This window comes from Rhizobium sp. 01N447_2 (assembly GCF_056399245.1).
The window spans coordinates 1-83,545 of sequence record NZ_JBFTQY010000026.1; the positions used below are offsets into that span (position 1 = coordinate 1).

General features: G+C 61.6%; 85 protein-coding genes, 2 tRNA genes and 2 pseudogenes. 45 read left to right on the forward strand and 44 right to left on the reverse strand.

The window, feature by feature from the left end; genetic code table 11:
- Positions 1-205 (reverse strand): annotated as a pseudogene (locus tag AC1ECN_RS18905) (hypothetical protein); the annotation flags it as partial.
- 119 nt (positions 206-324) lie between these two features.
- On the opposite strand from AC1ECN_RS18905, the gene AC1ECN_RS18910 reads away from it, so the two are divergent.
- Positions 325-933 (forward strand): TerC family protein, encoded by a 609-nt coding sequence (locus tag AC1ECN_RS18910; RefSeq protein WP_018072115.1) that lies wholly within the window; start codon positions 325-327, stop codon positions 931-933.
- Positions 934-954: 21 nt separating this feature from the next.
- On the opposite strand, the gene AC1ECN_RS18915 is transcribed toward AC1ECN_RS18910, so the two are convergent.
- From AC1ECN_RS18915 to metG, 3 genes are read right to left on the reverse strand one after another with little or no spacing between them, the layout of a single operon-like run.
- Positions 955-1,779 carry an MBL fold metallo-hydrolase gene (locus AC1ECN_RS18915; RefSeq protein ID WP_018072116.1) on the reverse strand — a complete coding sequence of 275 codons (825 nt, stop codon included), beginning with the start codon at positions 1,777-1,779 and terminating at the stop codon, positions 955-957.
- Positions 1,780-1,783: 4 nt separating this feature from the next.
- Positions 1,784-2,566, reverse strand: a complete 783-nt coding sequence (locus tag AC1ECN_RS18920; protein ID WP_018072117.1) for a TatD family hydrolase — start codon at positions 2,564-2,566, stop codon at positions 1,784-1,786.
- Positions 2,567-2,570: 4 nt separating this feature from the next.
- Entirely contained in the window at positions 2,571-4,121 is a 1,551-nt protein-coding gene (gene metG / locus AC1ECN_RS18925) for a methionine--tRNA ligase (protein ID WP_018072118.1), read from the reverse strand.
- 233 nt (positions 4,122-4,354) lie between these two features.
- On the opposite strand from metG, the gene AC1ECN_RS18930 reads away from it, so the two are divergent.
- The gene (locus AC1ECN_RS18930) at positions 4,355-5,143 is read left to right on the forward strand and encodes a sulfite exporter TauE/SafE family protein (RefSeq protein WP_018072119.1); all 789 of its coding nucleotides are present in this window, start codon (positions 4,355-4,357) and stop codon (positions 5,141-5,143) included.
- A gap of 38 nt (positions 5,144-5,181) precedes the next feature.
- On the opposite strand, the gene AC1ECN_RS18935 is transcribed toward AC1ECN_RS18930, so the two are convergent.
- The 4 genes from AC1ECN_RS18935 to AC1ECN_RS18950 form a co-directional block, all read right to left on the reverse strand.
- Positions 5,182-6,207 carry a DNA polymerase III subunit delta' gene (locus AC1ECN_RS18935; protein ID WP_130672613.1) on the reverse strand — a complete coding sequence of 342 codons (1,026 nt, stop codon included), beginning with the start codon at positions 6,205-6,207 and terminating at the stop codon, positions 5,182-5,184.
- A gap of 8 nt (positions 6,208-6,215) precedes the next feature.
- A complete protein-coding gene (gene tmk, locus AC1ECN_RS18940) occupies positions 6,216-6,896 on the reverse strand; it encodes a dTMP kinase (protein WP_477953796.1) in 681 nt (226 codons plus the stop codon).
- A 132-nt stretch (positions 6,897-7,028) separates the two neighbouring features.
- Positions 7,029-8,222 (reverse strand): D-alanyl-D-alanine carboxypeptidase family protein, encoded by a 1,194-nt coding sequence (locus AC1ECN_RS18945; protein WP_477953798.1) that lies wholly within the window; start codon positions 8,220-8,222, stop codon positions 7,029-7,031.
- Between the two features lie 71 nt (positions 8,223-8,293).
- Positions 8,294-9,400, reverse strand: a complete 1,107-nt coding sequence (locus AC1ECN_RS18950) for a septal ring lytic transglycosylase RlpA family protein (RefSeq protein WP_477953799.1) — start codon at positions 9,398-9,400, stop codon at positions 8,294-8,296.
- A 350-nt stretch (positions 9,401-9,750) separates the two neighbouring features.
- Between AC1ECN_RS18950 and AC1ECN_RS18955 the strand changes: the two genes are divergently transcribed.
- Complete coding sequence (locus tag AC1ECN_RS18955; protein WP_130655583.1) at positions 9,751-9,990, forward strand: hypothetical protein; 240 nt, start codon at positions 9,751-9,753, stop codon at positions 9,988-9,990.
- A gap of 86 nt (positions 9,991-10,076) precedes the next feature.
- Complete coding sequence (locus tag AC1ECN_RS18960; RefSeq protein ID WP_018072125.1) at positions 10,077-10,280, forward strand: hypothetical protein; 204 nt, start codon at positions 10,077-10,079, stop codon at positions 10,278-10,280.
- A gap of 101 nt (positions 10,281-10,381) precedes the next feature.
- On the opposite strand, the gene AC1ECN_RS18965 is transcribed toward AC1ECN_RS18960, so the two are convergent.
- A complete protein-coding gene (locus tag AC1ECN_RS18965) occupies positions 10,382-10,708 on the reverse strand; it encodes a GYD domain-containing protein (RefSeq protein ID WP_011652042.1) in 327 nt (108 codons plus the stop codon).
- 182 nt (positions 10,709-10,890) lie between these two features.
- On the opposite strand from AC1ECN_RS18965, the gene AC1ECN_RS18970 reads away from it, so the two are divergent.
- The gene (locus AC1ECN_RS18970; protein ID WP_130672615.1) at positions 10,891-12,066 is read left to right on the forward strand and encodes a GGDEF domain-containing protein; all 1,176 of its coding nucleotides are present in this window, start codon (positions 10,891-10,893) and stop codon (positions 12,064-12,066) included.
- Between the two features lie 196 nt (positions 12,067-12,262).
- A tRNA-Ser gene (locus AC1ECN_RS18975) sits at positions 12,263-12,352 on the forward strand.
- Between the two features lie 500 nt (positions 12,353-12,852).
- On the opposite strand, the gene AC1ECN_RS18980 is transcribed toward AC1ECN_RS18975, so the two are convergent.
- Together AC1ECN_RS18980 and AC1ECN_RS18985 are read right to left on the reverse strand one after the other, a co-directional pair.
- The gene (locus AC1ECN_RS18980) at positions 12,853-13,185 is read right to left on the reverse strand and encodes a hypothetical protein (protein ID WP_024322638.1); all 333 of its coding nucleotides are present in this window, start codon (positions 13,183-13,185) and stop codon (positions 12,853-12,855) included.
- 460 nt (positions 13,186-13,645) lie between these two features.
- A complete protein-coding gene (locus AC1ECN_RS18985; RefSeq protein WP_024322639.1) occupies positions 13,646-14,299 on the reverse strand; it encodes a hydrolase in 654 nt (217 codons plus the stop codon).
- 153 nt (positions 14,300-14,452) lie between these two features.
- On the opposite strand from AC1ECN_RS18985, the gene AC1ECN_RS18990 reads away from it, so the two are divergent.
- The 3 genes from AC1ECN_RS18990 to AC1ECN_RS19000 all read left to right on the forward strand — a co-directional run bounded on the left by AC1ECN_RS18990 (position 14,453) and on the right by AC1ECN_RS19000 (position 17,169).
- Complete coding sequence (locus AC1ECN_RS18990; RefSeq protein ID WP_477953803.1) at positions 14,453-15,349, forward strand: LysR family transcriptional regulator; 897 nt, start codon at positions 14,453-14,455, stop codon at positions 15,347-15,349.
- 249 nt (positions 15,350-15,598) lie between these two features.
- Entirely contained in the window at positions 15,599-16,324 is a 726-nt protein-coding gene (locus AC1ECN_RS18995; RefSeq protein WP_477953804.1) for a 3-keto-5-aminohexanoate cleavage protein, read from the forward strand.
- A 623-nt stretch (positions 16,325-16,947) separates the two neighbouring features.
- Positions 16,948-17,169 (forward strand): alkylphosphonate utilization protein, encoded by a 222-nt coding sequence (locus tag AC1ECN_RS19000; RefSeq protein WP_018072135.1) that lies wholly within the window; start codon positions 16,948-16,950, stop codon positions 17,167-17,169.
- Between the two features lie 52 nt (positions 17,170-17,221).
- Here AC1ECN_RS19000 and AC1ECN_RS19005 read toward each other — a convergent pair whose 3' ends face one another.
- The 3 genes from AC1ECN_RS19005 to AC1ECN_RS19015 all read right to left on the reverse strand — a co-directional run bounded on the left by AC1ECN_RS19005 (position 17,222) and on the right by AC1ECN_RS19015 (position 19,698).
- On the reverse strand, positions 17,222-18,049 hold the full coding sequence (locus tag AC1ECN_RS19005; RefSeq protein ID WP_477953806.1) for a transglutaminase-like domain-containing protein: 828 nt from the start codon (positions 18,047-18,049) through the stop codon (positions 17,222-17,224).
- A 97-nt stretch (positions 18,050-18,146) separates the two neighbouring features.
- Positions 18,147-19,028 (reverse strand): transglutaminase family protein, encoded by an 882-nt coding sequence (locus AC1ECN_RS19010; RefSeq protein ID WP_018072137.1) that lies wholly within the window; start codon positions 19,026-19,028, stop codon positions 18,147-18,149.
- A gap of 514 nt (positions 19,029-19,542) precedes the next feature.
- Positions 19,543-19,698, reverse strand: a complete 156-nt coding sequence (locus AC1ECN_RS19015) for a hypothetical protein (protein ID WP_024322643.1) — start codon at positions 19,696-19,698, stop codon at positions 19,543-19,545.
- 888 nt (positions 19,699-20,586) lie between these two features.
- Here AC1ECN_RS19015 and AC1ECN_RS19020 point away from each other — a divergent pair.
- Complete coding sequence (locus tag AC1ECN_RS19020; RefSeq protein ID WP_018072140.1) at positions 20,587-20,841, forward strand: GlsB/YeaQ/YmgE family stress response membrane protein; 255 nt, start codon at positions 20,587-20,589, stop codon at positions 20,839-20,841.
- An 80-nt stretch (positions 20,842-20,921) separates the two neighbouring features.
- Here the strand turns inward: AC1ECN_RS19020 and AC1ECN_RS19025 are convergent, their stop codons facing one another.
- Positions 20,922-21,203 (reverse strand): hypothetical protein, encoded by a 282-nt coding sequence (locus AC1ECN_RS19025; RefSeq protein ID WP_024322644.1) that lies wholly within the window; start codon positions 21,201-21,203, stop codon positions 20,922-20,924.
- A gap of 219 nt (positions 21,204-21,422) precedes the next feature.
- On the opposite strand from AC1ECN_RS19025, the gene AC1ECN_RS19030 reads away from it, so the two are divergent.
- The 5 genes from AC1ECN_RS19030 to AC1ECN_RS19050 are packed head-to-tail and all read left to right on the forward strand — an operon-like array spanning position 21,423 to position 26,881.
- Positions 21,423-23,315 carry a peptidylprolyl isomerase gene (locus AC1ECN_RS19030; RefSeq protein ID WP_130655589.1) on the forward strand — a complete coding sequence of 631 codons (1,893 nt, stop codon included), beginning with the start codon at positions 21,423-21,425 and terminating at the stop codon, positions 23,313-23,315.
- Positions 23,316-23,323: 8 nt separating this feature from the next.
- Positions 23,324-24,340, forward strand: a complete 1,017-nt coding sequence (gene trpD / locus AC1ECN_RS19035; protein ID WP_130655590.1) for an anthranilate phosphoribosyltransferase — start codon at positions 23,324-23,326, stop codon at positions 24,338-24,340.
- Between the two features lie 9 nt (positions 24,341-24,349).
- Entirely contained in the window at positions 24,350-25,162 is an 813-nt protein-coding gene (gene trpC / locus AC1ECN_RS19040; protein WP_130655591.1) for an indole-3-glycerol phosphate synthase TrpC, read from the forward strand.
- A gap of 1 nt (position 25,163) precedes the next feature.
- Positions 25,164-25,661, forward strand: coding sequence for a cyclic pyranopterin monophosphate synthase MoaC (gene moaC / locus AC1ECN_RS19045; RefSeq protein WP_130655592.1), 498 nt, complete (start codon positions 25,164-25,166; stop codon positions 25,659-25,661).
- On the forward strand, positions 25,658-26,881 hold the full coding sequence (locus tag AC1ECN_RS19050) for a molybdopterin molybdotransferase MoeA (RefSeq protein ID WP_130672619.1): 1,224 nt from the start codon (positions 25,658-25,660) through the stop codon (positions 26,879-26,881). The genes moaC and AC1ECN_RS19050 overlap by 4 nt, the downstream gene beginning before the upstream one ends.
- On the opposite strand, the gene AC1ECN_RS19055 is transcribed toward AC1ECN_RS19050, so the two are convergent.
- The 6 genes from AC1ECN_RS19055 to AC1ECN_RS19080 all read right to left on the reverse strand — a co-directional run bounded on the left by AC1ECN_RS19055 (position 26,850) and on the right by AC1ECN_RS19080 (position 33,800).
- Positions 26,850-27,554 (reverse strand): class I SAM-dependent methyltransferase, encoded by a 705-nt coding sequence (locus tag AC1ECN_RS19055; protein ID WP_130672620.1) that lies wholly within the window; start codon positions 27,552-27,554, stop codon positions 26,850-26,852. The genes AC1ECN_RS19050 and AC1ECN_RS19055 overlap by 32 nt on opposite strands.
- Positions 27,555-27,579: 25 nt before the next feature.
- Positions 27,580-28,014, reverse strand: coding sequence for a GNAT family N-acetyltransferase (locus tag AC1ECN_RS19060; RefSeq protein WP_130655600.1), 435 nt, complete (start codon positions 28,012-28,014; stop codon positions 27,580-27,582).
- 65 nt (positions 28,015-28,079) lie between these two features.
- A complete protein-coding gene (locus AC1ECN_RS19065) occupies positions 28,080-30,035 on the reverse strand; it encodes a DEAD/DEAH box helicase (RefSeq protein WP_130672621.1) in 1,956 nt (651 codons plus the stop codon).
- Positions 30,036-30,134: 99 nt separating this feature from the next.
- Positions 30,135-31,991: a CHASE2 domain-containing protein gene (locus AC1ECN_RS19070; RefSeq protein WP_130672622.1), complete on the reverse strand. Its 1,857-nt coding sequence runs from the start codon at positions 31,989-31,991 to the stop codon at positions 30,135-30,137.
- 5 nt (positions 31,992-31,996) lie between these two features.
- The gene (locus AC1ECN_RS19075) at positions 31,997-32,515 is read right to left on the reverse strand and encodes a FecR domain-containing protein (protein ID WP_130672623.1); all 519 of its coding nucleotides are present in this window, start codon (positions 32,513-32,515) and stop codon (positions 31,997-31,999) included.
- 139 nt (positions 32,516-32,654) lie between these two features.
- Positions 32,655-33,800, reverse strand: coding sequence for a citrate synthase (locus tag AC1ECN_RS19080; protein ID WP_130672624.1), 1,146 nt, complete (start codon positions 33,798-33,800; stop codon positions 32,655-32,657).
- 84 nt (positions 33,801-33,884) lie between these two features.
- Between AC1ECN_RS19080 and AC1ECN_RS19085 the strand changes: the two genes are divergently transcribed.
- Positions 33,885-34,973, forward strand: a complete 1,089-nt coding sequence (locus tag AC1ECN_RS19085; RefSeq protein ID WP_130672625.1) for a citrate synthase/methylcitrate synthase — start codon at positions 33,885-33,887, stop codon at positions 34,971-34,973.
- 42 nt (positions 34,974-35,015) lie between these two features.
- Here the strand turns inward: AC1ECN_RS19085 and AC1ECN_RS19090 are convergent, their stop codons facing one another.
- The 5 genes from AC1ECN_RS19090 to AC1ECN_RS19110 form a co-directional block, all read right to left on the reverse strand.
- On the reverse strand, positions 35,016-35,486 hold the full coding sequence (locus AC1ECN_RS19090; protein WP_130655605.1) for an SRPBCC family protein: 471 nt from the start codon (positions 35,484-35,486) through the stop codon (positions 35,016-35,018).
- 73 nt (positions 35,487-35,559) lie between these two features.
- On the reverse strand, positions 35,560-37,188 hold the full coding sequence (locus tag AC1ECN_RS19095) for a CTP synthase (RefSeq protein ID WP_018072161.1): 1,629 nt from the start codon (positions 37,186-37,188) through the stop codon (positions 35,560-35,562).
- A gap of 143 nt (positions 37,189-37,331) precedes the next feature.
- Complete coding sequence (secG, locus tag AC1ECN_RS19100) at positions 37,332-37,847, reverse strand: preprotein translocase subunit SecG (RefSeq protein ID WP_130672626.1); 516 nt, start codon at positions 37,845-37,847, stop codon at positions 37,332-37,334.
- A gap of 131 nt (positions 37,848-37,978) precedes the next feature.
- Positions 37,979-38,749 carry a triose-phosphate isomerase gene (gene tpiA, locus AC1ECN_RS19105; RefSeq protein ID WP_024322663.1) on the reverse strand — a complete coding sequence of 257 codons (771 nt, stop codon included), beginning with the start codon at positions 38,747-38,749 and terminating at the stop codon, positions 37,979-37,981.
- 196 nt (positions 38,750-38,945) lie between these two features.
- A complete protein-coding gene (locus AC1ECN_RS19110; RefSeq protein ID WP_477953814.1) occupies positions 38,946-39,845 on the reverse strand; it encodes an alpha/beta hydrolase in 900 nt (299 codons plus the stop codon).
- A gap of 219 nt (positions 39,846-40,064) precedes the next feature.
- On the opposite strand from AC1ECN_RS19110, the gene parE reads away from it, so the two are divergent.
- The 3 genes from parE to AC1ECN_RS19125 all read left to right on the forward strand — a co-directional run bounded on the left by parE (position 40,065) and on the right by AC1ECN_RS19125 (position 44,828).
- The gene (gene parE / locus AC1ECN_RS19115; RefSeq protein ID WP_477953816.1) at positions 40,065-42,164 is read left to right on the forward strand and encodes a DNA topoisomerase IV subunit B; all 2,100 of its coding nucleotides are present in this window, start codon (positions 40,065-40,067) and stop codon (positions 42,162-42,164) included.
- Positions 42,165-42,354: 190 nt separating this feature from the next.
- Positions 42,355-43,494, forward strand: a complete 1,140-nt coding sequence (locus AC1ECN_RS19120; RefSeq protein WP_477953818.1) for an esterase-like activity of phytase family protein — start codon at positions 42,355-42,357, stop codon at positions 43,492-43,494.
- Between the two features lie 116 nt (positions 43,495-43,610).
- Positions 43,611-44,828: an AI-2E family transporter gene (locus tag AC1ECN_RS19125; RefSeq protein ID WP_130672629.1), complete on the forward strand. Its 1,218-nt coding sequence runs from the start codon at positions 43,611-43,613 to the stop codon at positions 44,826-44,828.
- A gap of 19 nt (positions 44,829-44,847) precedes the next feature.
- Here the strand turns inward: AC1ECN_RS19125 and AC1ECN_RS19130 are convergent, their stop codons facing one another.
- Positions 44,848-45,306 (reverse strand): GNAT family N-acetyltransferase, encoded by a 459-nt coding sequence (locus tag AC1ECN_RS19130; protein ID WP_018072168.1) that lies wholly within the window; start codon positions 45,304-45,306, stop codon positions 44,848-44,850.
- 128 nt (positions 45,307-45,434) lie between these two features.
- Between AC1ECN_RS19130 and AC1ECN_RS19135 the strand changes: the two genes are divergently transcribed.
- Positions 45,435-45,857 carry a hypothetical protein gene (locus tag AC1ECN_RS19135; protein WP_018072169.1) on the forward strand — a complete coding sequence of 141 codons (423 nt, stop codon included), beginning with the start codon at positions 45,435-45,437 and terminating at the stop codon, positions 45,855-45,857.
- Here AC1ECN_RS19135 and AC1ECN_RS19140 read toward each other — a convergent pair.
- The 3 genes from AC1ECN_RS19140 to AC1ECN_RS19150 all read right to left on the reverse strand — a co-directional run bounded on the left by AC1ECN_RS19140 (position 45,854) and on the right by AC1ECN_RS19150 (position 48,299).
- Positions 45,854-46,996 (reverse strand): DUF2336 domain-containing protein, encoded by a 1,143-nt coding sequence (locus AC1ECN_RS19140; protein ID WP_130664633.1) that lies wholly within the window; start codon positions 46,994-46,996, stop codon positions 45,854-45,856. The two genes, AC1ECN_RS19135 and AC1ECN_RS19140, sit on opposite strands and share 4 nt — an antisense overlap.
- Before the next feature lie 101 nt (positions 46,997-47,097).
- Positions 47,098-47,715: a flavin reductase family protein gene (locus tag AC1ECN_RS19145; protein ID WP_130672630.1), complete on the reverse strand. Its 618-nt coding sequence runs from the start codon at positions 47,713-47,715 to the stop codon at positions 47,098-47,100.
- A complete protein-coding gene (locus AC1ECN_RS19150) occupies positions 47,715-48,299 on the reverse strand; it encodes a nitroreductase family protein (protein ID WP_024322669.1) in 585 nt (194 codons plus the stop codon). The genes AC1ECN_RS19145 and AC1ECN_RS19150 overlap by 1 nt, the downstream gene beginning before the upstream one ends.
- Positions 48,300-48,413: 114 nt before the next feature.
- On the opposite strand from AC1ECN_RS19150, the gene AC1ECN_RS19155 reads away from it, so the two are divergent.
- Complete coding sequence (locus AC1ECN_RS19155; protein ID WP_024322670.1) at positions 48,414-49,517, forward strand: hypothetical protein; 1,104 nt, start codon at positions 48,414-48,416, stop codon at positions 49,515-49,517.
- Positions 49,518-49,728: 211 nt separating this feature from the next.
- Here the strand turns inward: AC1ECN_RS19155 and thrS are convergent, their stop codons facing one another.
- The 4 genes from thrS to AC1ECN_RS19175 all read right to left on the reverse strand — a co-directional run bounded on the left by thrS (position 49,729) and on the right by AC1ECN_RS19175 (position 53,226).
- Positions 49,729-51,714 carry a threonine--tRNA ligase gene (gene thrS, locus AC1ECN_RS19160; RefSeq protein WP_477953821.1) on the reverse strand — a complete coding sequence of 662 codons (1,986 nt, stop codon included), beginning with the start codon at positions 51,712-51,714 and terminating at the stop codon, positions 49,729-49,731.
- A gap of 122 nt (positions 51,715-51,836) precedes the next feature.
- The gene (locus AC1ECN_RS19165) at positions 51,837-52,364 is read right to left on the reverse strand and encodes a DUF1697 domain-containing protein (protein WP_075225567.1); all 528 of its coding nucleotides are present in this window, start codon (positions 52,362-52,364) and stop codon (positions 51,837-51,839) included.
- A complete protein-coding gene (gene yidD, locus AC1ECN_RS19170; protein ID WP_018072176.1) occupies positions 52,361-52,774 on the reverse strand; it encodes a membrane protein insertion efficiency factor YidD in 414 nt (137 codons plus the stop codon). Before yidD ends, AC1ECN_RS19165 begins: the two co-directional genes overlap by 4 nt.
- A 5-nt stretch (positions 52,775-52,779) precedes the next feature.
- Positions 52,780-53,226, reverse strand: a complete 447-nt coding sequence (locus tag AC1ECN_RS19175) for an iron-sulfur cluster assembly scaffold protein (protein ID WP_018495798.1) — start codon at positions 53,224-53,226, stop codon at positions 52,780-52,782.
- 307 nt (positions 53,227-53,533) lie between these two features.
- On the opposite strand from AC1ECN_RS19175, the gene folE reads away from it, so the two are divergent.
- From folE to AC1ECN_RS19190, 3 genes are all read left to right on the forward strand, one after another.
- Positions 53,534-54,148, forward strand: coding sequence for a GTP cyclohydrolase I FolE (gene folE / locus AC1ECN_RS19180; RefSeq protein WP_075225565.1), 615 nt, complete (start codon positions 53,534-53,536; stop codon positions 54,146-54,148).
- 25 nt (positions 54,149-54,173) lie between these two features.
- Entirely contained in the window at positions 54,174-54,626 is a 453-nt protein-coding gene (hisI, locus tag AC1ECN_RS19185; RefSeq protein ID WP_017960562.1) for a phosphoribosyl-AMP cyclohydrolase, read from the forward strand.
- A 116-nt stretch (positions 54,627-54,742) separates the two neighbouring features.
- Positions 54,743-55,705 (forward strand): patatin-like phospholipase family protein, encoded by a 963-nt coding sequence (locus AC1ECN_RS19190; protein WP_018481963.1) that lies wholly within the window; start codon positions 54,743-54,745, stop codon positions 55,703-55,705.
- A 69-nt stretch (positions 55,706-55,774) separates the two neighbouring features.
- On the opposite strand, the gene AC1ECN_RS19195 is transcribed toward AC1ECN_RS19190, so the two are convergent.
- Together AC1ECN_RS19195 and AC1ECN_RS19200 are read right to left on the reverse strand one after the other, a co-directional pair.
- Entirely contained in the window at positions 55,775-56,209 is a 435-nt protein-coding gene (locus tag AC1ECN_RS19195) for a CBS domain-containing protein (protein ID WP_018072179.1), read from the reverse strand.
- 91 nt (positions 56,210-56,300) lie between these two features.
- A complete protein-coding gene (locus AC1ECN_RS19200; RefSeq protein ID WP_130661643.1) occupies positions 56,301-57,092 on the reverse strand; it encodes a rhomboid family intramembrane serine protease in 792 nt (263 codons plus the stop codon).
- 263 nt (positions 57,093-57,355) lie between these two features.
- On the opposite strand from AC1ECN_RS19200, the gene AC1ECN_RS19205 reads away from it, so the two are divergent.
- The 7 genes from AC1ECN_RS19205 (at position 57,356) to AC1ECN_RS19235 (ending at position 64,182) form a co-directional block, all read left to right on the forward strand.
- Positions 57,356-58,003, forward strand: a complete 648-nt coding sequence (locus AC1ECN_RS19205; RefSeq protein WP_018072181.1) for a PAS domain-containing protein — start codon at positions 57,356-57,358, stop codon at positions 58,001-58,003.
- Positions 58,004-58,127: 124 nt separating this feature from the next.
- Positions 58,128-58,739, forward strand: coding sequence for a PilZ domain-containing protein (locus AC1ECN_RS19210; RefSeq protein WP_018072182.1), 612 nt, complete (start codon positions 58,128-58,130; stop codon positions 58,737-58,739).
- Between the two features lie 375 nt (positions 58,740-59,114).
- Positions 59,115-60,080, forward strand: a complete 966-nt coding sequence (gene pip / locus AC1ECN_RS19215; protein WP_130661644.1) for a prolyl aminopeptidase — start codon at positions 59,115-59,117, stop codon at positions 60,078-60,080.
- Positions 60,081-60,454: 374 nt separating this feature from the next.
- Positions 60,455-61,060, forward strand: a complete 606-nt coding sequence (locus AC1ECN_RS19220; RefSeq protein ID WP_018072184.1) for a transglutaminase-like cysteine peptidase — start codon at positions 60,455-60,457, stop codon at positions 61,058-61,060.
- Between the two features lie 205 nt (positions 61,061-61,265).
- On the forward strand, positions 61,266-62,051 hold the full coding sequence (locus AC1ECN_RS19225; protein WP_130672631.1) for a hypothetical protein: 786 nt from the start codon (positions 61,266-61,268) through the stop codon (positions 62,049-62,051).
- Positions 62,052-62,185: 134 nt separating this feature from the next.
- Positions 62,186-63,796, forward strand: coding sequence for an SPOR domain-containing protein (locus tag AC1ECN_RS19230; RefSeq protein WP_477953827.1), 1,611 nt, complete (start codon positions 62,186-62,188; stop codon positions 63,794-63,796).
- A 113-nt stretch (positions 63,797-63,909) separates the two neighbouring features.
- Positions 63,910-64,182, forward strand: coding sequence for a hypothetical protein (locus AC1ECN_RS19235; protein WP_130661646.1), 273 nt, complete (start codon positions 63,910-63,912; stop codon positions 64,180-64,182).
- 88 nt (positions 64,183-64,270) lie between these two features.
- Here AC1ECN_RS19235 and AC1ECN_RS19240 read toward each other — a convergent pair whose 3' ends face one another.
- Complete coding sequence (locus tag AC1ECN_RS19240; protein WP_003559632.1) at positions 64,271-64,708, reverse strand: DUF1489 family protein; 438 nt, start codon at positions 64,706-64,708, stop codon at positions 64,271-64,273.
- Positions 64,709-64,769: 61 nt separating this feature from the next.
- On the reverse strand, positions 64,770-66,173 hold the full coding sequence (locus AC1ECN_RS19245) for an L-serine ammonia-lyase (protein ID WP_075225598.1): 1,404 nt from the start codon (positions 66,171-66,173) through the stop codon (positions 64,770-64,772).
- 353 nt (positions 66,174-66,526) lie between these two features.
- Between AC1ECN_RS19245 and AC1ECN_RS19250 the strand changes: the two genes are divergently transcribed.
- Positions 66,527-66,964: a VOC family protein gene (locus AC1ECN_RS19250; protein WP_018072190.1), complete on the forward strand. Its 438-nt coding sequence runs from the start codon at positions 66,527-66,529 to the stop codon at positions 66,962-66,964.
- Position 66,965: 1 nt separating this feature from the next.
- Here the strand turns inward: AC1ECN_RS19250 and AC1ECN_RS19255 are convergent, their stop codons facing one another.
- Positions 66,966-68,165 carry an acyltransferase family protein gene (locus AC1ECN_RS19255; RefSeq protein WP_130661647.1) on the reverse strand — a complete coding sequence of 400 codons (1,200 nt, stop codon included), beginning with the start codon at positions 68,163-68,165 and terminating at the stop codon, positions 66,966-66,968.
- Between the two features lie 164 nt (positions 68,166-68,329).
- Here AC1ECN_RS19255 and rpiB point away from each other — a divergent pair, with 164 nt between their 5' ends.
- The 3 genes from rpiB (at position 68,330) to AC1ECN_RS19270 (ending at position 70,777) form a co-directional block, all read left to right on the forward strand.
- Positions 68,330-68,779 (forward strand): ribose 5-phosphate isomerase B, encoded by a 450-nt coding sequence (gene rpiB, locus AC1ECN_RS19260; protein ID WP_477953830.1) that lies wholly within the window; start codon positions 68,330-68,332, stop codon positions 68,777-68,779.
- A gap of 244 nt (positions 68,780-69,023) precedes the next feature.
- Positions 69,024-69,788 carry a DUF599 domain-containing protein gene (locus AC1ECN_RS19265; protein ID WP_018072193.1) on the forward strand — a complete coding sequence of 255 codons (765 nt, stop codon included), beginning with the start codon at positions 69,024-69,026 and terminating at the stop codon, positions 69,786-69,788.
- Complete coding sequence (locus AC1ECN_RS19270) at positions 69,788-70,777, forward strand: heparan-alpha-glucosaminide N-acetyltransferase (protein ID WP_130672632.1); 990 nt, start codon at positions 69,788-69,790, stop codon at positions 70,775-70,777. The genes AC1ECN_RS19265 and AC1ECN_RS19270 overlap by 1 nt, the downstream gene beginning before the upstream one ends.
- A 25-nt stretch (positions 70,778-70,802) precedes the next feature.
- Here AC1ECN_RS19270 and AC1ECN_RS19275 read toward each other — a convergent pair whose 3' ends face one another.
- Positions 70,803-71,195, reverse strand: a complete 393-nt coding sequence (locus tag AC1ECN_RS19275; RefSeq protein ID WP_018072195.1) for a MerR family transcriptional regulator — start codon at positions 71,193-71,195, stop codon at positions 70,803-70,805.
- Between the two features lie 63 nt (positions 71,196-71,258).
- Complete coding sequence (locus tag AC1ECN_RS19280; protein WP_477953833.1) at positions 71,259-72,428, reverse strand: magnesium transporter; 1,170 nt, start codon at positions 72,426-72,428, stop codon at positions 71,259-71,261.
- A 242-nt stretch (positions 72,429-72,670) separates the two neighbouring features.
- On the opposite strand from AC1ECN_RS19280, the gene AC1ECN_RS19285 reads away from it, so the two are divergent.
- The 3 genes from AC1ECN_RS19285 to AC1ECN_RS19295 all read left to right on the forward strand — a co-directional run bounded on the left by AC1ECN_RS19285 (position 72,671) and on the right by AC1ECN_RS19295 (position 74,455).
- Positions 72,671-73,165 (forward strand): peptide deformylase, encoded by a 495-nt coding sequence (locus AC1ECN_RS19285; RefSeq protein ID WP_130672633.1) that lies wholly within the window; start codon positions 72,671-72,673, stop codon positions 73,163-73,165.
- 84 nt (positions 73,166-73,249) lie between these two features.
- Positions 73,250-73,768 carry a BON domain-containing protein gene (locus AC1ECN_RS19290; RefSeq protein ID WP_018481978.1) on the forward strand — a complete coding sequence of 173 codons (519 nt, stop codon included), beginning with the start codon at positions 73,250-73,252 and terminating at the stop codon, positions 73,766-73,768.
- 321 nt (positions 73,769-74,089) lie between these two features.
- Positions 74,090-74,455, forward strand: a complete 366-nt coding sequence (locus AC1ECN_RS19295) for a hypothetical protein (RefSeq protein ID WP_477953835.1) — start codon at positions 74,090-74,092, stop codon at positions 74,453-74,455.
- A gap of 76 nt (positions 74,456-74,531) precedes the next feature.
- Here the strand turns inward: AC1ECN_RS19295 and AC1ECN_RS19300 are convergent, their stop codons facing one another.
- The gene (locus AC1ECN_RS19300) at positions 74,532-75,176 is read right to left on the reverse strand and encodes a methyltransferase family protein (protein WP_018072199.1); all 645 of its coding nucleotides are present in this window, start codon (positions 75,174-75,176) and stop codon (positions 74,532-74,534) included.
- A 260-nt stretch (positions 75,177-75,436) separates the two neighbouring features.
- Positions 75,437-76,156 (reverse strand): lipoyl(octanoyl) transferase LipB, encoded by a 720-nt coding sequence (gene lipB / locus AC1ECN_RS19305; RefSeq protein ID WP_018072200.1) that lies wholly within the window; start codon positions 76,154-76,156, stop codon positions 75,437-75,439.
- A 182-nt stretch (positions 76,157-76,338) separates the two neighbouring features.
- Here lipB and AC1ECN_RS19310 point away from each other — a divergent pair.
- The 7 genes and pseudogenes from AC1ECN_RS19310 (at position 76,339) to sugE (ending at position 82,929) form a co-directional block, all read left to right on the forward strand.
- A tRNA-Leu gene (locus tag AC1ECN_RS19310) sits at positions 76,339-76,423 on the forward strand.
- Positions 76,424-76,520: 97 nt separating this feature from the next.
- Positions 76,521-77,471: a DMT family transporter gene (locus tag AC1ECN_RS19315; protein ID WP_197727407.1), complete on the forward strand. Its 951-nt coding sequence runs from the start codon at positions 76,521-76,523 to the stop codon at positions 77,469-77,471.
- Positions 77,472-77,568: 97 nt separating this feature from the next.
- On the forward strand, positions 77,569-78,273 hold the full coding sequence (locus tag AC1ECN_RS19320) for a hypothetical protein (protein WP_018485886.1): 705 nt from the start codon (positions 77,569-77,571) through the stop codon (positions 78,271-78,273).
- 75 nt (positions 78,274-78,348) lie between these two features.
- The gene (locus tag AC1ECN_RS19325; RefSeq protein WP_024322685.1) at positions 78,349-80,358 is read left to right on the forward strand and encodes an acetyl-CoA carboxylase biotin carboxylase subunit; all 2,010 of its coding nucleotides are present in this window, start codon (positions 78,349-78,351) and stop codon (positions 80,356-80,358) included.
- Between the two features lie 114 nt (positions 80,359-80,472).
- Positions 80,473-81,377 (forward strand): annotated as a pseudogene (locus tag AC1ECN_RS19330) (zinc-binding dehydrogenase); the annotation flags it as partial.
- Between the two features lie 557 nt (positions 81,378-81,934).
- Positions 81,935-82,402 carry a YaiI/YqxD family protein gene (locus AC1ECN_RS19335; protein WP_024322686.1) on the forward strand — a complete coding sequence of 156 codons (468 nt, stop codon included), beginning with the start codon at positions 81,935-81,937 and terminating at the stop codon, positions 82,400-82,402.
- 212 nt (positions 82,403-82,614) lie between these two features.
- Entirely contained in the window at positions 82,615-82,929 is a 315-nt protein-coding gene (gene sugE, locus AC1ECN_RS19340; RefSeq protein ID WP_477953837.1) for a quaternary ammonium compound efflux SMR transporter SugE, read from the forward strand.
- Positions 82,930-82,971: 42 nt separating this feature from the next.
- On the opposite strand, the gene AC1ECN_RS19345 is transcribed toward sugE, so the two are convergent.
- Complete coding sequence (locus AC1ECN_RS19345) at positions 82,972-83,364, reverse strand: DoxX family protein (RefSeq protein WP_024322688.1); 393 nt, start codon at positions 83,362-83,364, stop codon at positions 82,972-82,974.
- Between the last annotated feature and the right edge of the window lie 181 nt (positions 83,365-83,545).

An 83,545-nucleotide genomic window follows, 5' to 3' on the forward strand; every position in this document is an offset into this window, starting at 1 on the left:
GGCCTGAAAAGGCCGGGTTGGTATCGTTGTAAATGCTGCGCATTTGGCTCTCCTCTCGGTGTGCAGATCCAGCCGCCAATCCGAAGTCTGGCCAACCTCTGGCCGAAGTCTGGCTGACGTCTGGTTTCCTGACCTGAAGAACCGGTGGCTGAGTTGAATGTTCCACGGGAATGGCGATGCTCTGCCATATCGCCTGCGGTTCCATAACGTCGCCTGCCATCAGATGCGCAGAGCCACAAATTGCGCCGGCTGCGAAATCCCTCAGCGGTTGACGTCAAACCTTCGAAACGCTAGCACGGCTTTGACGCATTGGGGACAATTCATATGGACATCTTTACGGCAGCCGGTCTGACGGCTTTGCTGCAGGTCATCGCTATCGACCTCGTTCTCGCCGGCGACAACGCCGTGGTTATCGGCCTTGCCGCTGCCGGCCTGGAGGCCACGCAACGCCGCAAGGCGATCGTCGTCGGCATTCTGGCCGCAACCGTACTGCGTATTCTCTTTGCCAGCGTCGCAGTCTATCTGCTGGCGATCGTCGGTCTGCTACTGGCCGGCGGCCTGCTGCTGCTCTGGGTCTGCTGGAAGATGTGGCGCGAGCTTCGCGCCGGTCACGGCGGGAACCACGAAGCGGCGGGTGCCGAAGGCGCGCCGAGAAAGACCTTCTTCCAGGCGGCGACCCAGATCGTCATCGCCGACGTCTCGATGTCGCTCGACAACGTTCTGGCCGTTGCGGGTGCTGCACGGGAACATCCGAGCGTGTTGGTCATCGGTCTTGCCTTGTCGATCGCGCTGATGGGCATCGCCGCAAACCTGATCGCGCGCTTGCTCAACAACCATCGCTGGATCGCCTATGTCGGTCTGCTGATCATCCTCTATGTCTCGCTTGACATGATCCACCGCGGCGCCGTCGAGGTTCTGCCTTATATGCAGTGACCCTGCAAGCAGTGTCGGGGCTCAGGCCCTGGCTCTGACCCCGATCTCGAAGCTCATCTGGTCATACGCCGGCACCACATGGTCCGGCGTCTCAGCCATCACCACGTCGTAATCGAGCGGCGTGTGCATATGGGTGAGGATCGCCTGTTTCGGCTTCAGCCGGCCGATCCAGTCGAGCGACTGTTCCAGCGACAGATGGCTCGGATGATAGGTATATTGCAGCGCGTCGATGATCAGCACGTCGAGATCTTTAAGCTTCTCGACAGTTTGCGGCGGGAAGTCACTGATATCGCTGCAATAAGCCACATCGCCGATACGAAATCCGAGCGAGTGGATGTCTCCGTGCTGCTGGATGTGCGGATGAAACGTGATCGTGCCTCCGGGGCCGTGGATTTCCAGAGGTTCATCGAGATTTTCGATGACGATCGGCAGAACGATCGGCGGATAATTGCTGCCCGGCGGCGTCTCCAGGCAATAGCCGAAGGCTTCGCGCAGCCTGTCCATCGTAAATTGGTCGGCAAAGATCGGCACTCGGCGGCGCGTATTGTGGAAATAGCCGCGCAGATCGTCGATACCATGAATATGGTCGGCGTGCGGATGGGTGTAGAGCACGGCATCGACATGATCGACACCTGCCCTGATCATCTGCTCGCGGAAATCCGGCCCGGTATCGATGACAACGGTCGTCACCCCGCCATCCGGTGCGAATTGCTGCACCATGAAGGCGGCGCGCGTGCGCCGGTTCTTCGGATTGTCGGGATTGCAGGCGCCCCAGTCGCCGGTGATGCGCGGCACGCCCGGTGACGACGAACAGCCCAGAATGGTGAAACGCCGCCGGTAGAGCACGCCGCTAGATCCTCGGCATCTTCGAGAACAGGCGGAAAGCGTTCTCCGTCGTAATCCGCGCGACCTCTTCATAGGAAAGGCCGATCGTATCGGCGAGCACCTCTGCCGTGTTAACGACATAGGACGGCTCATTGCGCTTGCCGCGCCAGCGCTTCGGCGCCAGATAGGGCGCGTCCGTTTCCACAAGCAGCCGCTCATGCGGGACCGTCTTGGCGATCTCTCGCAGCTCTTCCGATTTCGGGAAGGTCAAAATGCCGGAGAAGGAGATGTATCCGCCGAGCGCGACGCCGGTCTTGGCAAGCTCGGGGCCTGCCGAGAAGCAGTGCAGGATAAAGGGGAAGGCCCCCTTCCCGCTTTCCTCGGTCAGGATCTCAGCCATGTCCTCGTCGGCGCTGCGGCTGTGGATGACGAGTGGCAGCTGCGTTTCCCGCGCCGCCGCGATATGGCGCCGAAAGCCGGTCTGCTGGTCCTCAGGCTTTTGCGTATCGTAGAAATAGTCGAGACCGGCCTCGCCGATCGCGACGACCTTCTGATGGACATTGGCGAGTCGCACCAGCTCTTCCGTCTGGATATCCAGCTCTTCGTCGGCATTGTTTGGATGCGTGCCCACGGAGCAAAATACCGAGGGATATTTCTCCGTGATGGCAAGCAGCGTCTCGAGCTTGCGCACCCGCGTCGAGATCGTCACCATCTGGGCAACACCAGCCGAATGCGCACGCGCGACGATCTCGTCCCGCTCCGCCTCGAAGTCGGCGAAATCAAGATGGCAATGCGTGTCGATCAGCACGGCCTTAAGCCTCCGGAGCCACGTAGCGCGGGAAGACCGGCGTCGGCGCTTCGAGGGCCGTTCCGGCAACCAGACGGCCGGCTTCGCCGAGGGCAGCAAAATCGCGCTTGTCTGCAGCTGCCGCGACAAGATCGAGCAGCTTGCCGGATGATTCCGGCATGAAGGGCTGAAGCAGGATGGCGATCTGGCGCACGACTTCGGCGGTCACGTAAAGCACGGTGCCCATACGCTCCGGATCGGTCTTCTTCAGCGCCCACGGCGCCTGGCCGGCGAAATAACGATCGGTCTCGGAAACGACCGAAATGATCGAGGCGAGCGCCCGGTGGATCTGCTGCTTGCCCATGTCCTCGCGGGTCGAGGCGTGCAGCGCGTCGACCTCAGCCAGCATCGCTCTGTCCTCGTCGCTGAGCGCGCCGCATTCCGGGATCTTGCCGTCGCAATTCTTGACGATCATCGACAGCGACCGGCTGGCGAGATTGCCGATGCCGTTGGCGAGGTCGGAGTTGATGCGGGTGCCGATCGCCTCTTCGCTATAGCTGCCGTCCTGGCCGAAGGACACTTCGCGCAGGAAGAAGTAACGCACCTGGTCGAGGCCGAAATGGTTCACCAGATTGACCGGATCGACGACGTTGCCGAGCGACTTCGACATCTTCTCGCCCTTGTTGAGCAGGAAGCCGTGGGCAAACACCCGCTTCGGCAGCGGCAGCTTCGCCGACATCAGGAAGGCCGGCCAGTAGACGGCGTGGAAGCGGATGATGTCCTTGCCGATGATGTGCACGTCGGCCGGCCAGTATTTCGCCCGCGGGCCGTTCCTGTCCTCGATATATCCGGTCGCGGTGATGTAGTTGGTCAGCGCGTCGACCCAGACATACATGACGTGGGCGGGATCGTTGGGCACCTTGATGCCCCAGTCGAAGGTCGTGCGCGAGACCGAGAGGTCCTTGAGGCCTGACTTGACGAAGGAGATCACCTCGTTGCGGCGCTCGGCTGGACCGATGAAGTCGGGGTTTGCCTCGTAATGGGCAAGCAGCTTCTCCTGGTATTCGGAGAGCTTGAAGAAATAGCTTGCCTCTTCCACCCACTCGACGGGCGTGCCCTGCGGCCCGTAGCGCACGCCGTCGGCGCGCAGCTCCGTCTCGTTTTCCTGGTAATAGGCCTCGTCGCGCACCGAATACCAGCCGGCATAGCTGTCCTTGTAGATGTCGCCATTGTCGGCCATCAGCTTCCAGATGTTGCGCGACGTCTCGTGATGACGCTCCTGTGTGGTGCGGATGAAATCATCGTTCGAAGCGTTGAGCAGCGTCGCCATCGCCTGGAATTCGCCGGAGTTGCGGTCGGCGAGCGCCTGCGCGGTGATCCCCTCGGCGCGCGCCGTCTGCTGCATCTTCTGGCCGTGTTCGTCGGTGCCGGTCAGGAAGAACACATCCTTGCCGTCGAGGCGCTGGTAGCGCGCCATCGCATCCGTCGCGATCAGCTCATAGGCATGGCCGATATGCGGCTTGCCGTTGGGGTAGGAAATCGCGGTGGTGATGTAGAAGGGTGTCTTGTCTGTCATGGCGGCCAATGTCCGGCTAACTCTATAAAAATGGTCAGCCGCTCTTAGCGCATGTCACCGTCAAGCGAAACATCAAGTTTTACCGCCGCCAATGATTTCCGGGACGCTGGGGCGTGAACTTGACTCAGCTTCTGCCGCAATCTACCGGTCATGGAAAAGAGGGCGGGACAGAACGAAGTGCCAGTTTTCATCTACCGGAATGGTCGTCGCCGCGCGCCGTCAGGGGCGCTTGTTTGACATTCCAGCCGCTCTATTCGCTTTCCGGCCTGTTTGTGGGCGCTCTCGTCGGCATCACCGGCGTTGGCGGCGGCTCGCTGATGACGCCCGTGCTGGTGCTGCTCTTCGGCGTCCATCCCGCCACCGCCGTCGGCACAGATCTTCTCTATGCGGCGATCACCAAGACGGCAGGTACGGCCGTTCACGGCATGCATGGGCGGGTCAACTGGAAGATCGTCGGCAGCCTCGCAGCCGGTAGCCTGCCGGCCGCCCTGCTGATGCTCTGGCTGCTGGCCGGCGTCGATCGCAAAAGCATCGGCGTGACCAATACGATCACCACGGCGCTCGGCTGGCTTCTCGTCATGACCGCGATCATGCTGGTCTTCCGAGGCCCGATCCTCGAGCTGGCACGCCGCGCCATCGGCGACCGAACGCCGCCGAAGCCGACGACCATCCTCGCCCTCACCGTCATTCTCGGATTCGTTCTCGGCGTCCTCGTCACCTTGACCTCGGTCGGCGCCGGCGCGCTGGGTGTGACGATCCTGCTGATCCTTTATCCCAGGCTCGATGTGCGCGAGATCGTCGGCTCCGACATCGTCCATGCGGTACCGCTCACCTTGATCGGCGGTACGGGCTATTGGCTGATCGGCGAGATCGACTGGCCGATGCTGCTTGCCCTGTTGATCGGCTCTATCCCCGGCATCATCATCGGCAGCCTTCTGGCGCCGAAGCTGCACGAACGCACCATCCGCATCGTCCTTGCCGCCACGCTTGCTGTCGTCGCATTGAAGCTATTGACCGGCTGATCAGAGCACGGTGCCGAAAGTGTCAGCGCTGACGCGCTTTAAAGGCCTGGCTGCTTGATATCGGCGAGAATGCTGATGATCGTCTGCTTGCGGTCCAGGTTGTAGCCATCGGAAATGGTGAGCCGCTCGGTGATCTCGGAATAGAGCCGCGCCAGCCGCTCCGCCGCGGCGATCTGCCCCTCGCCCGCTGCCGCGCGGGCGCGGTTCATGATGTCGTCACCGACATGGCTGACGAAGAAATCGAAGATCGTGTCGCTTTCCCTGCCTGAAAGCGCGTCGGCCAGCCGATGCATCGCCTTGCGGGCCGTCGGCCCCTCGGCGGCAAGCATCTCGTCATAGGCGGCAATGATCTCGCCACCGCCGTAGTTCAGGAGTTTCAGCGCCTCACCGACGCTGCCCTTGGCGGCCGAAAGCACTGCCCCGCTCTCGCCTGAAATGCCGAGATGGGCAAGGGCCGCGACGAGTTCATCGTCGGCAAGCGGCACCAGTTTCAGCGGCAGGCAACGCGAGCGGATCGTCGGCAGCAGCCGTCCCGGCGCATGCGAGAGCACCAGGAACAGCGCCCGCTTCGGCGGTTCTTCCAGGATCTTCAGGATGGCGTTGGCTGCATTGCGGTTCATGTCGTCGGCAGGATCGATGATGACGATCCGCCAGTTGCCGGTGCCAGACGTCTGCGAGAAGAACTTGCCGGCGCGGCGCACCTCGTCGACGGTGATTGCCGATTTCACCTTGCCGGTCTTTTCGTCTACCGGCCGGGCAAGGTGCAGCAGATTATGCGAGGCGCCGGAAGCGATCTGCCGGCTGACGGGAGAGGCAGGATCGGGATCGCCGATCGTCTCCGGCGCTGTCTCGGGATCAGGATGCGAGAGCACGTGATTGGCGAAGCGGAAGGCGAGCGTCGCCTTGCCGATGCCCTCCGGCCCCTCGATCAGGATGGCGTGGTGGCCCTTGCCGGACCGGTAGGACTGCGCCAGGAACGCCTCCGCCTCTTCATGGCCGAACAGCCTGGTATTTTCCCCCGGCCAAATGGCGCCGTCGAGCAGTCCGGGCCTTTCCTCACTCATAATGGGCTTCACTCATGATGGGCGGCTTCCGGCATTCGCAAACGGCCTGCGGGCGACAGCAGCTGTTTGACGATCGCCAGGATCTCGGCGGCGATCGCCTCCTCCGTCTGCATGGYGTTGACCACGTGGCAGCGCTCCGGTTCGCGGGCGGCGATATCGAGAAAGGCCTCGCGCCGTTTCTCGTGCGTTTCGAGCCGCTCTTTTTCGAAGCGATCGGGACCGTCGGCGGCAGCGCGCTTCTGCGCCCGCTCCAGCCCGACCTTGGCGGGGATGTCGAGGATCACGGTACAATCCGGCATGACGCCGTTGATGGCAATGCGCTGCAGTGTCTCGATGAAATCGGGCTCGAGATTGCCGGTAATACCCTGGTAGACGCGGGAGGAATCCATGAAGCGGTCGCAGAGCACGACCTTGCCTAATGCAAGGGCTGGCCGGATCGCCTCTTCGACATGGTCGTTGCGCGCCGCCGCAAAGAGGATCGCCTCCATCCGCGTGCCGAAGGCCTCGGCAGCGCCCGACAGCAGCACGTGGCGCACAGCCTCGGCACCCGGCGAACCGCCTGGTTCGCGCGTCACCAGCACGTCGTGACCTTCGCCCTTCAGCGCCTCTGCGAGGCGACGGATTTGCGTGGATTTCCCAGCGCCTTCCCCGCCTTCAAACGTAACGAACAATCCCGTACCGGATGACAATGACAATTTCCCGCATTCCAGGCGCCGCACGCGCCCCGCTCCTTCTATCTATCCGAAGATATCAGGGAGGAAAACCTTTCACCGCGGCGACATATTCACCTTTCCCGGCAAATTGCATTGGAAACCGAATGTTCAACCGGGCGCGGACTTGTCCCAGAGCCAGGAGAAGAACAGCGATTCGCCGAGTTCCAGCATGGCGTCGACCGCCCGGCTGCTGAGCGACCCCTCGCCGACTGCCTGCACCGTATAAAGCGGCACTTCCCTGAGTAGCCGGCTGCCGGCGAAAATCCTCAGCGTGCCCGCCTGGGTATCCGGCATGACCGGCGCCGTCAGCGGCCAGTGATAGATGATACGCGCCGACAGCCGGTCGGGATTGCTGATCGGAATATAGACGCTGACCGGCGCCTTGGCGACGAGATCGACGGTGCGCGACGTGCCACCATAGACGCTGGCGGCACCGATCACTTCCTCCTCAGCGAAGATCTGCCGGTTCTCAAAGGCCGTCAGTCMCCACTCGAGCACCCGCTTGGTCTCCTCCGTCCGCTCCTTGTCGGAGGCGATGCCAGCAAGCGCCAGAAACAGCCGCCTGCCGTCGCGCTCTACCGAAGCGACGATCGAATATCCCTCGCCCTCGGTAAAGCCGGTTGCAAGCCCGTCGGCGCCGAGATCGAGCCCGAGCAGCGGGTTGCGGTTGCGCTGGAAGATCTTGTTCCACTCGAAATCCGGCTGCGCAAAATACGGATAGAGATTCGGATAGGTCTGCTGAAGGGCGGCGGCGAGCGTCACCATCTCGCGTGCGGTCACCTTGCTCTTGCCATCGGGAAGGCCGGTGGAATTGCCGAACTCGGCCTTCTCCATGCCGAGCTCGCGGGCACGCCGCGTCATCGACACGGCAAATTGCTGCTCGCTTCCGGCCATGCCCTCGGCGAGGATGATGCAGCTATCATTGGCGCCCTGGATGGCGACGCCCTTGATCAGGTCCTCGACGCGCACGCGCGATTTGAGGCTGGCAAACATCGTTGCCGTCCGCGACGGCGCACCGCCCGTCCGCCAGGCATATTCGGAAACGGGATATTCGGTATCGAGCGTGATCTGGCCCTTTGTCACCGCTTCGAAGGCGAGATCCATCGTCATCAGCTTGGCAAGCGAAGCCGGCGAAAAGTCCTGGTCCTCATTCTTGGCGAGAAGCACCGTGCCGGTGGCAGCCTCGATCATATAGGCCTGCGCCGCCTTGGTGGCGAAACCGGCGGCACCGCCATCGGCTGCAAACGCGCCGGTGACGAACGGCATCAGGCATGCAAGCAGGCGAAGCGCGGGCTTCAGCATCGCAATTTCCATTTATGGAGCGGCGTATGTCGGGAGGTTAGAGCGAGGGAGAATCCGATGCAATGCCATGCTCAGCGCGCGGCGGATTTGGCTTGATGACGCTTGGCCGCGGCAAGGATCGAATCCTGCGTCAGCCCGTCATTGCGCACCATCACCGCATCGAAGGCGAGATCGACGGTCACCGTCTTCACCTCCTCGTTCTGGTAGCCGAGCGCCAGCGAATTCTGAGGCCGATCGTAGGGCATCGGACCGATCTCCGGCAGCACGATCATCTGGTCCATGGCCTGTGCGCCATTGTTGAAGGACGGTGCCGATGGCGCGACCAGAACATGGGCAGCCGGTGCCAGAGCGGGTGCGGCGGCGGGTGCTGCATTGTAGCGTGCACTCGGCGTCGAGCCGGCATAGGAGGTCGCCGACATCGGCACCGGCACGTTGGCCGGGGTCTCGTAGTCTTCCGAACTCTGCAACTGGTCGCGGGTGATCTTGCGGCTGTTGGAGGCAACCATCACGCCGGTTGCGATCTGCCCTTCCGGATTGACGCCGGGAATGCGGCTGCCCTTCGGCGAGTAGGACGCCATCAGATAGGGCATGTCGTGGCCGTCCATGCGGGCGCGGCCGACATATTGCACGCGCACCTTGCCGGTGCCGCTGTGCTGCAGGTCGAGCATGTCGGCCGTCTTGTTGGAAAGGTCGATGATGCGGCCTTCGTGATAGGGGCCGCGATCATTGACACGCACGATGACGGAGGAACCACTTTCGAGATTAGTAACGCGCGCATAGCTCGGCAGCGGGAAGGTCGGATGCGCGGCGGAAAGATGCATCTGGTCGTAGACTTCGCCGTTCGCCGTCAGGCGCCCATGAAAGGCCGAACCATACCAGGAGGCGACGCCGACCTTGTTATAGGCGAAGTCTTCCTTCGGATAATACCACTTGCCCTTCACMTCGTAAGGGTTGCCGACGATATAGCGGCCGCCGCCCTTGGGGATGTTGTTGCCGGTGGCGACCCGCGGGCTCGCCTTGACGCCATATTCGGATTCGGAGAAATATTCTTTGCCGTGGGCTTTTTTCTTCGGCACTGCCTGCGTCGTGCCACACGCTGCCACTGTCGCGCACATCGCCGAGATTGCCAGCCACCGTGCTGTCGTTGCGAAAGACGCCGCCCCGTATTCCAGTTTCATGTGCCCCACGCCGCTCAAAGATCGTTATGGTTAAGGAACCTTGCCCCATCTTGGGCCAACAACGCCTTATTCCCGCCCGCCTAATGAGGCTTTAATCTTGCTAAGTTCGTGGCAATTTTACGAACAATTTCGCGGCGATAGCGACAATTCTAATGATTATGGTTTACAAATCACTAACGCGAGCCCTCCCTACCTGCCATTCCATCGCCGCAATGAAGCCAGAAATCATCGTGCCGATGCGGGGCATATGGTGAACATCCGGGCGCTTCCGGACGCCCCCAAAGCTCCATATTGAAACACGGCCTGCGCGTGCTTCACGAGCGGCACGGCATCCGGGTTGGTGCATAAGAATGGGTCGAATTTTCAAATACTTGACCTTGCTGATGGTTATGACAGCCTCATCATCCGTCAACGCCGCGGCGGAGGGTCCCCGCCTATGGCGCAAGACGATGATGAATGATCCCTCCACGAATTTCTATCTTGCCGAGACCCTCAAAACCTTACTGAACGAGGATGCCGAAACCTCAAGGTGCTCAGGCTGTTCGCCGATCGCCGGTAACCTGGGTAATGGCGTCGCCGATTGGATGTGATGCAACATGGATCGCGTATTTGACGCTACGGCTGGGAAYGAAATGGCCGCCGCGGGCTTTGATGGTTAGACCTTTGGAGGATCACCATGAACGATGAAACCATTATGCAGCTCGAGACGGTCAGCCAGCAGTTGCATGCTCGATCTCGCGCGCTTTCCCAGCCAGATAACGACAACGACATCGCAATCCTGATGTCAGCACTCGCCGTGACGATGGAGGCAGTTCGATCTCTCAGCGAGGATATGAACCAACTCAACGGTCCGAGGGGCCTTGGATCTAACGGACACTAAAGCTCTTATGTCGCCGGCGCAATTCACAGAAAGCTTGCGCCGGGAACGAGATAAGCGAAACGCTCATCTTCTACATGGATGGAAAACGGTGGACGCGCCCCCTATGCTGCCGGTGGACGATACCGAATCGACTTCGCCTTTTCCAAGGCTTCGATCGTATCCTCGACGCTGAGGAGGACGGTGGTCTCCATAGAGCTGAGCGCGCCTCCTGCGCCGATCGCAAGTGCGACGGCCGCCATCGATACGTTATCAGGCGCCTCCCACAGATTCCAACCATCATGCTCGCCGAAGGCATACCAGAACCCATGGAGCTTTCCGCCCACGGATTCAATGTAACTACGTGCCGCCTCTCGGCGATCCTCGGGGTTTTCGATCATCCGCGCCCACGTCTCGGGCGTGTAGCTGAAGCGCGTGAGATACATGGCCATGGTTTGTTTCCTCCGCCAGAACAACACAGTAAACGCTCAAGCCGAGGAGAACGCGAGTCATTTCCAATGTGCGCAATAGACCTTCCAACGGTCTCTGTCGGCAGTCTCACGCAGCGTTCATCGAAAAGTAGATTTTAGCCGTTATTCGGACCCCGCTTCTCATCTCATATCGGGTTCCGGCAATGGATCTTACGACTGTCCTTCTTCTACACAAGTCTTCCTTCATCGTCGGAGCAATCTGCTTCTTCTACGTGAGATGGCGTTCCGGAGCGACGCCGGGGCTCGGCGTACTTGCCCTCGGTTTCACTCTGCTGGCGATCGCCTCGACGCTCGCGGGTTTAGATGAGAGCCTTCACATGTCCGATGATGCCAGGACGTTCTGGAGCTTTTCGCTGGGCGCCAATGGCTACGGGCTGATGGCAGTTGGGCTTTTCGGCCTCAGCCGGCGTCAAAACTCTCCACGAGACTGGTGGCCATTGCTCCTGCCCATTGTCCTGACGCTGAGTGCGGCGATCACCCCATGGTATTTGAACAATGGATTGAGAGCATCCGTATTCAATGGCAGCGCCACCATCCTGCTTGCCTTGTCAGGTTTCGTGATCGCCCGCGACTTTTTCCAGGAGCGTCTTACCGCGCGACTTGGTCTTTCCGCCTCTATATGGGTGGCGACGGCTCTCTCGGCTTTGGTCGTCGTTGGCTTCATCTTTCCAAACGATGCGCCCCTTCCGCCGCGCTACGCATTCTTTCTGCTGATCATCTGTCATTTCGCGGTGGCTCTATTCGTGCTCGTCCTCGTGCAGGCAAGAGCCGAAGAGAAGCTTATCAGACTTGCAAATACCGATATGYTGACCGGCATTCCCAACCGGCAGCATTTCTTCAATTCCCTTCCGAAAAGCCTCGGCCCGGGAGACGCCTTCATCCTTATCGATATCGACTTTTTCAAGCGTGTTAACGATATGTATGGACACGACAAAGGCGATGTCGTTCTCATAAATGTTGCTCGGACGATTGCTCAGAGTGTCCCCCCTTCCTGTGTGTTCGGCCGGCTGGGCGGCGAGGAATTCAGCCTGTTTCTTTGCGGCCAAACGCAATCTTCTGCTTTTGCGCTCGCTGAGCGGATACGCGAGGCGGTCAACGCCGTGAGCCTTGTCTTCGAAGGAAATCAGGTCACCCCTTCCGTCAGTGCAGGTGTGGCACTTTGGGAAGCGGGTCTGACCGAACAAAACGTCCAGAAACGTGCAGATCAGGCGCTCTACATTGCCAAAAACACGGGTCGCAACAGGGTTGAGCTGTTCGGCAGCAACGGGTTGACCAGCAGCACTCTTGCGCCGGAACTGCGATCGGCCCGCGCAGGCTGAAGAACACCGAAGATCGGCTCACGCTCGAGCTATTCGCACGTCACAGCGAAGATGCTGGCAAATGCTGCAGAGCAAGTTGACGCTGCGATCAAAGCTGCTAAAAAGCCAGCCATCGAGTGATTGGGTAGCAAATCGGCCGCAAAGGCCGGTTGGTGGAAATCAACAGAATGTTGATGTCTCAACCTTTCAATCAGATGGAAGAGTGTCCGAGTGGTTTAAGGAACCGGTCTTGAAAACCGGCGTGCGGGAAACCGTACCGTGGGTTCGAATCCCACCTCTTCCGCCATAGATCATTGATTTTGTTAGGTAGTTTCAGATTTTCTGCCAAGAATTACGCGCTTATCATAACGGCAGGTTCCATCTAAGTGGCATCGGCGCGCTATGGAAGGGCTTCCGTTTGCGGTCGCCCCGATGATCGATTGGACGGATCGGCCAAGCAACTAGCGCCCTTAGAGCGCGTGTCGTACTTCTCGTCGTACAGTGGCTATTGCGCCTCCCTCACCTAGCCCTAAATCAGCACCCTCTAATCCTTGCAAAAATTCACGAGGCGCATAAATTCAATCTATCAGATGGCTTTTGCTGGTGACCACGGATGTACTGGCACCGTGCTGACGCAATCAAAGAAGGGTCGGCGCGAGCATTCGCCCGGCCCTTTCTTTTTATCCAAGACCGTTCTGTGGCTACTGCCGATAATCCCCATCCCTGCCCTTAATCTCCTGGCAGCGCAACTCGTGAGGCCGAAGGCGCACTGTGGGGCGCCAATGTTGGTGTCCGTGGCACTGCCGACTAAAAATCGAAATACACGGTCACACCTGACCGACGACGATAGGGGTAATAGTCGCGATAGCCGTAATAGTCGCGGCTGCTGTAATAGTTGCGACTGCCGTAGTACCGCGGACGATAGCACGAGCCGTAATACCGGCAGTCGCGGTAAGCGTACCGGTCTCTCTTCCAGTGGCCATACGCGTGTCCATTACCGTGGCGACGGTGTTTGATCTGCTCGACGTCGGGGGTGTGCATATGTACTGCGTTCGGCACGACGATCGGCGCGGCGTTTAGCGGCAGGGCGAAAGATGCAGCCAAGATCATGGCTGCAAGTGAGGAAAAAAGCATTTTCATCGGCGCATCCTTTCAGGCTGCGATTCTGGGTTAATTAGCATTAACCTCCGATGAACGGCTGCGCGCTTCCCGGAAAACACCGGCCGGCGCGCCGCTGGTATGGTCGCGGGTGGTGATCGCGCCGGCGCTTGTGTGGGTGGGTGGAATGGTCGCGTTGACTACCATCCGTCCGCGATGAGGCGATCCCCGATGAAGCCCGTGATGATGGAGACGCCAAGCTCGTTGCGGTGCAGGGAGTCAATGCTTCCGCCAGCGTCGAACCGAAGGGCATCATTAACGTAGTCCCCATCGTAAGCCGTGCCATCCTGCTAGGGCTGACCCGGTGCCTGCAACGCGATCAACATGCCGACCGCGAGCATCCAGGCATGGACGGCCTTCCGATTGAGAGGGGATGAAGAGGCTCGATAAGCAATCAGCCTTCGCAACGCGTCGTTCGAGAATCTCTGCATCCCCCCTTAGATCATCCTGCGTTGCGAGGCACAGGCGTGTTGAGCAGCTGCTGCTCCCACAGGTACGCGATACCGCTACCAGCGGCATGCTGCTTGAGCACCTCCGTCAACTCTGCGGCGTGCTCGGTCCGAGCCCAGTCGCGCTGCCATTCGGACGCCAACGCCAGCCAGGTCATCATGTTCGCGCCAGCCGCAATCATGCGCTGGATGGCGACCTCGTGGGCCTCGACCGACGTGCCCCCCGACGCGTCGGTGATAACAGTCACATCCCAGCCTTCGCCGAGCGCCTGGATCACCGGCATCGCGACGCATACCTCGGTCCACAGGCCGGCGATGATCAGCTGCTTGCGGCCGGTCGCCTTGACCGCGTCCACGACCTTCCTGTCTTCCCAGGTATTGATGAACGTCCGGTCGATCACCTCCTGGCCCGGGAAGACATCGGTGATTTGCGGGAAGATCAGACCGCCCCGATCGGCGATCACGCTCGTCAGGATGGTGGGAACACCGAAAGCTCTCGCGGCCTTCGCCAGGGCCGTCGAATTGTTGACCACCGCCTGCGGATCGTGGCTGTTCAGGTTCGTGAGCTGGTAAGGCTGGTGGTCGATCAGAACGAGTACCGAATCTTCGGGACGAAGAAGCGAAGCAAGGCCATTACGAAAGGTCATTATTACTTCCTTTGCTGCCGCCCATGAGCGGCATTGGTTTTGCGGGAGACATGCGCCAGGGGCGACGTTGCCTGCAAGCAGTATTGCCGTTCCTATCCGGGATGCGGTAGCACCCTTTTATGGCAAGCTGTGTCGCGGAAAGGGGAACGCTAAATGGACATCGAAGAACTGCAGACCTTCGTGGAAGTGGCTGATGCCGGGGGAGTCTCGCCTGCTGCGCTCCGGCTCGGCGTCTCCAAGTCAATCGTCAGTCGGCGGCTCTTCCGGCTTGAAGCAGAACTTGGTGTCCAGCTTCTTGCACGGACCACCCGGGGCGCCGCTCTCACGGAAGYAGGGGCCACGTTCCGAGATTATGCAGCGAGAGTCTGTGCCGAGATCGACGTGGCCAAGGAAACGATCCTACCCGCTGGTGACCTTCGCGGCCGCTTGCGAGTCGCCGTGCCGCTTTCTTTCGGCCAGACTCACTTCGCTCCCATCCTCGCGGAAATGGCGCGCCGCCACCCCCAGCTCCAAATCCACACGTGCTACAGTGATCGCTTCGTCGATCTCATCACAGAGGGTTATGATTGTGCGATACGGGTTGGCTATCTTCAGGACTCCAACTTAATCGCAAGACGCGTCGGACCACTCTATGGGAAGCTCGTCGCCAGCCCGGACTACATCAAGGCGCATGGGTCGCCCGAGACGCCGGAGGAACTCGTCGCTCATGAGGCCCTCATGCAGGGCACCGAAGCCTGGCAACTCATGGATGGCGACGAGATCATCACGGTTCGTCCGCAGGGGCGCTTTAAGGCCGACAACGGCCCTGCTCTCGTCGCCGCCGCGGCAGCAGGACTAGGGATCGCTTACCTGCCTGATTGCCTTACCCATGAATATATAGCCTCCGGCGCGCTTGTGCCGGTCATGACGCATTATCCACCACCCCCGGCGGCTGCATATGTCATCCGCCCGCCAGGTCAGCATCCCGCACGGAAGATACGGGTCCTCACCGAATTGCTGATTGAGTATTGCGAACCGCCTCCGCACCTTGCGCCTGCTCCTTTCCGTTGACAATGAGATGATATACAGGCTGCAGCAGGACGCGACCGCCATTAACTTAAGAATGGGGTCGGGCGGCAGATTGACGTCAGGTCGCTGCCACGAGATCACGTGGCCGTCCTCTGGCCGGCGTCGCCAAGACGTCCAGACATCACACGGCAACAAGGGGAATGACTGTCACAGCAGCACCTCAAGTCTTCGAGTTTCCAAATTTGGGATGCCCGGTGTCTTAAGCGGTCCACCAAGCGCGAGGCTCTTTTTATGATCGTTCAAGCTTGCATCAACGGCGCACGTCCGAGCGATTTCCATCCGCTCCTTCCGCTGACGATCGATACCATGGTGCGCGATGCCGCGGCTTCAGTCGCTGCCGGCGCCGCGGAGCTCCATGTTCATCCGCGCGGAGCCGATGGCAAGGAGAGCCTTGCCGCCGTCGACGACACGGTCGGTGCGATTCGCCGGGTCTGTCCAGGAACGCTGATCGGCGTCTCCACAGGCGCCTGGGTCGAAGGCGATCGGGAGAAAACGCGGGAAGCCATCCGCCACTGGTCCGTCCTGCCGGATTATGCGTCGGTGAACCTGTCGGAGGACGATGCGCCTGGCGTCATCCAGCTGCTCCGGCAAAAGGGCGTCGGCATCGAAGTCGGGCTGGCATCGGTGGCCGATGCGGAGCGCTACACCAGCCTCGAAGATCATCAGCGGGTCTTTCGACTGTTGATCGAGCTCGACGACGAGCAGGATCTGCAGCGCGCAGGGGATATCARGGATGGCATCATCGAGGTGCTCGAGCGCAGCCTCGTCAATCGGCCGATCCTTCTGCATGGATTCGACAGGACGGTCTGGCCCTTCGTCAGATCGGCGCGCGAGCGGCACTATTCCACCCGCGTCGGCCTGGAAGACGGCAAGCACCTCCCGGATGGGACGATTGCGAGCGACAACGCCGCATTGGTCGCTGCGGCCGTTGCCATCTTCCGTGGCCAATCGAACTGATCCCGACATCGAATTTTCGTCGTCGTCGATCCACTTGATTCCGGCCGACTGATCGCTGTTCGCGAGTTGGAACCATGACAACTGGAATGGAAGCTTTCCGATTTTCGCGCGGATCGACTACCTCATTCCATGATGCCGCACCCGCCGATGCGAATGATCAATCAGCACCTCGGCCACGGAAGAATATTCACGAGAGATACGAGTATACCAGGACGCCGACAGAACCCCAGAAGATAAGCGGTGCCAGTACCATCCCCGCGACGATAATTTTAGTCACAGCAAAAACTCCGCAAACTCGCCCCGGCGCAAAATCTATGACAGCGGTCGAAGCTTTGGTATCGGCATGAAGTCCGGGACAGGTCGGACCTTGGTCTGAGCTTCGCTACGGCGGATGAGTACCGGGCTCATTTATCGCCGCGCGCTGGGCGGCGCCGATAAGGGATCAATGCAGACCCTTGGGATGCTGAAGAAAGGCCGCGTAGGGTATGAAGATCGGACTGACTGGCCCCTTCGCATTGACTATCCCATTCCAACATGATTTCCCGTCCGGGATCACGACAGCGCCGCGCGCCTTTCAGACGCGCAAAGGACGCTGTAGCACTTTGAATAGCCGCGGGGACATTATGGCCGACATCATTGTAAAGGACAGCAACGGAACGCAGCTTCACGATGGCGATTCCGTGACGCTGATCAAGGACCTCAAGGTCAAGGGAACCTCGGAGACGCTGAAGCGTGGAACGCTGGTCAAGGGCATTCGCCTGACGGACAATCCGGGCGAGATCGAATGCAGCACCAAGCAGGTCAAAGGCCTGGTGCTGAAAACGGAATTCCTGAAGAAGGCATAGGGTCATCCTTGCCCGCGGTGCTCGCTATCGACGCATGAAGGGCCGCCCCCAATCAATCGRCTTTCACCGGCTCCGGCGGCACTTCCTCGGTGATCACCTCGAAGCGGGAAAGCGTTGCCGGGCCGAAGGCCGTCGACATGGCGACGTCGGTGGCGTCGCGGCCGGTCGCCATCAGGATCCGGCCGATGCGCGGCGTATTGTGGCGGGCGTCGACCGTATGCCAGTGGCCGCCGAGAAACACCTCGAACCAGGCGCTGAAGTCCATCGGATTGGGATCGATCGGAACGCCGATATCGCCGAGATAGCCGGTGCAATATCTGGCCGGGATATTCATGCATCGGCAAAGCGCGATGGCGAGATGGGCAAAGTCGCGGCAGACGCCCGCCTTGTCGGTGAAGCCGCCATGCGCGGTCCTGAGGACGTCGGCCTTCAGGTAATCGAAGGTGATATGGTCATGGACGAAATCGCAGATCGCCTGGACGCGCGCCCAGCCGAGCGGCGTTGACGAGAACCTAGCCCAGGCGAAATCTGCAAGCCTGTCGGTGTCGCAATAGCGGCTGCCGAGCAGGAACACCAGCACATCGTCGGGCAGGTCGTTGATTGCGTGCTGGACAGCATCGTCGGGAACGATGTCGGGTTGGCCGCTGTCGTAGATCTCGAATTCCGTGGAGATCGTTGTCAGTCCCGGCGGGGCAACGATCCGGCTGCAGGCATTGCCGAACACATCGGTATAGCCCCAGGCCTCGATCGGCCGGTCGAATGTCAGGATCTGATCGCTGAGAAGATCGGCACGACGGGAGGGGTGAATATTGAGGACGAGCAGCATCGGCGTTGGCTGCATGCATTCGTAGCCCAGATGAAACCCGGCGCGTATCTTCATTGTGGCTTCCTTATCGCCTCTCTGCTTCGGCAGAGGTGAGTAGGGAACGCTGATCGCGCGACCCGGTTCCCGCAAGCCCGGGACCGTCACCGCATGGCTAGCCATATGGCCTTGTGGTGACGTTCACCTGCACCGTCATGCTGTCGAAATCCTTCCCATCCCCGTCATAACTGCCGCTCAACGGGACTGCCTGGCGCGGATCGCGGGCAACGGCGACACGAATGAGATCGCGGTTGCCGACGATCCCGTTGGTCGGATCGAACTCCGTCCAGCCGGCGCCTGGAAGATAAATCTGGCACCATGCATGCGTGGAGCCGCCGCCGAGTACGGTGGAGCCGTCCCGGTCGGGAACATAGACATAACCCGTGACGAACCGTGCCGCGAGGCCGAGGACGCGTGCCGCCTCCATCATCAGAAGCGCGAAATCCCGGCAGGTGCCGGAACGAAGCTGCAAGGTCTGGACCGGCGTCTGCGTCCCATGTTCCTGGCGCCGCGCATAGACGAAGCTTTCCCGAATGGCGTAACAGAGCGTCATTAGCAGGTGCCCGGTCTCGGTCGGACGCCCAAGGCGCACGAACTGGCGCGCCCAGCGTCCGACCTCGTCGTTCGGATCTGGATAATGGCGCTGCATCGCCGGCGTCAGATCGGCAATCTCATCCTTGTCGTAGGAGAATGGATAGGTCAGGGCCTCGTCGTCCACCTTAAGATCCAGAGCGACCTGCGGCGTATGATCGAGCGTGATCCAGGTTTCGAAACGAAGCTCGGACGCCGGCCTCGAAATATCGACGAGCGCCACGCAATTGCCGAAAACATCGTGGATCCAGCGCACATGACTTTCCTCAGGATAGATCGTCAACGACGCTTCGATCAGCCGCTGGTCGAAACTGTCGCGCGGTCGGAACATCAAGCGATGCTCGCCGAATTCGACCTCCCTGACGTAACGATAGGACGTGATGTGGCGGACGGAGAAAATCGTCATGAGCCGCCGTCCGGTAATCTGTTCACTTTGCTGCTCCAAGACGGCGATGCCGCCTCTCCTTTGCGGAAGCGCCCTGCCCGCTTCTCCGCTCATCCCGATTTCTTGTCATATAAGCACATCCGAAAGATTGCTATTGTATCTTCACCGATCGACGGCGGAACCGTCCAACCTAAGAGGATAACATGCATATCATCTGGGACGTTCTGACGCTTCTGCTGACAATCGGCTCGCTCTATGGCGGTCGCGAATACCGGATTATTCGCGCCCGTGCCCGCGCTCAAAACTGGGGCAACTTCTGACCCGATCCAATACCATTGATTCGGTCCCGGTATCTCTGATTCGATTCCGAATCATGGTCGCATCGGATCGTTGCCGGTCGCAGTTACGTCGAATGACGTAAAGCCACACGATTAAGGAAGTGCTTTATTAGTGGAGGCGGAGTCTATCCGTCCATTCTCCCTGTTATCCTAAGCCCGCCTCACCCCAGGCGGGCTTTTTTATTCCGTCGCCTGCATCACTTCTTGGCGCCGGCGGAAAGCACCCGATGTGTCGCGTTGTCCATTGCGTGGCTCGCTTCCTGTCCATCCTTCTTCAGCCCGTATGCGGTGTTGCCGCAGCCGGAAAGTGTCAGCAGGCAGACGCAGGCGATGGCGATTGCAGCTTTTGACATCAAGTGTTTTCCCCGATTGAATTGCAATTCAGAGCATGATGCCGAAAAGTGTGAGCGGTTTTCGGACGACATCATGCTCTAACTCTTAATCTAGAATAGGATTTTAGGCTGACTGGGCCTAAAATCATCCTGTTCTAGGGAAGATGACGCATTCTTCGGCAAAATCAATCCGCAGGTAACAAGCGCGAACTGCCGGCATGGAACCCCGCGACGCCGCAGGCGTTAATGCGAGCCATCCAAACCGGGGGTTAACGACATGGATTATCAGATTGCCTTCGCCGCAACGGTCGCGACGGCGTCTTTCCTCTTCTTCATGCTGATCGTTCATCGAACCTGATTGCCCGCCGGCCGCGTGTGATCACTGGAATAGAGCCGGCCGTTTCCGGCCCGATTGTCTGCGATCCGCAGAGATTGCATCTTCGGGTGCCGCTGCTTCTGTAGCCAATGTCGACGAGGCGTCGCAGACCGGAAGGCCTGGAGCGCAAGATCGCAGATGATCGTCAGCTGACACGGCAAGGCTGCAGAAGAAACGTTTCGTCACCCGAAAGTATTACGGAAACGGTGAATGTATTGAATTTTAATTAATTGCCAGCCTTAACTATCCGTTAACAATATTGTTGCGCTCCGTCAGCTTCCGCTTATGCTTTACACAATACGGGAGAGGAAAGATGTTTAGCAAAAGCTTGATTATGCCGTTCAGCTTCGCAATGCTCGCCATTGCCGGCCTCCTGTTCCAGATTGCCGCCCACGCGCTGTACTCTCCGGTCACCATGTTGCAGCCGTGAGTCACATAAGTTGCTGAACCTGCAAGCAATCTCAGTAACTGGGAGTGGAACTTCCTTTCGTTTCGTGCATTCTGTGACTCGTTTTGCCAGGAGGGAGATAACCATGGAAAACGCAGGCGTGGGTTGGATTGCAGCTATCATTATCGGCGGTGTCGCTGGATGGCTGGCGGAAAAGGCCATGAGCAGCAGCATGGGTTTGCTCATGAACATATTGCTCGGCATCGTCGGCGCTATCGTCGCTAACTGGGTCCTGGGTCTATTGCACATCCAGCCGCTCGCCGGTTGGCTGGGTTATCTGATCACCGGTTTCGTCGGGGCCTGCATCCTGATCGCGATCGGGCGCGTCGTCCGCCGCTGACAGTTCCTTTCAATGACTGATGCAAACACCAAAAGCCGGGCGTTGATGGCGCCCGGCTTTTCTGCACTCTGAATTTCGGTTCAGCGGCGGCTGAGCAGGCCAAACACGTAGGCAATGCCTGCCGTCACAGCGAGTGCCACGAGCGGTTCTTCGCGCACCTTGTCGCGCAGCCGCTCCGTCATCAGCGAGGCCTCGTCGGTCACCGCCGACTTCGCCCCCTGCCCCAGCGCCACCACGCTTTCCGTCAGCCGGGCGAGATCGTTGCGAAGGGCTGCGACCTGTGCCGACAGATCGTCTGCTGCTATGTCAGCCTTGACGCGCGCGGCGGTGGATTCGGCGGAGGCGGTTTTCAATTCTGCCATGGTCTGCTCCTGTTTCATGGGATGCCGCTTCAACGAAATGGCGGCCCGAAAGGTTCCGACGCAACCGATCTTTTGTTCGCCGCAAAGCCGCCGCGGCTGAGCGGCCGCCTTGTGCAGCTTTTCGCGCGACAAACCCTTCATTTCCTGTCGGGTTTGTTTTAAGGAACGTCGAATGTCCGCCCGCGCGCGGGTCAATGATACTGCGAGGTTTGCGTTTCTATGTTCCACATCCTGAGAAGAGCCGCTCAGACCTGGGTCGCCAAGCTGCTGATGCTTCTGCTCGTCGCGTCCTTCGGCATCTGGGGTGTCTCCCGGTCGCTGATCACGGGCAGCAACAGCACTACGGTCGTGACCGTCGGCGATCAGCATGTGGACGTCAACGAATTCCACCTCGCCTATCAGCGCCAGGTGGCAAGCGTCAGCCAGCAGTTCGGCACGCGTCTCACCCCCGAGCAGGCCCGCGCCTTCGGCATCGAGCAGCAGGTGCTCGCCCAGCTCGTCGCCGGCGCCTCGCTCGACCAGCTCGCCGAAGACATGAACCTCGGCCTGTCGCAGGATCGCCTCGCCCAGCTGATTGCCGACGATCCGGCTTTCAAGGCCGTCAACGGCCAGTTCGACCGCGAGCTTTTCGTCTCGCGTCTTCGCAATGCCGGCATCCGCCAGGACGATTACATCAAGGAGCGCAGCAAGGTCGCTGTCCGCAGCCAGGTGGTCGATGCCATCTCCAACGGTTTCACGGCGCCGAAGACGCTGGTCGATGCCATGAAGCTCTATGGCGACGAAAGCCGCAGCATCGACTACCTGCTGCTGACCAACGCCAATATCGAGCCGATCAAGGCGCCTGCCGACGACGTGCTGGCGACGTGGTTCGAAGGCGTCAAGCAGCGCTACCGGGCGCCCGAATACCGCAAGCTCGTCTATCTCAAGCTGCAGCCCGCCGATATCGCCGATGCCGCGACCGTCACCGACGACCAGATCCACGAAGCCTTCGACAAGAGCAAGGATACCTATCGCACGCCGGAAAGCCGCACCATCGAGCAGCTGACCTTCGCCAGCAAGGATCTTGCCACCGCCGCCGAAACGGCGCTGAAGAGCGGCACCAGCTTCGACCAGCTGGTTTCCGACCAGGGCAAGACGGCAAGCGATGTGCTGCTCGGCGAGTTCACCAAGGACAAGGTTCCCGACCAGGCCGTTGCCGATGCGGCCTTTGCAGTTTCGCGCGATGGCGGCACGACGCCTGTCGTCGATGGCTCCTTCGGCCCCGTCATCCTGCGCGTCACCAACATCAAGTCTGAAACGACGAAGAATTTCGACGAGGTGAAGGAGGATATCCGCAAACAGCTGGCGCTCTCCAACGCCTCTCAGGAAGTGATCAACGTTCACGATCGCATCGAGGATCTGCGCGCAGGCGGTTCCACGCTCGAGGATATTGCCGGCCAGCTGAAGCTCACCGCAGTGGCCGTCGACGCCGTCGATATGACCGGCGCCGACAAGGACGGCAAGGAGGTCAAGGATCTCCCCGCCAAGCAGCAACTGCTCGGCGAAGCCTTCAAGACCGAGGTCGGCGTCGATGCACCGCCGCTTTCGATCGGCAATGACGGCTACGTCTGGTTCAACGTCCGCGAAATCACGCCGGACCGCGAGCGCCCGGTCGCCGAGGTGCGCGAAAAGGCGGTCGAGGACTGGACGGCGGAGCAGCAGAAGGCCGAGCTCGCCAAGAAGGCCGATGAATTGAAGGCCGAGGCGCAAAAGGGCAAGGCACTTGCCGATATCGCAACGCCGCTCGGCATTGCCGTCGAAAGCAAGAGTGGCATCACCCGCTCCACCGATGATGCGGTCCTCGGCCGAGCCGGCGTCACCGCCGCCTTTTCCGGCCCGGTCGATACGGTCGCAAGTGCTGTCGGCGCCGATCCCTCTACGCAGATCCTGCTGAAGGTCAACGAGGTCAACACCCAGCCGACCGGCGATGTGCTGAACAACCGCGATGCCCAGATCACCGCCATGGCCAATGCCGCCGGCGATGATATTCTCGATCAGATGGTCAACCTGCTGCAGACGCAGTACGGGGCGCAGATCAACCAGACGCTCGCCGAACAGGCGACGGTCCGCTAGGAGGCTTTATGACCGATCTGAAGCCGTTCCTGGCCAAGGCCGCAAGCCGCGAGCCGCTGACGCGTGACGAGGCCCGCGCCGCCTTCGACATCCTGATGTCGGGCCAGGCGACTCCCTCGCAGATCGGCGGCTTCCTGATGGCGTTGCGTGTGCGCGGCGAAACCGTCGATGAGATCGTCGGCGCCGTCACCGCAATGCGCTCGAAGATGCTGACCGTCGAGGCGCCGGCCGATGCGATCGACATCGTCGGCACCGGCGGCGATGCCAGCGGCACCTATAACATCTCGACGCTGGCAGCGCTGATCGTCGCCGGCGCCGGTGTTCCCGTCGCCAAACACGGCAACCGGGCGCTGAGTTCGAAATCGGGCGCGGCCGACAATCTGGCGGCACTCGGCGTCAAGCTCGACGTCGGTCCAGAGACCATCTCTCGCTGCATCGCCGAAGCCGGCGTCGGCTTCATGTTCGCGCAACTGCATCATTCCGCCATGCGCCATGTCGGCCCCTCGCGGGTGGAGCTCGGCACGCGCACGATCTTCAATCTGCTCGGGCCACTTTCCAGTCCGGCCGGCGTCCGCCGCCAGCTGCTCGGCGTCTTCTCGCCGCAATGGCTGGTGCCGCTTGCCGAAGTCATGCGCGATCTCGGCTCCGAATGCGTCTGGGTGGTCCATGGCGACGGCCTCGACGAAATCACCACCACCGGCATCACAAAAGTCGCTGCACTCGAAGACGGCAAGATCCGCACCTTCGAGCTCTCGCCCGCCGATTTCGGCGTCAGCCCTTGCGTGCTCGCCGATATCAAGGGCGGTGACGGTGTCGCCAATGCCGCAGCCCTTCGCGAGGTGCTCGGCGGCGCCAAGAATGCCTATCGAGATATCTCGCTCGCCAATGCCGCCGCCTCGCTCGTCATCGCGGGTAAGGTCGAAACGATCCGCGACGGCATGAAGCTTGCCACGCATTCGCTGGATAGCAGTGCCACTGCGCTCGCCCTCGACAAACTCATCGCCGTTTCCAACGATATCGACTAGGATTGCCCGATGACCGATATCCTGAAGAAGATCGAACTCTACAAGCGCGAGGAGATCGCCGCTGCCAAGGCGACAGTGTCGCTTGCCGATCTCAAGGCGATGCAGGCCGGCCAGTCCGCGCCGCGCGGCTTCCACAAGGCGCTCGTTGCCAAGCGTGACGCCGGCCGCTTCGGCCTGATCGCCGAGATCAAGAAGGCGAGCCCCTCGAAGGGTCTCATTCGCCTGGACTTCGATCCACCATCGCTGGCGAGCGCCTATGAGGCCGGCGGTGCCGCCTGCCTTTCGGTGTTGACCGACACGCCGAGCTTTCAGGGCGCGCCGGAATTTCTGACAACCGCCCGCGCGGCCTGCGCGCTGCCGGCGCTGCGCAAGGATTTCATGTTCGAGACCTATCAGGTGCACGAGGCCCGCGCCTGGGGCGCCGACTGCATCCTGCTGATCATGGCCTCGCTGTCCGACGATGAAGCCGAACGCCTGCAGGACGAAGCCTTCGGCCTCGGCATGGACGTGCTGGTCGAGGTCCACGACGCCGAAGAGATGGAGCGGGCGCTGAAGCTTTCCTCGCCGCTCATTGGCATCAACAACCGCAATCTGCGTACCTTCGAGGTCAGCCTGACGGTCAGCGAGGCGCTTGCTCCCATGGTGCCTGACGACCGGCTGCTGGTCGGCGAAAGCGGCATCTTCACCAATGCCGATTGCAAGCGCCTGCAGGCCGTCGACATCAATACCTTCCTTGTCGGCGAAAGCCTGATGCGCAAAGAGAACGTCGCCGCCGCCACCCGCGCGCTGCTCTTTGGCGAAGCCGCCATCGCGGCCGAATGATATGAGCGGCCAAAAGCCAGGCCTCACTCATATCGGTGCCTCCGGCGAGGCGCATATGGTCGATGTCTCCGATAAGGCCGAGACGGTGCGCATCGCCACTGCCGAGGGCCATGTGAAGATGGCGGCGGAAACGCTCGCTCTCATCAGCCAAGGCAATGCCAAGAAGGGTGATGTGATCGGCACGGCGCGTCTTGCCGGCATCATGGCGGCAAAACGTACCGCCGACCTCATCCCGCTCTGCCATCCGCTGATGCTGACGAAGGTCACGGTCGAGATCGCGGAAGATGCCGCCCTRCCCGGTCTGCGCGTTACGGCGACCGCCAAGCTGACCGGCAAGACCGGTGTGGAGATGGAGGCGTTGACCGCCGTCTCGGTCGCTTGTCTGACGATCTACGACATGGCCAAGGCGGCCGATAAGGCAATGGAGATCGGCGGCATCAGACTTCTTGAAAAGTCCGGCGGAAAATCCGGCGATTTCCGTCATCCGGAGGCAAGATGAACCTTCTCCCGGTTGCCGAGGCCCTGAACCGCTTGCTCTCCAGCGCAAAGCCCATTGCTGCGTCCGAGACGCTGCCGCTTGCCGAGGCTGAGGGCCGCGTCCTGGCCGTCGATCTGACGGCCGGCCTGACCCAGCCGCCCTTCAATGCCTCCGCCATGGATGGCTATGCGCTGCGCCGCGAAGACGCGCCGGAGCCGGGCGCCGAGCTGAAGGTCATCGGCACGTCTTCCGCCGGCCACGCCTTCGAGGGAAGCGTTGGCCAGGGAGAGGCCGTCCGTATCTTCACCGGCGCGCCTGTTCCGCCAGGCGCCGATAGCGTCCTGCTGCAGGAGGATGCCGAGAAGATCGAGGGCGGAATCAGAACCAATTTCCCTGTGCGGCAGGGCCAGCATGTGCGTCCCCGCGGCCAGGATTTCGCCGAAGGCGAAGCCGTGCTGCCGGCCGGCACCGTGCTCGATTTCTCGCGGCTGACGGTTGCCGCCGGCATGAACCGGCCTCATGTCGAGGTGCTGCGGCGCCCGCAGATCGCCATCCTCGCAACCGGCGACGAATTGCTGCCGCCCGGAAGCACGCCCGGCCCATCGCAGATCATCGCATCCAACACGTTTGGTATTGCAGCCCTTGCCCGCAAAGCCGGCGCCGATGTGCTCGATCTCGGCATCGTGCCTGACGATAAGGCCAGGATCACCGCGGCGATCGACACGGCGCGGGATGCCAAGGTCGATGTGATCGTCACGCTCGGCGGCGCTTCGGTCGGCGACCATGATCTGGTGCAGGCGACGTTGATCGAGGCCGGCATGCAGCTCGATTTCTGGCGCATCGCCATGCGCCCCGGCAAACCGCTGATGGTCGGCAGCTTCGGCGAGACGCATGTGCTCGGCCTGCCCGGCAATCCGGTCTCCAGCCTCGTCTGTTCGCTGCTCTTCCTGGAGCCGCTGATCCGCAAGCTCGCCTCCCTGCCGCCGGTGCGGCGCGAGGCAACGGTGGAGGCGGCCGTCACTCTGCGCGCCAACGACCACCGGCAGGACTATATCAGGGCGAAACTTTCGAAATCCGCCGCCGGCCACTGGCTCGCCGAACCCTTCGGCAAGCAGGATTCCTCGATGATGAAGGTCTTCGCCGAAGCCGATTGCCTCGTCATCCGCCCGCCGCATGCGCCGGAATTGCCGGCCGGAGCGCCCTGCCCGGTCATGCTGTTGCGGCCTGACCTCCTGGCATAATCTCGCCTTCAGCTTTGTCGGAGAGCGCAAAGACGCCAGCCGGCACGGCACCGCCGCCAGTGCCCCCGCCGAAATCCGCAACCGCATGGGTGGCGATTCGCCTAAGTTTGTCCTGCGGCAGATAGGCCCGCTCGGGATCGCCGATCAGCACCTCGATGCCGGAGGCCTGGCAACGCCGCAGAAAGGCCATCACCCGCAGGGCAAGCGAGGGGTCGTAGAACAGATCGCCGACCGCGAGGAGATCTGTCTCTGGTGGCGGCCCCTCGATGATATCGGCGGCCCGGGCTACGATATCCACGCCGTTGATCGCCGCGTTGAGGCCGATCGCGGCAATGGCATTGGCATCGATGTCGATAGCGGTCACCGTGGCTGCTCCGGCCTTCGCCGCGGCAATGGCCACGAGCCCGGAGCCGGCGCCGAGATCGAGCACCCGGCGGCCGCTCACCATTTCCGGTCGATCGAGCAGATGGCGGGCAAGCACCGCGCCGCCGGCCCAGGGATAGGCCCAGTAAGGCGGCGAATCGGCCTCTCCACGACCGGCAAGCCGCCAGAGCCCGCTCGCAGGCCCTGCAGTATGGAGCCGGATCTCGGGGATGGAGGGAACCGGTGATATCGGCAGGTTGGCCTTGATGAAGGCGGCCGGATCGGGGTTCGGCATACCGGGGCGTTTCATCGACGTCTGCTCCTGCCGACGAAGCTCAGTAATTCTTCATGGCAAGATGCGGCATGCCACCGTCAAGAAATTCAGCGCCATAGGCGACGAAGCCGAAACGCTCGTAGAGCGGCAGCTTGTCCGCCTGTGCTGTAAGATAGAAGCGGTTGTCGCGGGCAGCGCGATGCAGTTCCATCGCCTGCCCGATCATTGCGGCCGCAATGCCCTGGCCGCGCCATCGGCCGGCAACCGCAACCCGGCCGATCTTCACATGTTCCTCGGCGTAGATGACTCGCAGCGTGCCGGAGACCTCGCCCGCCGTGACGGCGACGAGATGATGGGCGCTGAGATCGTCGGCATCGAATTCCTCGGCTTCGGGAACCTTCTGCTCATGCACGAAAACGGCGCGCCGCAGCCGGAAGGCCTCATTGCAGAGCGTACTGAAAACCGGGACGCTGAGAATCGCCGTTTCCATCACCATCCTTGCCTCCCTCAGGGATACGACCCAAAGCCCTCCGCCGAACCAGCGAAGGGCTGCCGGCAAAATCAGCCGGGCTTCTTCTTTGAAAACTTGTTCTTCGGTGCGCCGCCGCCCTTGCCCTCATATTTGGGGCCTTCGGATCTGGGGCCTTCGAATTTCGGCTTGTCGGACTTCGGGCCATCGAAGGCGGGTTTGCCCGGTTTCTTGCTCCAGGGCTTGCTATCCCGTCTTTCCCCGCCGCTATTGTCGGCTGCAGCATATCCGCCGCCCGGAGCCTTGCCGAACTTGTTCTTCGGCCGCTCGCCGCGGAATGAGTCGTCGGGCCGCTCGTCGCGGGATGGCTTGCCGGCATAGGGTTTTGGCGCAGGCGCCCGGCTGAAATCCGGCGTGCCGGAAAGCCTGGTCACGCGGATGCCGCGTTCGAGTGCCTTGTTCGGTCCGATCGCCGCCTGGAAGCTTTCCGCACTCGCCGCGGCGATCTCCACGAAGGTTTCCTCAGGCTGCATCTTGATCGCGCCGATCTCGCGCTTCGTCACATTGCCGTTACGGCAGAGCATCGGGATCAGCCAGCGCGGCTCGGCATTCTGCTTGCGTCCGACCGAGACGGAGAACCAGACACTGGCGCCGAAATCTTCGCGCGGTCCCTTCTGCGCCGGCTCGTAGGGCTCGGCATTGTCGCGGCGCTTGCGGCTGCGGTCGTCCTGTACGGTGACCTCGATCAGATCCTCCGGCGCCGAATGATTGGTGCGGTAAAGACGCAGGAAGGCGGCGGCAAGCTTTTCGGCGCCGTGGCTGGCGAGAAGCTGCTGTACCAGCCCCTGCTCTTCCTCCTGCGGCGTTTCGTTGAAGATCGGATCGGCGAGCAGCCGCTCGTCGTCGCGCTCGCTCACTTCCTCGGCCGAGGGCGGCCGCGCCCAGGCAGCCGAAATACCGGCATTCTCGAGCAGACGCTCTGCCTTGCGCCGCGCATTTAGCGGCACGATCATGGCGCTGATGCCCTTGCGTCCGGCCCGGCCGGTACGGCCGCTGCGGTGCAGCAGCGTTTCCGGATTGGTCGGCAGGTCGGCATGGATGACGAGATCGAGGCCCGGCAGGTCGATGCCGCGAGCGGCGACGTCGGTCGCGATGCAGACCCGGGCGCGCCCGTCGCGCATCGCCTGCAGCGCATGGCTGCGTTCGTTCTGCGTCAGCTCGCCGGACAGTGCCACCACGGCGAAATTGCGGTTGTTGAACCGCGCCGTCAGATGATTGACGGCAGCGCGCGTCGAGCAGAAGACGATGGCGTTGGTCGCCTCGTAATAGCGCAGCACGTTGATGATCGCATTCTCGCGGTCGCTCGGGGCCACCATGAGCGCGCGATATTCGATGTCGATATGCTGCTTTTCCTCGGCCGCGGTGCTGATGCGCACGGCATCGCGCTGATAGCTCTTGGCAAGCTTGGCGATCGCCGCCGGCACCGTTGCCGAAAACATCAGCGTCCGGCGTTCGTCCGGTGCCGCATCGAGAATGAATTCCAGGTCTTCGCGGAAGCCGAGATCGAGCATCTCGTCGGCCTCATCGAGCACGGCAGCCTTCAGTTCCGACATGTCGAGCGCCCTGCGGCGGATATGGTCGCAGAGCCGGCCGGGCGTGCCGACGACAATATGGGCGCCGCGTTCAAGCGAGCGGCGCTCGCTGCGGATGTCCATGCCGCCGACGCAGCTGGCGATCACCGCGCCGGTCATCTCAAACAGCCATTCGAGCTCGCGCTTCACCTGCAGGGCAAGTTCGCGCGTCGGGGCGATGACGAGGGCGAGCGGCGCGCCGGCATTGCCGAAGCGCTCCCTGCCTTCGAGCAGCGTCGGCGCCAGCGCCAAGCCGAAGGCGACGGTCTTGCCGGAACCGGTCTGGGCCGAGACCAGCGCGTCGGAAGCGGCAAGCGCCGGATCGAGCATCGCCTTCTGCACCGGAGTGAGTTCGGCGTAACCGCGCTTCTGCAACGCCTTGGCGATCGCCGGGACGACGCCGTTAAATTCTGTCATGGATTCGATCTTTCGGAGCTGTCAGGCGCGTTGCTGCGCCATGGCCGGAGCCAGCCGGCGGGGTATTTGCGCCGTTCCTAGCCGCTCCCGCGGCGATTGTCAAAGCGTACGGCTACGCCACAGCCAGACGTCGATGCGGCTTGCCCGGCCGCGCAGCGCCGTTTCCAACGGTCCCTCCATGCGGCCGGACTGCGTGAGCACGCTATCGGGGCCGGCAGCGCGGACGATTTCGGCGCTCAGCGCCAGTTCGACGCCATGGCGGGCGGCCACCTCCATAAGCCGGCTGCCGACATTGATGGTGTCTCCCGCCGCCGTGATCTGCTGCCGGTCGCCGGTGCCCAATCGCGAGGCGACGATCGGGCCGCAATGGGCGCCGACCTTGAAGCCGATTTTCTTCGGGGCAAAGCCCGCATGCGCTTGAAGCCAGGCCCGTGTGCGCTCGCAGAGGCTGACCGCGCAGGCAGCGGCGCGGGCGGCATCGTCATCGGCAGGCTCCGGCAGGCCGAACAGGATCATCGCGCCGTCGCCCATGAAGCTGGTGATGGCGCCGCCGTGGGCGCGCGCCTCCTCGTCGACCAGTTCGAAGAAGCCGCTCAGCATCTCGCTGACCGCTACCGGCCCGACATTTTCGCTGAGGCCGGTGAAGCCCGAGAGATCGATGAAGATGACGGCGGCGTTCTGGCGCACCGGCGCGGCAAGGAAATTCGGATCGCGCGCCAGCCACTCGCCGAGGCCGGGCGCCTCGATGCGCTGCAGGAGCGCGCTCTGCTCGGCGAAATGGCGGGCGCGGCCGCGGTCGAGCCAGAGCTCGGCCGCCCCGAAGATCAGCGCCGGCGGCAGCGCTGCGGCGATCGGCAGCGCCGCACTCAGCCAGTAGCCATGCGCAAAGGCCGACAGGTTGATCATCGCCCAGACGATCAGCGTCAGCACGATGATGATATAGCCTGCCGCACTGCGGCGCCAGGCGACCAGCGAAACGAGCACGAGCGTCAGACCGACGGCAATGCCGGCATCGATCAGCCTTATCCTATGGTCGCGCACCATGCCGTCGCCGGTGACGAGATGGGTGATCGCCGTCGACATTACCTCGACGCCGGGCATGACAGGATCGAACGGCGTCGGGAAGACGTCGCCGCCGCCAGTCACCGTCGAACCGATGACGACGATGCGACCAGTGACCGCATCCGCCGAAAGCTTGCCATCCAGCGCATCGGCGGCGCTGAAGGTGGCGATGCTGCCATGCCCGCCATAAAAGGTCACCGGCAGGCGTTGGCCGATATCGGTGGGAATACGCAGCTTTCCGAGCATGATGGCATCGGGTTCGATCGTGGGATCGACGCCGAGCGCCACCGACGCGACACGCAGCGGAAAAGCCGGATCCAGCCGGTCTGCGGAACGCGAGATCAGCGGAATGAAGCGCGGCGTGCCGGTCTGGTCGGTTGCGACATTGACGATGCCGACCGCAGCTGCCTCGGCAAAGCGCGGAAGCGGCAAGAGAAGCTGGTTTGCCTCAGGGATGGCGGCAAGCGGATCACCGGCCACATCCGTGACCCGCTGGCTGCTTTGCGCGAAAGTGGCTGCGGCCGCAATCACGCTCGGCCCCTGGCGAAGCGCGGTCGTCAGTGCCGCATCACCCGCCTCCGGCCCCGGATCGACGAGCAGAATATCGATCGCCAAAGCCTTCGGCTTCAACGTGGTGATCGCGCCGGCGAGGCGCGCAAGTGTCGCCCGATCGAGCGGATAGCCGTGCGCCCTAGCGGTGCGGTCGTCGATCGCAACGATCGAGACGACGGGAGGCGGTGTTTTCACCCCGACGATGGCGCTGCGGATATCGGCAAGCGAGGCTTCCATCCGGTCGAGAAGGCCGCTTCCGGCATTGAGATTGACATAGCCGAGCGCAGCCGCCCAAAGACCGGCGAGCAGCAGCGCGATCACGGTCAGCAGACGATGGTTCATGGGATTTATTGGCCGAGGCGGGCAAGTAGGGCGGCGGCGCGCGGCGCCGGCCAGCGACGCACGACGAGGGGTTCGGTTCCACCGCTGACATCGACGCCTTCGCCCGGCGATAGCACCACCGGCTCCCCGGACGGTCGGCGAACCGCGACGCTGCCTCTGACGACCAGCACCGAGGTCTTGTCGCCTGCGACATCGACAGCCCATTGGGTGCCACGCACGGCAGCGATCGCCTGCGGCGTCACGACCTGGAAACCACCGGCGTGCTGGGTGCTGTCGACATCGACGAGAATGGCTTTGCGGCGCAGCGATGCCGAATCGGGGCTGCCGTCACGGTTGCGGTCGACGAGGCTGTAGGCGGCGCCGGCCTCTGCCGTCACCGTGACGCCGCCGGGACAACTGAGCACCTGGCGGGCGCCGGCATCACGCGATACCGTGCAGCCGGCAGACTGCGCAAAGGCCGCCCCATGCGGAATTAGGCCGAGAGCGAGTGCGGCGGCAAGCAGGCTGCGAAACGTCGTATTCATGGAAAGTCCCCTTGACCGTGCGGAACAGCTCTTTTGGAAAGCACCCGCCAACCGTCTTCTTCCATGTAAGGGATGATAGCCGAATTCAAATATTTCCCTAGGCAAAAAAAGCAAATCGTCGCAATCGCCGGCGGAATTCTTACGTTCTACTATCCGTTTCAGGCGCCGGTCCGGTATAACGCGCCCGCGGCCGGATCAATTCGCCGCTGTCGATCTGTTCCATCGCATGCGCTAGCCAACCCGCGGAACGGGCAAGCGAGAAGATGATGATCGGCGCCTCCCTCGGGAGATCGAAGGCGGCGGCCATTGCGGCAAGCGCGAAATCGACGTTGACCTTCTCGCCGACCATCTCCTCGCCGGTTTCCCGGAGCTCGGCAAACTGCGGCGGCAGGGGGAAGTGCGACAGTAGCGATAAGGCCCTGACATCGCCATCGGGATAGAGCGGATGGCCGAAGGCCGAAAGGCGATTGCCCTGGGCAAGCGTACGGCGGATCCCCTGCTCCGCCCCGAGCGCGGAAGTAGTCTCGATCAAGGCGTCGATGCCCTGCCAGGCAGCGCCGTGCAGCGGGCCTGTCAGCGTCGCCAGACCGGACAGCACGGCCGCCGAAAGGGCTGCACCCGCCGATGCTGTGACCCGCGCCGCAAAGGTCGAGGCGTTGAGTTCGTGATCGGCAAGCAGCACCAGCGCGCGACGCAGGCAATCGGCAGCATCCGGCCGCTGCCAGCTTGCCGCAAGCCTGAGATGCAGCGGCTGGTCGAAAGGCCTCGGCGCCAGTGCATCGGCGATGGTGCGGAGAACGCCACTTGCTTCGCGGCGAAGTGCTGCCGGCGAGCGGCCGAGCGACGGCAGATCCGATGTCACCCGCCCCGCCAGCGCCAGGAAGGCAGCCTGAAGCGACGGAGAGGCATGTCCGGTCCCGCTGCCGGAGGAGAGTCTTTCCGCGCCATTCCAGAGCAGTGCCGCCGTCTGCTCCAGCGTCGCGACTTCCGCGAAATCGGCCGCATCCCTTCCGCGATAGAAAAGCCGTCCGCCGATGATGGTGGAGATTGCTGAGGACAGAACCGGATCGCCCCAGCGGATCGCCTCGGCAGCGACCGTTTCGGTCTTGCGGCGGCCGGCATGGCGTTCGGCAAGCCGCTGTACGTCGGCTGCCTGGTAGAGGCTGCGGCGCGGGTCGGCGGGATCGGACTTGGCGCGGATGCGCCCACGGCTGACATTGGCATAGAGCGTCTGCGGCTTGGTCTTCAACGCCCGCAGCGCCTCCTCGGCAGTCAGCCACGACATCGGAACCTCACATTGATCAATTACATCAAGATTGACGTCAATGAGACTAGGTCCGATCATCCCGGTCGTAAAGGAGAAAACGATATGAAAAACGGGTTGGAAGATGTCATTGCTGCCGAAACGCAGCTTTCGGATGTCGATGGCGAAGCGGGACGACTGATCATCCGCGGTGTGTCGCTGGATCACCTGGTTGCAGAAAGCACCTATGAAGGCGTCGCCGCCCTATTGCTCGATGGGCTGATGGAAAAAAGCTTCGACGAAGCGGAATTGCGCGACTGGTTGGCGCAGGCGCGAACGAGGATTTTCGGCCATATCAAGGCCGCCGATGCCGCCCTGCTCGCTTTGCCTCCGGTCGATGCGATGCGGGCGTTGATCGCTCGCCTGCCCGACGGCGAGGATTTCGATAGCGCTCTCAGCCTTCTGGCTGCGCCCGCAGTTTTCCTGCCGGCGATCCTTCGCAAGCAACGCGGCAAAAGACCGATCGCGCCCGACGCCTCGCTGCCGCAGGCGGCCGATATCCTGCGCATGCTGACCGGAAAATTGCCGACCAGGGAGCAGACAGCGGCACTCGACACCTATCTCGTGACGATATCGGACCATGGCCTCAATGCCTCGACCTTCGCATCGCGCGTCATTGCATCGACGCAGGCCGGCCTCACCTCTTCCGTACTCGCGGCGGTGAGCGCCCTGAAAGGGCCGCTGCATGGCGGCGCGCCCGGTCCCGTGCTCGACATGCTGGATGCGATCGGAACGGCGGAGAATGCTTACTCGTGGCTCGGCGACGCGCTCGACCGCGGCGAAAGGCTGATGGGCTTCGGCCACCGCATCTATCGCGTCCGCGATCCGCGCGCCGATGCGCTGAAGGGCGCGCTGAAGCCGTTGATCTCAACGGGCCAGGTGAACAGCGCCCGCGGCGCTCTGGCGGAAGCCGTGGAGACGGCTGCATTGGCGATCCTGAAGGTGCGCAAGCCGAACCGGCCGCTCGACGTCAATGTCGAGTTTTATACCGCGCTGCTGCTCGAAGCGCTCGGCTTTCCCCGCGAGGCCTTCACCGGCGTCTTCGCGATCGGCCGCACTGTCGGATGGCTGGCGCATGCGCGCGAACAGGCGCTCGAAGGCAGGCTGATCCGTCCGCGCTCGGTCTATATCGGGCCGCTGCCGGCCGCTGCGTAAACGTTGAGTTCGCCGGCAGGGGCATGTCCTTGCCGGCGATCGTCAACCGCCGACGAAGGCGGCGAGGTTGTCGAGCGTCGAGCGGCAGCCTTCTTCATTGTCTTTAAGGCGAATGCCGGAGGGGATGTTGTCGCAGACCATCGTCACATCGGTGCCTCCATCGGCGGGCGACAATGTCGTGCTGACCGTCATCTCGCCGGAAAAATCTTCATCCTCGGAATCGAAGACCGTCGCCCAGACGACGTTCTCGTCAGGCACGAGCCGTGCAAAACGGCCCTGGAACTTGTCGATCTTGTCAGAGGTCTTGCCCGGCTGCGACGCCTCGTCATCGGGATAGACGAGCGACATGCTGAAGGCGCCGCCTTCCCTGCCCTCGAAGGCATGGACGATGCCCTTCATCGTATCAGGCGGAAGCCAGGTGGCGACCGCCTCCGCATCGAGGAAAGCACGGTAGATGCGCTCGCGTGGTGCCGCGATGAAGCGTGCGACGGTCGTGCTGCGTGAAGGGGTCATGCCGGCGAGATAGCGCGAGCACGAATGTTATCCAGATCGCGCCTGACACAACGCGATCTGGTGTTGGCATACGTCAGACGAGGCGGCTCTGTTCCGTCGCCGCTTCGATGAAGCTGGCAAACAGCGGATGCGGGTCGAGCGGTCGGCTCTTCAGTTCCGGGTGGTACTGCACGCCGATGAACCAGGGATGATCGGGATATTCGATCGTCTCCGGTAGCACGCCGTCCGGCGACATGCCGGAGAAGACGAGGCCGCAGTTCTCGAGCCGGTCCTTGTAGTCGATATTCACCTCGTAGCGGTGGCGGTGACGCTCGGAAATATCGGTGGAACCGTAGATATCCGAGATCTTCGTGCCCTTCTTCAGCGCCGCCTTGTAGGCGCCGAGTCGCATAGTGCCGCCAAGATCCCCGGCTGCCGTGCGCTTCTGCAACTCGTTGCCCTTGACCCATTCGGTCATCAGGCCGACCACCGGTTCTTTCGTCGGGCCGAATTCAGTCGAGGAGGCACCGGAGACGTCGGCGAGATTGCGCGCCGCCTCGATGACCGCCATCTGCATGCCGAAGCAGATGCCGAAATACGGCACCTTGCGCTCCCGGGCAAAGCGGGCAGCGTGGATCTTGCCTTCCGAACCGCGTTCGCCGAAGCCGCCGGGCACGAGGATGCCGTGCACCTTTTCGAGATAGGGCGCCGGATCTTCCTTTTCGAAGACCTCGGATTCGATCCATTCGAGGTTGACCTTGACGCGATTGGCGATGCCGCCGTGATGCAGCGCCTCGATCAACGACTTATAGGCATCCTTGAGGCCGGTATATTTGCCGACGATCGCGATGGTCACCTCGCCCTCCGGCGTGCGGATGCGATTGCAGACCTCTTCCCACGGGTCGAGCCGCGGCTTTGGCGCAGGCTCGATGCCGAAAGCGGCAAGGACTTCGTCGTCGAGGCCTTCCTTGTGGTAGGCGATCGGCACGTCATAGATGTTGGCGACGTCGAGCGCCTGGATGACGGCGGACGGGCGAACGTTGCAGAACAGCGAGAGCTTGCGGCGTTCGGCTTCCGGAATTTCGCGATCGGCGCGCACCAGCAGGATATCGGGATGAATGCCGAGCGCCTGCAGTTCCTTGACCGAATGCTGCGTCGGCTTGGTCTTGAGTTCGCCGGCCGCCGGAATGTAGGGCATCAGCGTCAGGTGGACGTAGACGGCGGTGCCGCGCGGCAGGTCGTTGCCGAGCTGGCGGATCGCCTCCATGAACGGCATCGCCTCGATGTCGCCGACCGTGCCGCCGATCTCGCAGATGACGAAGTCGTAATCGCCATTACCCTCGGTGACGAAATCCTTGATCTCGTTGGTAACGTGCGGGATGACCTGCACCGTCGCGCCGAGATAATCGCCGCGCCGTTCCTTGTCGATGATGTTCTTGTAGATGCGGCCGGTGGTGATGTTGTCGGTCTTGGTCGCCGAACGCCCCGTGAAGCGTTCGTAGTGACCGAGATCGAGATCGGTTTCCGCGCCGTCGTCGGTGACGAAGACCTCGCCGTGCTGGGTCGGGCTCATCGTGCCCGGGTCCACGTTCAGATAGGGGTCGAGCTTGCGCAGCCGGACCCGATATCCACGGGCCTGCAGCAACGCTCCGAGAGCCGCGGCCGCAATTCCTTTTCCGAGAGAGGAAACCACGCCGCCAGTGATGAATACGTATCGCGCCATGGGAGTCACCGGATACCTTTTCAAAAACGATTCCACCAGCCCAAAAATTCTTTTCCAGAACTTTCGATGCGTGGCGCAGGAATCTAAACAAAAGAAAACCGGCAGACCCGAGGGCCTGCCGGCGGTTTATGTCGAAGACCGGCTTACTGTCCCGTCGGGACGCCGGAAGGCTGAGCCGGTGCCGGCGCGGCCGGAGCTGCGGGCGTTGCCGGAGCAGTCGTTGAAGGCGCGGTGGCCGCTGGGGCCTGCGTTGCCGGAGCCCCAGTTGCCGGCGCTTGAGCGGCGGGAGCCTGCGGTGAGGGCGTTGTAGCCCCGCTGCTCGGAACACCGTTGCCGGCCGGCTGATTTGCCGGAGCCTGCGCGCCGCCGAGCGAATCGAGAATACCGTTGCCCTGGCCGCCTGTTGCAGGGATGCGATCGAGAATATCGCTCGGACGGCCCTGGTAACGCGTCAGTATGCCGAGGCCGAGCGAGGTCAGGAAAAACAGCGTCGCAAGAATCGCGGTCGTGCGCGTCAGCGCATTGGCCGTGCCGCGGGCCGACATGAAGCCCGAACCGCCGCCGATGCCGAGGCCGCCGCCTTCCGAGCGCTGGATGAGCACGACGCCAACGAGGGCGAGCACGATCATGAGATGGATGACAATCAATACGGTCTGCATGGGTCCAGTCCTGCCCGCCTCGAGACGGACATAAGTAAGAATTCTGGCGGCTCTTTACATGAGGCTTTCATCTATTCCAAGCCCTTCGGCCAGGAATAAACCCGGGAATAAACCCAGGAATAAAAAATGTCTCAGGCGAGCAGCGCCTCATAGGCCCGGTAGATGGCAAGGAAGTCGGCCGCTTTCAAGCTCGCCCCGCCGATCAGCGCGCCGTCGACATTGGCAACGCCCATCAGCTCTTCCGCATTGGCCGGCTTGACCGAGCCGCCGTAGAGAAGGCGCATCTTGCGGCCGCCATCGCCGAAGCGGGTCGCCAGCTCTGCGCGCATGAAGGCATGCGCCTTTTCGACATCGCCTGATGTCGGCGTCACACCGGTGCCGATCGCCCAGATCGGTTCATAGGCGATGACCGTATTTTCGGCAGTCGCGCTATCGGGAACGGAGGCGGAAAGCTGGCGTTTGATGACGTCGAGCGCCTGGCCTGCCCGGCGCTCATCCGCCGTTTCGCCGATGCAGATGATCGCCGTCAGCCCGGCAGCAAAGGCAGCCTCCGCCTTGGCGCGGACCAGATGGTCGGTTTCGGCATGATCGGTGCGCCGCTCGGAGTGGCCGACGATGACATAGGTGGCGAAACAATCAGCAATCATCTCGGCCGAAATGTCGCCGGTATGCGCGCCCGATGGCTTCTGATGGCAGTCCTGAGCCCCGATCGCCAGCGGGCTGTCGGTGCACAGCGCCGTCGCCACATACAGCAGCGTCGTCGGCGGGCAGATCAGCGCTTCGACCTTATCGGCCAGCGGCGGGCGAACACCCTCGGCGATCGCTTTGATCTGATCCAGGGAGGCACGCATGCCATTCATTTTCCAGTTTCCCGCCACAAGCGGGCGCACATCAGGTGTCATGCTGGCCTTCCACAATCTGCTTATGCCTTGGGCAATATCAAAAGCTTGCAGCAAAGAAAAGCATCATGCCCTTGACGTAAGGGGAATCTCTGCGATCCCGCGCATATTTCTGCCGAAAATCGTCCGCTACAGCGCCGCGCGTCTTTTCAGACACGTCAGGGTAGCATTTAGAATCCACGCATCGGCCCGATGCACTCTAGCCGGCGAGAATCCAGTTCAACACCCTGCGCCAGTCGATCATCCGGATCGGCGTCCCGTGATTGCCGGTCTGAAACAGCGTGAAACGCGCCGGATATTTTGCCTTGTGCAGGCTTTCGAACAGCGCCTGCTGGTCGGCGGCGGCATAGACCGGATCGCGGCTACCATGGGCAAACCAGAGCGGCAGCTTTGCCTTGTAGAAGGCGCTCCTGGTGAAATCGGGATCGGTCACCCCGCTCATGATCAGCATGCCCCTCAGCCGCTTGACGCTGTCGCTGTCGCGCGCAATGCCCCAGCAGACCTGGCTGCCCATCGAGGCGCAGGAAAGGATGATCGGCCGGCCGGGTGATTGCGCGCTGGCATAGCGGATCAGCCCGGCGATCGCCGCAACGCCGCTGCTGTCGAAGCTTTTGACGGTCGGCGAATAATAAACGCCGCCATTGCCGGCGACGAGGTTCTTCAGCCGGTTGAAATTGCCGCCGAAGCTGTAGTCGTTGGCGCCGAGCCGCCGGTCACCGTCGCGGCCATGGATGAAAATCACCGTGAAAGCGGCACTCTGAGCCGGTCCCACCCTGGTGACATCGAGCTTGATGCCGTCGACAGACAGCGTTTCGTCCGCCTGGGTCTTGCGGATGCCGAGCGCCACATATTTCTGCTGCACCCGCTTTTGCGGGATCTGGTCGCGGCCGTTGATATCTCGCATCTCGTCATAGTCGATGACCTCGAAGGCGCCGTCATCGCCCGTCTGCAGCACGGCCTGCTTCGAAAACAGATCATCCTTGAAAGGCGGCAAAGCATCGGCTGCCTGCGCCGGGCCAACAGCGGAGAGGATGGCCGCGGACAAGAAAAACGCCGCAATTGCGGTGAAGATGGTGCAATGACYTGTGGACATTCGCATTCGGATGGTTCCTGAAGCCCGCCGCCGCTTGCCATTCTGCACCCGGCAACGCAAATCATTTGGGAAAAGCCCGCCAAAACAGGCGGTGTCGCGTATAGATGTGCTTTCTGGCAAAATCTGCCTGATTCGCAAACGTGGCATGAAATGCGGTGATTTTGGGTCGGCGGCGGATGCCCGCCCAAGCCAGACCTAAGACAGGATGAAGATCTGAACGGCTCCATGGACGATAGCAACGACCTTTTTTCCGGAATGCCCCTCTCTGAAAAACGCGAGGAGGCGCAGAAGCCTGCCGCGCCCGCCGAACGGCCGCCGGTGACGGCTGCGCCCGCCGCCGCAGCACCCCCGGCTGCCGGAGCCTCGGCGCGCCCGGCGCCCGCCGCCTCGAACTCGGATGATTACGGTGCCTCGTCGATTCGCGTCCTTGAAGGACTTGAGCCGGTGCGCATGCGTCCGGGCATGTATATCGGCGGCACCGATGAAAAGGCGCTGCATCACCTGTTTGCCGAAGTCATCGACAATGCGATGGACGAGGCGGTCGCCGGGCACGCCAATTTCATCGAGGTCTATCTCGACCTCGAGGGTTATCTGACGGTTTCCGACAACGGCCGCGGCATCCCGGTCGAGAACCATCCGCAGGTGCCCGGCAAGTCGACGCTCGAAGTCATCATGACCAAGCTGCATGCCGGCGGCAAATTCGACGGCAAGGCCTACGAGACCTCGGGCGGCCTGCACGGCGTCGGCGTCTCGGTCGTCAACGCGCTCTCCGACGACCTCGAGGTCGAGGTGGCGCGAAACCGCAAGCTCTACCGCCAGCGCTTCTCCCGCGGCCTGCCGCAGGGCGGGCTCGAAGAGTTGGGCGACGTCCATAATCGCCGCGGCACCCGCGTGCGCTTCCATCCAGACCCCCAGATCTTTGGGGATCACATGAAGTTCGATGCCGCCCGCGTCTTCCGCATGGCGCGCTCGAAAGCCTATCTGTTCGGCGGCGTCGAAATCCGCTGGAGCTGTGAGGCGGGCGTGCTGCCCGAAGGCTCCGAGGTCCCTGACAAGGCCGTCTTCCACTTCCCCGGCGGCCTGAAGGACTATCTCCAGGCGACGATGGGCAAGGAGTTCACCGTCACCCGCGAGATTTTCGCTGGCAAGACGGAGAAGGTAAGCGGCCACGGCTCGATGGAATGGGCGATCACCTGGTATGGCGGCGATCCGCAGGTGCATTCCTATTGCAACACCATTCCGACGACCGAAGGCGGCACACATGAAGCGGGGCTGCGCATTGCGCTGACCARGGGCCTGAAGGCCTATGCCGAGCTGACGCAGAACAAGCGCGCCGCGCAGATCACCACCGACGACGTGATGATCTCGGCGGTCGGCATGCTGTCGGTCTTTATTCGCGAGCCGGAATTCGTCGGCCAGACCAAGGACAGGCTGGCGACCGTCGAGGCGCAGCGCATCGTCGAGAACGCGCTCCGCGATCCCTTCGACCATTACCTTGCCGACAATCCGAACGAGTCGGCCAAGCTGCTCGACTGGGTGATCGAGCGCGCCGAGGAGCGCCTGCGCCGCCGCAAGGAAAAGGAAGTCAACCGCAAGACGGCAGTGCGCAAGCTGCGCCTGCCCGGCAAGCTCGCCGACTGCTCGCAGAACACCGCTGTGGGTGCCGAACTCTTCATCGTCGAGGGCGATTCGGCAGGCGGTTCGGCCAAGCAGGCGCGCAACCGCGCCAACCAGGCGATCCTTCCCCTGCGCGGCAAGATCCTCAACGTCGCCAGCGCCGGTCGCGAAAAGCTCGGCGCCAACCAGCAGCTCGCCGATCTCGTCCAGGCTCTCGGCTGCGGTACGCGCTCGAAATATCGCGACGAAGACCTGCGATACGAGCGCATCATCGTCATGACCGATGCCGACGTCGACGGCGCTCATATCGCATCGCTGCTCATCACCTTCTTTTATCAGGAGATGCCGGAGCTGGTGCGCGGCGGCCATCTCTTCCTCGCCGTGCCGCCGCTCTACAAAATCACCCAAGGGGCGAAATCCGCCTATGCCCGCGACGACAATCATCGCGCCGAGCTGATGCAGACGGAGTTCAAGGGCAAGGCCAAGGTCGAGATCAGCCGCTTCAAAGGTCTCGGCGAGATGATGCCCGCCCAGCTCAAGGAAACCACGATGGATCCGTCCAAGCGCACCCTGCTCAAGGTGCTGATCGACGAGGTGGATTTCKAAGGCACGCGCGCCGCCGTCGACGATCTGATGGGCACCAAGCCAGAAGCCCGCTTCCGCTTCATCCAGGACCGCGCGGCCTTCGCGGAGAACCTCGATATCTAGGGTATTAGGTCGAGCGCGCCAAACGGTCGGGTTCGGCGCGCCGCATTTTAGCATTYACGATTTCACCGAACTGACGAAGAATCGTAACAACTCCGTTAAACAACCGGCGCATGAAGCGGTCGGCGCGCCTTCCCCTCGGGGAGGAGCTGCGCCCGTTTCAACCGTTTTCAACCCTTGCCGGATATTTGTCATGACCAAGCGTTTTCTCGCGGCTGCCGCTTTCGTTCTCCTGTCCAGCACCGTCTCCGCCAGCGCCACCGATATCGGCGCCACCTTCGAGACCACCTGCCCCTTCGGCGATTGCGCTGCCGGCATTTCGCTCTCCTATCTCGGTGAATTCGTCATCCCCACCGGCCACATGGAAAACGGCGTCGAATTTGGCGGCATTTCCGGGCTCGATTTCGATGCCGCCACCGGCCACTATCTCGCCATCAGCGACGACCGCTCGGAAAGAGGCCCGGCCCGCTTCTATGAACTCAACGTCGATCCCGACGCATCCGGTCTCAAGAGCGTTTCTGTCGTCAAGCAGGTGACGCTGAAGGACAAGAACGGCGAGCCCTTCGCTGCCCGGACCGTCGATCCGGAATCGATCCGCTTCGGCAAGGACGGCATCTACTGGGGCAGCGAAGGCGACGGCAAGGCGCTGCTGGCGCCCTTCGTCCGCGTCGCTTCGCCGGACGGTTCCTTCGTCCGCGAATTCAAGCTTCCGGAGGGCTTTGCGCCGACCGCGGACAAGTCGACCGGCATCCGTGACAACCTCGCCTTCGAGGATCTTGCCATCGCGCCCTCCGGCGATGTTTTCGTCGGTGTCGAAGCCGCCCTTTACCAGGATGGTCCGAAATCCTCGCTGACGTCAGGCAGCCTGTCGCGCATCGTCCGCTACGACGGCGCAACCGGCGAGCCGAAGGCCGAGTATGTCTACCCGGTCTCGCCGATCCCGCAGGCCGCCATGAAGGCCGACGACGGTAATGACAACGGCATGTCGGAGATGCTTGCCCTCGACGATCACCGCCTGCTCGCCGTCGAACGCAGCTATGCCCAGGGCTTCGGCAACAACATCAAGATCATGATGATGGATCTGACTGATGCCACCGATGTATCCGCTATCGCTTCGCTGGCCAAAAACGACCAGCGTGTCGTCCCCGCCCGCAAGAGCCAGGTGCTCGATTTGAGGGCGATCGGGCTCGTCCCCGACAATATCGAGGCCATGTCGCTCGGCAAGGCCAAGGATGGCACCGATGTTCTCATTCTCGGCTCCGACAATAATTTTTCGACCAGCCAGAAGACGCAATTCTATGCCTTCAAGGTTCTCAACCGCCCGCAGCAGTAAGACGCTCGGATCCGAGGGTCGAATAGCGACGCTTTGTATACGCTTTCATGGTGCGGACCTTGAAACCGCCGGGTTGATGGCCCATAACCAGAGTACAAGAAAAAGAAGAGGCGCGCGTGGGTGTGTTCGACCGTCAGAAAAGCAATCATGAACCGCGATGGCTCGGATCGTCGGCGCAGACGCGCACGCCGCTGATTCCCTCCATTTCGGCGGCGCGCTGGTTGCTGGTCCTGGTCGTTACTGCTGGCGTCTATTTCTTCTACGGCTTCCTCGTGCCGGTGCTCGCAGCCCTCGTCATCGGCTTTGCCAGCTGGCCGCTCTACCGCAAGCTTCTTGCCCGCGTCGGCGGCAATACGACAATCGCCGCGACCATCGCCATCATCATGATCATCACCTTCCTGGTCATTCCGATCGGRCTTGCGGTGACCTATACGACGGGCGAAGTGCGCACCTGGGTCACCTGGGCGATCCATGCCAACCGCGTCGGCGCCCCGACGCCCGACTGGATCGTCGCGCTGCCTTGGGCCGGCGCCTATCTCGATGAAGTCTGGACAAAATATATCGGCAGTCCCGGTGCCCTCGGCGAAGTCATCCAGGCGGTCAGCGGTGCCAATATCGGCAACATCTATCGCGCCGTGCTGGCGGCCGGCGGCGGCGCCTTCCATCTGCTGCTGACGCTGCTCTTTATGCTGATCGCGCTGTTCTTCGTCTATCGCGACGGCTTCTCCTTCTCCAAGCAGATCGACATGCTGGGCGAGCGCATCCTGCCGAACCGCTGGGAGCGCATTTCCCGCGTCGTGCCGGCGACGATCAGCTCCACTGTCATGGGCATGACGCTGATCGCGATCGGCGAAGGCATCGTGCTCGGCCTTGCCTACTGGATTGCCGGCGTGCCTTCGCCGGTGACGCTCGGCGTTTTGACCGGTGTGATGGCGCTGATACCGGGCGGTGCGCCGCTCTCCTTCACGCTGGTCTCCATCTATCTGCTGGCGAGCGGCTCGCATGTCGCCGGCATCGGTCTCTTTGTCTGGGGGACGGTCGAGCTCTTCATCGTCGACAAAACGCTGCGGCCGAAGCTCGTCGGCGGTCCGATCAAGCTGCCCTTCCTGCCGACCTTTTTCGGCCTCGTCGGCGGCGTCAAGACGATGGGTTTCCTCGGCCTCTTCATCGGCCCGGTGCTGATGGCGCTGATCGTCGCCATCTGGCGCGAGTGGATCCACGAGGCCCGCAACGCCGACAAGAGCGAAACCGGACCGCAGATCATCATCGATGAACAGGCCCCGCCGCCGGTCCCCGGTTCGCCGAAAACCATGCCGCGCGTCGCCGAAGGCTGAACATGGTTTCGCAGACCGGCTAGCCCAACTGCTTTTCCATGAACAGGCTGAGCGGGTCCGGCAGATAGCTGCCGAAGGGCTCGATTTCCCGATATCCGAAATTGCGGTAGAGAGCGATCGCCTCGGGCTGGTAGATGCCGGTTTCGAGCCGGATTGCCGTCAGCCTCTTTCCCCCTGCGATTGCTTCGAGCGCATTCATCAGGCCGCTGGCGATCCTCAGTCCCCTCGCCTCGGGATCGACGAACATGCGCTTGATCTCCGCCGTGCCGTCACCGGCCTCGACCAGTGCGCAGCAGCCGACGATCGCATCGCCGTTGCGCGCAACGAGGAAGCTCACCGAAGGCTTCTCCAGCAAGGAGAGGTCGACCAGATGGTTGCTTTCAGCCGGATAGAGCGATTGCGCATAGGCATCGGAAAGATCGAGAAGGCGGATGACGCCCTCCTGGCGCGGCGGTTCAAGGGCGATGGTGACAGACATGTGGCTCCCTCTGCTGGCGCGGGGCACAATTTTTCCCGACATGACGAAGAGTTAATGCCGTTGCCTTCATTCGGTTGGAATTGCGCCCTCTAAGACGATGATATGCTCAATAATCAAGGAAGCAGAATATGCAAGCGGTGCTGATCGCGATGACCATTCTCGGCTGCGACGATTCCATCAGCCAGTGCAATTATGTCGCGACGGTCGATAAACGCTGGGAAACCGTTGCCGCTTGCGACGCGGAAGCCGAACGACGGCTGAAGACCTATGTGAATGTCAATTATCCCTCGGTGATCGCGGTGTGCGAGGCGCCGAAAGCCATCGCCGCCGCCGAGCCGCCGGAATCGGCGCCCGTGCCTGCCGCCGCATCCGAGGTCGCTGTCGCAGCGCCCGAGGAACCCGCAGGACGGATCGCCGGTTTTGCTGAAGGTATTGCCGGACAGGTCCGCGCCCATCTGCCCTCAGGCAAAAGCGTCAGGGACACACTGACCAAACCCGTGCACTTCGTATCCGCCAGTTATTCCTGGGTGGTGACGCGGCTCGCTGATTAGGCCGCCGCAAGCGCCGCATAGACGCGGGCCGATTGTCGCTGCTCGGTGACACTAAGCTTTTCCACCATGTCGAGCAGTTCGCCGATCGCGCCATGCGCGTCGTGATGACGGAATTTTTCGAGAAGACGGCCGCAGACATTGCCGAGCACGCTGCCCGGCGCTTTTCTGGCGGCGTCGCGCCACAGCATCGTCGCCTCGACGAAGATGACGCTGATATCCCTTGGCAGGCCGGCGGACTCGTAAAGCGCACGCACGGCATGCATCCGCCCGGTTGCCAGGATCGAACGCACACGGCGCTCGTTGCACGCGGTCAGATCGACGATCGCGCCGGCGAAGAAGTCCACCTTGCCCGCGCAGAGCGCATGCATCAGGAAGGATGGCGTCAGCCGGCCGTTGAGGCGCAGATGCTGGACGAGGTCGGGTATTTCGCGTGGGGCGATATCGCCGGCGATCGAAACGATGGCAGCCTCGGTCGCCTCGCGGCTGATGCGCTGAAGCCGCTGCAGGCCGATCGCCGCCTGCGCCAGCGGCAGCCCGATCAGCGCATTGCTGACATGCTGGGTGAGCAGCTGGCGGGCATCGGCCGGAAGGTCGCTGCGGTCGAGAAGCAGATTGCGGATATCGCAGCAGTCGCCGAGCCGTTCGGCGATGCGTTTCAGCGACAGGCTGGAAATCACTGCACCGTCATTCTCGAGCAGGCAGAGCAGCTCTTCCTCGTCACCGACCTCGGCAAGGGCCGCGGAAACTGGACGTGTCACATGCGCCCTTGCTGCGATCAGCATGCGGGTGGCGCCATTGCCGCGCGCGGCAAGGTCGACCAGATCGGCATCGCTCAAAAGCGGCGAACAGGTCACCGCGTGGCAGGCGACCTCGGGCTGGTCCTCGGCAAGCGAAAGGATCAGGCTGCGTGGCGCATCGGGCGACCAGGCAATCGCCTCGGCAAGCGCAAGCCGCACGCGCGGCGACGGATCGTCGAGAAGAAAGGTCATTGCCATCTCGGCTGCCGCCCGCTCATCCCCTGTCATCTCGGACTGCAGATAGGCTCGCCCGAGCGCGTTTGCGGCCCGGGCCCGGTCGCCTGTCTTGGCCGTTTCGACCCAACGAAGAAAAGCTTCTACGATCACGCGACGCCCCAGCACTTGAACGCGATTCTTTCGCGTTCCATTCAATGCTGCGACGGTAGCGGCAAAAGGTTTAAGATTGGTTCACCATATTTCTTAAGCCTTTGTATGCCTTGCGGTTAGCCTTCAATTGGTGGCAGTTGCGGCCGGATCATCTCGAAAACATCGCTGCCTTCGCTGTAATCCATGTAGCCCATACGGGCGACAGGTCGGGCGATCGACATGTCGAGGCGGCCGTCCCTGACGATCGCTTCGTCGATGCGGATGCCGACCACTTCGCCGAAGACCAGCACGTTTTCGGACCGTTCCCCCGACAGCGTCTTCGGCTCGATGACCTCCGTGACCTTGCATTCGAGCACCGCGAAAGCCTCGCCGACATAGGGCGCGTCGATCAGTTCGGCCTGCTTCGGCGTCAGGCCGGCGAAGTCGAATTCGCTGTCGCCGTAGGGCAGCGCCGCCGAGGAGAGGTTCATCTTCTCGGCGAGATCGCGGCTGACGAAATTGCAGGTGAAGACGCCGGTCTCGGCCGCATTGCGCTGGCTGTGCTTGCGTCCGGCGGAAGAAAACATCACCAGCTTCGGCCGATCGGCGACGGCATTGAAAAAAGAATAAGGCGCGAGATTGATCGAGCCATCCCTGCCCTTGCTACCGATCCAGCCGATCGGGCGCGGCGACACGATCGCCTTGAAAGGATCATGTGCAAGCCCGTGCCGGTTGCTGTCGGTGGTATAGAACATCAATCGTCTCCGCCGACCCAGGTCACGGTGTCGGCAAGCTCCGGCCGCGGCCGCTCGATTACCGGAAATGTCGTCGAGCCGATATGGATGAAGCCCGCCACTTTTTCATCAGGCCCGACGCCGAGCAGCGGATAGGCGCGCTCGTCATAGGCGAACCATTCCGTCAGCCAGTTGGCGACATAACCATTGGCGTTGGCGGCGAGAATGACATTGAAGCAAAGCGCGCCGGCTGACATCAACTGCTCCCATTCCGGGATCTTGATATGCGGTCCTGCCTTGCTGACGACGGCGACGACCACGGGCGCGCGGGTGAAACGGCTGCGCTCGACCTGAATCATCTCTTCGGAAAGTTCGGGTTTTGTCTGAATCGCCAGCGTCAGAAGCTCCTCGCCGAGACGCACGCGCTGTTCTCCGCGATAGACGATGAAGCGCCAGGGGGCGATCTTGCCGTGATCGGGAACACGCGAGGCGAGACGCAGGATCTCCTCGATCTCGGCCTTCTCGGGGCCTGGTTCGCACATCTGGAAAGCGGGGATGGAGCGGCGCACGGCGAGGTAGTCGATCAGCTTGATATCGGATTTCATGCGGGAGAGGCTCTCATTATTTATGCTGCTGCAAAGGGTGGGTCTTGAATTTGCCATCGCGTTGGTCTTGAAGTGGCCTTTGCGATTTCAGAAGTCAATCGGTTCACGAAACAGATGTTTGGCATTTTGCCTTTTGCACGCATCGGCCTTGCCATTGCCCTGATGGTATTGATGCCCCTCGGCGCCGGCGCTCAGGATGCCTTCAAGGGATTCAAACAGCTTGAATCGACGCCGAAGATGCCGAAGCTCGATGCCTTCATCGCGCCCGGCGCGGTGCCCGAAGGGGTCAAGCTGCGCGACGTCCCGATGGAAGCCAAGCTGACGGCGGACGGCACGCCGGTTGAGGAAGGCCTATCCTGGTACGTCTTCAGCCCGATCGCCGGATCCGATGGCAAACTGCCGCTGATCGCCAGCGCCAAGGGCGGACCTGCCGCCTTCCAGCTCGCGCCCGGTGATTATTTCGTCAACGTCTCTTTCGGCCGCGCCGGCGTCACCAAGAAATTGACCGTGCCTGCTGAAGGCGAGGTCGACAAGCAGGTGATGGTGCTCGATGCCGGCGGCCTGCTGCTCAATGCCGTCTCCGGCACCGACGCCCGCATCCGCCCCGACCAGTTGAGCTTCTCGATCTATTCTTCGGAAGTGCGCGACGATGGCGAGCGCGGCCTCGTCATGGCCGATGTCTCGCCGAATACCATCGTCCGCCTCAATGCCGGCACCTATCACATTGTTTCCGAATATGGCAGCGTCAACGCCGTGATCCGCGCCGACATCCAGGTCGAGGCCGGCAAGCTGACCGAGGCGACGATCCAGCATCGCGCCGCGCAGGTCACCTTCAAGCTGGTCTCCGATGCAGGCGGCGAGGCGATCGCCGATACGGCATGGTCGATTCTGACGGCGGCCGGCGACAGCGTCGGTGAAAGCGTCAGCGCCTTCCCGACCATGGTCCTCGCCGAAGGCGGATATTCCGCCGTCGCCCGCAACAAGGACAAGATCTACCAGCGCGATTTCACCGTCGTCGCCGGCAGGAACACCGATGTCGAGGTTCTGATGAAGGACCAGCAGCCGCAGCCGCCGGTGAGCGACGCGGCCCGCACGGTACAGCAGGTGCCTGTGGGCACACCGACACCGCCGGGTGTCCAGCCGGCTCCGGTGGAGCCGCTGCCCTCCTACGAACAGCTCGTGCCGCAGCCGGGCGGTGACGACACCAGCCTCGATTGATTTTGCTGCGAGCGGTTTCTACTCAGCCGAGATGTTTGGGGAAGGCGTACGGATCGAGAGCGCTTCAGACGCGCGTTCAATCATTGGCATCGGGAATTTTCTGAAGCATTGCAGCTCGGGGTGATCCGTTCTCGATCATGGCGGCAACATTGCGCCTCTAGATCAGACTTCCGACAGCGCCAAAGCCTAGCGCTGTCAGATCCCGGTTATTTCAGGCGGCCTTGGCTTTCTTTGCTTCGGCCTTGCGACGAATGTCGGGCGGTGTCGCTTCGAGCGCAAGGCTCTCGACGGCAGCGTCGAGCCCCATCGAAACCTGTTCCTGGCTGCCGAGGCGGCGGATGTTGACCGTGCGCTCCTCGGCTTCCTTCCTGCCGCAGACGATGATGACAGGAACCTTGGTGACCGAATGCTCGCGAACTTTGTAGTTGATCTTCTCGTTGCGGAAGTCGGTCTCGACGTTGAGACCGGCCTCGCGCAGCGCCTCGGCCACTTCAAGCCCGTAGGCATCGGCTTCCGAGGTGATCGTTGCGACCACCACCTGAAGCGGCGATACCCAGAGCGGCATGTGGCCGGCGAAGTTCTCGATCAGGATGCCGAGGAAGYGCTCCATCGAGCCGCAGATGGCGCGATGGATCATCACCGGCTGCGTCTTTTCGGAGTTGCTGTCGATGTAAAAGGCGCCGAAGCGTTCCGGCAGGTTGAAGTCGACCTGCGTCGTGCCGCATTGCCATTCGCGGCCGATCGCATCCTTCAGCGTATATTCGAACTTCGGCCCGTAGAAAGCGCCCTCGCCCGGCAGGATGCCGGTCTTGATGTCGTTCGACTGCTGCTGGATCGTCTCCAGCACGCCCATCATCACGCTTTCGGCGCGGTCCCACAGATCGTCCGAACCGACGCGCTTGTCCGGCCGGGTCGAGAGCTTGATGGTGACTTCGTCGAAGCCGAAATCCTTGTAGACCGAAAGGATCAGGTCGTTGATCTTCAGGCATTCGGCGGCCATCTGCTCGTCGGTGCAGAAGATGTGCGCATCGTCCTGCGTGAAGCCGCGCACGCGCATCAGCCCGTGCAGCGCCCCCGACGGTTCGTAACGGTGGACATTGCCGAATTCGGCAAGCCGGATCGGCAGCTCGCGGTAGGATTTCAGCCCATGCTTGAAAATCTGGATATGGCCGGGGCAGTTCATCGGCTTCAGTGCGAAGACGCGGTCGTCGTCGGTGTCGTCGCCGGCGACCGTCACCTTGAACATGTTGTCGCGGTACCAGCCCCAGTGACCGGAGGTCTCCCACAGCGACTTGTCGAGCACCTGCGGCGCGTTGACTTCCTGATAATCGCCGGCAAGCCGGCGACGCATATAGGCAACCAGCGTCTGGAACACACGCCAGCCCTTGCCATGCCAGAACACGACGCCCGGGCCTTCTTCCTGGAAATGGAAGAGATCCATTTCACGGCCGAGGCGGCGGTGATCGCGCTTTTCGGCTTCGGCAAGCATATGCAGGTAGTTGTCGAGTTCCGACTGCTCGGCGAAGGCCGTGCCGTAGATGCGGCTCAGCATCGGATTGTTGCTGTCGCCGCGCCAGTAGGCGCCGGCCACCTTCAAGAGCTTGAAGGCGTTGCCGATCTGGCCGGTCGAGGCCATGTGTGGACCGCGGCAGAGGTCGAACCAGTCGCCCTGGTAATAGATCTTGAGATCCTGCCCTTCCGGGATCGCGTCGACGAGCTCGACCTTGTACTGCTCGCCCTTGTCGGCGAAGACCTGTTTCGCCTTCTCGCGCGACCAGACCTGCTTGGTGAAGGCGGCGTTGCGGGCGATGATCTCCTTCATCTTCTTTTCGATCTTCGGCAGATCGTCGAGTGTGAAGGGCTCGTTCTTGGCGAAGTCGTAATAGAAACCGTTTTCGATGACCGGGCCGATCGTCACCTGGGTGCCGGGCCAGATTTCCTGCACCGCTTCGGCCATGACATGCGCCGCGTCGTGGCGGATGAGTTCCAGCGCACGGTCGTCATTGCGGGTGATGATCTCGATTCTGCCCGTCGTCACGGGATCGGAAAGGTCGCGCACGGTGCCGTCGATTGCAACGGCCACTGCCTTCTTGGCGAGCGACTTGGAAATGGATTCAGCGACATCCCGGCCGGTTGCGCCGGCATCGTAGCCGCGCACGGAACCATCGGGAAATGTCAGGGAAATAGCTTGGGACATCGAAATTCTCCTTGTCCAGTCCCGCCAACGAATGCGGGTGGTTGCAACGACAGCGCCTCCGTCCTTGGATGCGCTGCCGCCTGATACTCAGATTTGCTGCGTGAGTAAAGACGAAGCCCCGGCTACATGATCATTTCGGCAAGGCCGCGCACGGTGTTCCAGTTGCGCATCGTGCCGACGCCGATCCGCTTGGTCGTCAGGGCCGAAAGCAGCTTGGACTGGCTCGGCTTGCCGGCGAAATCGATCCAGAGATCGCCGCCGACGACGGCGATGCGCTGTCCCTCCCTCATCAGCGGTTTCAGTGCCTCCACCTTCTTCGGGTCGACCGGCAGGCGCATCACCCGGACGATAACCTGATCAGCGTTGCCGTCCTTGAAGGGATTGGTGCTGGCAAGCGCCATCCAGGTGCAGTCGCTGCGCACGATGATATCGACATGTTTGCCGAACTTTTCTTCGAAGCCCTCTTCCAGGTGGACCTCGAGTTCGTGCGGCCGCATGTCATCGGCCTCGAAGACGAGATTGCCTGTTGAAACCAGTGTGCGGGGCTCGCGATAGCCGAGCTCTTCCGCCAACGCGCGCAAATCTTCCATGATGACGCGGCGCTCGGGCGTCAGAACGATGCTGTGCAGAAGGGCGATGAAGGTGCTCATGGCGCCGGCCGTCCCTTCCGACCGAGGGCGAGATAACGCCACGGCGTCCACCAGCGGAAGCTGTCGCCGAGCATCTCCGGCACCTGGTCGAGGCCGCTGGTGCCGCCCGGGCCGCAGCGGCCGACGCGAAACAGCGCCATCCAGCCGCCGGCCCAAAGGCCGTGGCGAGCGATCGACTCGTAGCCATATTCGGAGCAGGTCGGGATATGTCGGCAGGAATTGCCGATGAAGCCGGAAAGCGTCAGCTGGTAGAGGCGGATGAGCCCCATGCCGAGCAGGCGGTCGGGAGTCTTGCGGAATGGACCGGTATAATTGCGGGAAGTGCGTGCGGCCTTTTCACGCGGCTTGTCCGGTCCGGCGGCGCCACCGTCGTCCTCATCGTCAGCCTGCGGGGCGCAGAACTCGCACATCTCCGTTATGCCTCGACAACTTCCGCCCGTTTCGCCTCGATCTGCCCGATCGCATCGACGACCGCATCGAAGGTCAGCATCGTCGAGGCATGGCGGGCCTTGTAGTCGCGCACCGGCAGCAGATAGCGCATGTCTTCGAAGCGTCCCTGGGGGCCCGCCCCATCCGCCTTCAACATGGCGAGCATGTCCTGGCGCGCCTGGCGCAATTCGTCCGACGTGGCGCCGACGACATGGCGGGCCATGATCGAGGACGAGGCCTGGCCGAGCGCGCAGGCCTTCACGTCATGGGCAAAACCGGTCACGGTATCGCGGTCCATCTTCAGCCAGATCCGCACCTTCGAGCCGCAGAGCTTGGAATGGGCCTGGGCGCTCGCATCGGCATCATCAAGCGTGCCGGTCAACGGAATATTGCCGGCGAATTCGAGGATTTTGCTGTTATAGATGTCGTCCATATTGGATTTCCGCTCCAAAATCGCTGCGGATCGGCCTCTGCAGGGGTGTTATTGTCGTCAAAACAAAAAACACACCGTGTCGTCTGAGGATACTTACATACGATGGCCGTCTTCCTATATGTATGTCGTTCGAAGGCCATTAAAATGCAATGGCCTCGTGTAAGTTTGATTGGGAAACCGTGCCGGACGGGCTGAACTTGCCCTGAAAGCCCCGGAGCCTGCCAAAGGTGCATGAATTCCCGCATGGGATTGACCAGTGGCGATTCCGACAGATGGGTCCGCGGTGCGGACCAGGAGACCATTGTTCATGGACGCCATCGTAAAGAACTTTCCGCAGACGAACCGAGATTCGGATCGCCCCTCCCAGCAGGAGGCGGAGGAAGCCATTCGCGTTCTGCTGCGCTGGGCCGGTGACGACCCGACGCGTGAAGGTCTGCTCGAAACGCCTGCCCGCGTCGTCAAATCGTACCGCGAGCTTTTTGCCGGTTACGACATGGCGGCGGAAGACGTGCTCGGCCGCACCTTCGAGGAGGTCGCCGGTTACGACGACATGGTCCTCGTCAAGGATATTCCGTTCTACTCGCATTGCGAACACCACATGGTGCCGATCATCGGAAAGGCCCACGTTGCCTACATGCCGGACGGGCGTGTGCTCGGCCTGTCGAAGATTGCCCGTGTCGTCGAGATCTATGGCCGCCGCCTGCAGACGCAGGAAACGATGACCGCGCAGATCGCCCGGGCAATCGACGATACGCTGCATCCGCGCGGTGTCGCCGTATTGATCGAGGCCGAACATATGTGCATGGCGATGCGCGGTGTTCAGAAGCAGGGCTCGACCACGTTGACGACCACTTTTACGGGAACGTTCAAGACCGAGCCGGCCGATCAGGCCCGTTTCATGACCATGGTGCGGAGCCGCTGATACCGGCTCCCTCAGGAGGGCCGCGATGAGTCAACTGATCTTCAATCAACCATCCGAGGACAAGTCGGCGTTGGAAGACGCCGGCGATTTCACGCCGCATTTCGACGACCGCGGCCTGATCACCGCGATCGTCACAGACGCCGGCGACGGCGAGTTGCTGATGGTGGCGCACATGAATGCCCAGGCACTGGCGCTGACCATCCAGACCGGCACGGCCCACTATTTCAGCCGTTCGCGCGGCAAGCTCTGGAAGAAGGGCGAGACCTCGGGCAATCTCCAGACGGTGAAGGAAATCCGCACCGATTGCGATCAGGACGCCATCTGGCTGAAGGTCGAGGTCGCCGGTCACGACGCCACCTGTCACACCGGCCGCCGCTCCTGCTTCTACCGGACGATCACGCTTCGAGACGGAAAACCGATGCTTGATATAGTTGACGACGAGCTTCATTTCGATCCGCAGGATGTCTACGGAAAATAGCCCCAATTTTCCGGCATTTGCTCCTTATTGCGCCAGAAACCGCTTCTATATACCATTTGGAAACTGATCGGGCACACTATCGGAAATCAAGTGTTCTGCTGGGAGGGGAGAGCGCCATGTTGAGCTGGAGTCTGCATCGTCAAAGCTCTGAAGGCGAGGGTTCTGGTTCCGGCATGTCGACCACGCTCGATATGCTCCCGCCTCCGGCGCCTCAAAAGAAAATCAAGATCGCGCTCGCGCTCGGCGGCGGCGCTGCACGCGGCTGGGCCCATATCGGTGTGCTGCGCGCACTCGACGAGGCAAAGGTCGAGATCGGCATGATTGCCGGCACCTCGATCGGCGCGCTGGTCGGCGGCTGTTATCTCGCCGGCAAACTCGATGAACTCGAAAGCTTCGCGCGCTCGCTGACGATGCGCCGCATCGCAAGTCTCCTCGATCTCACCATCGGCGGCAGTGGCCTGTTCGGCGGCATGCGGCTGACCAAGCGCATGCAGGAACATCTCGAAGGCCTGAACGTCGAAGATCTCGATCGGCCGTTCGTCGCGGTCGCGGCCGAAGTCAATACCGGCCATGAGGTCTGGATCGCCAATGGTTCGCTGATTACGGCGCTGCGCGCCTCCTATGCCCTGCCCGGCATTTTCGAGCCAGTGCGCAGCAATCACCGCACGCTGGTCGACGGGGCGCTGGTCAATCCCGTCCCCGTCTCGGTCTGCCGCGCCTACGAGCAGCCGCTCGTCGTCGCCGTCAATCTCAATTACGATCTCTACGGCCGCTCGGCCGTCGTCCGGCACAATGCCAGCCTGTCGGCCCAGGAAGTGCATAAACAGGAAGAAGCGCCCTATGCGCGCCTCGGCATGACCGGCGTCATGGTGCAGGCCTTCAACATCATCCAGGACAGGATTGCCCGCGCCCGCCTTGCCGGCGACCCGCCTGATATTTCGCTGCAGCCGCGTCTCAGCTATATCGGCCTTTCGGAATTCCACCGGGCTGGCGAGGCGATCGAACGCGGCTACGAAGAAGCCAGAGCCCGGCTCCCCGAGATCAAGCGCATGCAGGAAGTCTACGCCAGCCACCCCTGATGCATGGCGACCCAAAGCCTGCAGCGGTTTTGCGACAACGACATCGGTCGAGCATGGCCGGCGAAAACCTCAGCCGGCGATATAGGCCTTGATTTCCTCGGCCTCACGCTCGACTTCGGCGATGCGCGATTTCACCACGTCGCCGATCGAAATGATGCCGGCAAGCTTGCCGTTGCTTTCCACCGGCACGTGACGGAAACGGCGGCTGGTCATCAGCTCCATCAGCTCGTTGACGGTCGTCTCCTCATGGCAGCGGTAGACCTTCGCGGTCATGACCTGGGCCAGCGCCTGGTCCAAGCCGTCCTTGCCGTGTTTGGCGATCGCATGCACGAGGTCGCGCTCGGTGAACATCCCCGAAATCCGATTCTCCATGCCGACGACGACGATGGCGCCGATCTTCTTCTTGCTGAGAATGGCGGCCGCCTCGGCGACGGTGGTGTTCGGCCCGGCGGTGACGACGTCCCTGCCCTTCAGGTCGAGGATTGCTTTGACTGAACTGGTCATTCGAACCTCCTATGTCCGTGAAACACTTGTCACAGGCATCCGCGGCGGTTTCTCCCCCCATCGCGGATAGGTAGATCGTGCACTGCCCGGCTCAGGATTGCAACACATCCTTCTCCGTTCCGGCAGGTTCCATCACAGGCGGGCGCGGCGCCCGATCGAACAGCGAAAACAGCAAGAAGCCGAAGACGAAGCCGCCGATATGTGCGTCCCAGGCAATCGGCTGGTCGCTATCGCCGACGAGCGGGATGCCGACTGCAATTAATGCATTGCCGACCAGCCAGAGCAGCATGAAGATGATGACGGTGCGGCTCTTCAGCGCCTCGACGATAGAAAGCCGGGCATTGAGATGCGCCGGCGCCATCGGCCGCCGCTCGGCCGGAAAGGCGAATCGGCAGGCGGCGCCCATCAGCCCGGAGATGACGCCCGATGCCCCGATCAGCAGCGACACGTCCCCCCAGTTCAGGACGGCGTGCAGGGCGGCTGATGCAATGGCGGAAAAAATCCAGAAGAGCGCGAAGCGTAGCGTCCCGATGCGGCGCACGACCGGCGCGCCGAAGGCCATCAGCCAGAAGGCGTTGAAGAGGATATGCTGGACGCTGCCGTGCAGCAGCGAATAGGTGACCGGCGCCCAGAACAGCTCCGGTCCCTGCTGCGACAGCGGAATCACATAACGGGCGGGAACGAAGCCGAAGGTGAAGAACAACCAGTTCAGCGCATCGTCGGACAGCACGAGTTCCTGCACCGCATAAATCACGGCCAGCAGGCAAAGACTGAAGAGCAGTGCCGGTGGAAGGTTGAAGACCGGTTCGCGCGGTAGCCGTGCCGGCGGCTGGACCTCGGGAGGTTCGGGCGCCTTATGCGGCTCGGCCGTCTGCTCATTCATCTGTGTTTCGCCTCGTTGAGGCCACAGCCATACAGGAGCGCCTGTCAAAAAAAAAGCCGCCCGAAGTGCCGGGCGGCGGACCGGGAGCTCCAGGAAAGACCTTGGGCCCGGGCAGGTTGTGCTGAACTTCGAAAGTCGAAGCGATGCGGGACAGTGTCACGACAGGCACCGCATCTCAACCGAAACCATCTCTTAACCTTAACCGCCGTGATTTGGCATGAAATCCGCAAGGTAGAGTCTGTACGGGCAATGACTGCCCGAAAATGCTCCGGAATGGGACAGGTTGGTGTGAAATGCGTGTGCAAACGACCATCGAAATTTTTGACTACTGGAACCGTATCCGCGGCGCTGCCGATGCGCCGCTGAAATCACAGGTCGAACCCTCCGCCGTCCCCCACCTGCTCCAGAATCTGTTCATTCTTGAGAGGCGCGACGGCGGAGACATCGGTTTCCGGCTCGCCGGCACCCGCATCTGCGATCTCTTCGGGCGTGATCTGCGCAGCGAACGTTTTTCGTCTCTCTGGGCAAATGGTCAGCACACGGACATCGAACGCACGGCGATGGGCGTCATGGACCATGCCATGCCGGCCCTGTTCAACGCCACCGGCTACAGCACCGTCGGTCATCAGGCCTCCTTCGAGATTATCATGATGCCGCTGCGTTCGCCGGACGGCGCCTGCGACCGGCTGCTCGGCGCGATCGCGCCGGCAGCGACCGCGAGCTGGCTGGAGATCGTACCGCTCGAATTCCTGGCGCTCGACCGCAGCCGTCTGCTGCCCGGAAAATTCGACAAGGCAGCACCGTCCGAACTGCGGCGCCCCATCAACAGGATCGTCGCTGGCAAAAGCATCCATTTCGGCCAGGTCATGCGCCGCATGGTGTCGCAGCTGCTGAGCGTGGAGGCGCGCTGAGGGTCCCATTTTAGGACATCTGATATACTCGTTTTCCGCTATGTCGGGACGGGGCGAAACAACCTTCTGTTAATGGATTGCGGGTAAAGATCGGTCTCTGCGATTTTCATGAAGAAGCCCTTTGATGCACTCGTTCCAGCCAGCTCAGACGCAACGACCTGCGCCGCGCCCTGAACAGGGCGTTTTTCAGCGCGTGCCCATCAACATGCAGGGCCGGCTGATGCTTGCGAACTACGAGGAATTCGAATGCATGGTGATCGACATGTCGCCTGGCGACATGTACGTCACCTGCCCCGGCCGGCCGCGCGCCAACGAACGCGTCGTCGCCTATATCGACCATCTCGGCCGCGTCGAAGGTTATGTCCAGACGATCGATGGCCGTGGCTTCACTATGTCGATCAACGCTACCGACCGGAAACGCGAGAAGCTCGCAGCCCAGCTCACCTGGCTTGCCAACAAGCACGAACTCGGCCTGCCGGAAGATCGCCGCCACGACCGTCTGACGCCACGCGACACGAAGACCGAGCTGACGCTCGAGGACGGCACGCGTTATTCCTGCCGCATCATGGACCTTTCGCTGTCCGGCGCTGCCGTCGACGTCGAGATGCGCCCTTCGATCGGAACGGCGGTGCGCCTCGGCAACATGCGCGGTCGCGTCGTGCGCCACTTCGTCGAAGGCGTGGCAATCGAATTCCTGTCGATCCAGTCCCGCGAGACGCTACGCGAATTCCTTTAAAAGCTGAGGAAAATGGCGCTGCCTTGCCGGGGATTCCGCGGCGGGGCTCAGTTCTCGACGGACTTCCACCGAACGCGATTGCCAGATCCGGTGCACACCCGGTCAGGTCGTGTTGAAAAGCCTGCACGTCACGGCAAGAGATTTGCAAGCGGCAACGAATCTGGCTTTGGAAAGCAGGCGCGAAATCCTGTCGCAAGTCGTTCCACCCAGTCGGTAGATAGTATTATGAGTGGAACAAGCTGCGACACCGATCGGCACCCAATGACGTTGCGCAAAATGTGCGGTGATTTTGCGTTCGGGAATGCCTCGTGCTTGCCCGTCCTCCCTTGGTCAGCGATATGATGGATAAGGTCCACTTCGACCGCAGGTGCGCCCATGTCAGCTCTCTATCCCGAAATCGAACCCTATGATCATGGTCTGCTCGATACGGGCGACGGCAACCTGATCTACTGGGAGGTCTGCGGCAATCCGGTGGGCCGCCCGGCGCTGGTGCTGCATGGCGGCCCTGGCTCCGGCTGTTCGACCACGGCGCGGCGCTATTTCGATCCCGATGCCTATCGAATCATTCTGTTCGATCAGCGCAATTGCGGCCGCAGCCTGCCGACTGCTGCGGATCCCGAAACCGATCTCTCCCTCAACACCACCTGGCATCTCGTTGCCGACATCGAGCGGCTGCGGGCCTGTCTCGGCATCGACACCTGGCTCCTTTTCGGCAATTCCTGGGGTTCGACGCTGGCGCTGGCCTATGCCGAAACCCATCCGGAGCGGGTCGCGGCGATCGTCCTGTCAGGCGTGACCACCACCCGGCGCTCGGAAATCGACTGGCTCTATCGCGGCATGGCGCCGCTTTTTCCGGAAGAATGGCACCGTTTCCGCCAGGCGATTCCCCCAGGCACGCAGGGACGAGATGAGGACATGGTTGCTGCCTATCATCGTCTCCTCAACGATCCGGACCCGGAGACGCGCCTCAAGGCGGCGCGCGACTGGCATGATTGGGAGGCGGCCTCGATTCTGCTCGCCGATCCCCAAGGCCTGCCGCGCCGCTGGGCCGACCCCGCCTATTTGCTGACGCGCGCCCGCATCATCGCCCACTACTTCAGCAATGGCGCCTGGCTGGAGGACGCCCAGCTTTTGAAGAATGCCACGCGGCTCACAGGCATTCCCGGCATCCTGCTGCAGGGAAGGTTCGACATCGAGGCGCCCCTTGTCACTGCCTGGGAACTCGCCCGCGCCTGGCCACAAAGCGAGCTCAGCATCCTTCCGCATGCTGCCCATTCCACCGCAAATCCCAATATGAGCGCGGCGATCGTCGCCGCCACCGATCGATTTCGCGATATCTAGCAAAAATAATTTCTCCGCCAGGATCGGCGATCCGAGCGATATTCCGCTTTTGAGCCGGCCGAATCGGTCGATTCCGGCGGCGTCGACGGTCGACCGCACGTCACCGGCCGGTCGCCGGAATTTATCCGGCTCAACGAAAATCCTTAACATGAGGACGGCAACGCAACCTTTTCACGGGCGAAAGCCTTGTTGCGTGGATTACAATTTTAATCGAATTCGAGACAAATCCGCATCGAATTTTAGTCGCATTCAAGTTTGTTTTTAGCCAAGTTTTATCGGCATTTGAATCAACTAAGCCTTTAATTCTATTGCGTAATTTTCCGTGAGATAAAAACGTCTGTGCCATTGTCACCTCAACTTACGGGGAGACGGCAATGACAACTGCGAATATCCTGAAAGGCGGCCTTCTGGCTGGTGCAATCATGATGGCAATGACGGGTTCGGGACAGGCGATGCCCGCCAGCATGGCCCTGGCAGGCAATGCCAGCCCGCCGATCGGACATTACGAATTCTGTAAGGCGAATCCGACGGAATGTGTCGAAGTCGGCGGCGATGCCGGACCGGCCATCCTCACCGAGGACCGCTGGAAGGAAATTCTCAAGGTCAACTACACCGTCAACTCGACGATCCAGCCGATGACGGACGAGCAGATCTACGGTGTCGAGGAGCGCTGGGCCTATCCGCGCACCGTCGGCGATTGCGAGGATTACGCCCTCCTGAAGCGCAAGATGCTGATCGACGACGGCTTCTCGCCGTCCGACACGCTGATCACCGTCGTGCTGCAGCCGAATGGCGAAGGCCATGCCGTACTGACGGTTCGCACCGATCACGGCGACTTCATCCTCGACAACATGCGCAACAAGGTGCTGCTGTGGTCGGATACCGAATACACCTATCTGAAGCGCCAGTCCGCCGACGATCCGGCCCGCTGGTCGAAGCTTCAGGACGGCCGCGCTGTCGCGGTCGGTAGCGTCAAGTAAGAACAGCCTGCCGGCCAATGCCGGCTGCAGCCTGCGGCCCGGTCAGTCCCCGCATCCCGTCCCCGACCGGTGCCCAGGAGCCGTTCCCGCTGTCCCGGGAACGGCTCGCCCTCTTTTAAAGCCTTACCTCACCAGCATCTTAGCGAATTGTTAACCCTGCCGGCTCGATCATGACGATGAGATTCATCATCGGCACCGGCGGCTCATGTTCTTCCTGCGGCGGACCGAAACGCGAAGAACCGCCATGAGCCGTGCCGCGCACAGCGCACCCGACGAGCAGCCGCTTTTTTCCATGGGGTTTCTCCTCCGCACGATGGTGGCGATCGCTGTCCTGGCGGTCCTGACAGTTGCCATCAGCATCGGCGGCCGTTGGTTCGGCCGGCACATCTCGCTTGCCGGCAACACCGACAGCACGGTTGAAATCATGCTGGCCATCGGCCGCGACACCGTGAAATTCCCCGAGAACGCCATCCGCTTTCCGAGTCAAAGGCATGAAGGTGCCGCCGAACGCGTCGATCTCTACCTCGCCTGGCCTGAGATGCAGGGTTACGGCAAGGAAAACCACCTTCGATTTGACGATGTCGCCCAATCCTCCGGGCTGATCTTCCTGCAGGTTACTCAGAGCACCATGTCGCGCGACATGTCCGGGCGGCTGGAACCGATCTATTCGCATCTGCTCGAAGGACCCGCCGAGCCCTTCCGCAACGGGCTGACGCTGCATCGTCTTCGCGCCGATGCGGGTTACGGCGACGAGGTACTGCTGACGGCGCCCGTCGAGGGCGGGCCGGATTACGTCGTGCGCTGCATTTTGCCTTCAGCCCCGGACAAGGCGGCGAGCGGAGATTGTCAGCGCGATATCAAGGTCGGCAGGGATCTCAGTGTTCTCTACCGCTTTTCGAGCAGCCATCTCGACGACTGGGAACATATTGATGCCGCTATCCGCACCTTTGTGGAAACGCGTCTCGTGAACCGTTCTGCGACAAGTCCCTAAAATGCTCCCCGGACAGCGAAATAAACGATTCATCATAAACGGATTGGTAACGCCCAACCGGTAATTTTAGAAGACGAGCTGTGCGGCGGGAGGTGTGCGGTTCCTGCCAAAATCTGAAATGCCAAATATCTGAAATGCAAGAGAAGAGTGGAATAGTGTCAAGGTCAGTCTCCTCCGTATCATCGTCCCGATCCGGCAACTTTCTGGCAAAGCTGCTGGCTATCCTTTCGGTGGCCGTCACGATCGTCCTGGTCGATTCGGTGAATGCCGACGCAGAAGCGGCGAATTCGAAATATGCAGGCATCGTCGTCGACGCCAAGACCGGCAACGTTCTCTACAGCGAGAATGCCGACCGGTTGCAATACCCCGCCTCCCTGACCAAGATGATGACCATCTACATGACCTTCGAGGCATTGGAGCAGGGCCGCATCCGCCTCGATACGCCGGTCCCCTTCTCCGCTCATGCGGCAGCCCAGGCGCCGACCAAGCTCGGCGTCCGCGCCGGCGGCACGATCACCGTCGAGCAGGGCATTCTCGGTCTCGTCACCCTGTCGGCCAATGATGCCGCAACCGCGCTCGGCGAAATGCTGGGCGGCGGCAGCGAGGATCGTTTCGCCCAGCTGATGACCGCCAAGGCGCATGCGCTTGGCATGACGCGCACCACCTATCGCAACGCCAACGGCCTGCCGAATACGGCGCAGATGACGACGGCGCGCGACCAGGCTCGCCTCGGCATCGCCCTTCGCCAGCATTTCCCGCAATATTACGGCTATTTCTCCACCCGCGCCTTCAAGTTCGGCAGCCGCACGATCCGCAGCCATAACCGCCTGGTCGGTTCGGTGCGCGGCGTCGACGGCATCAAGACTGGTTACACCCGCGCTGCCGGTTTCAATCTGGTGAGCTCGGTGCAGGTCGACGGCAAGTCGATCGTCGGCGTCGTGCTCGGCGGCGCCTCGACGCCCGCCCGCGATGCCCAGATGCGCAATCTGATCGCCACCTATCTGCCGAAGGCATCGAGCCGGGGTGGATCGTCGGCGCTGATTGCCCAGGCAGCCCCTGCCCCGGCGATGATCGAGACACCCGCTCCGGTCCAGCCGCAGAAGGTCCAGCAGAAAGCTCAGCCGCAAATGGCCCAACAGCAGGTCGCAAAGACCATCACCGCAGCGCAGCCGCCGGTTTCGGCCGCCGCCGCCGATCTCAGCCTGCCGCACAAAGGCCCGCTGCCGGATGCGCGTTATCAGGTCGCCGAGACCGAGGTCGCCTATGCCGAGACCGCTCAGTCGAAATCCGACAATCCGCTGGTAGCCCAGCCGATGCCGGCGCCGATCAAAGTCAAGACCATGACCTTCAAGCAGCAGGCATCGGTTGCCGTGCCGACGCCGGCACCCGCCTATATGCCGCCGGAACAGGGCGATACCTCGGTCGATGAGGTCACCACCGCCTCGACCACTCCGACTTCTCCCACTTCGACTGGCGCCGCTTCAACCAGCAATGGTCCCAGCGGCTGGGTCGTGCAGGTCGGCGTCTCGCCGAACCGGCAGATGGCCATGGATCTCCTGGAGAGCGCCAAGAGCAAGGGCGGTAGAGCGCTGGCCTCGGCGAAGCCTTTCGCGGTCGCCTACGCCGCTGGTGGTGACCAGCTTTACCGCGCCCGCTTTGGCGGCTTCGACGATCAACGCGATGCCGTCAACGCCTGCAAGGCCTTGAAGAAGGCCGGCATCAAGTGCTGGGCGGCTGCCCAATGAGCTATTCGATGCTGCCTGCAAGATGGCCGGCGGCATTGGTGACGGCCGGAATCGGTGTTTGCGTTTCCGGCCACCGTTCTTGAACTCGATCAGTATTGCGTACGGGGAAAACAATGGCGATCAATGAGAATTTTCCAGGAGTGCCAGCCGACCGCCGCGTGGCCAAAGGGCGCTCATCTCTGCATCCGCTGCACGAGGCGGCTATGCGCCTTGCCGAGATCGGCCTGCAACGGCCGAAGGCCAAGTCTCCGAAGACCCGGGATCTCATCAATCTGCTGCTGTGCCATGGCGCCCGTGCCTGGCGTTACTCTCAGCCCGAAGCCCGCATCCATTTGCATGTGACCTCGCCGGACGGCAGCGCGCCGGTACAGTTGCGCCTGCGCTGAACTACAGAGCGCCGCGTGCCCGAAAGGGCACGCTGTCACCTTCTATCCGCGCATGATCCCCTCCGGAAATCGACTCCGATTTCGGGGATTAGAGCAGGCCAAGGTCCGTGAGTTCGCGGCGAAGGTCCGCGGGCATTTCGGCAATGCCGGCGCCAAGGCTTGTCAGGTCGCGCGGCACGTCGTCCTCAGTGTAATAACGCCAGCCCTGGAAGGGACGTTTCGGCTGCACGGCCGTCTCGATGACCTCCGGGCCGAGCATCAGGCGGCAGCGTGAAATCCCCTCGCCGTCCGTGAAGGTCTCGATGTCGAGCAGCTTCTGCCTCGCCTGCACCTGCCCCTTGATCACCCAGTAGAGCGAACCGCCGTCAAGCAGCTCCTCCATGCGTTTCGGCGCCATGCGCGTCGTATGCACCGAATGCGGCTCGAGGCCGGCGGCGATGGCGCGCAGCGAGCGTTCCGCCACCCATTCGCGCAGATCGTCTATCGAGTCGGCGCCGACGCAGAGTTTGATGAGATGCAATGCCATGCTGCCGTTGAAATCCTTTTGGCAGCGAGCGTCAAGCACCAAGCTTCAAGCGTCCACAAACTCAGCATTCAACGACGTTAACCGCAAGACCTCCGGTCGAGGTCTCCTTGTATTTCTCGCTCATGTCGTGGCCGGTCTGGCGCATCGTCTCGATACAGGCGTCGAGCGGCACGAAATGCTGGCCGTCGCCCTTGATGGCAAGCGAGGCCGCCGTGACGGCCTTGACGGCGCCGAGCGCGTTGCGCTCGATGCAGGGAACCTGCACGAGGCCTGCGATCGGATCGCAGGTCATGCCGAGATGGTGTTCGAGCGCGATTTCGGCGGCGTTCTCGATCTGCTCCGGCGTGCCGCCCATGACGGCGGCAAGGCCTGCGGCAGCCATCGCCGCCGCCGAGCCGACCTCGCCCTGACAGCCAACTTCAGCGCCCGAGATCGAGGCATTGTGCTTGATGATCCCGCCGATGGCAGCGGCCGTCAGCAGATAGTCGCGGATGCCGTTCTGGTCCCAGTCCTCGTGGAAATGCTCGTAGTAGCGGATCGTTGCCGGAATGACGCCGGCCGCGCCGTTGGTCGGCGCCGTGACGACCCGCCCGCCGGCCGCGTTCTCTTCATTGACGGCCATCGCATAGACGCTCAGCCAGTCGTTGGCGAGCAACGGGTTGATGCGGTTGCTGCGCCATTCCTCTTCCAGCTTGTCGTGAATCCTGCGCGCGCGCCGCTTGACGTTGAGGCCGCCGGGCATGATGCCATCGACCTTGAGGCCGCGCTCGATGCAGGAACGCATCGCCTCCCAGATGCGGTCGAGCCCCTGATCGAGCTCCTCGGGGCTGCGCTGGCTTTCTTCGTTCGCCCGCTTCATCTGCGCAATCGACAGCCCGGAGCGCTCCGCCATCTCGAGCATCTGCTTGGCGGTGGAGAAGGGATAGGGTACGCGCGTGCCGCCAGCCGCGTTCTTCTTCGCCCGCATCTGCTCCAGCTCGGTGTCGGTGACGACGAAGCCGCCGCCGACCGAATAGTAGATGCGCTTGACGAGCAGCCGGCCGTCCCTGTCATAGGCGGAAAAGACCATGCCGTTTGCATGGCCGGGCAATGGCTGTTTCTTGTCGAAGACCAAGTCGGTTTTCGGCTGGAACTGATAGGCGGGATGCCCATCCGGCGTGATGCGGCCGGTGCGCTCCACTGTGTCGACGATGCCGTCCATCCTGTCGGGATCGACGCTGTCGGGCGCCTCGCCCATCAGCCCGAGAATGACAGCCCTGCCCGTGCCGTGGCCGATACCGGTATGGGCGAGCGAACCGTGCAGGCTGACCTTGATGGCCGTGACCTGTGCGCCCGATGACGGGCGCGGCCATTCGTTCGACAGGATCAGCTCGAGAAACCGGTTGGCCGCCGACATCGGACCCATCGTGTGCGAGCTCGACGGCCCGACACCAATCTTGAAGACATCGAATACCGAGAGAAACATGGGGGCGCCTTCTGAAGATGAGGATGCAAGCTTAAGCGAGGCCGGTTTCGAATCCGTGCGGCGCACCGACATCGCATGGAGCCGGTGCGACATTCGGACTGCACACTGGAGCGCCACCCGTCCAATAGGACACTCTAGCACTTTGAGCTTGCGCATAATCCTTTCCGAAAATCGAATCCGATTTTCGGGGTCGTGCGCTAAACCAAGCGGCCCGCCTTACCAATMATTGCTGCATTCAATGAAGGCTAGGCGGAGGAAGAACTGGTTGCCTTATCTTGACAGTCTGCTCCGACTTCCAATGTCCTGCTGACGTCGATGCTAGACGACACCTTGTAGATTGGGAGATTGGACACATGCCGCTCAAACGGATGGACAACGTAGGAATCGTGGTCAATGACCTCGAAGAGACGATTGATTTCTTTCGCGAGCTCGGCCTCGAGCTCGAAGGGCGGGCTGCGATCGAAGGAGAATGGGCGGGGCGTGTCACTGGACTGGGCAATCAGCATGTCGAGATTGCCATGATGCGCACACCGGATGGCCACAGCCGGCTCGAGCTCTCCCGCTTCCTCACGCCGCCTGTCGTCGCAGATCACCGCAACGCGCCGGTCAACGCGCTCGGCTACCTCCGCGTCATGTTCACCGTTGATGATATCAAAGAGACGCTTGAAAGGCTCAGCAAGCGCGGCGCGCAGCTCGTCGGCGAAGTCGTGGACTATCAAGACATCTATCGGCTCTGCTACATCCGCGGGCCTGGAGGGCTTCTCATCGGACTAGCCCAAGAACTTAGCTGAGCTATGCGCGAAGCTTCTCGTCGCGATTATCTTGAATGACCGCGCCGTCGGCTCCATCCCAGGATTCAGCCGTCGTCGAGATTTGTCGTTGATCGGCCATGGCTGACGTTGCGCCGCTCAGCAGGCGCTTTTCGACCTCTTGCAGGTCGAGGATCGCGCGGTCCATGTGGCCGACCGGAGTTTCGCGCCAAACCAGACGCGAGCGATTATCCTGCCAAAGCTGAACCAGCAGCCGCCGGCCTGGAACCTCGATCGTCTCGTGGATGAACCATGCCCCGACTGCCGCAACGAAAAGCGCCACCATGATGAGCGCCGGTTCGGGCATCAAGGCATCAAAAGTCAGACGCGCCAGGAACATGATGGGGACATGGAAAAGATAAAGTGAAAAGCTGATCTTTCCGAAAAACCGTACTGGTGCAGCTGCCAGGACATGGGCTGCGATGGGAGGCTGTCGAGCGACGAGGCCGACAATGACGGCCGCGGCCACCGCACTTTGCAGGCTCCAAAATTCCGGGGAAAAACCGGGCAAGATATGCCGGTAAGTGAAAAACACCGCCAGAAGGAAAAGCGTTGAAATGCCTGTGAGGGCAGATGGAATCCAGCTGTTCCAGTGGGAATGCATCATTCCGGCCAGTGCCCCGAAAAGAAAGTACGGGAGCTTGGAGGCGAGCAGAATTCCCGGGCCAGGCAATTCAACCAGGCCATCCACGACGACGACCACGGCGAGGCCCACGATCATGCCGCTATGGCGGTGCGGCTGAGCCAAGCAAAGCCACAGGACGGGAAAGAGCAGATAGAATTGGATCTCGGGTGGTATCGACCAGAAAACACCACTCGAGCCGAGAAGAAAGATATGACGCACAAAATCCGTGCCGCTAACGATCGGCTGAACAAAATCCAGATTTTGCAAGCTCGACAGCATCGCCACGAGAACGACGGCCGCCAGATAAACCGGATAGATGCGGGCAAAGCGGCTCACAAGAAAATCCAGCACGTTTTCTCTCGTGACCGGCCGTGAGCCGTAGAGATGAGCCATCAGGAAGCCGCTGAGAGCAAAAAACAAACCGACAGCTTCGTCGCCCATCGTCACGAGATGCGGAGCTGTGATTGGAAAGATAAGGCCAATATGGGCTCCAACGACCAGAAGCGCAGCGACACCGCGCAGGCCATCGAGACTCGGGATGTAATCCGGCCGACTCATGGGTCACTTTTGAATTCGGAGTTCAGGTTCAGCCCTGAACAATTGGCCATCACGACTTTACAAGCGGTTAACGCAGCGCCCTGCTCGTGCACCTCTAGACTGGTGTGGCGCTAGCGTGCATCGTCAGGACGGCAAATTGCTTTGGAAAACGGGACCACTTCTCCATGACAGCCACCAACCGCATCGCCCTCTCCAGCGACCACGCCGCCATTCAGCTCCGACAGGCTATTGCCGGTCATATCACGGCGCAAGGCTGGATAGTGGTCGACATCGGACCGACAACGCCGGAGAGCACACATTATCCTCAGCACGGCGAAGCGGCGGCGCGTCTCGTCGCCTCCGGCGATTGCCGGTTTGGCATCATCCTATGCGGCACCGGCCAGGGCATCATGATGGCGGCGAACAAGGTAAAGGGAATCCGTTGCGGCGTCTGCGCAGACACATTCTCGGCCCGCATGATCCGCCAGCACAACGATGCCAACATGCTTTCGATTGGCGTGYGCGTGGTGGGCGAAGGGCTGGCGCTCGATATCGTGGATGCATTCCTGACCGCTCGTTTCGAGGGCGGCCGGCATGCGACACGGGTGGGGATGATTGAGGCGCTGGAGGGATAGCGCCGTCCTTTTCTCCTTCTTTGGGTTGCCGCCCCGAATCCRCAAGCTGACGGAAGACCGTATTGCTGTCGTTAGTTCCAGAAGATGCCGGTCGGCTATCCGCCAAGCCTTGTTGTTTCCAGACGGCTCGATTATGCCGAACTGCCGCATGGCCGAAAGCTCACGTAAAGCCGCCGAACTCGGCCATGCGGCATAATCCGACTTGCGGCATAATGGCCGCGTTCATGCGGAGACTGAATCACTGATGACGACGGCGGATTATATCGCTCTGGCCTTCTTTGCCTTTGTCTGGATGGGCTATTCCTGGCTGCTGCACGGCCGCACCTTCTTCGGACGCACCAGCCTGACCCATGCGATGACCGAACGGCGCCGGGAATGGATTTACAATTCGCTGCGCCGCGACCTGAAGATGATCGACACGCAGATCATGGCCGGCCTGCAGAACGGCACCGCCTTCTTTGCCTCGACCTCGATCTTCGCGATCGGCAGCTGCTTTGCTTTGCTCGGCGCGACGGAGAAGGTCGACGCCGTCTTCGCCGACCTGCCCTTCGTCTTCCATGGGGGCCATGCCGTCTTCGAGATGAAGGTGGGCGGGCTGGCAGCGCTTTTCGGCTACGCCTTCTTCAAATTCGGCTGGTCCTACCGGCTGTTCAACTACTGCACCATTCTCTTCGGCTCGATCCCGATGATGCGCGACACCGAGCGCGACGTCATCGCCGCCGAGCGGGCGGCCGAACGCGTCATCCGCATGAACGTCATTGCCGGCAGCAATTTCAACGAGGGCCTCAGGGCGATCTTCCTGTCGATCGGCTATCTCGGCTGGTTCATCAACCCTTATGTCTTCATGCTGACGACGGCGATCGTCATCTTCGTGCTGACACGCCGGCAATTTTTCTCGCAGGCGCGACTGGCAATCATGGATGCTGGCCCGCCATCAAATCTCCACCTTTCTGTTATTCGCCGCGATATGCCGTCGAGCGACGGACGTGATTTGCCCGAGGGACTTTGATGATATTGCCGGCAAGGGAAACCGATGCGGCGGCAAAACCGCCGCGCATCGGCCTATTGGATACGGCGCGCGGCGTCGCGCTGATCGCCATGGCGAGCTACCATTTCAGCTGGGACATGGAGTTCATGGGCTATCTCGCGCCGGGCACGGCCGAAACCGGCTGGCTGAAGATCTATGCCCGGGCAATCGCCACGACCTTTCTCGTCATCGTCGGCATCAGCCTGGTGCTCTCGAGCACGCCCGAGATTCGCTGGCCCTCCTTCTGGAAGCGCTTCGGCATGATCGCCGCGGCAGCCGCGCTCATCTCGATCGCCACGCGCATCGCGATGCCGAACGAGTGGATCTATTTCGGCATCCTGCATTGTATCGCGGTGCTCACGCTCATCGGCGTCGTTTTTTTGAGGCTGCCGCTCGCCTTCACCCTCATCGCCACGCTCGCGCTCTTTGCCGCCTGGATGACCGATAATTTCGGGCCACCCGGCCTGCTTCGCTCATCCTTGTTCGATCCCAGATATCTCGCCTGGATCGGCCTTGCCGTGACGCAGGAACGCTCTAATGACTACGTCCCGCTGTTTCCCTGGGCAGTGCCCTTCTTCGCTGGATTGAGTATCGCCTCGATCGCCATCAGAACCAGGCTGCCGCAGCGGCTTGCCGCCCTTGGCACCGGTTCCTGGTGGCCGGCAAGGCTCGGCCGCCACAGCCTTGCCTTCTATCTCATCCACCAGCCGGTGTTGATCGCCATCGCCTATGGGATTTCCCTCGTCGTCCCGCCGCAGGCGCCGGATCCGCTCGCGACTTACCTAAGGCAATGCAACGCCTCTTGCGTCATGCAGCAAGGCGAAGCGCTTTGCCGCGGCTTCTGCCAGTGCACGCTGGACAAATTGCAGGCCCAAGCGCTGTTCACGCCGCTGCAGGCGGGAGAGATCGATATTCGGAACGACGAGCGGGTCCAGACGATCGCCGCCGAATGCAGCGCCGAGGCACAATAGAGGTTGGCAACCCCGTAGCCGTTTTTCAGGTGGTGACGCCGATTTCGGCGAGGCGGCCGAGGCAGGTCTCTTCGATAGAGTCGAGTTCCGCCAGCGTGTCGTCGATATCCTTGCGCTTCTGGCGCAGGTCGTCGCGCTTCTCGTCGACGCGCTTCATCAGGAGCTTCAGCTGGCCGAGTTCGCCCGGCGGCTCCTTGTAGACCTGGATGATCTCGCGGATTTCGGCGATGGTGAAACCGATGCGCCGGCCGCGGAGGATTTCCCCGATGAGGCGCCGGTCGGCTTGCCGGAACAGACGGGTGCGCCCGCGCCGCTCTGGATGGATCAGTCCCTCGTCCTCGTAGAAGCGGAGCGTGCGCGTCGAGACCCCGAATTCGCGCGTCAGTTCCGTTATGCTATAGTATTTGTTCACCGGCATGTGTTCCCCGTCGTCGGACAGACGATAATATTGACTTTTACGTAATAGTCAATTTTTGGCGGTTCAGATGCCGAACCACCAGGTGGCGATGCCGAGAAAGGCGAAGAAGCCGGTACAGTCCGTCACTGTCGTGACGAAGACCGACGAGGCGATCGCCGGGTCGGCGCCCATCTTGTCGAGCAGCAGCGGCAGAAGGATGCCGGCAAGAGCGGCTGCCATCAGGTTGATGACCATCGCCGCCGCAATCACCCCGCCGAGCTGGTAGTCGTGGAACCAGGTCCCGGCGATCGCGCCCATGATCGTCGCGAAGACGATGCCGTTCAGGATGCCGACGCCCGCCTCCCTGCGGATGATGCGGCCGGCATTGTAGATGTCGAGATCGCGGGTCGCGAGCGCGCGCACCGTCACCGTCATCGTCTGCGTGCCGGCATTGCCGCCCATCGAGGCGACGATCGGCATCAGCACCGCAAGCGCGATCATCTTCTCGATCGAGCCGTCAAACAGCCCGATGACGCTGGCCGACAGCATCGCCGTGCCGAGGTTGATCAAAAGCCACAGGAAGTGCTCGATCTTCGTCTGCCGCTTGGTGCGGAGAATCTGGTCGAGATCGACGGCGCCGAGCAGCTTGAAGGTCGGATCGATGACGAAGATCTGCGAGAAGGAATAGGGCAGATCCTCCTCGTCGCGCATGTAGTCGATCGTCTGTCCCACAGTCCAGAATGGCGGCACGGCGACGAATTCCGTCTGCATGCGGCGCCCGGCCGAGCTTTCGGGATAGTCGAGCGCCCGGCGCAGCCGCACCCGCTCGGTGAACGGCAGCTGGGCGAGGATCTCTTCTCGATCCTCCTTGTCAAGGTCTTCGAGAATGTAGACGGCGTCGTCCGAATCGAGCTCGCCGATCGCGGCGGCGATCTGGTCGTTCGGCATCTGGTCGACGATCTCGCGGCGGATCGCCTCGTCGACTTCGGTCAGCGCCGTCATGTCGAAATCGTCGCCGAGCAGGCGCACCAGCGCCAGGCGCTGATCCGGCTGGATCGCCTCCAGCAGGTCGCCTATTTCGGATTCATGCAGGCGGGCAACGTTCTGGCGCAGGAACAGCGTGTCGCGGTCGGCGATTGCGGCGCCGACAAGCGCCAGAAAATCGCCGCGGACATTGCCGTCCTCGTCGTAGATATCGGCTTCCTCGTCATCAGGACGCCTGCGAATGCGGTCTTCCCCATCGGTCGTCGTCATCTGCCGCCCTCGCATCTGGTTCGAATTTCAACGACTGCCGCGCCGCATTCGCAAATGTTGGCCGAAAACACATTATCAACAAGCGGATAAGCAAATCCCGCGCGAGGCTCCCGCAGCCGGAATTCTTGGCCCCTGCTAGCCCAAAGCACCCGTGTCGTAAAGCGGCAAACCGTGCTTCGTGATGACAATGCCTGCGGCCGGCGATAGTTTCCTCACCCGTCCAAGCAGAGGAAGCCTGCCCCATGCCCATCCGTCCGATTCTGCGCTATCCACATCCGGGCCTGAAGACTGTCTGCGCGCCGGTGACGGCCTTCGATTCCTCGCTCACAGCCTTTGCCGACGATCTGCTGGCGACGATGCGCGCAGCCCCCGGCGTCGGCATCACCGCCGCCCATATCGGTGTCTTCGACCGTGTCACGGTGCTGGAACTCGACCAGGCCGACGGCGTGCGTCTCTACGTCAATCCTCATATCACCTGGTTTTCGAAGGAGACGATGAGCCATTCCGAAGGCAGCGTCTCTATGCCCGGCGTGACCGACGAGGTGACGCGCCCGCGAGCAATCCGCTTCCGCTATCAGGATGCCGAGGGCGCCGTGCACGAGGACGGTGCCGAAGATTTCCTTGCCATCTGCATCCAGCACGAAGTCGACCAGCTCGATGGCATTTTCTGGCTGCAGCGCCTCTCGCGGCTGAAGCGCGACCGTCTCGTGAAGAAATGGGAGAAGGCCCAGGGCTGACAATCACGGCTGACAAATCGCCGTCCGCACCGAACCATTCGCCGCTGCCGGCGTTTCCAGCAAAAGAAACAAGGAGCGACCGCAATGGCAAGGATCGGTGACAAGACCCCGATTTCTCGGGAAAAGCCTGAGCTTTCCCGTGAAGAGGATTATCGCGACCTCGAAGAACGCAACCTCGATGACGGCTGGCCCTATGCCGATGGCAGCGGCGCCGGCACCGGCGGCCCGGATAATCGCCCCTACGGCGAGACTGCGGCCAATTTTGACAGCGATCCCAACAAGGGCTTCCGGATAGATGGCACGGATGAGGACGGCAACGAGAACCGCCTGAAGGATTCGCTGCGCGCCGATACGATCGACCGCGATGAAAGCGACGAGCTGGAAGCGCGGGTGAACGACAATCTCGAAAACATCCCCGAGGTCGATATCGACAGCATCGAGGTTCATGCAGACGGTCACGTCGTCACCCTGGAAGGGTCGGTGGAGACGATCGGCATCGCTCGCAAGGTCGAACTCGGCGCGCTTTCGGTCGATGGCGTCCGTCACGTCCGCAACAAACTGCAGCTGACCGGTGTCGATGCGCATATCCCGAACGAGGACTGACTTCACGCACAAGGCGCAGATCACCAACGGGAGACGGGCTGCCGCCTCCCGTTAGTGACCCTTCCCAACATTACCAAAAGTTAACAATTTATGATTGCAGCACCAGCTGTCTTATTCGAGACATCAATCGCCTATTTTTGTTAGGCGGCTTCTGTAACGCAAACGTCAATTTCGTTGACAACACTGTGATTTCATTTGGACAAAAGGTCGCGGCCGCATCGGCATATTATCACAAAATTGCCTGAATTGGGGCGCGAACTCGTGTTTGCCGAGGGTTAGTTTATGTTGTGGAATTCAACAGCAGATTGAGGAGATAGACCCATGCGCATCAAATTTGCCCTCGCCGCTTCCCTGTTCGCCGTCAGCATTGCAGGCGCTGCCTTCGCCCAGCCGACCTATTCCGATGACTACACCAACGACAGCGACGGCTTCGCGCCGAGCCCGACGTCGAAGCCGGCCCCGGTCCACTACAGCAGCCGCAAGGCCTCGGCCTATTCCGGCGACTATACCAATGACAGCGATGGCTTCGCGCCGAGCGCCATGGCAGCCCCTGGCGTCGATAAGACCGCAACAGCCAGCATCACGCCGCTGCCCMCATGCCACAGCATGATCGGCCCGAAGGGCTCCCACACCAAGGGTGCCGACAGCGGTGCCTCTCGCACCGAAGCATGCCGCGCGACGCATTGATCCGATAAAAGAAGGGGATCCGATAAAAGAAAGGGCCGGAAACCGGCCCTTCTCTTTTTCATCCATCTCTGTCGTCTTAGAATACCAATGGAACGAGCCGGTAACGGGTCGTGGCCATGAAGGCCTCGTAAGCAGGATCCTGCCTGAGCAGACGCTCCTCCGCCAAGAGGCGGAAACATTGTGCGGCCAGAGCCGTCGCATAGATGGCGAAATTCCAAAGGCTCGGATGGGCCAGGAAGAAGCCGATGTGTGCCATCAGATACCCCGCATACATCGGATGGCGGATGAATTTGTAAGGCCCGCCGATCTTGACGCCGCGATTGGCCGGCACCAGGCCGAAGCTTCGCCGCAATGTCAGCTTTGCCGATATCTGCAAGATGAAACCGAGCGCCATCACCGTCCCGCAGAATGCGAGCGGCGCTAGCGGCTGTGTCGCGGAGGGCGCGGCAAGCAGCGGGAAGATCGTGCCGATGGCTGTGACCGTCCAGTCGAAGAAGCGTAGCGACGCATTTCTCGTCGGTCGACGGGTCAGGATGAGGAATGCGGCTGCTCCCTCCGAAACGATCAGCAGGCAATCGATGATCGCGCGATTGTCCTGCATCTGCGGCAGGACGCGCATGACAATCCCAACGAAGAAATAACCGATGAGAACCTTCTCGATAATATCGAGAACGAAATACACATCGAGGAACGACCAGCTTGCCGCTGCTTTTTTTCTCATTATCCTCGGACTTCCATATTCACACTGCTGTGGTGTCCTATATATTTTCCACCGCTAATTATCGGTTAAAACACTGACTCAGATCTGACGGTGAAGCGATTGCCGAGCCTGACGGCAGAAAGACTCGAACGTCCAAGGCTTCCTCGACAGCGACCTCAACGCTGCGCGACCGCCAAAACTTCCACGAAGCATTGTTCCCCTGGGAAAAGCCGAAACCAGCCTTTCTTTCCGATACAAATTGCCCCGGTCGCCGCGATCAGTCAGATTTCGCCGGTCGTTTCGCCGAAAACCGCCTCGAAGGCGGTGCGCAGCCGGATATCGACATCAGCCATCATCACCGGCAGGCCAAGATCGACGAGGCTGGTCACGCCATAGGCTGATATCCCGCAGGGCACGATGCCGCCGAAATGGTCGAGATCGGGATCGACGTTGAGCGACAGTCCGTGGAAGGTCACCCATTTCCGCAGCCTTATGCCGAGAGCGGCGATCTTGTCCTCGGCCATCGCCCCATCGGCCAGCAATGGCTTTTCCGGCCGGCGCACCCAGACGCCGACGCGATCTTCACGTCGCTCACCGCGCACATTCATCATGTCGAGCGTGCGGATGACGACGTCTTCAAGGGCGGCAACGAAGGCGCGCACGTCCTGACGCCGCCTTTTCAGGTCGAGCATGACATAGGCGACGCGCTGGCCGGGTCCATGATAGGTATATTCACCRCCACGCCCTGTCGCAAAGACCGGAAAACGGTCCGGCTGGACGAGGTCCCTCTTATTGGCGCTGGTGCCGGCAGTATAGAGCGGCGGATGTTCGACGAGCCAGACGAGCTCATCACCGCCATCCGATATCACCGCCACCTCGCGCTCCATCGTCTCCACCGCCTCCTCATAGGGAACGAGGTCATCGGCGATGCGCCAGCGGACCGGCCGCGTGCCGAGTTGGGGAAGCATGGAGAATTCGAGATCAGTGCGAAGCATGGCCATTCCTTGCCGCTCTCCCCGAAATGCCTGTGAAATAGGGGCGGCAGGACAGCTATATGGACCCGTTTCGAGGCCAATTCAAATGCTGTGACCGGTTTTCAAAAAAACTGTCACATCGCCCTTGTGCACCCCAGATGCTTTTGCTACATGCTGCCCCGCCGACGCAAATCGGCACCTACCACGATGCGGTCGTGGCGGAATTGGTAGACGCGCAGCGTTGAGGTCGCTGTGGGGCAACCCGTGGAAGTTCGAGTCTTCTCGACCGCACCATTTCTCTTCAGGGAAACGCTCTCTAAGCGACGATTTCGTTTTCACCTCGAAACCATTTGCGATTGCTCGGCTTGATTGCCCGGCCTTCTCATGGTTGATGGCGTCATCCTCGCAAGAATCAGCAGCCATGTCAGAGCCCCACCAAAATTCCCTGCAGGGCATGGCCATCATGTCCGGCGCCATGCTCATCCTGCCGACAATGGATGCGATCGCCAAATATATGGCGACCTTCGAGGCGATGTCGCCGGGTCAGGTGACCTTCTACCGATTCTTCTTCCAGATTGCCTGCACCCTGCCGATTCTTTTCGCCCTTTTCGGGCCGAAGGCGCTGTCGGCCAAACGGCCATGGATGAACCTGCTGCGCGGTGTGCTGCATGGTGCTGCGAGCCTGCTTTTCTTCGTCGCCGTCAAATACATGCCGCTCGCCGACGTCTTCGCCATCTATTTCGTCGAACCCTTCATGCTGACCGCCCTGTCGGCGCTGTTTCTCGGCGACAAAGTCGGCTGGCGGCGCTGGACAGCGATCGTCGTCGGTTTCGGCGGCGCGATGATCGTCATTCAGCCAAGCTACGAAATTTTCGGCTTGAAGGCGCTGCTGCCGGTCGCCTGCGCCTTTCTGTTCTCGCTCTATCTCTTCCTCAACCGCGCCATCGGCGAGGCCGATTCGCCGCTGACCATGCAGACGATGGCCGGCATCGGCGGAACGGTCTTTATGGCGGCCGCCCTTCTCGTCGGTAGCAGTTCCGGCAATGCCGATTTTGCTGTCTCCCTGCCCTCCTCCGGTCTCGGCCTTGTCCTGCTTCTCGCCCTCGGCACGATCTCGGGATATGCGCATATGCTCGTGGTCCGGGCTTTTCGTCTCGCGCCCCTGTCGCTGCTTGCGCCGTTCCAGTACTTCGAGATCATCTCGGCGACCGTTCTGGGTTATGCGTTGTTCGACGATTTCCCGAGCTTTTCCAAATGGATCGGCATCTTCATCATCGTTGCGTCAGGCCTCTTCATCATCTGGCGCGAGCGGCTGCAGGCGCAATCGTTAAAATCTTCCTGACATCGGGAATATCGGGTTAACTCCTCTTCTTGAGGGATCGTCAATTCGCAGGCGCTAAAACTGTCGCCGGTTTCATGATGAAGCCTGGAGTTAAAACATGAGCGAATTTCGTCTCGCTTTTCCGGCCTGTATCGTGGCCGGCAAGCATCGGCTGACGGCCGAAGATATGATACTGCTGCGCAAACATGCCTTCCCGCAGGGCATCCGGACATCAGACGATGTCGTGGCGATGTTGGCGCTCAACAATTCCTGCCCTGAAAAATGTGCCGCTTGGAACGCTTTCTTTGTGGAGCAGCTCGCCGGTTTCATCGTCCATTACACGTATCCGCAAGGCTCGCTTGATGAAATCAACGTCGCCTGGATCATGCGCATGTTTACGACCGATGGTGTCGTCAACTCGGCGCTGGAACTYGAGCTCATTCTTCACGTCATGGAGATCTCGGCCGATGTCCCGGGCGAGTTGAGAGCGCTCGCCCTCGATCAGCTCCGCCTGGCGATCACCGACAATATCGGTGGCTACAAGCTGTCGCGTGCCATCGATCGCCGGGGCATCTCCCGTCAGGACGTCGATTTTGCGATGCGCATCTTCAGAAGCGTGGCCGAAGGCGGCGTCATCCCCGTCTCGTCGGTCGAATACGGCGTGCTCCAGCAGATCGAGCGGGCAACGCTGGCTGGCGCCAATCATCCGCACTGGGCGGGGATCATGGCCGCCGTCGAGCTGCGCGATTATGCCGAGCCGCGTCGCAGCCGCTGGCTGCGCATCGTCGACGAGGAACCAGTCTCGGCAGCCGCTGTCGCCTGACGCTCCGCAAGCCTGATTGTGCGTTCCGGTGTTTTGTGCGTAAAACTCCGGGATGCATTTCTGGGTGGAGTCTCGATGTTCAAGAAAATCCTGATCGCGAATCGCGGCGAAATCGCCTGCCGCGTGATCAAGACTGCGCGCCGCATGGGAATTCTGACCGTCGCGGTCTATTCGGATGCGGATCGGGACGCGCTGCATGTCGAGATGGCTGACGAGGCTGTGCATATCGGCCCCGCCGCAGCGTCGGAGAGTTATCTGGCTGCCGAAAAGATCATCGCGGCCTGCAAGGCGACGGGCGCCGAGGCGGTGCATCCCGGCTACGGCTTCCTGTCCGAACGCGCCTCCTTCTGCGCCGAACTGGAAAAACAGGGTATCGTCTTCATCGGCCCGAAGCCGAAGGCCATCATGGCGATGGGCGACAAGATCGAATCGAAGAAATTCGCCAATGCCGCCGGTGTATCCACAGTGCCCGGCCATCTTGGCATCATCGAGGATGCGGCCCATGCGGAGGTAATCGCTGGCGGGATCGGTTATCCCGTCATGATCAAGGCATCGGCTGGCGGCGGCGGCAAGGGCATGCGCATTGCATGGAACCAGGCAGAAGTGCGCGACGGCTTCGAGCGTGCCCGCTCCGAGGCGAAAAGCTCCTTCGGTGACGACCGCGTCTTCATCGAGAAATACATCGTCGAGCCACGCCATATCGAGATCCAGGTGCTGGCCGACGCGCATGGCAACGTCGTCTATCTCGGCGAACGTGAATGCTCGATCCAGCGGCGCAACCAGAAGGTGGCGGAAGAGGCGCCCTCGCCCTTCCTCGATGAGGCCACCCGCAAGGCGATGGGCGAGCAATCGGTGGCGCTCGCCAAGGCCGTCGATTACCAGAGCGCCGGCACCGTCGAATTCATCGTCGACCGCGATCGCAATTTCTATTTCCTCGAAATGAACACCCGCCTGCAGGTCGAACATCCCGTGACCGAACTCATCACCGGCATCGATCTTGTCGAGCAGATGATCCGGGTCGCAGCGGGAGAGCCCCTTCCCTTTACTCAGGAGGACATCAGGCTCGACGGATGGGCGATCGAGAGCCGGCTCTATGCCGAAGATCCCTACCGCAACTTCCTGCCCTCGATCGGCCGCCTGACGCGTTACCGCCCGCCGGCGGAAGGCAAGACCGGCAATGTCGTCGTCCGCAACGATACCGGCGTCTTCGAGGGTGCCGAGATTTCGATGTATTACGATCCGATGATCGCCAAGCTCTGCACCTGGGCGCCGACACGGCTCGAGGCGATCGACGCCATGGGCCGGGCGCTCGACGGCTTCGTCGTCGATGGCATCGAGCACAATGTTCCTTTCCTGTCGGCGCTGATGAAACATCCGCGCTGGCGCGAGGGCCGGCTTTCCACAGGCTTCATCGCCGAGGAATATCCTGACGGCTTCGCGCCGATGAAACCGGAGCAGTCGGAAGACGCCGTGCTTGCCGCGATCGCCCTCTCCGCCTCGTTGATCGAGGCGAACCGTCGTGAACGTTTCGCCGATCGCCTGCGCGCTGCATCGGGCGCGCTGCGCGAGCACTGGGTGATCAAGATTGGCGACAAGTACGTCGCGGCACGATTGCTCGACGGTCTCGTCACCATCCCCTTCGATATGGACATCGCGATCGAGGGCGAGAACAACAGCGTTGTCACCGATTGGAGACCAGGCGACCCGGTCTGGAGCGGCAAGGTCGGCGGTCGCGACGTTACCGCGCAGATTCGCCCCGTTCCGAACGGGTTGCGTATCGACTGGCAGGGGCTTTCGGTGATTGCCAAGGTCTTTTCGCCGCGTCATGCCGAACTCGACAGGCTGATGCCGGTGAAGCTGCCGCCCGATACCTCCAAGCTCCTGCTCTGCCCGATGCCCGGCCTCGTCGTCGCCATCGCGGTTGCCGAGGGCCAGGAGGTCAAGGCCGGTGAGACGCTTGCGATCGTCGAAGCGATGAAGATGGAGAACGTGCTGCGCGCCGACCGTGATCTCGTCGTCTCGAAGATCAATGCCGCAGCCGGTGAAAGCCTGGCCGTCGATGCCGTGATCATGGAATTCGCCTGAGAGGAAAAGACCGGGCGACCGGCCGTTTTCGCTTGAGCCGAATTCGCCGACCATGCCAAGCTCAGCCCGATAAATCAGCTGGGAACCAACAAAAATCGACAGGGAGATATCAAGATGGACGTTCGCGCCGCCGTTGCCGTTCAGGCAGGAAAACCGCTGGAAGTGATGACCGTGCAGCTGGAGGGGCCGCGGGCCGGCGAAGTGCTGGTCGAGGTCAAGGCGACGGGCATCTGCCACACCGATGATTTCACCCTCCGGACGGCACCTCGCGCTTTTCGATCGGCAAGGACAAGATCCACCACTATATGGGGTGCTCAACCTTTTCGAACTTCACCGTGCTGCCGGAGATCGCCCTTGCCAAGGTCAATCCCGACGCGCCGTTCGACAAGATCTGCTACATCGGCTGCGGCGTGACCACCGGCATCGGTGCGGTCATCAACTCCGCCAAGGTCGAGATCGGCGCCACGGCGATCGTCTTCGGGCTCGGCGGCATCGGTCTCAACGTGCTTCAGGGTCTGAAGCTTGCCGGTGCCGACATGATCATCGGCGTCGATATCAACAATGATCGCAAGGCCTGGGGCGAAAAGTTCGGCATGACCCACTTCGTCAATCCGAAGGAGGTCGGTGACGACATCGTGCCTTACCTCGTCAACCTGACCAAACGCAACGGCGACCTGATCGGCGGCGCCGACTACACCTTCGATTGCACCGGCAACACCAAGGTGATGCGCCAGGCACTGGAAGCCTCGCACCGCGGCTGGGGCAAGTCGGTTATCATCGGCGTTGCCGGTGCAGGCCAGGAAATCTCCACCCGTCCGTTCCAGCTGGTCACCGGCCGCAACTGGATGGGCACGGCTTTCGGCGGCGCCCGCGGCCGTACCGACGTGCCGAAGATCGTCGAATGGTACATGCAAGGCAAGATCCAGATCGATCCGATGATCACCCACACCATGCCGCTCGAAGACATCAACAAGGGCTTCGAGCTGATGCATTCGGGCAAGAGCATCCGCGGCGTGGTGGACCCTATGATTTTTCGGACTGTTATTTCAGCTTGCGCATTTGTGTTACTGCCCGCCATCGCACTTGCGGACCCCACAGGTTCTTACAAGGTCGCCGGCACCAGCGAGGACGGCAGCAAGTATCAGGGCACCGTCAAGGTGCTTCGCAACGGCGAGACCTATATCGTCGACTGGATGATCGGTAAGAACGAGTCGATCGGCACCGGCCTCGGTGCAAAATTCAGCGGCGATCGTTTCGAAATGGGTCCGGCCAGCGACGAGGACACAGCGATCTCCGTCGGTTACGTCTCCAAGGAGAATTTCGGCATCGCCATGTACTTCGAGCAGCCGGACGGCAGCTGGCAGGGTGTCTGGACTTATGGCGGCTCGGAAAAGGTTTCGAGCGAAATCTGGACTCGCGAGTAATCCGCGCGTATCAGGCGTCGGCATTAGATCCGGAAGTTTTTAGGTCGGATCGACCTAAAAATTAAATCCGGATCTAAATCAAAGAATTAGAGCACGATGCCGAAAACCGCTCACGCTTTTCGGCATCGTGCTCTAAGTGAGGTAAGCAGCCCTTGATCTATGTCGACGCCGATGCCTGCCCGGTGAAGCCGGAAATCCTGAGGGTCGCCGAACGTCACGGCCTTGAAGTCACCTTCGTTGCCAATTCCGGTCTGCGCCCCTCGCGCGATCCGATGGTTCACAACGTCATCGTCTCCAACGCCTTCGATGCCGCCGACAACTGGATCGCCGAACGCGCCGGCACGGGCGATGTCGTTGTCACCGCCGATGTGCCGCTCGCTGTGCGCTGTGTCGCTACCGGCGCCTTCGTCAGCGGACCCACAGGGCGCGTTTTCGACGAGACCAATATCGGCATGGCGAGCGCCATGCGCGATCTCGGCGCGCACTTGCGCGAAACCGGCGAGAGCAAGGGCTACAACGCCGCCTTCAGCCCGAAAGACCGCTCACGCTTCCTCGAAACCTTCGATCGCCTCTGCCGCCGCGCCAAAAGCCTTGCCGCGGAGGCTGGTGGGCAGCCGTGATGCAGCAACTAAAGGTGCGACAGCGTCCTTTGCACATCTAAAAGACGCGCGGCGCTGTAGGCCGCAAGAAACGGATGGCATGGCAGCTGTGCCGATTCCGACCTTGAACACCGCCGCCTCCTCACGCATATAGGCGTCATCGCAGACGACTGCGGCATCCCCAGGATGCAACTGTCGCGGGGACGGCCTCGCTCTTGAACAAGGAGAGTCGCATGGCCTGGTTTCTGCTTTTTCTCGCCGGTCTTTTCGAATGTGGTTGGGCGATCGGCCTTAAATATACCGATGGCTTCACCCGGCCGCTGCCGACGGCGCTGACCGTCATATCGATGGTCATCAGCATCGTGCTGCTCGGCCTGGCGGTGAAGCATCTGCCGATCGGCACTGCCTATGCGGTCTGGACCGGCACCGGCACGGTCGGCACCGTATTTCTCGGCATCTGGCTGCTTGGTGATGAGGCAAGTGTCTCCCGTCTTGCCTGCATCGCGCTGATTRTCGCCGGCATCGCCGGTCTGAAGCTTACCGCGTGATGTGAGGTTGAGGGGCGTCGCCGACGCCCCTCAGTGTATCGTTCAGGCTGTCTTGCGATTATCGACGGCAAAAGCGCCGGGACCGGAGAAGAACAGGTAGAGGAAAACGAAGCAGAACAGGATCGCGGCATCGCCCTGGTTGACGGCCGGGAAAAAGCTGTTCGGGGCATGCGCCATGAAATAGGCGACCGCCATTTCGCCGGCGAGGAGGAAGGCGACAGGGCGCGTCAGCAGGCCGACGAGAATGAGGATACCGCCGATAAGCTCCAGAAGGGCGGCGAAAAGCATCAGCGGCGGCAACGAGCCGGCCATCTGCGCAGCCGGGAAAGCGAAAAGCTTCATCGTCCCGTGTTCGATGAACAGCAGCGCGGTGATGATTCTGAGAGCGGCCAGCCCATAGGGGCGATAGGCAGAAAGACGCTCGAAAGTTGACATTAACCTCTCCTTTAAAACAATAAGAGTCGAGCGTTAGCCTGTCCTCGGCAAGGATTGAACACACGGATCACTGACGGCCGTTCACATTTTCGACAGCAGTTAGAGCCTTTCCTGGTCAGATTGCAGCATTCTGCCGGAGCAGGTTTTCGTCAGGGCAGAGGCGATCGGCGAAGGGCATACC

Bases quoted from the DNA above. Each gene is read 5' to 3' on its own strand.
- AC1ECN_RS18910 (WP_018072115.1), top strand. From the start codon at position 325: ATGGACATCTTTACGGCAGCCGGTCTGACGGCTTTGCTGCAGGTCATC.
- metG (WP_018072118.1), bottom strand. From the start codon at position 4,121: ATGACAGACAAGACACCCTTCTACATCACCACCGCGATTTCCTACCCC.
- AC1ECN_RS18935 (WP_130672613.1), bottom strand. From the start codon at position 6,207: ATGAGTGAGGAAAGGCCCGGACTGCTCGACGGCGCCATTTGGCCGGGG.
- AC1ECN_RS18955 (WP_130655583.1), top strand. From the start codon at position 9,751: ATGGGTCGAATTTTCAAATACTTGACCTTGCTGATGGTTATGACAGCC.
- AC1ECN_RS18960 (WP_018072125.1), top strand. From the start codon at position 10,077: ATGAACGATGAAACCATTATGCAGCTCGAGACGGTCAGCCAGCAGTTG.
- AC1ECN_RS18965 (WP_011652042.1), bottom strand. From the start codon at position 10,708: ATGGCCATGTATCTCACGCGCTTCAGCTACACGCCCGAGACGTGGGCG.
- AC1ECN_RS18980 (WP_024322638.1), bottom strand. From the start codon at position 13,185: ATGAAAATGCTTTTTTCCTCACTTGCAGCCATGATCTTGGCTGCATCT.
- AC1ECN_RS18985 (WP_024322639.1), bottom strand. From the start codon at position 14,299: ATGACCTTTCGTAATGGCCTTGCTTCGCTTCTTCGTCCCGAAGATTCG.
- AC1ECN_RS19000 (WP_018072135.1), top strand. From the start codon at position 16,948: ATGGCCGACATCATTGTAAAGGACAGCAACGGAACGCAGCTTCACGAT.
- AC1ECN_RS19010 (WP_018072137.1), bottom strand. From the start codon at position 19,028: ATGACGATTTTCTCCGTCCGCCACATCACGTCCTATCGTTACGTCAGG.
- AC1ECN_RS19015 (WP_024322643.1), bottom strand. From the start codon at position 19,698: ATGTCAAAAGCTGCAATCGCCATCGCCTGCGTCTGCCTGCTGACACTT.
- AC1ECN_RS19020 (WP_018072140.1), top strand. From the start codon at position 20,587: ATGGAAAACGCAGGCGTGGGTTGGATTGCAGCTATCATTATCGGCGGT.
- AC1ECN_RS19025 (WP_024322644.1), bottom strand. From the start codon at position 21,203: ATGGCAGAATTGAAAACCGCCTCCGCCGAATCCACCGCCGCGCGCGTC.
- AC1ECN_RS19030 (WP_130655589.1), top strand. From the start codon at position 21,423: ATGTTCCACATCCTGAGAAGAGCCGCTCAGACCTGGGTCGCCAAGCTG.
- trpD (WP_130655590.1), top strand. From the start codon at position 23,324: ATGACCGATCTGAAGCCGTTCCTGGCCAAGGCCGCAAGCCGCGAGCCG.
- trpC (WP_130655591.1), top strand. From the start codon at position 24,350: ATGACCGATATCCTGAAGAAGATCGAACTCTACAAGCGCGAGGAGATC.
- AC1ECN_RS19050 (WP_130672619.1), top strand. From the start codon at position 25,658: ATGAACCTTCTCCCGGTTGCCGAGGCCCTGAACCGCTTGCTCTCCAGC.
- AC1ECN_RS19055 (WP_130672620.1), bottom strand. From the start codon at position 27,554: ATGAAACGCCCCGGTATGCCGAACCCCGATCCGGCCGCCTTCATCAAG.
- AC1ECN_RS19060 (WP_130655600.1), bottom strand. From the start codon at position 28,014: ATGGTGATGGAAACGGCGATTCTCAGCGTCCCGGTTTTCAGTACGCTC.
- AC1ECN_RS19065 (WP_130672621.1), bottom strand. From the start codon at position 30,035: ATGACAGAATTTAACGGCGTCGTCCCGGCGATCGCCAAGGCGTTGCAG.
- AC1ECN_RS19070 (WP_130672622.1), bottom strand. From the start codon at position 31,991: ATGAACCATCGTCTGCTGACCGTGATCGCGCTGCTGCTCGCCGGTCTT.
- AC1ECN_RS19075 (WP_130672623.1), bottom strand. From the start codon at position 32,515: ATGAATACGACGTTTCGCAGCCTGCTTGCCGCCGCACTCGCTCTCGGC.
- AC1ECN_RS19080 (WP_130672624.1), bottom strand. From the start codon at position 33,800: ATGTCGTGGCTGACTGCCGAGGAGGCGCTGCGGGCGTTGAAGACCAAG.
- AC1ECN_RS19085 (WP_130672625.1), top strand. From the start codon at position 33,885: ATGAAAAACGGGTTGGAAGATGTCATTGCTGCCGAAACGCAGCTTTCG.
- AC1ECN_RS19090 (WP_130655605.1), bottom strand. From the start codon at position 35,486: ATGACCCCTTCACGCAGCACGACCGTCGCACGCTTCATCGCGGCACCA.
- AC1ECN_RS19095 (WP_018072161.1), bottom strand. From the start codon at position 37,188: ATGGCGCGATACGTATTCATCACTGGCGGCGTGGTTTCCTCTCTCGGA.
- secG (WP_130672626.1), bottom strand. From the start codon at position 37,847: ATGCAGACCGTATTGATTGTCATCCATCTCATGATCGTGCTCGCCCTC.
- tpiA (WP_024322663.1), bottom strand. From the start codon at position 38,749: ATGACACCTGATGTGCGCCCGCTTGTGGCGGGAAACTGGAAAATGAAT.
- AC1ECN_RS19120 (WP_477953818.1), top strand. From the start codon at position 42,355: ATGACCAAGCGTTTTCTCGCGGCTGCCGCTTTCGTTCTCCTGTCCAGC.
- AC1ECN_RS19130 (WP_018072168.1), bottom strand. From the start codon at position 45,306: ATGTCTGTCACCATCGCCCTTGAACCGCCGCGCCAGGAGGGCGTCATC.
- AC1ECN_RS19135 (WP_018072169.1), top strand. From the start codon at position 45,435: ATGCAAGCGGTGCTGATCGCGATGACCATTCTCGGCTGCGACGATTCC.
- AC1ECN_RS19145 (WP_130672630.1), bottom strand. From the start codon at position 47,715: ATGTTCTATACCACCGACAGCAACCGGCACGGGCTTGCACATGATCCT.
- AC1ECN_RS19150 (WP_024322669.1), bottom strand. From the start codon at position 48,299: ATGAAATCCGATATCAAGCTGATCGACTACCTCGCCGTGCGCCGCTCC.
- AC1ECN_RS19155 (WP_024322670.1), top strand. From the start codon at position 48,414: ATGTTTGGCATTTTGCCTTTTGCACGCATCGGCCTTGCCATTGCCCTG.
- AC1ECN_RS19165 (WP_075225567.1), bottom strand. From the start codon at position 52,364: ATGAGCACCTTCATCGCCCTTCTGCACAGCATCGTTCTGACGCCCGAG.
- yidD (WP_018072176.1), bottom strand. From the start codon at position 52,774: ATGTGCGAGTTCTGCGCCCCGCAGGCTGACGATGAGGACGACGGTGGC.
- AC1ECN_RS19175 (WP_018495798.1), bottom strand. From the start codon at position 53,226: ATGGACGACATCTATAACAGCAAAATCCTCGAATTCGCCGGCAATATT.
- folE (WP_075225565.1), top strand. From the start codon at position 53,534: ATGGACGCCATCGTAAAGAACTTTCCGCAGACGAACCGAGATTCGGAT.
- hisI (WP_017960562.1), top strand. From the start codon at position 54,174: ATGAGTCAACTGATCTTCAATCAACCATCCGAGGACAAGTCGGCGTTG.
- AC1ECN_RS19190 (WP_018481963.1), top strand. From the start codon at position 54,743: ATGTTGAGCTGGAGTCTGCATCGTCAAAGCTCTGAAGGCGAGGGTTCT.
- AC1ECN_RS19195 (WP_018072179.1), bottom strand. From the start codon at position 56,209: ATGACCAGTTCAGTCAAAGCAATCCTCGACCTGAAGGGCAGGGACGTC.
- AC1ECN_RS19200 (WP_130661643.1), bottom strand. From the start codon at position 57,092: ATGAATGAGCAGACGGCCGAGCCGCATAAGGCGCCCGAACCTCCCGAG.
- AC1ECN_RS19205 (WP_018072181.1), top strand. From the start codon at position 57,356: ATGCTCCGGAATGGGACAGGTTGGTGTGAAATGCGTGTGCAAACGACC.
- AC1ECN_RS19210 (WP_018072182.1), top strand. From the start codon at position 58,128: ATGCACTCGTTCCAGCCAGCTCAGACGCAACGACCTGCGCCGCGCCCT.
- pip (WP_130661644.1), top strand. From the start codon at position 59,115: ATGTCAGCTCTCTATCCCGAAATCGAACCCTATGATCATGGTCTGCTC.
- AC1ECN_RS19220 (WP_018072184.1), top strand. From the start codon at position 60,455: ATGACAACTGCGAATATCCTGAAAGGCGGCCTTCTGGCTGGTGCAATC.
- AC1ECN_RS19225 (WP_130672631.1), top strand. From the start codon at position 61,266: ATGTTCTTCCTGCGGCGGACCGAAACGCGAAGAACCGCCATGAGCCGT.
- AC1ECN_RS19230 (WP_477953827.1), top strand. From the start codon at position 62,186: ATGCAAGAGAAGAGTGGAATAGTGTCAAGGTCAGTCTCCTCCGTATCA.
- AC1ECN_RS19235 (WP_130661646.1), top strand. From the start codon at position 63,910: ATGGCGATCAATGAGAATTTTCCAGGAGTGCCAGCCGACCGCCGCGTG.
- AC1ECN_RS19240 (WP_003559632.1), bottom strand. From the start codon at position 64,708: ATGGCATTGCATCTCATCAAACTCTGCGTCGGCGCCGACTCGATAGAC.
- AC1ECN_RS19245 (WP_075225598.1), bottom strand. From the start codon at position 66,173: ATGTTTCTCTCGGTATTCGATGTCTTCAAGATTGGTGTCGGGCCGTCG.
- AC1ECN_RS19250 (WP_018072190.1), top strand. From the start codon at position 66,527: ATGCCGCTCAAACGGATGGACAACGTAGGAATCGTGGTCAATGACCTC.
- AC1ECN_RS19255 (WP_130661647.1), bottom strand. From the start codon at position 68,165: ATGAGTCGGCCGGATTACATCCCGAGTCTCGATGGCCTGCGCGGTGTC.
- AC1ECN_RS19265 (WP_018072193.1), top strand. From the start codon at position 69,024: ATGACGACGGCGGATTATATCGCTCTGGCCTTCTTTGCCTTTGTCTGG.
- AC1ECN_RS19270 (WP_130672632.1), top strand. From the start codon at position 69,788: ATGATATTGCCGGCAAGGGAAACCGATGCGGCGGCAAAACCGCCGCGC.
- AC1ECN_RS19275 (WP_018072195.1), bottom strand. From the start codon at position 71,195: ATGCCGGTGAACAAATACTATAGCATAACGGAACTGACGCGCGAATTC.
- AC1ECN_RS19280 (WP_477953833.1), bottom strand. From the start codon at position 72,428: ATGACGACGACCGATGGGGAAGACCGCATTCGCAGGCGTCCTGATGAC.
- AC1ECN_RS19285 (WP_130672633.1), top strand. From the start codon at position 72,671: ATGCCCATCCGTCCGATTCTGCGCTATCCACATCCGGGCCTGAAGACT.
- AC1ECN_RS19290 (WP_018481978.1), top strand. From the start codon at position 73,250: ATGGCAAGGATCGGTGACAAGACCCCGATTTCTCGGGAAAAGCCTGAG.
- AC1ECN_RS19300 (WP_018072199.1), bottom strand. From the start codon at position 75,176: ATGAGAAAAAAAGCAGCGGCAAGCTGGTCGTTCCTCGATGTGTATTTC.
- AC1ECN_RS19315 (WP_197727407.1), top strand. From the start codon at position 76,521: ATGGCGTCATCCTCGCAAGAATCAGCAGCCATGTCAGAGCCCCACCAA.
- AC1ECN_RS19325 (WP_024322685.1), top strand. From the start codon at position 78,349: ATGTTCAAGAAAATCCTGATCGCGAATCGCGGCGAAATCGCCTGCCGC.
- AC1ECN_RS19345 (WP_024322688.1), bottom strand. From the start codon at position 83,364: ATGTCAACTTTCGAGCGTCTTTCTGCCTATCGCCCCTATGGGCTGGCC.